At 41.9% G+C, this 115,343-nt stretch carries 117 protein-coding genes and 2 tRNA genes (1 of these 119 running past the window's edge); 81 read left to right on the forward strand and 38 right to left on the reverse strand.

What is annotated here, in order from left to right; genetic code table 11:
* Positions 1-723: 723 nt before the first annotated feature.
* The 3 genes from C5745_RS13625 to C5745_RS13635 all read left to right on the forward strand — a co-directional run bounded on the left by C5745_RS13625 (position 724) and on the right by C5745_RS13635 (position 4,383).
* The gene (locus C5745_RS13625) at positions 724-1,107 is read left to right on the forward strand and encodes an HU family DNA-binding protein (RefSeq protein WP_165793097.1); all 384 of its coding nucleotides are present in this window, start codon (positions 724-726) and stop codon (positions 1,105-1,107) included.
* 405 nt (positions 1,108-1,512) lie between these two features.
* Positions 1,513-2,799, forward strand: coding sequence for an ATP-binding protein (locus C5745_RS13630; protein WP_105717570.1), 1,287 nt, complete (start codon positions 1,513-1,515; stop codon positions 2,797-2,799).
* A 552-nt stretch (positions 2,800-3,351) separates the two neighbouring features.
* Entirely contained in the window at positions 3,352-4,383 is a 1,032-nt protein-coding gene (locus tag C5745_RS13635) for a GntR family transcriptional regulator (protein ID WP_105717571.1), read from the forward strand.
* A 27-nt stretch (positions 4,384-4,410) separates the two neighbouring features.
* Here C5745_RS13635 and C5745_RS13640 read toward each other — a convergent pair whose 3' ends face one another.
* Complete coding sequence (locus C5745_RS13640) at positions 4,411-5,106, reverse strand: NUDIX hydrolase (RefSeq protein WP_105717572.1); 696 nt, start codon at positions 5,104-5,106, stop codon at positions 4,411-4,413.
* A 224-nt stretch (positions 5,107-5,330) separates the two neighbouring features.
* Here C5745_RS13640 and C5745_RS13645 point away from each other — a divergent pair, with 224 nt between their 5' ends.
* The 6 genes from C5745_RS13645 (at position 5,331) to C5745_RS13670 (ending at position 14,810) form a co-directional block, all read left to right on the forward strand.
* Positions 5,331-7,049, forward strand: a complete 1,719-nt coding sequence (locus C5745_RS13645; protein WP_105717690.1) for a ribulokinase — start codon at positions 5,331-5,333, stop codon at positions 7,047-7,049.
* 5 nt (positions 7,050-7,054) lie between these two features.
* The gene (locus C5745_RS13650; protein WP_105717573.1) at positions 7,055-7,750 is read left to right on the forward strand and encodes an L-ribulose-5-phosphate 4-epimerase; all 696 of its coding nucleotides are present in this window, start codon (positions 7,055-7,057) and stop codon (positions 7,748-7,750) included.
* A 57-nt stretch (positions 7,751-7,807) separates the two neighbouring features.
* Complete coding sequence (gene araA / locus C5745_RS13655) at positions 7,808-9,310, forward strand: L-arabinose isomerase (RefSeq protein ID WP_105717574.1); 1,503 nt, start codon at positions 7,808-7,810, stop codon at positions 9,308-9,310.
* A 68-nt stretch (positions 9,311-9,378) separates the two neighbouring features.
* On the forward strand, positions 9,379-11,079 hold the full coding sequence (locus tag C5745_RS13660) for a sodium:solute symporter family transporter (protein ID WP_105717575.1): 1,701 nt from the start codon (positions 9,379-9,381) through the stop codon (positions 11,077-11,079).
* A 38-nt stretch (positions 11,080-11,117) separates the two neighbouring features.
* Complete coding sequence (locus tag C5745_RS13665) at positions 11,118-12,266, forward strand: aldose epimerase family protein (protein ID WP_105717576.1); 1,149 nt, start codon at positions 11,118-11,120, stop codon at positions 12,264-12,266.
* A gap of 141 nt (positions 12,267-12,407) precedes the next feature.
* Positions 12,408-14,810 (forward strand): glycosyl hydrolase 115 family protein, encoded by a 2,403-nt coding sequence (locus tag C5745_RS13670; protein WP_105717691.1) that lies wholly within the window; start codon positions 12,408-12,410, stop codon positions 14,808-14,810.
* A gap of 35 nt (positions 14,811-14,845) precedes the next feature.
* Here the strand turns inward: C5745_RS13670 and C5745_RS13675 are convergent, their stop codons facing one another.
* The 4 genes from C5745_RS13675 to C5745_RS13690 form a co-directional block, all read right to left on the reverse strand.
* On the reverse strand, positions 14,846-15,424 hold the full coding sequence (locus tag C5745_RS13675) for a DUF4136 domain-containing protein (protein ID WP_105717577.1): 579 nt from the start codon (positions 15,422-15,424) through the stop codon (positions 14,846-14,848).
* Between the two features lie 409 nt (positions 15,425-15,833).
* Positions 15,834-17,459: an NAD+ synthase gene (locus C5745_RS13680; RefSeq protein WP_105717578.1), complete on the reverse strand. Its 1,626-nt coding sequence runs from the start codon at positions 17,457-17,459 to the stop codon at positions 15,834-15,836.
* Positions 17,460-17,549: 90 nt separating this feature from the next.
* On the reverse strand, positions 17,550-18,233 hold the full coding sequence (locus tag C5745_RS13685; RefSeq protein WP_105717579.1) for an FKBP-type peptidyl-prolyl cis-trans isomerase: 684 nt from the start codon (positions 18,231-18,233) through the stop codon (positions 17,550-17,552).
* Between the two features lie 86 nt (positions 18,234-18,319).
* Positions 18,320-19,150: an FKBP-type peptidyl-prolyl cis-trans isomerase gene (locus C5745_RS13690; RefSeq protein WP_105717580.1), complete on the reverse strand. Its 831-nt coding sequence runs from the start codon at positions 19,148-19,150 to the stop codon at positions 18,320-18,322.
* Positions 19,151-19,320: 170 nt separating this feature from the next.
* Here C5745_RS13690 and C5745_RS13695 point away from each other — a divergent pair, with 170 nt between their 5' ends.
* The gene (locus C5745_RS13695) at positions 19,321-19,749 is read left to right on the forward strand and encodes a CBS domain-containing protein (protein ID WP_105717581.1); all 429 of its coding nucleotides are present in this window, start codon (positions 19,321-19,323) and stop codon (positions 19,747-19,749) included.
* Here C5745_RS13695 and C5745_RS13700 read toward each other — a convergent pair.
* The 5 genes from C5745_RS13700 to panC all read right to left on the reverse strand — a co-directional run bounded on the left by C5745_RS13700 (position 19,746) and on the right by panC (position 24,628).
* A complete protein-coding gene (locus C5745_RS13700; protein ID WP_105717582.1) occupies positions 19,746-20,222 on the reverse strand; it encodes a thioredoxin family protein in 477 nt (158 codons plus the stop codon). The two genes, C5745_RS13695 and C5745_RS13700, sit on opposite strands and share 4 nt — an antisense overlap.
* A 59-nt stretch (positions 20,223-20,281) precedes the next feature.
* Positions 20,282-22,630, reverse strand: a complete 2,349-nt coding sequence (locus C5745_RS13705; RefSeq protein ID WP_105717583.1) for a TonB-dependent receptor — start codon at positions 22,628-22,630, stop codon at positions 20,282-20,284.
* A gap of 174 nt (positions 22,631-22,804) precedes the next feature.
* A complete protein-coding gene (locus C5745_RS13710; protein WP_105717584.1) occupies positions 22,805-23,179 on the reverse strand; it encodes a hypothetical protein in 375 nt (124 codons plus the stop codon).
* 48 nt (positions 23,180-23,227) lie between these two features.
* On the reverse strand, positions 23,228-23,578 hold the full coding sequence (panD, locus tag C5745_RS13715; RefSeq protein WP_105717585.1) for an aspartate 1-decarboxylase: 351 nt from the start codon (positions 23,576-23,578) through the stop codon (positions 23,228-23,230).
* A 204-nt stretch (positions 23,579-23,782) separates the two neighbouring features.
* A complete protein-coding gene (gene panC, locus C5745_RS13720) occupies positions 23,783-24,628 on the reverse strand; it encodes a pantoate--beta-alanine ligase (RefSeq protein WP_105717586.1) in 846 nt (281 codons plus the stop codon).
* Between the two features lie 144 nt (positions 24,629-24,772).
* On the opposite strand from panC, the gene C5745_RS13725 reads away from it, so the two are divergent.
* The 6 genes from C5745_RS13725 to C5745_RS13750 all read left to right on the forward strand — a co-directional run bounded on the left by C5745_RS13725 (position 24,773) and on the right by C5745_RS13750 (position 29,063).
* Positions 24,773-25,597, forward strand: a complete 825-nt coding sequence (locus tag C5745_RS13725; protein ID WP_105717587.1) for a glycogen/starch synthase — start codon at positions 24,773-24,775, stop codon at positions 25,595-25,597.
* Positions 25,598-25,811: 214 nt separating this feature from the next.
* The gene (locus C5745_RS13730; protein WP_207795808.1) at positions 25,812-27,209 is read left to right on the forward strand and encodes a Gfo/Idh/MocA family oxidoreductase; all 1,398 of its coding nucleotides are present in this window, start codon (positions 25,812-25,814) and stop codon (positions 27,207-27,209) included.
* An 85-nt stretch (positions 27,210-27,294) separates the two neighbouring features.
* On the forward strand, positions 27,295-27,624 hold the full coding sequence (locus C5745_RS13735; protein WP_105717588.1) for a DMT family transporter: 330 nt from the start codon (positions 27,295-27,297) through the stop codon (positions 27,622-27,624).
* A gap of 75 nt (positions 27,625-27,699) precedes the next feature.
* Positions 27,700-28,773: a peptide chain release factor 1 gene (gene prfA, locus C5745_RS13740; RefSeq protein WP_105717589.1), complete on the forward strand. Its 1,074-nt coding sequence runs from the start codon at positions 27,700-27,702 to the stop codon at positions 28,771-28,773.
* Between the two features lie 73 nt (positions 28,774-28,846).
* Positions 28,847-28,920 (forward strand) — tRNA-Asp (locus C5745_RS13745).
* 69 nt (positions 28,921-28,989) lie between these two features.
* A tRNA-Asp gene (locus C5745_RS13750) sits at positions 28,990-29,063 on the forward strand.
* Between the two features lie 38 nt (positions 29,064-29,101).
* Here the strand turns inward: C5745_RS13750 and C5745_RS13755 are convergent.
* A complete protein-coding gene (locus C5745_RS13755; protein ID WP_165793099.1) occupies positions 29,102-29,710 on the reverse strand; it encodes a Crp/Fnr family transcriptional regulator in 609 nt (202 codons plus the stop codon).
* Complete coding sequence (locus C5745_RS13760) at positions 29,668-30,411, reverse strand: UDP-2,3-diacylglucosamine diphosphatase (protein ID WP_105717591.1); 744 nt, start codon at positions 30,409-30,411, stop codon at positions 29,668-29,670. The genes C5745_RS13755 and C5745_RS13760 overlap by 43 nt, the downstream gene beginning before the upstream one ends.
* An 88-nt stretch (positions 30,412-30,499) precedes the next feature.
* On the opposite strand from C5745_RS13760, the gene C5745_RS13765 reads away from it, so the two are divergent.
* Entirely contained in the window at positions 30,500-32,647 is a 2,148-nt protein-coding gene (locus C5745_RS13765) for a prolyl oligopeptidase family serine peptidase (RefSeq protein ID WP_105717592.1), read from the forward strand.
* A gap of 100 nt (positions 32,648-32,747) precedes the next feature.
* On the opposite strand, the gene C5745_RS13770 is transcribed toward C5745_RS13765, so the two are convergent.
* The 3 genes from C5745_RS13770 to C5745_RS13780 form a co-directional block, all read right to left on the reverse strand.
* Positions 32,748-33,395, reverse strand: a complete 648-nt coding sequence (locus tag C5745_RS13770) for a carbonic anhydrase (RefSeq protein ID WP_105717593.1) — start codon at positions 33,393-33,395, stop codon at positions 32,748-32,750.
* Positions 33,396-33,529: 134 nt separating this feature from the next.
* A complete protein-coding gene (locus C5745_RS13775) occupies positions 33,530-35,104 on the reverse strand; it encodes a SulP family inorganic anion transporter (protein ID WP_105717594.1) in 1,575 nt (524 codons plus the stop codon).
* A 101-nt stretch (positions 35,105-35,205) separates the two neighbouring features.
* Positions 35,206-35,544, reverse strand: coding sequence for a hypothetical protein (locus C5745_RS13780; protein ID WP_243403346.1), 339 nt, complete (start codon positions 35,542-35,544; stop codon positions 35,206-35,208).
* 172 nt (positions 35,545-35,716) lie between these two features.
* Here C5745_RS13780 and C5745_RS13785 point away from each other — a divergent pair, with 172 nt between their 5' ends.
* Together C5745_RS13785 and C5745_RS13790 are read left to right on the forward strand one after the other, a co-directional pair.
* Entirely contained in the window at positions 35,717-37,273 is a 1,557-nt protein-coding gene (locus tag C5745_RS13785; protein ID WP_105717595.1) for a helicase HerA-like domain-containing protein, read from the forward strand.
* A gap of 59 nt (positions 37,274-37,332) precedes the next feature.
* Positions 37,333-38,247: a nucleotidyltransferase family protein gene (locus tag C5745_RS13790; protein WP_105717596.1), complete on the forward strand. Its 915-nt coding sequence runs from the start codon at positions 37,333-37,335 to the stop codon at positions 38,245-38,247.
* A gap of 47 nt (positions 38,248-38,294) precedes the next feature.
* Here C5745_RS13790 and dnaK read toward each other — a convergent pair whose 3' ends face one another.
* Positions 38,295-40,208: a molecular chaperone DnaK gene (gene dnaK, locus C5745_RS13795; protein ID WP_105717597.1), complete on the reverse strand. Its 1,914-nt coding sequence runs from the start codon at positions 40,206-40,208 to the stop codon at positions 38,295-38,297.
* Between the two features lie 278 nt (positions 40,209-40,486).
* On the opposite strand from dnaK, the gene C5745_RS13800 reads away from it, so the two are divergent.
* Positions 40,487-41,038 (forward strand): thioredoxin family protein, encoded by a 552-nt coding sequence (locus C5745_RS13800; protein ID WP_105717598.1) that lies wholly within the window; start codon positions 40,487-40,489, stop codon positions 41,036-41,038.
* A gap of 25 nt (positions 41,039-41,063) precedes the next feature.
* Complete coding sequence (locus tag C5745_RS13805) at positions 41,064-41,423, forward strand: MmcQ/YjbR family DNA-binding protein (RefSeq protein WP_105717599.1); 360 nt, start codon at positions 41,064-41,066, stop codon at positions 41,421-41,423.
* Between the two features lie 55 nt (positions 41,424-41,478).
* Here C5745_RS13805 and C5745_RS13810 read toward each other — a convergent pair whose 3' ends face one another.
* The 4 genes from C5745_RS13810 to C5745_RS13825 all read right to left on the reverse strand — a co-directional run bounded on the left by C5745_RS13810 (position 41,479) and on the right by C5745_RS13825 (position 47,241).
* Positions 41,479-42,351, reverse strand: coding sequence for a GLPGLI family protein (locus tag C5745_RS13810; protein WP_105717600.1), 873 nt, complete (start codon positions 42,349-42,351; stop codon positions 41,479-41,481).
* Between the two features lie 3 nt (positions 42,352-42,354).
* The gene (locus C5745_RS13815) at positions 42,355-45,003 is read right to left on the reverse strand and encodes an outer membrane beta-barrel protein (protein ID WP_165793100.1); all 2,649 of its coding nucleotides are present in this window, start codon (positions 45,001-45,003) and stop codon (positions 42,355-42,357) included.
* 172 nt (positions 45,004-45,175) lie between these two features.
* Complete coding sequence (pyk, locus tag C5745_RS13820) at positions 45,176-46,606, reverse strand: pyruvate kinase (RefSeq protein WP_105717602.1); 1,431 nt, start codon at positions 46,604-46,606, stop codon at positions 45,176-45,178.
* A 128-nt stretch (positions 46,607-46,734) separates the two neighbouring features.
* On the reverse strand, positions 46,735-47,241 hold the full coding sequence (locus C5745_RS13825) for an IPExxxVDY family protein (protein ID WP_243403347.1): 507 nt from the start codon (positions 47,239-47,241) through the stop codon (positions 46,735-46,737).
* A gap of 262 nt (positions 47,242-47,503) precedes the next feature.
* Between C5745_RS13825 and C5745_RS13830 the strand changes: the two genes are divergently transcribed.
* The 41 genes from C5745_RS13830 (at position 47,504) to C5745_RS14030 (ending at position 77,574) form a co-directional block, all read left to right on the forward strand.
* Positions 47,504-47,743 carry an acyl carrier protein gene (locus tag C5745_RS13830; RefSeq protein WP_105717695.1) on the forward strand — a complete coding sequence of 80 codons (240 nt, stop codon included), beginning with the start codon at positions 47,504-47,506 and terminating at the stop codon, positions 47,741-47,743.
* A 22-nt stretch (positions 47,744-47,765) separates the two neighbouring features.
* On the forward strand, positions 47,766-49,019 hold the full coding sequence (gene fabF / locus C5745_RS13835; protein ID WP_105717603.1) for a beta-ketoacyl-ACP synthase II: 1,254 nt from the start codon (positions 47,766-47,768) through the stop codon (positions 49,017-49,019).
* 92 nt (positions 49,020-49,111) lie between these two features.
* On the forward strand, positions 49,112-49,852 hold the full coding sequence (gene rnc, locus C5745_RS13840) for a ribonuclease III (protein ID WP_207795809.1): 741 nt from the start codon (positions 49,112-49,114) through the stop codon (positions 49,850-49,852).
* Positions 49,853-50,038: 186 nt separating this feature from the next.
* On the forward strand, positions 50,039-51,472 hold the full coding sequence (hisS, locus tag C5745_RS13845) for a histidine--tRNA ligase (protein ID WP_105717604.1): 1,434 nt from the start codon (positions 50,039-50,041) through the stop codon (positions 51,470-51,472).
* A 39-nt stretch (positions 51,473-51,511) separates the two neighbouring features.
* Complete coding sequence (pdhA, locus tag C5745_RS13850; protein WP_105717605.1) at positions 51,512-52,507, forward strand: pyruvate dehydrogenase (acetyl-transferring) E1 component subunit alpha; 996 nt, start codon at positions 51,512-51,514, stop codon at positions 52,505-52,507.
* Between the two features lie 44 nt (positions 52,508-52,551).
* Positions 52,552-54,201 (forward strand): pyruvate dehydrogenase complex dihydrolipoamide acetyltransferase, encoded by a 1,650-nt coding sequence (locus tag C5745_RS13855; protein WP_105717606.1) that lies wholly within the window; start codon positions 52,552-52,554, stop codon positions 54,199-54,201.
* Between the two features lie 214 nt (positions 54,202-54,415).
* Entirely contained in the window at positions 54,416-55,561 is a 1,146-nt protein-coding gene (locus C5745_RS13860) for a serine hydrolase domain-containing protein (RefSeq protein ID WP_105717607.1), read from the forward strand.
* 15 nt (positions 55,562-55,576) lie between these two features.
* Complete coding sequence (locus C5745_RS13865) at positions 55,577-55,936, forward strand: CoA-binding protein (protein WP_105717697.1); 360 nt, start codon at positions 55,577-55,579, stop codon at positions 55,934-55,936.
* Positions 55,937-56,202: 266 nt separating this feature from the next.
* Positions 56,203-56,820 (forward strand): 50S ribosomal protein L3, encoded by a 618-nt coding sequence (gene rplC, locus C5745_RS13870; RefSeq protein ID WP_105717608.1) that lies wholly within the window; start codon positions 56,203-56,205, stop codon positions 56,818-56,820.
* A 7-nt stretch (positions 56,821-56,827) separates the two neighbouring features.
* A complete protein-coding gene (rplD, locus tag C5745_RS13875; RefSeq protein ID WP_105717609.1) occupies positions 56,828-57,457 on the forward strand; it encodes a 50S ribosomal protein L4 in 630 nt (209 codons plus the stop codon).
* A 1-nt stretch (position 57,458) separates the two neighbouring features.
* Complete coding sequence (gene rplW / locus C5745_RS13880) at positions 57,459-57,749, forward strand: 50S ribosomal protein L23 (RefSeq protein ID WP_105717610.1); 291 nt, start codon at positions 57,459-57,461, stop codon at positions 57,747-57,749.
* A 6-nt stretch (positions 57,750-57,755) separates the two neighbouring features.
* Positions 57,756-58,583 carry a 50S ribosomal protein L2 gene (gene rplB, locus C5745_RS13885; RefSeq protein WP_105717611.1) on the forward strand — a complete coding sequence of 276 codons (828 nt, stop codon included), beginning with the start codon at positions 57,756-57,758 and terminating at the stop codon, positions 58,581-58,583.
* Entirely contained in the window at positions 58,583-58,849 is a 267-nt protein-coding gene (gene rpsS / locus C5745_RS13890) for a 30S ribosomal protein S19 (RefSeq protein WP_037498931.1), read from the forward strand. The genes rplB and rpsS overlap by 1 nt, the downstream gene beginning before the upstream one ends.
* A 7-nt stretch (positions 58,850-58,856) precedes the next feature.
* The gene (gene rplV / locus C5745_RS13895) at positions 58,857-59,288 is read left to right on the forward strand and encodes a 50S ribosomal protein L22 (RefSeq protein ID WP_105717612.1); all 432 of its coding nucleotides are present in this window, start codon (positions 58,857-58,859) and stop codon (positions 59,286-59,288) included.
* 12 nt (positions 59,289-59,300) lie between these two features.
* Positions 59,301-60,086: a 30S ribosomal protein S3 gene (gene rpsC / locus C5745_RS13900; protein WP_105717613.1), complete on the forward strand. Its 786-nt coding sequence runs from the start codon at positions 59,301-59,303 to the stop codon at positions 60,084-60,086.
* A gap of 57 nt (positions 60,087-60,143) precedes the next feature.
* Positions 60,144-60,566: a 50S ribosomal protein L16 gene (gene rplP, locus C5745_RS13905; RefSeq protein WP_099365474.1), complete on the forward strand. Its 423-nt coding sequence runs from the start codon at positions 60,144-60,146 to the stop codon at positions 60,564-60,566.
* A 93-nt stretch (positions 60,567-60,659) separates the two neighbouring features.
* Positions 60,660-60,878 (forward strand): 50S ribosomal protein L29, encoded by a 219-nt coding sequence (gene rpmC, locus C5745_RS13910; RefSeq protein WP_105717614.1) that lies wholly within the window; start codon positions 60,660-60,662, stop codon positions 60,876-60,878.
* 15 nt (positions 60,879-60,893) lie between these two features.
* A complete protein-coding gene (gene rpsQ / locus C5745_RS13915; protein WP_099370336.1) occupies positions 60,894-61,148 on the forward strand; it encodes a 30S ribosomal protein S17 in 255 nt (84 codons plus the stop codon).
* Positions 61,148-61,516: a 50S ribosomal protein L14 gene (gene rplN, locus C5745_RS13920; protein ID WP_105717615.1), complete on the forward strand. Its 369-nt coding sequence runs from the start codon at positions 61,148-61,150 to the stop codon at positions 61,514-61,516. Before rpsQ ends, rplN begins: the two co-directional genes overlap by 1 nt.
* A 2-nt stretch (positions 61,517-61,518) precedes the next feature.
* On the forward strand, positions 61,519-61,863 hold the full coding sequence (gene rplX, locus C5745_RS13925; RefSeq protein WP_105717616.1) for a 50S ribosomal protein L24: 345 nt from the start codon (positions 61,519-61,521) through the stop codon (positions 61,861-61,863).
* Complete coding sequence (gene rplE / locus C5745_RS13930) at positions 61,863-62,432, forward strand: 50S ribosomal protein L5 (protein ID WP_105717617.1); 570 nt, start codon at positions 61,863-61,865, stop codon at positions 62,430-62,432. The genes rplX and rplE overlap by 1 nt, the downstream gene beginning before the upstream one ends.
* Complete coding sequence (rpsN, locus tag C5745_RS13935; protein ID WP_105717618.1) at positions 62,425-62,694, forward strand: 30S ribosomal protein S14; 270 nt, start codon at positions 62,425-62,427, stop codon at positions 62,692-62,694. The genes rplE and rpsN overlap by 8 nt, the downstream gene beginning before the upstream one ends.
* Before the next feature lie 143 nt (positions 62,695-62,837).
* Complete coding sequence (rpsH, locus tag C5745_RS13940; protein ID WP_105717619.1) at positions 62,838-63,236, forward strand: 30S ribosomal protein S8; 399 nt, start codon at positions 62,838-62,840, stop codon at positions 63,234-63,236.
* Between the two features lie 22 nt (positions 63,237-63,258).
* On the forward strand, positions 63,259-63,813 hold the full coding sequence (rplF, locus tag C5745_RS13945; RefSeq protein ID WP_105717620.1) for a 50S ribosomal protein L6: 555 nt from the start codon (positions 63,259-63,261) through the stop codon (positions 63,811-63,813).
* Positions 63,814-63,818: 5 nt separating this feature from the next.
* The gene (gene rplR, locus C5745_RS13950) at positions 63,819-64,172 is read left to right on the forward strand and encodes a 50S ribosomal protein L18 (RefSeq protein ID WP_105717621.1); all 354 of its coding nucleotides are present in this window, start codon (positions 63,819-63,821) and stop codon (positions 64,170-64,172) included.
* An 11-nt stretch (positions 64,173-64,183) separates the two neighbouring features.
* Entirely contained in the window at positions 64,184-64,702 is a 519-nt protein-coding gene (gene rpsE / locus C5745_RS13955; protein ID WP_105717622.1) for a 30S ribosomal protein S5, read from the forward strand.
* Positions 64,703-64,707: 5 nt separating this feature from the next.
* A complete protein-coding gene (rpmD, locus tag C5745_RS13960; RefSeq protein ID WP_105717623.1) occupies positions 64,708-64,887 on the forward strand; it encodes a 50S ribosomal protein L30 in 180 nt (59 codons plus the stop codon).
* 118 nt (positions 64,888-65,005) lie between these two features.
* Positions 65,006-65,452, forward strand: a complete 447-nt coding sequence (gene rplO / locus C5745_RS13965) for a 50S ribosomal protein L15 (RefSeq protein WP_105717624.1) — start codon at positions 65,006-65,008, stop codon at positions 65,450-65,452.
* Between the two features lie 6 nt (positions 65,453-65,458).
* Positions 65,459-66,805, forward strand: coding sequence for a preprotein translocase subunit SecY (secY, locus tag C5745_RS13970; protein WP_105717625.1), 1,347 nt, complete (start codon positions 65,459-65,461; stop codon positions 66,803-66,805).
* 3 nt (positions 66,806-66,808) lie between these two features.
* Positions 66,809-67,591 carry a type I methionyl aminopeptidase gene (map, locus tag C5745_RS13975; RefSeq protein WP_105717626.1) on the forward strand — a complete coding sequence of 261 codons (783 nt, stop codon included), beginning with the start codon at positions 66,809-66,811 and terminating at the stop codon, positions 67,589-67,591.
* Between the two features lie 77 nt (positions 67,592-67,668).
* Positions 67,669-67,887 (forward strand): translation initiation factor IF-1, encoded by a 219-nt coding sequence (gene infA, locus C5745_RS13980; protein ID WP_021071231.1) that lies wholly within the window; start codon positions 67,669-67,671, stop codon positions 67,885-67,887.
* A 47-nt stretch (positions 67,888-67,934) separates the two neighbouring features.
* The gene (gene ykgO / locus C5745_RS13985) at positions 67,935-68,051 is read left to right on the forward strand and encodes a type B 50S ribosomal protein L36 (RefSeq protein ID WP_013665024.1); all 117 of its coding nucleotides are present in this window, start codon (positions 67,935-67,937) and stop codon (positions 68,049-68,051) included.
* 28 nt (positions 68,052-68,079) lie between these two features.
* The gene (gene rpsM / locus C5745_RS13990) at positions 68,080-68,457 is read left to right on the forward strand and encodes a 30S ribosomal protein S13 (RefSeq protein WP_105717627.1); all 378 of its coding nucleotides are present in this window, start codon (positions 68,080-68,082) and stop codon (positions 68,455-68,457) included.
* Between the two features lie 10 nt (positions 68,458-68,467).
* Positions 68,468-68,857, forward strand: a complete 390-nt coding sequence (gene rpsK, locus C5745_RS13995) for a 30S ribosomal protein S11 (RefSeq protein ID WP_105717628.1) — start codon at positions 68,468-68,470, stop codon at positions 68,855-68,857.
* A 68-nt stretch (positions 68,858-68,925) separates the two neighbouring features.
* Complete coding sequence (gene rpsD / locus C5745_RS14000) at positions 68,926-69,534, forward strand: 30S ribosomal protein S4 (protein ID WP_105717629.1); 609 nt, start codon at positions 68,926-68,928, stop codon at positions 69,532-69,534.
* An 89-nt stretch (positions 69,535-69,623) separates the two neighbouring features.
* Positions 69,624-70,616 carry a DNA-directed RNA polymerase subunit alpha gene (locus tag C5745_RS14005; protein WP_105717630.1) on the forward strand — a complete coding sequence of 331 codons (993 nt, stop codon included), beginning with the start codon at positions 69,624-69,626 and terminating at the stop codon, positions 70,614-70,616.
* 118 nt (positions 70,617-70,734) lie between these two features.
* Positions 70,735-71,289 carry a 50S ribosomal protein L17 gene (rplQ, locus tag C5745_RS14010; protein ID WP_105717631.1) on the forward strand — a complete coding sequence of 185 codons (555 nt, stop codon included), beginning with the start codon at positions 70,735-70,737 and terminating at the stop codon, positions 71,287-71,289.
* 185 nt (positions 71,290-71,474) lie between these two features.
* Positions 71,475-74,306, forward strand: coding sequence for a TonB-dependent receptor domain-containing protein (locus C5745_RS14015; RefSeq protein ID WP_105717632.1), 2,832 nt, complete (start codon positions 71,475-71,477; stop codon positions 74,304-74,306).
* 30 nt (positions 74,307-74,336) lie between these two features.
* The gene (locus C5745_RS14020) at positions 74,337-75,728 is read left to right on the forward strand and encodes a hypothetical protein (protein WP_105717633.1); all 1,392 of its coding nucleotides are present in this window, start codon (positions 74,337-74,339) and stop codon (positions 75,726-75,728) included.
* Between the two features lie 8 nt (positions 75,729-75,736).
* Entirely contained in the window at positions 75,737-76,732 is a 996-nt protein-coding gene (locus tag C5745_RS14025; protein WP_133166355.1) for a hypothetical protein, read from the forward strand.
* A 20-nt stretch (positions 76,733-76,752) separates the two neighbouring features.
* Positions 76,753-77,574 (forward strand): leucine-rich repeat domain-containing protein, encoded by an 822-nt coding sequence (locus tag C5745_RS14030; protein WP_133166356.1) that lies wholly within the window; start codon positions 76,753-76,755, stop codon positions 77,572-77,574.
* Positions 77,575-77,646: 72 nt separating this feature from the next.
* On the opposite strand, the gene C5745_RS14035 is transcribed toward C5745_RS14030, so the two are convergent.
* The 4 genes from C5745_RS14035 to C5745_RS14050 all read right to left on the reverse strand — a co-directional run bounded on the left by C5745_RS14035 (position 77,647) and on the right by C5745_RS14050 (position 84,476).
* Positions 77,647-78,714, reverse strand: a complete 1,068-nt coding sequence (locus C5745_RS14035; protein ID WP_105717636.1) for a phytase — start codon at positions 78,712-78,714, stop codon at positions 77,647-77,649.
* Positions 78,715-78,735: 21 nt separating this feature from the next.
* Entirely contained in the window at positions 78,736-79,734 is a 999-nt protein-coding gene (locus C5745_RS14040; RefSeq protein WP_105717637.1) for a metallophosphoesterase, read from the reverse strand.
* 75 nt (positions 79,735-79,809) lie between these two features.
* On the reverse strand, positions 79,810-82,608 hold the full coding sequence (locus C5745_RS14045) for a TonB-dependent receptor (RefSeq protein WP_105717638.1): 2,799 nt from the start codon (positions 82,606-82,608) through the stop codon (positions 79,810-79,812).
* 245 nt (positions 82,609-82,853) lie between these two features.
* Entirely contained in the window at positions 82,854-84,476 is a 1,623-nt protein-coding gene (locus tag C5745_RS14050) for a tetratricopeptide repeat protein (RefSeq protein ID WP_105717639.1), read from the reverse strand.
* Positions 84,477-84,643: 167 nt separating this feature from the next.
* Here C5745_RS14050 and C5745_RS14055 point away from each other — a divergent pair, with 167 nt between their 5' ends.
* From C5745_RS14055 to C5745_RS14075, 5 genes are all read left to right on the forward strand, one after another.
* Positions 84,644-85,780 (forward strand): aspartate aminotransferase family protein, encoded by a 1,137-nt coding sequence (locus tag C5745_RS14055; RefSeq protein ID WP_105717640.1) that lies wholly within the window; start codon positions 84,644-84,646, stop codon positions 85,778-85,780.
* Between the two features lie 76 nt (positions 85,781-85,856).
* Entirely contained in the window at positions 85,857-86,822 is a 966-nt protein-coding gene (locus C5745_RS14060) for a Rossmann-fold NAD(P)-binding domain-containing protein (RefSeq protein ID WP_105717641.1), read from the forward strand.
* A gap of 16 nt (positions 86,823-86,838) precedes the next feature.
* Positions 86,839-87,633 (forward strand): acetylglutamate kinase, encoded by a 795-nt coding sequence (argB, locus tag C5745_RS14065; protein WP_105717642.1) that lies wholly within the window; start codon positions 86,839-86,841, stop codon positions 87,631-87,633.
* A 24-nt stretch (positions 87,634-87,657) separates the two neighbouring features.
* Positions 87,658-88,458, forward strand: a complete 801-nt coding sequence (proC, locus tag C5745_RS14070; protein WP_105717643.1) for a pyrroline-5-carboxylate reductase — start codon at positions 87,658-87,660, stop codon at positions 88,456-88,458.
* Entirely contained in the window at positions 88,451-89,515 is a 1,065-nt protein-coding gene (locus tag C5745_RS14075) for a M20 family metallo-hydrolase (RefSeq protein ID WP_105717644.1), read from the forward strand. Before proC ends, C5745_RS14075 begins: the two co-directional genes overlap by 8 nt.
* 41 nt (positions 89,516-89,556) lie before the next feature.
* Here the strand turns inward: C5745_RS14075 and C5745_RS14080 are convergent, their stop codons facing one another.
* Positions 89,557-90,027, reverse strand: a complete 471-nt coding sequence (locus C5745_RS14080; RefSeq protein WP_105717645.1) for an Lrp/AsnC ligand binding domain-containing protein — start codon at positions 90,025-90,027, stop codon at positions 89,557-89,559.
* Between the two features lie 424 nt (positions 90,028-90,451).
* Between C5745_RS14080 and C5745_RS14085 the strand changes: the two genes are divergently transcribed.
* Positions 90,452-91,492: a hypothetical protein gene (locus C5745_RS14085; protein WP_105717646.1), complete on the forward strand. Its 1,041-nt coding sequence runs from the start codon at positions 90,452-90,454 to the stop codon at positions 91,490-91,492.
* A gap of 1 nt (position 91,493) precedes the next feature.
* Here the strand turns inward: C5745_RS14085 and ruvC are convergent, their stop codons facing one another.
* On the reverse strand, positions 91,494-92,057 hold the full coding sequence (gene ruvC, locus C5745_RS14090) for a crossover junction endodeoxyribonuclease RuvC (protein ID WP_105717647.1): 564 nt from the start codon (positions 92,055-92,057) through the stop codon (positions 91,494-91,496).
* Positions 92,058-92,107: 50 nt separating this feature from the next.
* Here ruvC and C5745_RS14095 point away from each other — a divergent pair, with 50 nt between their 5' ends.
* Positions 92,108-93,082, forward strand: a complete 975-nt coding sequence (locus C5745_RS14095; protein WP_105717648.1) for a lysylphosphatidylglycerol synthase domain-containing protein — start codon at positions 92,108-92,110, stop codon at positions 93,080-93,082.
* Positions 93,060-94,199, forward strand: coding sequence for a glycosyltransferase family 2 protein (locus C5745_RS14100; RefSeq protein WP_243403348.1), 1,140 nt, complete (start codon positions 93,060-93,062; stop codon positions 94,197-94,199). Before C5745_RS14095 ends, C5745_RS14100 begins: the two co-directional genes overlap by 23 nt.
* A 5-nt stretch (positions 94,200-94,204) precedes the next feature.
* On the opposite strand, the gene C5745_RS14105 is transcribed toward C5745_RS14100, so the two are convergent.
* Positions 94,205-94,942, reverse strand: a complete 738-nt coding sequence (locus C5745_RS14105) for a lysophospholipid acyltransferase family protein (RefSeq protein WP_105717649.1) — start codon at positions 94,940-94,942, stop codon at positions 94,205-94,207.
* A 203-nt stretch (positions 94,943-95,145) separates the two neighbouring features.
* On the opposite strand from C5745_RS14105, the gene C5745_RS14110 reads away from it, so the two are divergent.
* From C5745_RS14110 to C5745_RS14125, 4 genes are read left to right on the forward strand one after another with little or no spacing between them, the layout of a single operon-like run.
* Entirely contained in the window at positions 95,146-95,418 is a 273-nt protein-coding gene (locus C5745_RS14110; RefSeq protein ID WP_394342075.1) for a DUF2089 family protein, read from the forward strand.
* The gene (locus C5745_RS14115; protein ID WP_105717651.1) at positions 95,408-95,893 is read left to right on the forward strand and encodes a hypothetical protein; all 486 of its coding nucleotides are present in this window, start codon (positions 95,408-95,410) and stop codon (positions 95,891-95,893) included. The genes C5745_RS14110 and C5745_RS14115 overlap by 11 nt, the downstream gene beginning before the upstream one ends.
* A gap of 3 nt (positions 95,894-95,896) precedes the next feature.
* Complete coding sequence (locus C5745_RS14120) at positions 95,897-96,481, forward strand: YIP1 family protein (protein WP_105717652.1); 585 nt, start codon at positions 95,897-95,899, stop codon at positions 96,479-96,481.
* Positions 96,478-97,830, forward strand: coding sequence for an alpha/beta hydrolase family protein (locus C5745_RS14125; RefSeq protein WP_105717653.1), 1,353 nt, complete (start codon positions 96,478-96,480; stop codon positions 97,828-97,830). Before C5745_RS14120 ends, C5745_RS14125 begins: the two co-directional genes overlap by 4 nt.
* On the opposite strand, the gene C5745_RS14130 is transcribed toward C5745_RS14125, so the two are convergent.
* Positions 97,831-98,541, reverse strand: coding sequence for an SDR family NAD(P)-dependent oxidoreductase (locus tag C5745_RS14130; RefSeq protein ID WP_105717654.1), 711 nt, complete (start codon positions 98,539-98,541; stop codon positions 97,831-97,833).
* 2 nt (positions 98,542-98,543) lie between these two features.
* Positions 98,544-99,458: a lysylphosphatidylglycerol synthase transmembrane domain-containing protein gene (locus tag C5745_RS14135; protein ID WP_105717655.1), complete on the reverse strand. Its 915-nt coding sequence runs from the start codon at positions 99,456-99,458 to the stop codon at positions 98,544-98,546.
* A 554-nt stretch (positions 99,459-100,012) separates the two neighbouring features.
* Here C5745_RS14135 and C5745_RS14145 point away from each other — a divergent pair.
* The 3 genes from C5745_RS14145 (at position 100,013) to C5745_RS14155 (ending at position 102,846) form a co-directional block, all read left to right on the forward strand.
* Positions 100,013-100,570 carry a hypothetical protein gene (locus C5745_RS14145; protein ID WP_105717657.1) on the forward strand — a complete coding sequence of 186 codons (558 nt, stop codon included), beginning with the start codon at positions 100,013-100,015 and terminating at the stop codon, positions 100,568-100,570.
* Between the two features lie 76 nt (positions 100,571-100,646).
* Positions 100,647-101,798, forward strand: a complete 1,152-nt coding sequence (gmd, locus tag C5745_RS14150; RefSeq protein ID WP_105717658.1) for a GDP-mannose 4,6-dehydratase — start codon at positions 100,647-100,649, stop codon at positions 101,796-101,798.
* 91 nt (positions 101,799-101,889) lie between these two features.
* Positions 101,890-102,846 (forward strand): ATG16 family protein, encoded by a 957-nt coding sequence (locus C5745_RS14155; protein WP_243403350.1) that lies wholly within the window; start codon positions 101,890-101,892, stop codon positions 102,844-102,846.
* 36 nt (positions 102,847-102,882) lie between these two features.
* Here the strand turns inward: C5745_RS14155 and C5745_RS14160 are convergent, their stop codons facing one another.
* From C5745_RS14160 to C5745_RS14180, 5 genes are all read right to left on the reverse strand, one after another.
* On the reverse strand, positions 102,883-106,632 hold the full coding sequence (locus tag C5745_RS14160) for an ATP-binding protein (RefSeq protein WP_165793102.1): 3,750 nt from the start codon (positions 106,630-106,632) through the stop codon (positions 102,883-102,885).
* Between the two features lie 90 nt (positions 106,633-106,722).
* Positions 106,723-107,502, reverse strand: coding sequence for a succinate dehydrogenase/fumarate reductase iron-sulfur subunit (locus C5745_RS14165; protein WP_243403351.1), 780 nt, complete (start codon positions 107,500-107,502; stop codon positions 106,723-106,725).
* 13 nt (positions 107,503-107,515) lie between these two features.
* Positions 107,516-109,450: a fumarate reductase/succinate dehydrogenase flavoprotein subunit gene (locus tag C5745_RS14170; RefSeq protein ID WP_105717660.1), complete on the reverse strand. Its 1,935-nt coding sequence runs from the start codon at positions 109,448-109,450 to the stop codon at positions 107,516-107,518.
* 45 nt (positions 109,451-109,495) lie between these two features.
* Positions 109,496-110,269: a succinate dehydrogenase cytochrome b subunit gene (locus C5745_RS14175; RefSeq protein WP_105717661.1), complete on the reverse strand. Its 774-nt coding sequence runs from the start codon at positions 110,267-110,269 to the stop codon at positions 109,496-109,498.
* Between the two features lie 165 nt (positions 110,270-110,434).
* A complete protein-coding gene (locus C5745_RS14180; RefSeq protein WP_105717662.1) occupies positions 110,435-111,013 on the reverse strand; it encodes a porin family protein in 579 nt (192 codons plus the stop codon).
* A 63-nt stretch (positions 111,014-111,076) separates the two neighbouring features.
* On the opposite strand from C5745_RS14180, the gene C5745_RS14185 reads away from it, so the two are divergent.
* The 4 genes from C5745_RS14185 (at position 111,077) to C5745_RS14200 (ending at position 112,837) form a co-directional block, all read left to right on the forward strand.
* Entirely contained in the window at positions 111,077-111,292 is a 216-nt protein-coding gene (locus tag C5745_RS14185; protein WP_105717663.1) for a hypothetical protein, read from the forward strand.
* Between the two features lie 2 nt (positions 111,293-111,294).
* Positions 111,295-111,633, forward strand: a complete 339-nt coding sequence (locus C5745_RS14190; protein WP_105717664.1) for a tRNA-binding protein — start codon at positions 111,295-111,297, stop codon at positions 111,631-111,633.
* A gap of 27 nt (positions 111,634-111,660) precedes the next feature.
* The gene (locus C5745_RS14195; protein ID WP_105717665.1) at positions 111,661-112,131 is read left to right on the forward strand and encodes a nucleoside deaminase; all 471 of its coding nucleotides are present in this window, start codon (positions 111,661-111,663) and stop codon (positions 112,129-112,131) included.
* A gap of 97 nt (positions 112,132-112,228) precedes the next feature.
* The gene (locus C5745_RS14200) at positions 112,229-112,837 is read left to right on the forward strand and encodes a superoxide dismutase (protein ID WP_105717666.1); all 609 of its coding nucleotides are present in this window, start codon (positions 112,229-112,231) and stop codon (positions 112,835-112,837) included.
* Positions 112,838-112,877: 40 nt separating this feature from the next.
* On the opposite strand, the gene recA is transcribed toward C5745_RS14200, so the two are convergent.
* From recA to C5745_RS14220, 4 genes are all read right to left on the reverse strand, one after another.
* Positions 112,878-113,903, reverse strand: coding sequence for a recombinase RecA (gene recA, locus C5745_RS14205; protein WP_105717667.1), 1,026 nt, complete (start codon positions 113,901-113,903; stop codon positions 112,878-112,880).
* Positions 113,904-114,066: 163 nt separating this feature from the next.
* A complete protein-coding gene (gene nth / locus C5745_RS14210; protein WP_105717668.1) occupies positions 114,067-114,726 on the reverse strand; it encodes an endonuclease III in 660 nt (219 codons plus the stop codon).
* A 55-nt stretch (positions 114,727-114,781) separates the two neighbouring features.
* On the reverse strand, positions 114,782-114,964 hold the full coding sequence (locus C5745_RS14215; protein ID WP_105717669.1) for a hypothetical protein: 183 nt from the start codon (positions 114,962-114,964) through the stop codon (positions 114,782-114,784).
* 72 nt (positions 114,965-115,036) lie between these two features.
* Positions 115,037-115,343, reverse strand: partial view of a S8 family peptidase gene (locus tag C5745_RS14220; RefSeq protein WP_105717670.1) — the 3' end only. Its footprint extends 1,319 nt past the window's final position; the window shows 307 of its 1,626 coding nt (coding positions 1,320-1,626); its start codon lies beyond the right edge, outside the window; the stop codon is at positions 115,037-115,039.

The following is a 115,343-nucleotide window of genomic DNA, read 5'->3' on the forward strand; positions in this document are numbered from 1 at the left end:
GTCTATCCTGTCCAAAACCTCGTTTAAGATGCGTACGGGATGATCCGGAGCAATCAATTCCCCCAAATCGGGCGGGAGCAGCATGGTCTGGTGCTGCAGGTTACGCTTGAAAACCACCGTGGTCGTTTTGCCTCTTGCCATACCTTAAAGATAGGGGTCAGAACACTGATATACAACAGGATAGATGAATAAAATATCAACAAAAAATAGAAATAATGTGGAGAATAGTAGAAAATAAAAAAAGGCTGCTCAAAAATTACTTTTGAGACAGCCTCATTTTATTTTTAAGTTTGAAGTTCTTTTAGAAGGTTGAGTCTGCCATTTAAAGAAATTATAAACAGAGTTCTTGTTGTATTCGTTTGTTATAGTTTTTTACAACTATTTTATGAATAGATTAACCGAACACTATTCCTATATAGATAGGGGGTTCGTATCTATTCATGAGTTTTTTTCATATCGTATTTATGATCAACTTTGCTCAAACACATCAGGAACTACCAATTATGGACATTTCAACCATTTTCGGACATTTGATGCCATTTCGGTCATTTTCGGACATTTCGGACAAAGAGATTTGAAGGATGCTTTATGTTTGTCCTGTTCGATTATCTCGCGAGGATTAGAACATGGAAAAAGGTATTGGAAAACAACCTTGGAAAGAGCTCGCCGTGGTGCAGTAGACCGATACCGACAAACATTTTTTAAACTCTTAATTTTAGTATTATGGCAATTAAATTCAATGTTCAGGAAATCGGCAACCCGCAGGATGCGGCTGCCCCAAAAAAATTCTATGCACGTCCGGTGAGCAGCGGCGAGATTACCCTGGAAGATCTAGCTTCTGACATCTCCCATGGATCGTCCATTACGGAATCAGACGTCATGGCGGTGTTGTATAGCTTGGTGCGCGAGATTCCGCGCAACATCTCTCGAGGCTACATTGTTCGTTTGGGTGAACTTGGGTCTTTTCGTTTGGGAACGAGTAGCATGGGCAGTGAAACATCAGAGGAAGTAACGGCTGCTAATATCCACCGCAAACGGGTGTTGTTCCACAACGGCACACGTATAAAAAAAGCTATAACAGATTTAACTTTCAAGAAAAGTGAATAGTAATCGTTCATAGCGTAGCAAATAAGGCCGGTATTTTAGAATACCGGCTTTTTTGTGTGCATACTCCTTAAACTCACCACGGCCATTCATAAAAGCGAAGGTTTGTTTATTTAAAAGGAAGTTTGTTTTGAGTAAACGCCCGTCGCTACTCTCCAAAAACAAACTTCGAATCGGAAAAGTCGCTATAGTCAGTTTTTACAAAACAAAAACGTAGACGGCGGCACCTCTCTTTTGTCAGTGGGGGCCTCTGCATGGTGAACAGCAGGTATACCATTGTTAATAGGCAGTCTATACGTCGTTTGGAAATATTAAACTCCTACATAAAAAAGTAGTTTTTATCATAAACTCGTACATAAAAGTGTTGTTTATGACGTAAACTCGTACATATTCTTGTATTATTGTAATATGAAACGAGATTTATATCCACAGTTATTGTCATGGAAGTCCCGGGAGGGACATAAGCCATTAATTATTAGAGGTGCCCGTCAAGTTGGAAAGACATGGTTGATGCGTACTTTTGGAAAGGCATCCTACGCAAAAGTTGCATACGTGAACATGGAAAGCAATCCGTTGATAAAAAATCTTTTTACGACTGACTTCAATATTGATCGTATTATATTAGGTCTGCAAATCGAAACGGGCATTTCGATTGATGAAAATACACTTCTCATTTTCGATGAGATACAAGAAGTTCCGGAGGCTATTACAGCCCTAAAATATTTTCACGAAAATGCACCACAATACGATATAATCTGTGCCGGCTCATTGCTAGGTGTGACACTTCATAATCATACTTCTTTTCCCGTTGGCAAAGTAGAATTTATAGATCTTTACCCCTTGTCATTTACAGAGTTTCTATCGGCAGCTGGGCAAGACGCCTTAGTACAATTGCTAAAAAGCAGCGATTGGCCAATGATCAATAGCTTCTCGCCAAAATTTAAAGAATGGTTGCGTCATTATTATTATGTTGGGGGAATGCCTGAGGCTGTAAATACATTTGTGAAATCTAGGAACCACGATGAGGTAAGGGCGGTACAAAAGCGTATATTGACAGCCTATGAGCAAGATTTTTCCAAACACGCTCCACACGATATTGTCCCGCGTATTCGCATGCTTTGGAACGCAATACCCGCTCAGTTGGTAAAAGAGAATAAAAAGTTTATCTATGGAATTATACGACAGGGGGCTCGGGCGAAGGATTATGAATTGGCAATGACATGGTTGATCGATTGCGGGTTAGTTCATAAAATACACAATGTCAGTAAGCCGGCTATCCCGCTAAAGGCCTATGAGAATTTTAGTGCTTTCAAACTGTTTTTGGTCGATGTTGGCTTACTTGCTGCGATGACTGATCTAGATGTACGCAGTCTGTTAGAGGGCAACATGGTTTTTCGAGAGTTTAAGGGCGCTCTGACTGAACAATATGTTCTTCAGCAATTCGTGACCCGGGAAGATCTTAACACATACTATTGGTCTCCTGACAATTCACGGGCAGAGATCGACTTTCTTATTCAATACAAAGGCGAGGTTATACCCGTGGAGGTGAAAGCTGAAGAAAACTTACAAGCCAAAAGTTTGCGTGTATATTGTGACAAATACCAGCCTCGAAAGGCCATCCGCGCCTCTATGAGCGATTACCGGGAAGAAAGTTGGATGACCAACATACCGCTATTTGCACTGTCGGCGATATAGTGCGGGTAATGCTCCTTTATGTCTGCCAGCAGCAAAGACTTTGCATTTTTTTCAAAATAGCTTGTCGAATATCGACGTCGGTAATCTCCCATTTTGTACATCTACATAGCCCCAACCTCCATGTACTTAGCGTCTATGTACCGTGACATAATCAACAAAGCAATGTAGTTGTCGATCTTGTCACGTTACATAACGAACGACGCACTATATATAAACCACAAGTCAACGTACAACATAGACATGTCGCGTGCATGCCTTGCAAACACAATGGATGTTGCTGCTTTCTCATGCGACATAATCGGTATGTACGGGAACACAATGAGCAACGCACCGAACATGATGGTTTTGTCAAGGGACAAAATCTACATGTCCCGTGCAGGCATTCACATGTACATGTACATAATCGCAAAGAAATAACTGTTTGCCGTTTTTCCGTGTGCCGACGGGACACTTCCGTACGCAGACGACACCATCAGTATGTGTGTAAACGTCTTTTCGCTTGCATTTTTTCCAAAAAAAACGTTTCTTTAATGTTTCTATAATAGAAATAACATGAGCGACATTGATTTTATCAAAAGCATTCAGATCAGCGAGTTTTCGTCTACGCCGAAGTATTTGCAATTAGCGGATGCGGTCATTGAAGGCGTGCGAAAGAATCAATTGAAGCAAGGAGATATTCTGCCTTCTATCAACGAAGTGAGTGTGTATTTTGATATTTCCCGAGATACCGTAGAAAAAGGCTACAGGCACCTTAAAAGCTTGGATATTATCTCGTCTACGCCCGGAAAAGGGTATTTTGTTGCCAAATCAGATGTAGTTAGCAAACAGAAGATTGCTTTATTTCTAAATAAACTAAGTGCGCATAAAAAAATTATTTACGATGCCTTTGCGCGCGAGCTTGGCGATGAAGCATCATTAGACTTGTTCGTGTATAACAGCGATATTTCACATCTGCGTAGCTTATTGTTGAATTTAACGAAGCAATACGACCGTTATGTGGTGTTTCCCCATTTCAAAGAGGGAAGTGATCAAGCGCCAGAGGTACTAAGACTTATTCCTGTCGATAAGTTGATGTTATTAGGGAAACTCATCGATGGGTTGGAAGGAAGTTTTGACGCGGTCTATGAAAACTATGAGAAAGATATTTATGAGGCGTTGGAGAAAATGTTGTCGCCCCTCTCGCAGTACCGTACGTTGAAACTTGTCTTTCCTGATCACAGCGATTACCCCAAAGCTATAATCAAAGGCTTTTATAGGTTTTGTCAGCAATATGCGTTTGATCACCTGCTTGTAGGCGATATTTCCGTAGAAACGCTGAAGAAAGGGGAATGCTATATCATGCTGGCCGAAGACGATCTGGTACAGATTTTAGAAAAGACGATCGCAAAAGATTATCAGATTGGCAAAGATGTCGGGGTAATATCCTACAATGAAACGCCGCTCAAAAAATTTATCCTCAATGGCATAGCGACTATCTCTACCGACTTCGAGCTCATGGGGAAATATGCCGCGCAAATCATCAAACAGCAGAAAAAAGAGCAGAAAGAAACGCCATTCTATGTCAATATCCGACCCTCTTTATAGTGCGTAACCCATACAATTTATAGTTCATCATTCAACGGACCAGCCTGGCAAATAGCGTAGGAACGACATTATTTTCTCCTTATATATAGCCATATTCAAGCGATAATAAAAAGCACCTTTTTTCGAGTTCTTATCTTTTTCGTTTAATTTGATGATCAGGCCAGAAGCGAGAAGCTTACGGCTAAAATTCCGCTTATCCAGATCGATATCATATACACATTCATATAAGGATGCGATTTGAGGAACAGTAAACTTTTCCGGCAACAACTCAAACAAGATGGGATACAACGCCGCTTTAGTGCGTAGCGTATGCTTTGCAGCGGCAATCATGTCTTCGTGATCGAAAATAAGCTTCGGGTGATCGTTCAGGGGAAACCATTTTGCTTCATACTCCTCACTTAGAATATGCTTATATTGTTTTGTGTCGATTAGCGCAAAGTAAGTGATACTGACCACTCGTCGTTTTTCGCGGCCGGGTTCGCCAAATATGCCGCAATTTTCCATATAGAGGTTCGTCAAGCCCGTTAGCTTTTTGAGAACGCGCGAGGCGGCCCGTTCGGGGCTCTCGTCGTCCTGTACAAAACCTCCCATCAAGCTCCATTTATTACGTTCTGGCGCAATTGCTCTTTTTACTAATAATATTTCCAGCGATTCACCATTAAAGCCAAGGATAACGCAATCCACGGCCAGCAAAGTTTTTGGTTCGTTTTTGTAAAAATCCATATATTGATTGTAGGGCTCCCCCACGTTAATAGATTACTGATTTATGCTGTTAATATAGCTACAATTAAATTTATTTTACGGAATATAAAATAAAATTTTCACTTTTCTAAAATTAAGTGTTAATTTGACATTAATTTTGAACGAGAAACGCTTGAATCCATATTTGTAGGAATATGGACGAGGGACAGAAAAAAGGTATTATAAACCAGAAAAAGGTGTTCGTAATGGAAAAATCGTATGTGATTGGATTGGATTATGGCAGTGACTCCGTGAGAGCCATATTGGTCGATGCAGCTAATGGAAATGAAATTGCTTCGTCTGTATTTTATTATCCAAGGTGGAAAAAAGGAGAATTTTGTGATGCGTCGGCGAGTCAGTTTCGCCAACATCCGCTGGATTATATAGAGGGGCTGGAAGCAACAGTGAAGGATTGCTTAAAAAAAGCGGAGGGAGTTGTCACTGCGCAACAGGTAAAAGCTATTTCGGTAGATACTACCGGGTCTACGCCGATAGCAGTGGATGAGCGCGGTGTTCCTTTAGCTTTATTAGATGAATTTGCGGATAACCCCAATGCGATGTTCGTGTTGTGGAAAGACCATACCGCAGTACAAGAGGCGCAACAAATTAATGATCATGCAAACAGCTTTGATCTCAACTATCTAAAATATGTTGGCGGAGTTTACTCGTCTGAATGGTTTTGGGCAAAACTACTGCACATTTTACGGGTGGATGAATCGGTGCGAAAATCTCTTTATACTTGGGTGGAACATTGTGATTATATCCCTTTTCTACTGACAGGCGGAACGCGAGCAACAGCTATTAAACGGAGTGTTTGCGCTGCGGGACATAAATCGCTTTGGGCGGCTGAGTTTGACGGGCTACCTCCCAATTCATTTTTTAGTTCATTAGATCCTTTATTAGATGGTATCACAGCACGGTTGTTTACGGAAACATATACCTCCGACCAATCTGCGGGTACATTATCGGAAGAATGGGCTGCGCGATTGGGGCTGTCTACCGATGTTGTTGTAGGTGTAGGTGCATTTGACTGTCATATGGGGGCTGTGGGTGGAGAGATCGAACCTTATTATGTGAGTAAGGTGATCGGTACCTCAACATGTGATGTGCTCGTCGCGCCAAAAACAGAGGTAGCGGATACGCTCGTAAAAGGTATTTGTGGACAGGTAGATGGTTCGGTGATTCCGGGAATGATTGGTATGGAAGCAGGCCAGTCGGCCTTTGGCGATGCCTATGCCTGGTTCAAACAAGTACTACTTTGGCCGGTAAAAAATTTGTTAGCAGATAGCGGGGTTTTAGGAGAAGAGGACGTGAATAAAGTGATTGATTTTATCGATGACCAGATCATTCCACAGTTAGGAAGGCAAGCCGAAGCGCTACCGGTAACGCAAACCTCCGAACTTGCGCTCGACTGGTTTAACGGCCGCCGTACTCCCGATGCCGACCAAACGTTGAAAGCCGCAATAAGCGGATTGCACCTCGGAACAGATGCGCCGCGGATTTTCCGTGCCATTGTGGAAGCGACCTGCTTCGGAGCAAAAGGTATAGTAGACCGTTTTATAGACGAAGGCATCCCTGTTAAGGGAATAATCGGATTGGGGGGAGTAGCCAAAAAGTCTCCCTATATTATGCAGACGATGGCCGATGTAATCAATATGCCCATACGGGTACACAAATCGGAACAGACCTGTGCGTTAGGTGCAGCGATGTTTGCCGCAACAGTAGCTGGTATCTATACGAAAGTAGAAGATGCAATGGAAGCCATGGGACAAGGCTTCGAGCGTACGTATAGTCCCCGCCCGGAGATGGTGGCCATTTATGCAGATCGCTATGAACAGTATAAAAAATTAGGATCTTTTGTTGAAAATAAAGACGCCAGAATCAGCGAACAGCGATTGGTTAGTCAAATCACAGAAAACGAATAATAACAATGTATACAGCAATAAAAGAAGAGGCATACGCGTGCAACATGCAGCTGCCTAAATTGGGTTTAGTGCTATTTACCTTTGGAAATGTAAGTGTGGCAGATCGCGAGAAAGGTGTTTTTGCTATTAAACCGAGTGGTATTCCGTATGAAGAGCTGACGCCAGATCAGATGGTGATTGTCGACTTCGAAGGAAATACGGTAGAGGGCAACTTGCGTCCTTCCTCGGATACAAAGACACACGCCGTACTTTACAAACATTGGGATGGTATTGGTGGGATTACCCATACCCATTCTACATACGGTACCGCATGGGCGCAGAGTCAACGGGATATTCCTATTTTTGGAACGACTCACGCTGATCACCTGACGGTTGACATACCCTGTGCGCCACCAATGAGTGATGAGATGATCCTGGGAAACTACGAATACGAAACGGGCTTTCAGATTATTAACCATTTTGAAGCGCAGCAGTTGGATTATAAGGAAGTCGAAATGGTATTGGTTGGAAACCATGCTCCGTTTGCATGGGGAAAGACGGGTATTAAATCGGTCTATAACAGTGCGGTATTGGAAACGGTAGCGCAAATGGCGCATTTAACGGAACAAATCAATCCGAACGCACCTCGGCTTAAAGACGCATTGATTAAAAAGCATTATGATCGTAAACATGGTACGGATGCGTATTATGGGCAGGAATAAAGCAGTGATGAGTGATAAATTATAAGGGATAAGTTATCCAAAAATAAATAACGAAAAATGAATATTGCATTAAATAAATTACAAGTATGGTTCCTGACGGGGAGCCAAGATTTATATGGAGAAGAAACACTACGGGAAGTAGCGGTGCATGCTGCAGAAATTGCAGGATATCTTTCAGCCCACGAAAAAATCCCGGTCGAGGTAATCTATAAGCCTATTGTAAAGAATAGCGACGAGATTTATGACACTATTGTGGAGGCTAACGCTACGCGGGAATGTATCGGGTTGGTAACGTGGATGCACACTTTCTCTCCGGCTAAAATGTGGATAAGAGGCTTGAAAGCATTGCAGAAGCCGTTATTGCACCTGCATACGCAATATAATAGAGACATCCCATGGGAAACGATGGACATGGATTTCATGAACCTCAACCAAAGTGCACATGGTGACCGGGAATTTGGACATATCGTTACGCGTTTAAATATAGGACGTAAGGTCGTAACCGGCCATTGGCAAGATGAAGAAGTCATTGACCGGATTAATGTATGGACACGGGCTGCCGCGGCATGGCATGATTGGCAGGGGGCGAAGTTTGCCCGTTTCGGCGATAATATGCGCAACGTAGCCGTTACCGATGGGGACAAAGTAGAAGCGGAAACAAAATTTGGTTTTTCGGTAAACACCTACGCTATCGGTGATTTAGTTGCGGTGATCAATGAAACCAGTGATGAAGAACTTCAAGCACTGTTAAACGAATACGAAGAAACGTATGAGTTGGCGGATAATGTAATAGCGGGTGGGGCAGACCGCCAAAGCCTAGTAGAAGCTGCTAAAATTGAAATCGGTCTCCGTAAATTCTTGGAAGCAGGTAATTTCAAAGGCTTTACCGATACTTTCGAGGATCTACATGGTATGGTACAATTGCCAGGTTTACCGGTTCAACGTTTGATGGCAGAAGGTTATGGGTTTGCGGGAGAAGGCGATTGGAAGACCCCTGCATTGGTTCGCGCTTGTAAAGTAATGGGGGCAGGGCTGCCGGGTACAACCGCTTTTATGGAAGATTATACCTACCATTTCGATCCGGACAATGCGATGGTGCTGGGGTCGCATATGTTAGAGATCGATGCGGCACTGGCTGCACATAAGCCAAGGATTGAAGTACATCCACTGGGCATTGGGGGAAAAGCGGACCCGGCTCGTTTGGTCTTTAACGGTATCAGCGGACCCGCCCTGAACGCTTCGTTAGTGGATATGGGAACACGCTTCCGCCTGATCGTCAACAAAGTGGAAGGTGTGCCGGTTGTGGAGAAACTTCCAAAATTACCAGTTGCTAGGGTGCTATGGAGACCGTTACCGGATATGAAAACAGGATGTAGTGCCTGGATTTATGCTGGAGGAGCACACCACACTGCATATAGTCTGAGTCTGACACCCGAATATCTGGAAGATTTCGCAAGGATCGCGGGACTCGAATATGTAGCAATTGATGAAAATACAACACTGACAGGTTTGGAAAACCAACTAAAGTGGAATGAATTATATTACTTGCTAAAAAAATAGCCTTACCAAGGCTTTCCAAAACACGATCATGTAGCGGAAAGCCTTTTTACTTATCAGCTGTATAACACATGGAAAAATTTGCAACAGTAGACTACATTATCTTCGTAATCTACTTTTTTGTTGTAGCCGGGTATGGCTACTGGATCTACCGTAAGAAAACGGCGGCACAAAACACCAGTAAGGATTATTTTCTCGCAGAAGGCTCATTAACATGGTGGGCCATTGGGGCGTCCTTAATTGCTTCCAATATCTCAGCAGAGCAGTTTATCGGGATGAGCGGAAATGGTTTTGAAGTAGGAATCGCGGTAGCAGCTTACGAGATTATTGCAGCAGTTGCACTTATTATTGTGGCTGTATGGTTCATTCCTGTCTATCTGAAGAATAAGATCTTCACGATGCCGCAGTTCTTGAACAACCGTTATAACGAAACGACAAGTCTTATCATGGCGGTGTTTTGGTTGTTTTTATATGTGTTCGTGAACCTGACGTCGATTCTTTATTTGGGAGCAATAGCGATCTCCAGCTTGGCGGGTGGAGGAGACACTTTTCATTTAATCATGGTTGCGTTGGCTGTCTTTGCCGTCATCATTACGCTCGGCGGTATGCGTGTTATTGGTTTTACCGACGTTATCCAGGTGGTTGTACTGATCATTGGTGGTATCGCGACAACCTATGTAGCCCTGACATTGGTCAGTGAACATTTCGGATTTGGTAAAGATGTACTTGCGGGCTTCAATGCGTTGATGACTGATGCGCCTGAGCATTTCAATATGATCGTCGAGAAACCTGGCCCTGGTGCTACGCAGGAAGAAATTAACAAATATTTGATGTTACCGGGTATAGGAATGTATCTTGCCGGGATATGGATCGTGAACCTAAACTACTGGGGTTGTAACCAGTATATTACCCAACGTGCATTAGGAGCCGACCTCAACACAGCGCGTAAGGGTATTCTTTTTGCAGGTTTTCTTAAGCTTTTCATGCCAATCATCGTTATGTTGCCTGGTATCGCGGCTTATGTATTGTATAAGAACGGAGCTTTGCAGGAAGAAATGGCACCAGGCGGTGTGTTCCATGCGGATAACGCATATTCGGCAATCTTAGGCTATTTACCAAACGGTATGAAAGGATTGGCACTTGCCGCGTTAACAGCAGCCATTGTAGCTGGTCTCGCAGGTAAAGCGAATAGTATAGCCACCATCTTTACGCTGGATATCTACAAGAAGTACATGAATAAAGACGCTAGCGAAGGTAAAATGGTTTGGATCGGCAAACTAACGATTATTGCGTCCATCCTAATCGCTGTTCTCTTTACCTGGAACGACACCTTAGGTATAGGTGGTGCCGGAGGATTTACCTTTATCCAGAAGTATACCGGATTTATCAGTCCGGGTGTTTTTGCGATGTTCTTACTAGGCATGTTTTGGAAGCGTACGACCGGACCAGCTGCGATTGCGGGGCTTATTACAGGGTTTGCACTTTCCGTCTTCTTTAATGAGTTTGCGGTGAACGTCTTCGGCCCGGAAACCTGGATCTATACAGCCTACCCGAACAGGTTTGGTGTATACGAGATTCCTTTTCAAATCTGTATGGGATTAGCTTTCGCGTTTACGATGCTTGTGATGGTGGGAATAAGCTTATTTGGTCCTAAAGTTAATCCGAAAGCATTTGAACTCGATAGAAAAATGTTTAAGGTGGAACCTTCCATTCTCGTGATGATTGTTATAACTTTACTGCTCGTAACAGCAATTTACGTGAGGTTCTGGTAAGAAAGGGTAAAACGTAACAACTATAAACTATAAAGAACATGAAAAGAAATGTTTTCATTGCATTATTGGCTACAGCTGCATTGACCTATGCCTGTCAGCAAGGAGCTAATAAAAGCGAAACAGGAGATGCAAAAAGCGACAGTATCGAACAGACCGCTTTTGATGCAGTTATTGACGGAAAAGATGTTAGACTGTATTCGCTAAAAAATGACAGGCTGCATGTAACCCTTACAAACTATGGAGCAAGGTTAGTCAGCCTAAGCGTAAAAGATAAGGAAGGAAAGGAGACGGACGTTATCTTGGGCTACGATACGGCAGAAGAGTTTAAGCGAAATGCAAGTAACTTTTACGGCGCCATTGTTGGACGGTATGGAAACCGTATAGGTAACGCGTCCTTCACTCTTAATAATCAAACATATGCGTTGGAAAAGAACGACGGTGAAAATTCACTTCACGGCGGTACAAATGGCGTGTATAACAAAGTATGGACCGTAGAGCAAACTTCGGACACAGCTATTACATTGGCCTACACATCTCCAGATGGGGAAGCTGGATATCCGGGAACAGTAACCATGAAAGTGACGTATTCCCTAACGGATAATGGCGGATTGGTTATCGATTACGAAGGATCGACGGATAAAGAAACGGTACTGAACTTGACCAACCACGCTTATTTTAATCTCAACGGAGAAGGCGATTCAACGATATTAGATCATGAGTTGCAAATAGATGCGGAAGCTATCACAGAAGTGGACGGAACGTTGATCCCTACGGGTAATAGCTTAGCAGTAGCCGGTACGGCGTTCGATTTCCGTAAATCGCAGACGATCGGATCACGTGTCGATGCAGACGACGAACAACTAAAGGTTGGTAAGGGGTATGACCACAACTTTGAACTAGTGAAAGGGGAGGGATTCCGTAAGGTAGCCGTAGTCTATGCGCCTAAAACAGGGATTGAAATGCAAATATTAACAACCGAACCGGGCTTACAGTTTTATAGTGGTAACTTTATGGGAGATAGTGATCCGAAGGGTAAAGGGGGAAAAGGATATCCTTTTCGTTCAGCATTCTGCCTGGAAACACAACATTTTCCGGATGCACCTAATCAACCCTCTTTTCCGTCCACGGTGTTGAAGCCGGGCGAGCAATACACGTCAAAAACAGAATACCGTTTTGGAGTGAGATAATTAAAAAAGGAAGGTGTCTAAAAAGGGCACCTTCCTTTTTAGACGCCTTCATCTCTTTTTATAGTCCTCCTTAGCTTTTCTCCTTCTTGCCATAACACTGCAGGTTGCGCTTCGCCATTTTATGGATTAACTTTAATGTTGATGAAAAGAATAATAGGAACGTTCCTTCTTTTGTTTATTGCTTTTTGCAGTTTAGCACAGGAAGGATTTAAATTGATAACCAACGGACAAGGTGCTTCCCTACATTATAGTGGTACAGCGTCTTTGGTGGAAACGGCAATCGGCATGGTGGTAGAAGATTCGAAAGGTGTTACGGAGCGGCCATTTCGATTGATCAACAAACCGAAGAACGAATCAGTCATTATTGGCATTCCGGGTGAAAATAAGGTATTTGATCAGCTCCTGTCTAAATATCGGATTGATATTACGAAGATTACAGGACAATGGGAGGCTTTTCATATACAAGCTGTAAGCAACGGAAAAACGCAGTTGTTGTTTGTAGTCGGTAGTGATCCGCATGGGGCGGCGTATGGCGTGTTAGAGCTGTCCCGACTAATCGGTGTGTCACCGTGGGTTTGGTGGGCCGATGCGACACCTGAACGAAAGTCGGACGTTATATTGCCGGCTGGTTTTCAAGATACCCAACGGCCCAATGTACAATATAGGGGGATTTTCCTCAACGATGAAGATTGGGGTTTGACTCCTTGGAGCGCGAATACGTTTGAACCCGAAGCTAAAATAAAGGAAGGCATAGATCCCGATAAAACAAGAAAAATGCAGACTATAGGTCCGAAGACCTACAGCAGAATTTTTGAACTCTTATTGCGGTTACGGGCAAATACGATATGGCCGGCAATGCACGAAGTAACAGTTCCTTTTTACTTTGTGCAGGGTAACCGGGAAGCCTCCGAAAAATATGGTATCTATATTGGGTCTTCGCATTGCGAACCCTTAGCAAGAAACAGTGCTACCGAATGGGATATGGTAGGCGAGGGGCGATACAATTATGTCAAGAACAAGGAAAACGTACTGTCTTATTGGTCCGATCGTCTGAAAGAACTGCGCAATTCCAATAACATTTTTACAATGGGAATGCGCGGTAAACACGACGGTGCGATGGAAGGGGTGAAAGGTGTTGCTGCATATAAGGATGCTATTGATAAGGTTATCGTTGATCAAACGGCGCTATTGAAAACCTACATTAACCCCGATCCGTCTCAAATTCCACAGGTGGTCATACCCTATAAAGAGGTGCTCGATGTATATCGAGCCGGCATGAAAGTGCCCGATTATGTAACCTTGATGTGGTGTGATGACAATTACGGTTACATTACGCATTTCCCTGATACTAAAGAAAAGCAGAGAAGGGGTGGAAACGGTGTATATTACCATATTTCTTATTGGGGAAGACCACATGACTATCTGTGGTTATCCACCGCTAGTCCGGCATTAATCCATCAACAGATGAAAACAGCCTATGACCATGATATACGCAAGATATGGATTGTCAATGTAGGGGATATCAAGCCGGGGGAGTACCAAACCGAACTGTTTCTGGATATGGCTTGGAATATCGAAAAAATTAACGAAAAGGGTGTTAACCAGCATCTTCATCGTTGGCTGGCGCGTGAATTTGGTGATGAGGCAGGGGAAAAGTTGCTACCTATCATGCAAGAATATTACCGCCTGGCACATATCCGTAAACCAGAATTTATGGGAAACACGCGTGAGGAGGAAGCCGATCGGGCATATTATCGAACGGTACGCGACTTGCCATGGAGTGAAGAAGAAGTGCGCGACCGGTTACAATCCTATAGCGATCTTTCGGCAGAAGCATCAGCAGTAGAAAGCATAATTTCGGAAAGTAAGCGGAATGCTTTTTTTCAATTGGTAAAGTATCCGATACAAGGAGCCGCGGAAATGAACAAAAAAATGTTAAGTGCACAGTTGGCTCGTCATGGGAAAGTAGACTGGAAAGAAAGCCATGACGCGTTTGATCGCATCGTAGGACTAACGGATAAATATAATGCCCTGAATGATGGAAAATGGAAACGTATGATGGATTATGGGCCTCGAAATTTACCGGTATTTCAACGCGTGAAAGAAGAGCGGGCAACTGCGCCTATGGTGAGCTATGTTAAACCACATGTAATGTTAAATGGCACCGATCTACATGGACAAGCTCATCCTGTAGAAGGATTAGGTTATGAAGGTAAGGCTGTGATGGTGCACAAAGGCGAAGAACTGTATTATGACTTGGATAAAATACAAAGTGATTCTGTTCTCGTGGAAGTACGCTTGTTACCGAGCCATCCGGTAGAGGGAGAGGATATCCGTTTTGCAATTTCGGTGGATGATACTGCTGTACAGGAAATCTCCTATAAAACAATGGGACGTAGTGAGGAGTGGAAAATGAATGTGTTGCGTAATCAAGCTATTCGTAAGATAAGCTTCCCTATAAAAGGAAAGGATAAAACAAGAATTAAAATTTCGGCAATCGATAAGGGTGTGGTGTTAGACCAGGTGTTGGTGTTTGCACTATAAAAAAAGAAGCGATGCACCACGCATCGCTTCTTTTTTTATTTCTGTATCGGATACTGTTTGAATATCCCGTTGACAATTTGTGGAAGTTTATTTATGGTCCTTTCAGGCGCTTTAACTTCTGACGATCCGCGAGCCTGCCACACAACACTATTTGTACGTCTGTCCACAGCTTCGATGATGAGATGCGCATAGCGGTATTTCTCGTGGCCTACCGGATAACTATAGCCTCCCCAGCCCATACCCCAGCCCCAGCCCATCATACCCCAACCCATGCCCCAAGGGCCCCAGCCGCCCCATCCATAAGATGGACTATAGACCATGCGGCTTTTATTATTCACAATGGTAATATAGCGGAAAAGAATATCCGGGTTGTCTTTGGAATATTGTAGACCCAATGCCTCCAATTCCTTATTGGCGGCATTCAGGATATTGGTTTTGGCGATATCATTATTAAAATAATTTTTAGATAGCGAATCCACAGGTGGAAGCCAACTGTAGGTTTTGTATTGCTGAAAATCCTGGTTCTGCACTCGGGTAGTATTATACTTCACCGAAGCACAAGACGCAAGGACGGCGATAACACCGAACATGAAAATATATTTTATCGTATTCATAATAACCTCTTGTTTTAGTATGGTATTAGACAAGTGAATTGATGGAAGGTTTAAAGTAATTTTGATGTTCTTTTCCCCGTGAAAAGAACCAAAACCTCGCCACTTAAAAATTTTGATGGGATGGATAATGCAAAAATAGTATTTCTACATATTTCAAAATTTTTGATGTGGCATTCCAGGGTTAAGGATGGGATCAAGCAATTGTATTAGCACTCCTAAAACGCTAAAGCCGCGTTTGGATTTTTTTAAGTTAAAAGGGGCGACTGGTTAACCCTGTACGAGCAACCCTTAACATTTTAGTGCCGCATCCGGAGATTTGACAACTGCAGAAATCTATCCTTAGTACTATCCCTTCCTGTCAAATATCCGAAGCGGCGATTTTTTCATTCTTTTTTCTAAAAAAAGAATATCAAAAATACTTCGCAACCAAAGGCATCACCCGCCCGCTACCGAACGCTTTCGGGCTTACACGTAGTATGGGCGGAGCTTGGAAGCGTTTAAACTCAGCATTATACAGTAATCTGGCGATGCGGTTTACCAATGTTTCCTCAAATCCCGATTGAATAATCTCCGCCGTCGATTTTTCCAATTCGATGAGTTGATAGAGTATACTATCTAATATATCGTAAGGGGGCAAAGAATCAGAATCCTTTTGATCTGGTCTTAACTCCGCCGATGGTGGTTTGACGATGGTATTCAACGGGATGACTTCCCGCTCTCGGTTGATATAACGTGCTAATGTATACGCTTGGGTTTTGTAGACATCGCCAATCACGCTCAAGGACCCTGCCATATCACCATATAATGTTCCGTATCCTACGGCCGCTTCGCTTTTATTGGATGTGTTCAATAAGATGTGGCCGAACTTATTGGAAAGCGCCATGAGAATCGTGCCGCGGACACGCGCTTGTATATTTTCTTCGGTGACGTCTGGAACTCGGCCTACAAATGATTCCGCCAGCGTGTGGTCGAAGGAGTTAGCGATGTCTTCGATCGGGATAATTTGGTGTGCGCAGCCTGTATTTTCCACTAAATCCAAAGCGTCTTTTACCGAGTGCGTGCTGGAATATTGAGATGGCATTAAGACGGCAAGAACGTTTTCTGCGCCAAGTGCTTCGCATGCTAATGCGGCGACGATCGCAGAATCTAATCCACCCGATAGACCAAGTACCGCTTTCTTAAAACCAGATTTTTGAAAATAATCGCGCATTCCTAAAAGGAGGGCTTGGTGTATCAAAGCGATTTCCGAAGGTTTGTGTTCCGCGGATGCAGGTGATTGCGCATATATGTCGACTACCTTGTAATCTTCTGCAAAACCTTTTAGTTCGGACAATATATTACCGTTCCTATCCAGTGCTAATGAACGGCCATCAAAGATAGTATCCGTATGGGCTCCTACCTGATTGACATATACTAACGGACATCCTGCTTTTATAACATTCCGTTTTAAAACGTTGAGTCGGTTATCGAAGTGCGTGTAAGAAAACGGGGAGGCGGCAATATTGATAATGAGCGATGGGTTTTCCTTCCGCAGCTCTGCCATGATATCACCTACATACGAATTCGAGACTTCGTCATCCCACAGATCTTCACAGACCGTTAGGGCCACCTTTTCTCCGTTAATTTCAACACAGGAAGCCGATCGGTTGGGTTCAAAATATCGGTATTCGTCGAAGACATCATAATCCGGTAACAAGCTTTTCTTAACAGTGTGTTGGATCTGACCATTTGCCAATACGACGGCTGCATTGTAAAGTGGTTTGCCCTCAGGATCCGTGTTTACTACGGGTGATCCGATGATACAACTGATACCCTGACAAGCTTGTGCAATCTGATGCAGGCTATCGGTGCATTGCTGGATAAATTGCGCGTTTCGTAAGAGATCTTTAGCGGGGTATCCGCCTATAGCAAGTTCAGCGAAAACAATTAACTTGGCGCCATCTGCTTTGGCACGCGTAATGTGATTGATAATTTTCTCGTTGTTGGCGGTAAAGTTGCCTATATGGTAATTCAGTTGAGCAAGCGCTATTTTCATTGTGCATGGATTTGTTAAGAGTAAAAATAATAAAAATAAACGAAGCCCGCTGATTCAAACAGCGGGCTTCGTTTATTTATAGCGATTAAATTAATTTTTATCCTTTATATCCACTACTTCAATATAAAAATGCAAGGGTGAATCTGCAGGAATAGTAATCTCTCCCTCTTTATTCTTTTGCTCTCTATTATCGTAACAGTAGGGCGACGGCGCAACAAGCTCGATGGCGGCACCTTTTTGTAAGCCTTTTTCGGTAAGTCCGCCGATTTTATAATCATTTCCGTTTAGGCGGATCTCTTTCGGGTAAAATGCAAGGTTCCAGGCTGGGATCAACCCGCCGCCCATATTATCATTTCCGATTTGGAAAGAGCGGGTTTTGTCTTTCGGGTCGTCCTCAGACGTTTCATCAAACACCTCACCGGTCAATAATTTTCCGGTATACTTTACTTCTACAGTTGGTCTGGCAAGAGCCAAGCCTCCCATAGAGCTGGGGACTAGCCAGCGCGTATATGACCCTTCTTCACCCGGTTCGTGGATTTTGAACCAGATGCCCGTGGAATCGTCCAATACTGCCCCTGGGATATGTTCTTCCGCAAAATCTTTTAGTATAGGAGCTTGCTCTTCTAACAGCGCTTCGATTCGCACGCGGTTAAGGGAATCTCTACGACGCTGTTCATCCGCCCAATCGTTATTGTTGTCGTCCGATTTGCTACAGGAGGTGATGCAGATTGTTGCTACTGCAAAAAGAAAAAGAAATTTTGATAGGTTGTTCATTGCTTTGATTAAAAAAGAGCGTGCCTAAAAGTTTTTTTGGACACGCCCTTTGTACGTTTACTAATTTATAATGTTTCTACTTTTTATTATTCGATGCTCAATACTTCAAACTCGTATACTAACGGTGAGTTAGCAGGGATATCGCCTATTTTTTTGTCGTAAAAAGCCCAATAAGAGGGGGATATCACACGGATATGGCTGCCTTTTTTTAAGCCTTTTGTTGTTAATCCATAGTACGGTACGTTTTCACTGTTCACTCTATACGATTTCGGGAAGAAGGAAATAATCCACACACCATTATAAACATTTGAACTAGATTGGAATGTAGCGAAATCAATATTTTCGTTTTCTCCGGATTGTACCTCGGTGCCGTCCAATAATGATGCTGTATAATTTACTTTAACTTTTGGAGGGACCGGACCAGTTGAGGTGGAGAATTCATACTCAAAAGCCTCGTCATCTTCTTCGGTCGGTACAGCTAACACTTCGAAGTGGATACCTGTTTTAACAGTTTTACCTATTAGAGAAAACGTCTCTTCCCTATCATCTTCCTGCCATCCTCCTGGTGTTTCAGAGGGATTGTCAAGTAAATATTCTTCAATTTTAATCTTATCTGCAGCCAATGAAGCTGCTACCACCTCTTGTTGTCGACGTTGTTCCTCTTCTCTCTCTGCACTGTCATCTTTCATACAAGAACTAAATGCAACTGCGGTGCATAGTAATACAATTAATGGTCTAAATAGAGTTTTCATCCGTTTTTTTCTTTTTTTAATGGTTGATGAGAGCTCTCCCGATAGATCGGGATCGGTTTCATAAATTTTTAATGTCTTTTCTAGATGATAGAACGCAGGTTCATATCGTAATGCTACAGCAAAAGTAAGAAAAATGGTTTTATTTTTTAATTCGCTAAAAAACATTATCTTTAATGGACTAATTCATGTGATAGCCAGCCTATTAGTGTCGATTGTCCCTTCTTATCAATATGGTGCTTCGGCTTATGCTTCCTTAATTAGTGAGAAGAAATTATGAAGACTATCCGCCATTTTTGGCAGAGAGCTTTCATCAACCATTATAAATAAATAATAAGATGAAAACTGTAAAACACATCCTTGAGGGAAAGTCGTCTGTTATCCACGCTGTAAATCCAGACACATCCGTTCTAAACGCTTTGCAAATGATGATGGAAAAAAACATCAGTGCATTGTTGGTTATGGAGGAAGACGCGTTAGTTGGGATTTTCACAGAGCGGGACTATGCTCGAAAAATTGTCTTACAAGGCAAATCTTCCAAAGACACACCTATTCACGTGGTTATGACGCATAACCCGCGAACCATCACCACGGACGAAAAAATTGAAAACTGTATGGAGATGATGACGAACAACCTATTCAGGCATTTGCCGGTGGTAGAAGATCATACCGTTATCGGTATCATTTCTATTGGTGATATTGTCAAACATATTATCGAAGATCAAAAACAAACCATTGACCAACTTCAAAGCTATATTAGTGGTTAGAGCTTATCCTTCAATGCCTTCATCAATTTCTTTCTATCTAGATACTGAAAAAATCGCTGCTCGACGTTGAAATCAGGAGCCAAGATCAGGGTAGTCGGAAAGCTAAGTTCACCATCACGGGTGGCTAACAGCTTTGCCATATTGTGGTATTGCCCTGTACGCTTTTTGGAAGACTCATTTACCACAACTTGTCCATCGAAGCGGACCGTATCCACGGTTTCCGCATCAAATTGTACAGCGTAGTAGTTTCTGTTCAGCTCGTTTACGATATCCGGGCCTGTGAAGACAACCTTTTGCATCTTGCGGCAATAGGCGCACCAGTCGGTATGAAAAAAAAGCAGTACCTTCTTGGGTTTTGTCGCCAGCGAGTCCGATAACTGCTCAAAAGAAAGCCAGTTGACGGTGTTTTTCTGCTGCGCAAAGATGGGTAGATTTAATAGAAGAAAAATGATGGTGCCTATATAACGTATCATGATATTGTTCCTTTCTTTAAATTTGTAGAGACGCCCTAGAAACGTCTCTACAAATTATATTAATGAAAATGCCCAATCCTAATTCCAAAAGTGAATGTTCGTGGTTTCGCGGGTCCGTAGACATAATCCGAGTCGCGCAACGGACCACTATCGAAATCCTTTTGGAAAGCGTTAAACATGTTTTGTATACCCCCAAACAACTCTACGCTAAATTCCTTCCGTATGGGCAATGTGTAACCTAAGCGCAGATTCATTTCCATGAAGTCCCGGGTCGTTTTGAGCAGGAGTGTCTGATCCGACTGGTAATGCGGTGCAATCATGCTGCCGGTATAAACTCCAGTTACATCAACTGCGAATTGTTTGGTCGCTTTGATATTCGTGTTCAAGTAACCATAGGTGTTTGGTGTACGTAGAAAGCGCACAGTAGCGACATCATCCGCCGGGTTTTCGGCTTCGAAGATGATCTGCTCCTCTTTGTATTTCGAACGCTGTATCGTCCCCCCGGCCTGAAAAGTAACGGCGCTGGAGGGAGCGATGCTCAATTCTATATTGGAACCATAAACGGTTGCCCCCGTGCCATTGCGCATTTCTTCCAGAATGATGGCGTCTTCCTCCGAGGTTCGCACATTCGTGAATTGGTTATGTAGTACCGTATAAAAGCCTTCCAACAACAGGCTAGCCTGGGTGCTCCCAAAATTCCGGGTGTAATTAAACGATCCGGTGTAGGCATCGGAAGTTTCCGTTTTTAGGTCTTGTCCCATCAGGACAAATACTTGCTCACCCGCGACCGAGGTGACGTGCATATCCTCATTGAACGCTTGTGGAGCACGGAATCCCCGGGCATATCCACCGCGGAATTGCAATTCGGGGTTGATGTCGTATAGTAGCGTAAAACGAGGGCTAAAGGTGCCAAAGCTTTCGTCTGAGGTACGATGGTGCTGCAAGAGACTGTATTTTCCATCCACCTTGGTGTAATCATAACGGGCACCCATCAAAAGTTTTAACGGGTCGGCTACCTTCCACTCGTACTGCGCGTAACTACCAATACCCTGCGTCTTTTGATCTATGTTCCGGTCGTAACCAGGGATGTCGTCGTTGGTCTCGTTGGTGGTAAGTTCGACGCCGGCTGTCAAGACATCTTTCGCGAAGGTATAGGTGTATTGTCCGCCGGCAACCATGGCAAAATCGCTTGTGACACCGTAAGCATTTGCCGCGGTAACACTGTCCTGACGCGTTCTGGAACCACCTAAACCGCCATAGTAGCTGTCGCGCGTGCTTTTTTGGGCCGATGCGTAAATCGATATTTTATGTTTCCAGTTTCGGGAGTAATGATCGTACGTGGCCCCACCGATGAAAGAGTTGGTCTGGAGCTGCTCCGTAATATCGGTAAAATGCGGCGCGATTTCCAGTCGGTCGCCCCCACGGCGAAACTCATTCAGTACACTCAGGTCCACCGTGATTTTATCGTATTCGGAAGGTTTAAAAAAGGCTTTTGTACCAAAGGTGGTGTTGCGTAGTTTAGTCATTTCCGAGAAACCGTCACCATTGGCATCCCAAGCCTCCCGGTTGCGGTGCATCCCGTAGAAAGTAACCCCTGTGAGTAAATCGTCCGTCACAGTAGATGTGTTGAAGTCGATCGTATTATCCCATGCGCTGCCATCAATTAGGGAGTTGGTGGATTTTACCTGCCAATCATTTTCTACCGGATCTTTCGTAATGATATTGATGGTCCCGGCGATGGCATTAGCGCCGAACAGCGCAGATCCACCACTTCTGACGACTTCGATACGATCGATCATGCTGGTTGGGATTTGATCCAAGCCATAAACGCTATTTAAGGCACTAAATACTGAACGGCTGTTGATCAGTATTTGGGAGTAAGCTCCTTCCATCCCGTTCAGTCGCACCTGAGAGAATCCGCAGTTTTGACAGTTGTTCTCCACGCGCACGCCAGGTTGATAATTTAGGGTCTCCGACATGGCTACAGATTGCGTAGCGTTGAAAAGCTTAGGACTCAATACGTTCACCACGACAGGGGCGTCACGCCGGTCAAGACCATAGCGAGTGGCACTGACCACGACCTCGTTTAGATTTAAGTTGTCTTCCTGCAAGATAATATGCAGGACGTCGTTTGTACCACTTTGCACTGTTTTTCTATCGGTTTGGTAGCCGACAGCACGCGTGATGATTGTCATTTTTCCATTTGACACATCAGAGAGAAGAAACTCTCCATCCTCATTCGTTGAGGTAGCGTTGCCCGAGCCGTCGACAAGTACCGTGGCTTGACCGATCGGACTACCATCTGGTCCGGTTACTTTTCCGTTCAATGATGTTTGTGAAAATAGGGTAATTGGAAATATATAGAGTAAAGCTAAAAGAAAAAGCTTGTAGTTGTATCTTTTTGTCATGTAAGTAAATCATAATAAATACGCATCAGGCGTTAAGACGTCCATGATGTCGTTAAATGAATGAAATGAGCAAAGAGGTCTGTGAAAAAATGGTGATAACCACAATATTGTGCAGACCAGATTACGTAATCATTAATTGTCTTTGTTGTTCCGATGGATATTCGGAAGTTGAGATTAGGATAGAAAAAGGGCAGGGGGTCCCCGTAAGTCGTAGTGAATGAGTGGGGTGGAAGGTGCGTTTTCCGTTAGCTCTGCATGATGTATGCAAAGCATAATGGGTGCGATGGCGAGTTCGAACGCTTGTAAATCATTCGCCACGAATACGCCTGCAAATACGACATCTAAGAAATGTATTTCATCATCGGAATGGTGGTGATGCTCAGGATGTCCCTTTTGAGTGAAGTCATAGGGGTGAATGTGTGTAACAATCTCTCCTGTTGAGGTGACTTCCTTGTGCATAAATACAACACCGCTGGTGATAATAACCACCATCCATAAGCTTAATGACCAAGCGACGAAAATACGGTATGTAGTACTCAATTTATGCATGACGATATCGTGCGTTGCTATTTGCGAAGTTACAAAATGCTATCGGAACTACAGTGTCAATTTATTGTTATGGTCGGGAAATAGCAGAGCAGGCTTGTGTACTTTTGCTTCTTCAGGCGTCATGCTCGCATAGGAAATGATAATAATGATATCGCCTACCTGCACCAAGCGGGCGGCAGCGCCATTAAGACAAATAGTACCTGTTCCGCGTTCGCCTGGAATAACATAGGTCTCTAATCGAGCCCCGTTATTGTTGTTTACAATCTGCACCTTTTCGTTCGCAACAATATTTGCTGCATCCATCAAATCTTCATCAATCGTGATGCTTCCCACGTAGTTCAGCTCCGCCTGCGTAACACGAACCCGATGAATCTTTGATTTCATTACTTCAATCAACATAATACAAAATTACCTAATTTTTTTTAATTATATGGTGTCGGGTTTCGTAACCCATCATAGATATTGCACAATCCCCTCCTTAACCTAAATTGTCCCATCCGGAGATTTGAGGTATGTAGAAACTCATCCTTAGTACAGTCCATTTTCTCAAATATCCGAAGGGACGAGTTTTTTGCTTCTTTTTTTCGGGAAAAAAGAAGAGAACTAATCCAATAACATATTATCAATCAACCTTACCCCTTCCACCCAAGCAACCAGTAGCGCAACATGTTTTTTTCTGGGGTCGATCTGGTCGATTTCTTCTAACGAACGTGTTTCACAGATGGCTAAATATTCGACTTCGATTTCTCCCTCTTGATGGAGGATGTCTAGTGCTTCTGTTCGAAGTGCGGTTAGGTTCCGAATCTTAAAATAGCGTTCGATATGACGTAATGAACGGTATAATGCCAGCGCTTTATGTTCCCCCTCCGCCGAAAGACGCATATTACGGGAACTTAACGCAAGCCCCTCCTCGTTTCTAATTGTAGGGCAAATATGGAGGATGACGGGTAGTTTCTTTACATCAATTAACCGTTGGATGACCATTATTTGCTGGAAGTCTTTTTGGCCAAAGCAGGCAACATCGGGTTCAACTAAGCAGAACAGCTTATATACGATCTGGGTTACACCTTGAAAGTGCCCCGGTCGCTTTTCTCCCTCCCATACCTTTTCTAGGCTTCCTAGGTCAAGGTGCCACGGCTCCCCGGTTTTTGGATACATTTCTTCCACCGTCGGCATAAAAGCGATATCACAGTGGATTCCTTGTAACAATTGTAAGTCATTTTCTTCCGGACGTGGATACCTTTCAAGGTCGCTCGGATCGTTAAATTGAGTGGGGTTTACAAAAATACTACAGACCACGACATCAGCAATTTCTTTGGCTTCCTTTATTAATGTAAGGTGTCCCTCGTGAAGTGCTCCCATAGTTGGTACGAGCGCTATGCGCTGCTTGGTTTCACGCAATTCACCAAGATAACTTCGAAGGGCTTGTTTTGTTCTAAATATCCTCACCGCAAAACGTTAAATAAGGGCGCAAATTTGCAGAAATAAATCGGTAATATAAAGGGATGAAACTTAATGAATTGTAAAATTCATAAAAAAGTCGTATCTTTGTGGACCGATTTTACTGTTCGATAAATAAATAAAGAATTGGAGATGGCAAAAACGAAAATATTGTTTGTAACCCATGAGATGTCGCCTTTCCTTGAAATAAGCAAAATTTCTGAAATAACACGCCAGTTACCACAAGCGATGCAAGAAAAAGGATTTGAAATCCGTATTTTGATGCCGCGTTTCGGTAATATTAATGAGCGCAGAAATCGGCTTCATGAAGTGATAAGGTTGTCGGGAATGAACATCGTGGTGGATAGCAATGATAATCCGCTCATTATTAAGGTTGCTTCATTACCCACTGCACGCATGCAGGTGTATTTTTTAGATAATGAAGAGTATTTTCAGCGGAAGAAGGTTTTTCGTGACGACAAAGGTGCTTTTTTTGCAGACAACAACGAGCGTTCGTTGTTCTTCTGTAAAGGTGTATTAGAGACGGTTAAGAAGTTAGGATGGTCACCGGACGTGGTGCACTGCCATGGTTGGTTTTCCGCTATGGTTCCGGCGTATTTGAAAACAGCTTACAAAGATGATCCTACATTCAAGGATGCTAAAGTGATGTATTCCCTTTATGCAAACGAAGACTTCGATGCTATTGGAGGGAAATACGGAGCAATGGCGGCGCAAAGTGACATGCGTGCTGAGGAAGCGGCCCCTTACGGTGAAGGATCTTATGTAGACCTATACAAAGGTGCGCTTTCTTACACCGATATAGCTGTATTTGCTGACGGAGATATCCATCCGGAACTTAAAATCTATGTGGAAGAAAACGGGATTCGTAGTTTCTCGCCTCAAGGGGATGCGGACTATGAAGGGTTTGCAGAAGTATTCGAGGAGTTTTCCACAGCTGATATAGAGGAGACGGCTTAGTTTTCATAATTAGTAGTTTTTATAATTTTAAAGGTTGAAGGTGCGATGAAAGTCGCACCTTTTTTTGTTTGCTACAGTGCTATTTTTAAGAAAAATAGATACAAGGGGAGGATAGCGCTTGATTATATTTGGTCGATACCAAGTTTTTTCTTATTTTGGATTACTAACTGTGAAAGGTTGAAAAACAGCATAAACTATTATAAACGGAAATAACATGGAGAATTTTTCGAGAAAATCATTTTTGCAGGCTTTAGCGATGCTTGCCGCAGGATCGGCCGTGTCGCTGCCCGCCAACGCATTCGGCCTACGTCGGAAACTTAGAGTCACCTTGGTTGGTACCGGTATACGCGGGATTTCCTTTTGGGGTCGTCGCTTGGTAGAGCAGTACCCGGACCAGTTGGAATTTGTGGGTCTAAGTGATATCAATCCCGGCAGACTACAGTACGGAAAAACCTACATGAAAGTGAACTGTCCCACCTTCGTGAGCTTTGAGGAAATGCTATGCGAGACGAAACCGGACTTGGTCATCGTGTGTACGACAGATTCATCTCACCATGAGCAGACTATTGCTGGGTTGGCTGCTGGTTGTGACGTGCTTACTGAAAAGCCGCTGACAACCGATGAAGTAAAAGCACAAGCAATTCTGAATGCCGAACGCCGGTACGGTAAAAAACTGATTGTTGGGTTCAATTATCGATGGAGTCCCTATATGACGAAAATTAAAGAGTTGATCATGAATGGGGAAATCGGGGAAGTTACCTCGGTCGATTTTAATTGGTATCTCAATGTCCATCACGGTGCGTCTTATTTCCGTCGTTGGCATGGGTTGATGGATAAGGGCGGGTCTTTATGGATACATAAGGCTACGCACCATTTTGATTTACTCAATTGGTGGCTAGATTCGGAACCTGATGAAGTCTTTGCTTATGGAGCATTGGAGCACTACGGTAAAAATGGGGCATTCAGAGGGGCAAACTGTCGAAGCTGCACACATAAAAAAGAGTGCAACTACTATTGGGATATCACCAAAGATTCCCATGCAATGAACCTATATGTAGCTAACGAAGCACATGACGGGTATGTCCGCGATGGATGTGTGTATCGGAATGAGATTGATATTTACGACAAGATGTCAGCGCAAATTAAATATGCGAATGGAGCTATTGCTAATTACTCGCTGACCACCTATTCCCCGTTTGAGGGCTGGCGCATCGCGTTTAATGGACAAAAGGGGCGTATCGAGGCTTGGCTTGACATCCCTTGGATGAAAAATGATAGCTTGGATCAAGAGAGTTTACATGCTGCGGAGATGCAGCAAGTCGAAAACGTCGACATCATCCATGAACCGCTTGTCCTTTATAAGAACTGGCAGGATTATCAGCTCATTCAAGTAGCTAGCGAACGTGCTGGTCATGGTGGCGGCGACCGTCGGCTGCATGATAAATTGTTCAAACAACCAGAAGCTCCTGATCCATATGGACATTCGGCTGGTCTGCGAGATGGTGTAATGTCTATTCTAATTGGTGTAGCCGCCCGTCGCAGTATCGAGAAGGGTGGTCCTGTCAAAATCGGTTCATTGACTGATTTAAAACCAATGGCCAAACGAGGATAGTGAATATAGCCTTCTGTTTTTTTTATCATTTGTAAAAAGGATTCTGTTTTTGTATCCGGATCTTTGTTGTAAATAATAAAAAACTATGAACTGGATTATATTAATTATTGCGGGGTTATTTGAAGTAGGATTTACATCGTGCTTGGGGAAAGCTAAACACACAACCGGAACAGAAATGTATCTTTGGTATGGAGGCTTTGGCCTATGTCTGACCGTCAGTATGCTGCTGTTGATGAAAGCCACGCAGGCGCTACCACTCGGAACGGCTTATGCTGTTTGGACGGGTATCGGTGCAGTCGGGACAGTGCTCGTAGGCGTTTTTATATTTAAAGAACCTACTGATTTTTGGCGCGTATTTTTTATTTTTACATTGATTGCCTCTATTATTGGCCTCAAGGTCGTTTCCGCACATTAATACCAAAAAAATACGTACTTTTGTGCCTGATAAAAATGGAAAATACCTTTCCGTTTATTAAGAGCATTACGCACTATGTTAGAGAAACTACAAGCTATAAAGGGACGTTGGGAAGAGGTAGAGGCCGAACTAAGTAATCCCGATACCATCAATGATATGAAGCGTTTTGCCAAGTTGAATAAGGAGTATAAAGACTTGGGGAAGATCGTAGAGCAATATCACATCTATAGAAATATCGTTAGTAATATCGATACTAGCAAAGATATACTCGCCAATGAAAAAGATCAGGAGCTACGGGAGATGGCGAAAGAAGAGCTCGATCTCTTACTGACAGAAAAAGAGGAGAAAGAAGAAGAAATTCGATTGATGCTTATCCCTAAGGACCCTGAAGACGGGAAAAATGCTATTATTGAAATTCGGGGTGGTACAGGAGGTGATGAAGCCGCTTTGTTTGCCGGCGATTTGTATAGGATGTATACTCGTTTTTTTGAAACAAAGGGCTGGCGCACGGAAGTAATGGATGTGACAGAGGGGACGTCTGGTGGATATAAGGAAGTTATTTTAAAAGTGATCGGCGAGGATGTGTATGGTCAATTGAAATACGAATCGGGTGTACATCGCGTACAGCGTGTTCCAGATACCGAAACGCAGGGGCGTGTCCACACATCGGCAGCTTCGGTAGCTGTTCTGCCAGAAGCAGAAGATGTCGACGTCGAATTGAACCCGGGAGACATCGAATTGCAAACCTCCCGTTCGGGAGGAGCAGGTGGCCAGAACGTCAACAAAGTAGAGACGAAAGTGCAATTGACACACAAGCCTTCTGGAATTGTAGTGGTGTGTCAAGTTGAACGCTCCCAGTTAGCAAATCGTGAGCTTGCGATGGAGATGCTTCGGAATAAGTTATACGAGCTCGAGGTTCAGAAAAAACATGGCGATGTAGCGGCTAAACGTAAAACAATGGTATCTACAGGGGACCGTTCTGCTAAGGTACGGACATACAATTATCCGCAAGGACGCGTTACTGAACACCGTATTGGTATGACACTCTATAATCTCCCCGCCGTTATGGATGGTGATATTCAGGGTATTATAGATGCACTGCAATTTGCAGAGAACGCAGAGAAAATGAAAGAGGGAGCAGTGGACTAAATTTTTTAAAAAAAATTTCGACATTCTGTAAAATACACCTATATTTGCACACCTTCAAACGGGAAGGAAATTAGGTCTGGTAGTTCAGCTGGTTAGAATACATGCCTGTCACGCATGGGGTCGCGGGTTCGAGTCCCGTCCAGACCGCTAAAATAAATGGAGCGCTGCTTCAAAAGTTCTTAAAACATACGTTCTCAAAAAAAAGAGAAGAAATTAGGTCTGGTAGTTCAGCTGGTTAGAATACATGCCTGTCACGCATGGGGTCGCGGGTTCGAGTCCCGTCCAGACCGCTAAAAAGAAAAGGTGTCTTTATATAAAGGCGCCTTTTTTATTTTTCTGACGACTCTCCTTGTTTTCCACGAATTCTACTCAGTGTAACTTGTGATATGCCTAAGTATGAAGCGATAAAACCGAGTTTAATTTGCTTAACAAGTTCCGGTGCACGATTTAACAGGTCTTGATAGCTTTCGCTTGCTGTTTTAAACAGTTTTGACATGAGCCGATACTCAATTTTCAGCGTCTCTACTTCGGCGAGTTTCCTGCCCCAATTGGCTATACCTAAGGTATTGGCAAAGAGCGATTGTAGCTGGGCAACATGGATGCGATACGCTGTTACCGGCTCAAGGGATTGTATCGTTTCGTAACCGGGTTTGCCATGTACGTAGCTATTTAAAGAAATGAGGGCATCGCCGGGAAAAGCGAAGTCTAAAATAACCTCCCGATGTTCTTTGTAGTAAAATATACGACAAGACCCCGTCTTTAAAAAATAAAGATAACGGGAATTTTTACCCGTCTCTATAATATTATCATGTTTCTTAAACGTAACTTCTTCGAAAAGTATCAATAGGGCTTGTTGATCTTCTGCCTTTAATGGGGCAATGCGTCGGATAATCGTTAGGGCGTCCATTTCTTCAATTCCAATTGTTTGGTGTCCCATACAGCATAGGTACAAGTGTGCATCCATTCGCCTAGATTAATGATGCGGCTGCTTTCACGGAGTTCGATGTCGTATGGGAGGTGACGATGCCCAAAGATAAAATAATCGAAATGCTCCTCTTGCAGCAATTCCTTGGCATACTGAATTAACCATTCTCGATCTTCTCCTAAGAAACGTTCTTCGTCCAGGTTTGCCGCACGACTGTGACTGGACCATCTTTGGGCGATCCCAATACCCAAGTTAGGATGTAATCTAGCGAAGAGCCACTGACAAACCTTGCTTCGAAAAAAAGCTTTCAGAAACTTATACTTTGTGTCCCCTGGGCCTAGCCCATCTCCATGGTGAATATAAAACCGTTTACCATCGATATCCAATATCATCTCATTCTCGACAATATTGGCGTCTAGCTGTTCTTTTAAATAACCGAACATCCACATGTCGTGGTTCCCTTTAAAGAGTGTTATCGCTACGCCGAGGTCTGCCAATTCCGCTAATTTGCCGAGGAATCGGATAAATCCTTTAGGAACTACAGTACTGTATTCAAACCAGAAATCAAAAATATCGCCCACCAAAAAGAGTGCCTTTGCGTCGTGTTTGATGTGGTCCAGCCAAGCGACCAGCCGCCGCTCCCGTTCAAGAGAAGCTGCTTTGGGTGTAACACCCAAATGAAAATCCGACGCAAAGTATATTTTATCTCTCATGTATATAAAAGACAAAATTAGCAAATAACAGGGATAATCGACTGTCCCAAAAAAATCTTATCTTGCGGATGGTTTAAAAAAATAGATTATGAATAAAAATTTAGGCATTATTCTTATGGCGGTGGCGTTTACAGCCTGTAACCAGGAGAATGTTATCGAATCAAAAGAAGACATCGTGCTAAAACCTTATCCAAAAACGGAAAAAATCGATCAGAAAGATGCGTATTTCGGAGCTACTGTTGAAGACCCATACCGTTGGCTGGAAGATGACTTATCCGCTGAAACTAAGCAATGGGTAACTGCTCAAAACGAAGTGACCCAGGATTACTTAGGCCAAATTCCATTTCGAGAAGCCATTCATAAACGCTTAGAAAGTCTATGGAATTACGAGAAAGAGGGTGCCCCAATTAAAGAGGGGGATTATATCTATTTCTATAAAAATGATGGGCTTCAGAACCAATACGTGCTCTGGCGTAAGAAAGGCGAAGATGGAGAAGAAGAGATTTTCCTGGACCCGAATAAGTTTTCCGAAGACGGGACAAGTTCCCTAGCTGGGATATCATTTTCGAAAGACGGTTCATTAGTCGCCTATCAGATTTCTGAAGGCGGGTCGGACTGGAGGAAGGTTGTGGTGATGAAAACGGAGGATAAAGCTGTTGTAGGCGATACATTGGTAGATGTTAAGTTCTCGGGACTGGCATGGAAAGGAAACGAGGGGATTTATTATAGTAGCTATGATAAGCCAAAAGAAGGGTCCGCATTATCCGCCATGACAGATCAACATAAACTATATTTCCATAAATTAAATACGTCACAGGCCGAAGATGAGCTGGTGTTTGGTGGACCAACGATGCCACGTCGTTATCTTGGAGCCGGGTTAACTGAGGATGAACGCTTTTTGATCGTATCGGCTGCAAATGCTACCTCGGGCAATGAACTTTATATAAAAGATCTTTCTTCCCCCGGTGCTGGGTTCGTAACGGTAGTGGGCAACATGGATAAAAACCATGAGATTATAGACAATGACGGATCTAAATTGTTCCTTTACACGGAACTGGATGCACCAAATGGACGCGTAGTAACGGTTAATGCTGCTACTCCACAGCCTGAAAACTGGGAGACATTAATCGCTGAAACGGAGCAAGCACTGTCACCAAGCGTAGGTGGAGGTAAAATATTTGCTAATTACCTGAAAGATGCGGCTTCGCTTATAAAACAATACGACCGAAATGGGAAACTAGAAAGGGAAATCGAGCTACCAGGTATAGGATCCGCAGGTGGCTTTGACGCGAAATTGGAAGACGAGGATCTATATTATTCGTTTACGAACTATGTGAATCCAGTTACGATCTACAGATATGATATCGCATCTGGAAAGTCGGAAATTTATAAAGAATCGGCGATTAACTTTGACCCGTCTAACTACGAATCGAAGCAAGTATTCTTTACATCTAAAGATGGAACAAAGGTTCCGATGATCATTACGTATAAAAAAGGCATTACGTTAGATGGATCAAATCCGACGATGTTGTATGGCTATGGCGGATTTAATATCAGCTTGACACCTTCTTTTTCTACCAGTAACATTATCTTGTTGGAACAAGGGGGCGTTTATGCTGTGGCTAATCTCCGCGGAGGGGGGGAATATGGTGAGCGCTGGCATCTCGCTGGTACACAGATGAATAAGCAAAACGTATTTGATGATTTTATCACGGCAGCAGAGTACCTGATCGATCAGCAATATACGTCCCCGGATAAGCTGGCTATTGCCGGAGGTTCCAATGGGGGGCTATTGGTTGGAGCGAGTATGACACAACGACCTGAACTCTTCAAGGTGGCTTTCCCGGCGGTTGGTGTGTTGGACATGTTACGTTACCATAAATTTACCGCGGGTGCAGGCTGGGCGTTCGATTATGGTACTTCTGAAGATAGCCGAGAGATGTTCGAATACTTGTATAATTATTCGCCTTATCACGCGTTGAAGCCTGGCACCGCTTATCCGGCGACTATGGTAACTACTGCGGATCACGACGACCGTGTAGTGCCAGCACATTCGTTTAAATTCGCTGCGCGGTTGCAAGAGTACCATAAAGGAGATAATCCTGTTTTAATTCGCATCGACACGAAAGCGGGACACGGCGCCGGTAAATCAACTGAAATGGTCATTGCAGAGCAAACCGATAAATGGGCATTCATGCTTCAAAATATGGGAGTAGGATACAAAGAGATAAAATAAATGAAACAGGGCCGTCGGAAAGACGTCTTGTAAAAAAGAAAGGCACCTCCAACGGGTGCCTTTCTCAATAAATCTTAAACTTGTTTTAAATTTTTCCTTCCTATTGGAAAGCAAAAACTTTTCCTAACGTTTCGTTATTTGTAAACGTATTGTTTAAATCATTAAGTTTTCCGCTGCCAATATCGATAACCATGCCATGGACAGCTAATGGTTGTCCGTTTTTCCAGGCATTCTGTACAATAGACGTCGTGCAGAGGTTAAAGACCTGCTCCTTCACATTAAGCTCTATCAGTCGATTTACCTTTTCGTCATGGTCTTCAAGACCATCGATTTCGGCAGCGTGCAGACGATAGACATCTTTAATATGGCATAACCAGTTGTCAATAACACCGAATTGTTTACGGCTTAGCGATGCAGCAACTCCACCGCAACCATAATGACCGGCTACCACGATGTGTTTTACTTTCAATACGTTTACAGCATAGTCTAAGACGGATAGCATGCTCATATCCGAGTGTACACACATGTTGGCGATGTTGCGGTGTACGAACACTTCGCCAGGCTTCGAACCTACTATTTCGTTGGCTGGAACGCGGCTATCTGCACAACCAATCCAGAGGATCTCTGGACTTTGTCCTTTAGCCAATTGTTCAAATCGTCCGGATGTATCATTTTTAACAAACTCTATCCAAGACTTGTTACCTTCTAATATTTTCTGAAAACCTAGTTCTAGTTCTTTATTTTCCATAATGATAATTTGTTGTTTCTTATGATGTTAAAGCTGGTTGCATGAAATCAACCAAGTTAGTACATTCTCGTAAATTTAATTATAAATATTTGTTTTTTGCTACCCGTCTGTACCGATGATGTTCTCGAGCAGTGTTATACTTCTACTTGCTCTTGTTTTACGACTACTTCTCGATTTTTTTTGTAGGTGATAGCATCTAGCTCTATATCAATACCTTTGCTCATCGCATTCATTTGAAAATCTTTGAGAACTTCGATGACATCTTTATCGATGAATTTGCTAAATCGTCCGTCAATTCGAATGGCTTGTACACCCTTCGGTAAGCTGTAGAGTTTTTGTTGAATAGGTACTTTGTTGAGAAAAGATACTTCTTCTGCAAGCGTCATAGTGACCTTTTTTTCGCCATTTTCCTCACTAATTTCCATTTTGAAGGCGTTTTGCATATTTGCACGAATAATATAGAATAAGGCTACTACGATACCTATCCCCACTCCCATCAACAAGTCAGTAAATACAACCGCTACGATGGTTGCAGCGAAGGGAATAAATTGATCCAATCCTTTACGTAGCATTTTTTTAAACAAGCTTGGGTTAGCCAGCTTGTAGCCCGTATGGAGCAGTATGGCCGCTAAACAGGACAACGGGATCAAATTGATGAGTGTAGGTATGGCTAGAACTGCTACTAGAAGCCATAGGCCATGCAACATGGCAGACTGGCGTGTGCGACCCCCGGCTTGTGCGTTTGCGGAAGAACGTACGATAACAGATGTCAAGGGAAGTCCACCTAGAAAGCCACTAGTCATATTACCAACGCCTTGGGCCACCAGTTCTCTATTGGTCGGCGTAACGCGTTTAAAGGGATCTATCTTATCGATAGCTTCGATACTAAGCAATGTTTCTAAACTGGCAATGATAGCAATCGTAAAGGCAACTATCCATACATCTTTATTCAAAATCTGAGTGAAATCAGGAAAAATGAATAGTTGTGTAAATTCTTGGAACGAGCTCACGATGGGGATCATCACAAAATGATTTTGACTTAACTGCATACCGGACCCTTGAAAAACGGATGCTAAACCGACGCCCAATAACACGACGACAAGTGGGGCAGGTACTTTATTGATACCTTTTATTTTTGGCCAATAAATAAGTATGGCAAGCGACAGGAAGCAGATGATAGTAGCTCCCCAGTTTACGCCTGATAAAACTGTATCTTGAAAAGCAGCTACACCTCCACCGGCATCGAGTTCGAAAGCGTGTTCTTCTGATAGCCCAAAAGCCAACGGTATTTGTTTAAGTATAATGGTTATACCGATCGCGGCCAACATGCCTAAAATTACAGCTGATGGAAAATAGTTTCCAATCATACCCGCTTTGATGATCCCCAAAACGAGTTGGACGATACCCGCGATGACAACGGCGAGCAAAAATGTTTCGTACGCACCTAATTGTTCGATGGCACCTAATACAATTACCGTTAAACCAGCTGCGGGACCGCTCACGCTGAGCGGAGATTTACTCATTGATGCGACAACCAATCCACCAATAATACCTGTTAATAAACCGGCGAATAATGGCGCACCGGAAGCCATAGCAATACCCAAACAGAGTGGTAGCGCTACAAGAAACACTACAATACTTGATGGGAAATCATATTTTAAGTCCCTTTTTGATAATTTAAAAAAAGCGGACAGACGAGTTCCTGACATAAAACTAAAATTTTAATCCGTTATCTATTCAAATAAACTAAACCAATAAAACGTTCTTGAAGCTGAATAAAACCTCAAAAAAAATTGAATGTAAGATAGGATTAACTGTTGGGGGGTGGGGGAGGAACGGACGGATGGAACACGCTAAAAAGTCCTTCGTTTTTCAAGTAACGCTTCTCTTTACCTAGGTTCTCGATAACCGGGCAAAATGAAAGATAATCAGAAGTTGTTGTGAAAAGCTTTGCGCTTGCTTCATGTAAATCCTCAGAAGCGTTATTTCCTTTTGCAGCATTCTCAATTTCTAATTGAAGAACAACCTGCAAAATGGTTCCTTGGTCGAGTATGTTGACAAACATAGGCGTAGCCGAAATCAGCATCTTTGTCATAAAGATGGCAAAACACAATTTCGCTGCTAGTATCTTTGTCGTCTTCGTTATCACGCTCTTTTATTTTGTTCTTTCCAAAAATACAATTTTTTCTTTGGAATAAATAGGGAAAGCAGACAATTCGTGTTAATTATTTATTAATTATCCATATCTTTCCTTATTTAATTGAAATTGTTACAATTATGTGGCATTTTTGTTTCGTTTTGCTTTATTAACTGATCGGCTTATGACATCGAATATCGAAGAATTTATTAAAAAAATAACAATATCCTACAACCCGAAAGGAGATCATATCCAGTTAGGTTCTGGAATACTGGGTAGTGAGGTTATTACCGATGCTAAGGTGAACTTGGCACTTAAAATCATGAACCGTCATGGGCTCATTGCGGGCGCTACTGGTACGGGTAAAACTCGTACCCTACAGTTGATTGCAGAGCAACTGTCTGATAAAGGCGTGCCTGTCTTTATGCTTGATGTTAAAGGGGATTTATCCGGATTGGCGGAGCAGGGAAAAACTAACGATGCGTTGATAGGACGTGGGCAGCTTGTGGGGATTCCGTTTGAACCCGCACAGTTTCCATTGGAACTGTTTTCGCTTAGCGGAAAGTTAGGCGCTCCTATGCGCATCACTGTGCAAGATTTTGGCCCCGTCTTATTAGCGCGTATACTGGATTTGAACGATACACAAACGGGCGTATTGTCCGCTATATTTAAGTATGCTGAAGATCAACAATGGGAGTTGATTGATCTAAATGATTTAAAGAAATTACTTACTTATCTTGCAGATGGCCCTGGTGCAGCAGATATAAAGGATGACTACGGTAAAATCAGTACGGCTACATCGGGCACCATTTTACGAAAGATCGTGGCCGTAGAACAACAGGGTATAGCCCATATCTTTGGAGAAAAGGAGTTTGATATACAGGATCTTTTTAATAAGCTTGATGGTCGAGGCGTAATTACGTTGTTGAATATTGCCGATATTCAAGACCAGCCATTGGTGTTTTCTACTTTTCTGTTGAGCCTCCTAGCACAGTTGTTTAAGAAACTACCTGAAGTCGGCGACCTGGATAAGCCTAAGTTGGTTTTTTTCTTTGATGAAGCGCACTTATTATTCAATGGCGCTTCGAAGGCTTTTCTTACGCAAGTCGAGCAAATAATACGTTTAATCCGTTCGAAAGGGATCGGTGTGTTTTTTTGTACACAAGCGGCGACCGATATTCCAGCATCTGTCTTGGGTCAATTGGGAAATCGAGTACAACATGCGCTGCGGGCATTTACGCCTAATGACGCGGATAACCTTCGCAAAACAGTAAAGACCTACCCGTATTCTCCTTTTTACGAGATAGATAAGGTGTTGACATCTTTGGGTACAGGACAAGCTCTAATTACGGTGCTCAATGAAAAGGGGATCCCTACCGAAGTGGTTGCTACGCATCTAGTGCCTGCTAGAGCAGTTATGGGGCCCTGCCAGCCGGAAACTTATTCACAGATTACAACGGGTTCCGAATTTTACAGCAAATATCAAGAGCGAGTGGAGCGGAGGAGTGCCGCGGAAATTGTAGACGAGAAGATGGCTATGTTTGAGGCACAGGAAGAGCAGGAGAAAGCAAAGAAAGAAGCCGAAAGATCGATAAACCGTAGCGCCGGCAGACGGAGTTCCAGACAGACACCGATGGAAGCCGCTAAAACACAGGCTTCTCGTACATTAGCAAGAGAGGGAGCAAAGCTTTTAGGGAAATTGGCCAACGGTATCTTAAGCGCCATGTTCAGAAAAAAATAGATAGAAGAAATTTTTATCTTTGTTAAGTGGGATTTTGTAATTGTTAACAACAAGAGATAATGAGTAAACCAACATTGTTAATTCTAGCCGCGGGAATGGCGAGTAGATACGGATCGTTAAAGCAGATTGACGGATTCGGACCGCATGAAGAAACCATCATTGATTATTCAATATATGATGCTATTCGAGCCGGTTTTGGGAAAGTCGTATTTATTATTCGCGAGGAATTTGTAGAGAAGATGCGTGCGGTTTTTGACGAAAAACTGAGCGGTAAGATTGAAGTAGACTATGCTTTTCAAAGTTTCGACCTGACAAAATTTGGTGTTGACAGGGTAATTGAACGTGCGAAACCTTGGGGAACTGCCCACGCTGTCATGAGTGCTAAAGACCATATCAACGAGCCCTTTTGTGTGATTAACGCAGATGATTTCTATGGTAAGGATGCTTTTGAAAAAATGGCGGCTTTTTTGCGAGATGAAGTTACAGATGAACGAATGGCTCTCATGGGATTTAAGGTCGGGAATACAATGTCAGACTATGGATATGTCTCTAGAGGCGTGTGTGATGTAGATGGGGATGGGAATATGATTTCGGTAACGGAACGTACAAATATCTATTATGTAACAGATGATGCCGGCGATAGAAAAATCGTTTACGAGGAGGATGCTAAACAGCATGATTTGGATCCCGACACTAGGGTTTCGATGAATTTCTGGGGATTTACTCCTCGGATTTTTGATATAGCACAAAGTATGTTTTCTGAATTTGTAGAAGACAACGGTGACAACCCAAAATCAGAATTTTTTATTCCTTCTGTTCCCGATTATATGGTGAAAAACGACATGGCTAGCTTTCAGGTTATTCCTACTTCTTCCAAATGGTTCGGCGTAACATACAAAGAAGACAAACCCATTGTGCAGGAGTCTATCTCTGGTCTTATTAAAGAGGGCGTATATCCCGAAAAACTGTTTTAAGAAAAAAAGCGGCCAATTGGCCGCTTTTTTTCTTAAAACAGTTGGGCTTATTTCACTTCTTCAAACTCTACATCTTGCACATCATCGCCACCTTGTTTATTGTTATTTTGTGCTTGACCAGCATCGCCACCTTGCGGTTGCTCTGATCCGCCTTGCTGTGAAGCAGCGTACATTTCTTCCGATGCTGCATTCCAAGCATTCTGAAGTTCAGCAGAAGCGGTATCGATATCGGCAAAGTTTTTTGCAGCGTAGGCCGTTTTCAGTTTTTCTAAACCAGCTTCGATAGCACCTTTTTTATCTGCGGATAACTTGTCTCCGTATTCTTTCAGTTGTTTCTCTGTGGAGAAGACCAAGGCATCGGCAGCATTTATTTTCTCTGCTTCTTCTTTTACTTTCTTATCTGCTTCAGCATTCGCTTCTGCTTCTTGTTTCATTTTTTGAATTTCTTCTTCAGATAATCCAGAAGAAGCTTCGATACGGATATTTTGCTCTTTACCGGTGGCCTTGTCCTTTGCTGACACCTTAATAATACCGTTGGCATCAATATCAAATGTTACTTCGATTTGAGGTACGCCACGAGGTGCCGGCGGAATGTCCGTTAACTGGAAACGTCCAATCGTACGGTTTTGTGCTGCCATTGGCCGCTCACCTTGCAGAATATGTATCTCCACAGAAGGCTGATTATCCGATGCGGTGGAAAATACTTCTGACTTTTTGGTCGGGATAGTCGTATTTGCTTCGATTAACTTGGTCATTACCCCACCCATCGTTTCGATACCCAATGACAGTGGTGTAACGTCTAGCAATAATACATCTTTTACTTCTCCTGTTAATACACCACCTTGAATGGCAGCTCCAAGTGCTACTACTTCGTCGGGGTTAACTCCTTTTGAAGGTTCTTTGCCAAAGAAGTTCTTCACCGCTTCTACCACAGCAGGAATACGTGTAGATCCTCCTACCAAAATGATCTCGTCAATATCAGAAGTAGAATATCCTGCATTTTTTAAAGCCGATTTACAAGGTTCAATTGTGCGTTTAACTAAATCTGCAGCTAGAGACTCGAATTTAGCACGAGAAAGTGTACGTACAAGGTGTTTAGGACCTGTAGCATCAGCAGTAATATAAGGTAAGTTTATTTCTGTCGAGGTTGTGCTTGACAATTCAATTTTTGCTTTTTCAGCAGCTTCCTTCAAGCGCTGTAAGGCCATGGCATCTTTTTTAAGATCAAAGCCATTGTTTTCGTTGGCAAATTCATCTGCTAACCAGTTGATAATGACATTGTCAAAATCATCACCACCTAAGTGGGTGTCACCGTCTGTGGATTTGACTTCGAATACACCATCTCCAAGTTCCAGTACTGAAACGTCATGCGTACCTCCACCACAATCGAACACAACGATTTTCATATCTTTGTGAGCTTTATCCAAACCGTATGCCAACGCAGCAGCAGTCGGCTCGTTGATAATACGCTTTACAGTGAGACCGGCAATTTCACCGGCTTCTTTTGTAGCTTGGCGTTGCGCATCGTTAAAGTAAGCCGGGACGGTAATAACGGCTTCGCTCACTTCATGCCCTAAGAAATCTTCAGCCGTTTTTTTCATTTTCTGAAGAATCATTGCGGAAATTTCCTGTGGTGTATATTTGCGATCGCCGATTTCAACGCGCGGTGTATTGTTATCACCTTTTACTACCGCATAAGGAACGTGTCCAGCCTCTTTTGTAGATTCATCGTAAGACAAGCCCATGAAACGCTTGATTGAATAGACTGTTTTATTCGGATTCGTGATGGCCTGACGCTTTGCAGGATCACCCACTTTACGTTCACCACCTTCAACAAAAGCAACAATAGAAGGGGTGGTACGTTTTCCCTCGTTGTTTGCAATAACTACCGGCTCGTTACCCTCCATCACGGCAACACATGAGTTTGTAGTACCTAAGTCGATTCCAATAATTTTTGACATATCTCGTTTTTTATATTTACAAATTAGTAATTAACTTTATTTTTAATGATATGCTATCTCCTTAACAACACCTGTGCCAAGGTCAAAATCGTCATTAAAATGTCTTTTATGTCGTTTATCTTGTAGGCTGTTCTGTCAAACTGTCATAATGTTGCCTTGAATAATAAGGCTGGGGTGGCAAACGGCTTAGCTTGACGGTTTACTTCAAGCAACCTGCCACCAAAATATTTTTTTACCCGGAATAAATTAGTAAATTCGTGGTAACATTAAGCATAAACATGACCTTTCAGGAATACTTAGATTATTTTGAACAGATTTTGACTTCGCCCGAGGATTACGATCCCTACGGGGATGCAGCGTATTTAAATTATACAAAATTAAATTGGTCAAGGATGAATCGGTGGTTAAAACGGTTTGAACCAAATCAAGCTATAAAAAGCCTGATAGCTAGCATGACCGAACCACAACATTGGATTGTGATTACAGAACCATGGTGTGGCGACGCAGCTCATTCTGTGACGCAGCTTTATATGATGGTTAAGAATAATCCGAATATCGATTTTGAAATACAGCTCCGTGATACCGAGCCGTTCCTTATCGAAGATTACCTTACTGATGGAAGTAAGTCAATCCCGAAACTTATTATCCGGAACGATGTAGGACATGATAAGGTGATATGGGGCCCTCGTCCGCAATCATTACAGGACTTATATCTGCAGATGAAAGAGGATGGGAAACCGTTTGAGGAAATTAAAGAAGTTATGCAGAAATGGTATAACGAAGATAGCGGAGAGGAGCTGCAAAAAGAACTGCTCGCCCAATTAAGTTAATTATCTTAGCCAAACTACGATAGAAATGAATATTGAAGACCTTCGGGAATATTGCCTGGCTCAACGGGGTGTGACAGAAGAATTACCTTTCGGTCCAAACACCTTAGTATTTAAAGTGGGGGGGAAGGTATTTCTGTTGGTGGGACTAGACCAAGTTGATGTGTTGTGCTTTAATGTGAAATGCGACCCCGACCGTGCCGTCGAATTACGCTCGGACTATCCTGAAACGGTTATTCCTGGCTATCATATGAACAAGAAGCACTGGAACACCGTTTATTGCAACAGACAACTTCCCGATGAGCGTTTGAGAATGTTTATCGACGATAGCTATGCATTGGTCTATAATTCACTATCTAAAGCGATACAGGAAAGTATAAAACCTTGATGACTAAGCAACGTCAGCAACTTGGACGATATCCTGTCAGTTCTTGATAGCTATTTTAATAAATCAAATTTTCTAAAAGATTTCGCCGCTGCTGCCGCGGATTAGACCCACCTCCGAAAAATCGGTTGTTCCCTAATGCATCAAAAAAGTCATTCATCGTCATAGGTTTGCTTTTTTTGTCCCGCCATTGATTGGGCACATTGTCTACTACAAAATCGATGTTGCGCGCCCAATAATTGATATGCATTTCTGGTATGGCGAGCCCTAGTATCATACCTGGAAGTCCGTGTACCAATGCCGGCCCCCCGGATATGGGTATCTGGTCGGTATAAAAAGCGACTATATATAGTGAATCGGATGTAGCACCGTTAACTCGTCTACAATCATACCCTGCTATGTTTCGATATTCATCAGTAAAACGCCAGGTGATTTGTTGTAACGAGTCCTGTAGCAAGTATTTTTCATCTAAATCCAGTTCCAACTCGCTCGTACCATCGTGGAGATTTTGGTAATACACTTTATGTTCGCCCGGTCGGGAGGCTCGTCGGACATCAGACGCACCTGCTCTACGATTCATATTTCTGTTCCCCCCTCTACCTGCTCTGCTGCGGCCCGGCACTGAGGTAGCTTCAGTCTGTTCCGTTTCAGTAGGCATCATGAGTGTCTCGTCCTCATCAAACCGTAGCGTGAACATAGACGAGCTTTTCTCCGGTACGTCATCGATATTGCCACCGAACCGCATCATCATCCCTCGATTCCCGCCAGCGCCGTTCGCTTGCTTATTCATCATATCGCGTATCCGGGCTCTTATATACACCTCTTTTTCAAAGCTAATAATACCTTTTTGTGGGAAGTAAGCATGTTGTGCTACCGCTTCAAAATAGCAACAACATACGAACGCAATATATACTAAAATCAGTCTATTCATTTTCTAGCTTTCACTTTTCTTTCCTAAATTCTTATTGAAATCCCATTTCAGACCAAGCATAAAATATTGTGTTAGCATCAGTTGCTGTGATTCCGAAAAACTATTATCGTTAAAGGACCGGTTGGTGTTATTAAAGCTATTGAACACGTCAAAAGCTTTCACACTTAGTAATAATGACTCATCTTGTAATAACTTTCGCGTGAGTTCGAGATTCATATAGAACTGGGTAATCGGTTCTGCAAAGACTTTCGATTTTCCCGTATAGCCATAATACAACACCTGGGTAAGACTAAACTTAAACGGCAAAAAGTACTTTAAGTCCGCATTAGCAGCTGATCGAAAAGCCGTATTGTTTAGATCCGCTCGTAGACTATTTACTTCGTTATTGACTCCCATGCTTAAATTTAGATTGAAATTTACGTTTTTTGAATCTTCCTTATTCGCACTTATTCCCGCATTCGCATTAGTATTGTTGCTACGATTGAGTTCGCCGTTGACGTATTCGTAGCTATTAGCGTATTGTAGGGATGTAAAGGGCCCAAATTGGACAATGCCATTTAAAATAGGACGGGTATAGTTGGCGTGCACCCGCCCGTTCCAGTTAACATGGTCCTGAATATTGACAAAGGATGTGGTTGTTCTCCCCTCGTCGTCGATAATTGATCGATTGACGATAGCATTTTTTGTAAAACCACTCATGGCGTTGATATTAAAGGAAGATGCTTTCAACAAGCTAAATTTATTAAAATTGAAGTTGATATTGTTGTTTGTTTCCCGTTTTAAGTTGGGGTTTCCAAGTTGTTGGTGCAATTCGTTAGTGGGTGGTTGTATCGGTTGTAATTGGTTGAAGCTCGGTACATTGGTGTTGTTCTGATAACGTAAAGTCAAATTTTTATTATTGCTAATACGGTAAGAAACATTAGCATTTAGGTTGTTTTGCCAAAAACTTCTCGAAAGTTCCACATCCCGATAGCTGTCGGCCAATTCTTGATAACGGTGGGTCATCCTATTCGTCACGTGGATATTGAGTTTTTCTGTGTTAAAGTTCAGGCTGAGATCGACTCCATTATTTTGAGAGTGGTTTTTCTCATTTTTTGAATATAATGTATCCAACGTCATACTGGCTGTATGGGAGTCAATATCATAAGCATCCGTCAACCCCGTTCGCGTATTGGTATTGAAGCTATACCCCAGCGTAGCATTTAACTGTCGGGTAATTGGCTCGCTAAGATTAAAGGATGCGCCGATGCTGTTACTGGTGTTTTCTACGAGTCGCGTTTGATTAACGGAAACATTTCTTTCGAAAACACCAAGACTGTCGTATAGATTTGTCTGTTCGTTTACTTGGTTAGTCGAGGTTGTGTTGTCTATTCTCGTATTGAGGTGAACGTTTAGACTTCGACCGTTTCTGTGGAGCCGCCGACGATAGTCGACCTTCATGTCAAGGTCCTCTTTGTCACTTTTACTGCTATTCCGGCTCTCAAATTCGTTTGCTATTGCTGTTCCATTACGAATGGTCGTACTGTTAGAGTTGTTAGCGGACGTTTGCTGTCCTTTTCCGCCGTTCAGCTGTATATTTAAGTTGCTTACAGAATCAATTTTAAAACGGATACGTGATCGTAATGCGTGGTTTTTACTGTCGCTTTCAGAATCGGATTCCCGTGTTGTTTCCTGCGTATGATTATCGTTTAATATCCGCATATTGTAGCTTGAGGATTCATTAGCCATGCCATTGTTGAGAAAGCTGTAACTAGATGTCAGATGTAGCTTCTTGTCGAGAAAATTGTTCTCATAGTTTAGTCCCCCACTTTTATGTGTCGGACGGCCAATAATTTGATTGTTCATGCGGATCCGGCTGGCATCACCACCGTTTGTCATGTTGTTCCAGTTTCCGGTGAATGCTAATCGTTCAGATCGATTGAATTTAGCTGCAAATATATTGGTGTCAAAAAGGCTTTGTGTACCGAGGCTGGCATTTGCGTTACCGAAGATGCCTTGTCTAGCTTCTTCTTTTAGAACGACATTTACCGTTTGATAGCGTTCACCATCATCTATACCGGTAAGTTCGGCTTCATCAGACTTACGCTCGTATACCTGCACCTTATCAACTGCGTCTGCCCGAACGTTTCGGATGGCAATCTTGGGGTCGTAACCAAAAAATTCTTCCCCATCAATCAATACTTTGGAAACATTTTTGCCTTGTGCGGTGATTTCGCCGGAAGCCGATACTGTTAATCCAGGGAGCCTACGTAACAAATCTTCCAGTTTGGCATTCTTCTCTGTTTCAAAGCTTCCCGCATCATATTCTATCGTGTCACCTTTGATTTTAATAGGGATTTTCTGGTTAATTACAACTTCTTCAAGTAAATTAGATTGTGAGCTGATACCTATGCTTTTTAGGTCGATATGATCGTTTTTTATTTCTAGTGGCTGGCTATGAATCTCGAATTTCGGATACGTAACGAGTAACAGATATTCTCCCTTTTCTATTTTTTCCAGACTAAATTTCCCGTTTGAATTGGCCCGTGTAAAATGCCGCATAATGGAATCTGTGTCCAAAAGGACTATAGAAGCATTTTCCAGTGGTTTCTGGTCTGCTTCGTCTACAATCACACCCTGTACGGACTGTGCAATCAGGTAATGGCTGATCATGCACAGAAAAATTAGTATACACCTTTTCATTAATTAAAGCTAGTAAGTCAAAGAAAAGAAGAAATCAGATAAAATCATGTTAAATTGACACTTGTAATAGCTTTGATACAAAGAAGGCAAAAAAATAGCGTAGACTTTTAATCCACGCTATTTTCTGTTGATCGGAGTCAAGCTAGCTCAACTGGGAGACTCTAATCGTATTCGTTTTTCCTTTTTGGTGCAAAGGAGTAGATGCTGTGTTAATGACGATTTCTCCTGGAGAGACGAGATTAAGTTCTTTTAGTAAGCCGTTCACGTCTTGGATAGTGCCATCGGTACTTTCGAATTTACTGTACACAAATACTTTTACACCCCATAGTAAACTAAGTTGATTGATGAGGTTCTTGTTGCCTGTAAAGACATATATATGCGCATCGGGGCGATAGCTTGAAATTTCAAGTGCCGTATATCCGGAGGATGTCATAACAGCAAAAGCAGTTGCCTTGGTGTTCTTGGCAAGGTGTATAGAAGATCCGCAGATCGCGTCAGATATTTTTGTTTGTTCGGACAGAACGCTTTCTTTCGGACTGTAGTAGGGATAGGACGTTGCTTCCACTTGCGTAATGACTTTTGTCATCGTTTCGATAACAATTTCCGGAAACTCTCCGACTGAGGTTTCTCCACTTAGCATCACTGCATCAGCACCGTCTAGTACGGAGTTGGCAACGTCGTTGACTTCTGCACGCGTAGGACGAGGTGTGGTAATCATACTTTCCAGCATCTGCGTGGCGATAATTACAGGTTTAGAAAGATCACGACATTTTTGTACGATCATTTTTTGTAAACCGGGAACTACCTCCATTGGCATCTCGACACCCAAGTCGCCACGTGCCACCATAATCGCATCAGTAGCTTCTATAATGGCGTCGATATTATCAATGGCTTCTGGTTTCTCAATTTTAGCAATAACTAATGCATGGCTTCCTTTGGCCTTAATGATTTCCTTACATTGGTGGATGTCTTCTGCCGAACGTACAAATGACATGGCAATCCAGTCTGCTCCGTTATCTAAAGCAAAGTTTAGGTTGTCCAGATCTTCTTCCGTAAGAGAGGGGATGGAAACTTTAGTATTGGGAAGATTGACACCTTTACGAGAAGTTAACACGCCCCCATGTACCACCTGACACCTTACTGTATCTAGATGGTTTGTACTAAGCACCCTCAATTGGAGTTTTCCGTCATCCAATAGGATGATTTCGTTCTCCTTAACGTCATTTGGGAAATTTTCGTAAGTGATATATATACGCGTTTCGTCACCGATGAGCTCTTTGGTCGTAATTTCGACTTGCGAACCATTGATTAAAATGGCACCTCCCTCTTTCATTTTGCCGATGCGAATTTTAGGACCCTGAAGATCTGCCAAAATTCCGACGTTAAAAGGGTGTTCGTTGTTAATTTCTTGAATAGTTTTAATCACTTTGAGGTGGTCGTTTTGGCTGCCGTGGGAGAAATTAAGACGACAGACATCCACACCTTTTGCAATCATGTTCGTCAATATTGTCTTATCTGACGAAGCCGGACCTAGCGTGGCAACAATTTTTGTCCTTTTTTGAATCTTGTTCATTTACAGTGTTTTATTTATGTGTATTTTATTCTTTAAGAAGTAAAACAGTATAGTGCAAAAATAGCAATCTGTTTAATAAGTTAGGTTTAAGAAAGTGTAAATTTTACACTGTATATTATTTTAAAACGCTAAAATATAAGATTTTCTTTGGATTTCAATGATGCGGGGTCTAACTTTTTAGCTAATATGACCTCGTTGATGTCCTTAATTTCTGTTAATAATGTGCGGAGATCGTCTCGATCTAGATAGTGTTTGATAATTAAAAAGTAGTCAAAATTTGGGAGTTCCGGAAGGAGAAAAATGCCCTCTAAACTGCGGTTGCTTATGATGTAGAATTCGAATTCAAAATTATTATCGCAATAACGAAAGATTGTAAAATAGTGTTTTAGCAACTTCTTTTGTTTGTTTTTTTCATACACGATATGGTAGTCCATCTCATCTCGCTCCTTTTCTTTTGCATATCCTTTGTGGTCTACATAGTCTTCTTTTCCGCGTTCGAACGCCAGGCCCGCATGTTTGTAAAGAAAATGACATAATCTGTAGTCGCGCAATGGTGAACTGATGCCAATCAATACGAAATCGAGCTCGATATCGAAATCGAGATCAAGTGTCAAATGTTTTTTTGTTGTACTCACAGTTTTCGAAATTAGGAAAAAATAGCCTGTAAAGCATATTTCTGCCTATTTTTATCGTTAAAAATACGCGTTGGTTTCAAAGTTCTTGGTATAAACAAAAAAAAATGTTAATATTGGATACGCTCTTTATGGTAGCGGTTTTTAGACAGGTTAGGGAGTCGGGATGTTCTTCTTTCCCATCATCAAGTCAAAAAAGGGTTTGATATTTGGGGAAATTTATTTTTCTTTGCACAGATTTATTAAACAATTAAATTATAAAATCATGTCAGATATCGCATCAAGAGTAAAAGCAATTATCGTTGAAAAGTTAGGTGTAGACGAAGCAGAAGTGACACCAGAGGCTTCATTCACGAATGATTTAGGTGCAGACTCACTTGACACAGTTGAGTTGATCATGGAGTTCGAAAAAGAATTTAACGTGGCTATTCCAGATGATCAAGCTGAAAACATCAGTACAGTAGGTCAAGCTATCTCTTATTTAGAAAAGAACGTTAATAACTAATTTATTAGGCCAAACATATTTAATGGAGCTTAAAAGAGTAGTTGTAACAGGGTTAGGTGCCCTTACACCTTTAGGAAACGATGTCTCAAGTTATTGGGACGGGTTGATTAATGGTGTGAGTGGCGCTGCTCCTATTACGCATTTCGATGCATCAAAATTTAAGACCCAATTCGCTTGTGAAGTGAAGGGATTTGATCCACATAATCATATGGATCGTAAAGAGGCTCGCAAGGTCGATCCTTTCGTTCAGTATGCTATCGCCTCTACAGATGAAGCTGTAAAGGATGCTGGATTAGAATTCGATAACTTAGACAGAAACCGGATAGGTGTTATTTGGGGTTCCGGTATCGGTGGTTTGACTACTTTTACAGAAGAAGTGGCAAACTTTTCCAAAGGTGATGGAACACCACGTTTCAATCCTTTCTTTATTCCAAAAATGCTTGTTGATATAGCGCCGGGACATATTTCTATGCGCCACGGTTTGAGAGGTCCTAATTTCTCAGCGGTTTCAGCCTGTGCTTCATCAACTAATGCGATGATAGACGCCTTTAACTACATTCGTATGGGAATGGCGGATATTATCATTACCGGCGGTTCGGAGGCTACTATTAACGAGGCTGGGATAGGCGGATTCAATGCTATGCACGCATTATCCACCCGAAATGACGATCCTAAAACGGCATCTCGTCCTTTTGATAAGGACCGTGATGGCTTTGTTTCTGGCGAGGGGTCGGGGGCAATCATCCTGGAAAGTCTGGAACATGCATTGGCGCGCGGAGCGAAAATATATGCGGAAGTTGCTGGTGGGGGAATGAGTGCCGACGCACATCATATTACAGCGTCACATCCTGACGGTCTTGGAGCAAAATTAGCAATGAGTAAAGCTATTGCTGATGCAAACTTGAACTATTCGGATATTGATTATATCAATGTTCACGGTACATCAACACCGGTTGGGGATATCAGTGAAACAAAGGCTATCATTGATTTATTTGGTGAACAAGCCTATAGATTGAATATAAGCTCTACGAAATCAATGACGGGGCACCTGTTGGGAGCAGCAGGAGCAATCGAAGCCATGGCTTCGATTCTGTCGGTCAAACATGATATTGTACCGCCTACTATCAATCATTTCACGGACGATCCAGCGATTGATAATAATCTAAACTTTACTTTTAATAAGGCTCAGAAACGGGAGGTGAATGCTGCATTGAGTAATACATTCGGTTTCGGTGGTCATAATGCATCCATTATTGTAAAGAAATACCACTCTTAATATTTGATATTAAGAAGAGGGGATTATTGAGATACAAATAATAGGTGGTTTCGAAGAGAAACTGCCTATTACTTATTTATATCATAGACTTAATGCCTTTCTTGAGGATATATTATTTATACTTTTCTCCGCATAAAGCTTACATTCGTAAACTGAAGAATATTCTTGGGTTTGTTCCGGGGAATATCAAGTTGTATCAAATGGCTTTTCGCCATAAGTCTGTTGCAACTACCATTAAGGACGGAGTAAAGAATAGTAATGAGAGGCTTGAGTTTTTGGGTGATGCCGTACTAGGTTCTGTCGTTGCCGAGCTGCTGTTCAAGTTGTATCCCTATAAAGGGGAAGGATTTCTGACGGAACTTCGGTCGAAAATTGTTAGTCGAGCCAATCTTAATCAACTATCCCAAAAGCTGGGCTTTAACGAACTGATAGAATACGATGCTCGCATGATCAGCTATCCCAACAAGCAGGGGTCTCTGCTTGGGGATGCTTTTGAAGCTGTTGTTGGCGCTGTATATGTGGACAAGGGATATGCATTCACTCGGGAGTTTCTGTTAACGAGGATTATCAAGCCCCATGTTGATATCCATATGTTGGAAATTACCGAAACTAATTTTAAGAGTCGCCTTATTGAGTGGTGTCAACATTTTGGCAAGGATATCCAGTTCGTACCCGTAGAGAATCCGCCTGGAGAATCACCTAAGCTGTTTACAATGAAAGTTGTCGTTGACGGTGAGGTGCAGGGTATTGGAAAAGATTTTAATAAAAAAAGTGCGGAAAAACTGGCCGCAGAAAAAGCTTGCGAAGAGTTGAAGGTGTTTGAGGTTATCTGAAGTAGGATTTCATAGAGAATTAACTGCCCCTCCCTTTGCACCAAGATGCCGCCTCAGAAATTTTGATAACTGTAGAAATATCATTTTTGTACTATCCTATCCTATCAAAATTTATAAGCGGCGACTTTTTTTGCATACTTTTTTTGGGAGAAAAAAAGTATGAGTCGGTTTTATTACCTTTGCCCTATGGCAAATATCAAACCTTCACTGGCTAAAGGTACGCGCGATTTCTCTCCTCAGGAGATGGAAAAGCGAAATTATATATTCAATACCTTAAGAACTGTCTTTAAGAAATTTGGTTATAACGAGATTCAAACTCCATCTTTTGAAAACTTATCTACTTTAACCGGAAAATATGGAGAAGAGGGAGACAAATTAATTTTTAAAATACTCAATTCGGGCGATTACCTGGTTAAAGCGCCAGAGGAGTTATTGGACGAAAAATCATCCAATAAGTTAATTCCTCATATTTCGGAAAAGGCACTTCGTTACGATTTGACCGTGCCTTTCGCTCGATATGTTGTTATGCACCAACATGAGATTGCATTGCCTTTTAAACGCTTTCAGATACAACCCGTGTGGCGTGCAGACAGGCCGCAACGTGGACGATATAGGGAGTTTTACCAATGTGATGTCGACGTAGTCGGTTCTTCGTCATTGCTTAACGAGGCCGAATTTGTATTGGTTTACCGAGAGGCTTTGGCTGCTCTAGGGTTGAAAGATTTTACGATAAAGATTAATAATCGTAAGATTTTATCGGGCATCGCGGAGGTGATAGGAAAACCTGAGCTGATCGTTGATATGACTGTCGCTATCGACAAACTAGATAAAATTGGCCTGGATGGTGTAAACCGCGAGCTGTTGGTACGTGGGTTTACAGAGGCAGATCTCGATTTGTTGAAGCCCATCATTCTGCTTGACGGTACCAATGATGAAAAACTCATGTCTCTAAAAGAGGTGTTGTCTGCTTCTTCTATTGGACTAGAAGGTGTCACGGAAATAGAGGAGGTCTTTCGTTATTTGAAGGATTTCGGAGCAGAACGATTGTTGGATAATAATACTATAGAAGTCGATATTACCCTTGCACGTGGGTTGAACTACTACACGGGTTGTATTTTTGAAGTAAAGACAAACGAGGCTTCAATGGGGAGTATTGGAGGTGGAGGTCGTTACGACGACTTGACTGGAATGTTCGGATTAAAGGGTCTTACGGGCGTAGGTATCTCATTTGGCGCTGACCGCATTTACGATGTGCTGGACGAGTTGGAACTTTTTCCGGCTTCCTCTGTTTCCTCAACGCAAGTACTTATTGCGAACTTTGGCGAAGAAACGCATGCGCACACACTTCCTTTATTATTCAATCTAAGGGAAGCCGGAGTGGCCGCTGAGCTTTATCCTGCTCCGGCGAAGTTGAAGAAACAAATGGGATACGCGGATGGTAAACAGATTCCTTATGTGTTGCTGGTGGGAGAGGAGGAGATGGCATCTGGTTCGTATTCGTTGAGGGATATGTCATCTGGTGAGCAACAAAAAATTTCAGGGGAAGAGTTGATTGCTTTTTTGACAAAAAACACCATTTCCTGCGGAAATATTGTCCGAAATATCGTTATAAATGATTAGATTTGTAGTCGGATTAGTTAAGAAATTCAATACTTCAAAATGAGTTCAACACCTATAACAAAAGAAACATACTTAGAATGGTATAAGTCCATGTTACTTATGCGTAAATTCGAGGAGAAAGCGGGTCAATTATACGGTCAGCAAAAAATTCGCGGATTTTGTCACCTTTATATTGGTCAGGAAGCGGTTATGGCAGGCACTATTTCTGCTACTAGACCCGAGGATTCCGTCATAACATCTTATCGTGATCATGCGCATGCTTTGGCAAAAGGGATGTCTGCTAAGGAATGTATGGCAGAACTTTTCGGAAAAGTGACAGGTTGCTCTAAAGGTAAGGGTGGCTCTATGCACTTTTTCTCGAAAGAACATAAAATGATGGGTGGTCACGGAATCGTTGGTGGACAGATTCCATTGGGAGCAGGTATTGCTTTTGCGGAACAGTATTTGGGCAATGATAATGTCAATGTATGTTTCATGGGTGATGGCGCCGTTCGTCAGGGAGCTTTAAATGAGGCTTTTAACATGGCGATGTTGTGGAAATTGCCGGTTATCTTTGTTTGTGAGAACAACGGGTATGCTATGGGTACCTCCGTACAGCGTACCACGAACATGATGGATATCTATAAAATGGGGCATGCATTTGATATGCCGAGTGCGCCTGTAGACGGAATGGATCCGGTAGCTGTACACAATGCTATGGATGAGGCTGTCCAACGTGCTCGTGCGGGTGAAGGCCCAACTTTCTTAGAAATCCGTACTTACCGCTATAAAGGGCATTCTATGTCAGATCCTGCCAAATACCGTACAAAAGACGAATTGGAGGAATATAAAGGGAAAGATCCTTTAATTACCACTAAAGCTGCTATTATGGAAAATAAATATGCAGATGAGGCGTGGTTTAAAGAGGTAGAAGCTGAAGTGAAAAAGGTGATCGATGAGGCTGTGAAGTTCGCAGAAGAGTCTCCTTATCCAGATCCTTCAGCCATCTATGAAGATGTGTATGTACAAGAGGACTATCCTTTCATAAAGGAATGATTTAGCGAATTACTTTAACTTAAAGATATAATCTACTATACAATATGGCTGAAGTAGTAAAAATGCCGAAAATGAGCGACACCATGACCGAAGGTGTAATCGCAAAATGGCACAAAAAAGTCGGTGATAAGGTAAACTCAGGCGACCTGATTGCCGAAGTTGAAACAGATAAGGCAACAATGGATTTTGAATCTTATCAAGAGGGTACATTGTTGTACATAGGCCCAAAAGAAGGCGAGGCGGTAGCAGTTGATGCCGTAATTGCCGTTCTGGGAGAAGAGGGAGAGGATTATAAAGCCTTATTAGAAGACGGTAGTTCTGCCTCTAAAGAAGAAGAGAACAAAGACGAGATATCCCCTAATACAGAAGAGCCCGCTTCGGATGATGCAGAGGAAGATTCACCTTCCGTTTCTGCGGAAGACCTAGATTGCACCGTTATTACGATGCCGCTGTTAAGTGATACGATGACAGAAGGGGTAATCGCACAATGGAATTTTAAAGTAGGGGATGCTATCAAGTCTGACGATGCTATTGCAGATGTGGAAACAGACAAGGCGACTATGGAAGTTACTGCCTATGCAGAAGGGACATTGTTATACATCGGAGTAGAAGCGGGGCAAGCAGCGAAAGTGAATGATATTATCGCTATCGTTGGTCCAGAGGGCACGGATGTGACACCGTTACTTAAGCAACAGTCCAGCTCTTCTGATAAAGTTGCTAAATCGGAAGACCCTAAGCAGGAAAACAAGGAAACAAAAGAAAAAGCATCTGTGTCGACGGAGGCTGCTTCCAGTGCGTCGGATGATTCTCGTGTCAAAGCTTCTCCTTTAGCTCGCAAGATAGCAAAGGAAAAAGGTATCAATTTAAACGATGTAAAAGGGTCTGCTGAGGGGGGACGGATTGTGAAGAAAGATGTCGAGAGCTTTGTGCCTAAAGTAAAAGAACAGCCTTCGGCACCAGCTTCTGCAGCAACAGAGATCAAAACGATATCTTTGCCACAATATATTGGTGAAGAAAAATATACAGAGCAAAAAGTATCGCAAATGCGCAAAACCATTGCTCGACGATTATCAGAATCCCTATTCACAGCTCCGCATTTCTATTTGACTATTTCCGTGGATATGGATAATGCTATTGAAGCTCGTGGTCAAATTAATACGGTAGCGCCGGTGAAGGTATCCTTCAACGATCTCGTTATTAAAGCGGTCGCCGTAGCATTAAAACAACATCCGGCTGTAAACTCTTCTTGGCAGGGAGATACCATCCGTTTTAATGAACACGTAAACGTTGGCGTAGCAATGGCTGTAGAAGATGGCCTATTGGTGCCAGTTGTGCGCTTTGCTGATGGTAAATCGTTATCTCATATATCTGCAGAAGTGAAAGAATATGGTCAGAAAGCGAAAGCTAAGAAATTGCAACCGTCAGATTGGGAAGGTTCAACGTTCACCGTGTCCAATTTAGGTATGTTTGGAATTGACGAATTCACGTCCATTATCAATTCGCCTGATGGTGCTATCTTGTCTGTAGGGGCTATTCAACAGGTTCCAGTAGTCAAAGATGGTGCTGTCGTACCGGGTAACATCATGAAGCTAACTTTAGGTTGTGACCACCGGGTGGTTGACGGTGCTACGGGAGCAGCATTTCTACAAACATTGAAAGGACTATTGGAAGCGCCAATCAGGCTTTTAGCATAAATCGCAGGCATTTTCATAATAGAATAAAAAAGGACATCCATAGACAGATGTCCTTTTTGTATAAATGATAGAGAATAATCCTTGATTTTTCTCTTAATAAATATTAATTTGGAACGGTAGCATGTATTTGATTTAAACCGTAATATATTTGAGAGGCAGTTCAGTGAGTATACATTTTTTAAAGATCTTAATTATCAGTTTATTGTCCGGTTTGATGTCTTGTTCTTCGCCGGAAGCGAAACAAAAGAAAATAGAACAGAAACAGCAAAAGCAACAAGAGAAAGACAGTATTGCGCTCGTGTACAATCCGGCAGATGCAGATCAGGAGTTAGACGACTTTATGCAAAACCTACATCGGAAATCGGCTTTTAACGGGAATGTGTTGATTGCTAAAAAAGGGAAAATAATTTATCAAAATGCATTTGGATGGGCGGACTATCTCCATAAGGATAGTTTAAAGATTACGTCTAAATTTGAGTTGGCTTCGGTTTCCAAACCATTAACTGCATTAGGTATATTGAAATTAGTAGAAGAAGAGAAATTACGATTGGATCAAACGGTGAATGATTTCTTTCCAGATTTCCCATATCTGAACATTTCTATACAAATGCTATTGAGCCACCGTAGTGGTCTACCGAATTATATTTATTTTTCGGAGGAAGCCTGGAAAGACAGAAAAAAAGCGATGAGCAATATGGACGCGATGGATCTATTGATAGAACATAAGCCTATGCGGTATGGAGCTCCTGATGGACGTTTCCATTATAACAATTCCAACTACATGGTGTTGGCCTCAATTATAGAAAAAGTGACAGGACAGGATTTTGCAGTGTACATGAAAGAATCAATTTTTGATCCAGCAGGCATGAAAAACACGGCTGTATTGTCAAAAGCAGTGTACGATAAAATTCCGACGGATGTTATTGGTCACGATAGGGTCTGGAGAAGGTCGGTTGTACAAAATTATCTGGACGGCCCTGTTGGAGACAAAGGTATCTACAGTACCGTACAGGATTTGTTTTTATTGGACATAGCATTAAAAGAGGGCAGGGTTATCGGCGAAGGCATACTAGATTCTGCTTATGTGCCCCGTAGTGATGCAAGACGCAGTCTTTTTAGTTATGGCTATGGCTGGCGGACGTTTTCGCCTGAAGAAGCTCAGATCGTTTACCATACGGGATGGTGGCACGGATTTCGTAATCTGTATGTAAGGGATTTAACGAATGATATAACGATTGTACTATTATCCAATATGGTGAATGGTAGTTTGGTCAAACTAGACGACTTATATAAAATTTTAAAAATGCCTGTTTTAAGACAAAATGCTTATAATGCAAATGGTGATTTCATTGTCAACTAACTTATGTTCAATTTTATGAAGAAGACACTTATTGTTGGTGCAAGCACTAACCCCGCTCGGTATGCTTATTTGGTAGCAAATAAGTTGGTTCGCAAAGGATACCCGATTGTGAATGTAGGAAGAAAGGAAGGTAAGGTAGCAGGAGTAGCGATAGAAACAATGGATACGATTCACACGGGCATCGATACGATTACACTGTATGTTGGCCCGCAGAATCAATCCGTATATTACGATTATATTTTGCAGACCAAACCTAAACGGGTTATTTTTAACCCGGGTACGGAAAATGATGAGCTGAAACAGAAACTCGAAGAAGCCGGAATTGAAGCGGTGGAAGCCTGTACGTTGGTAATGTTGAATACAGAGCAATATTAATAAGACCTAGACGGAATTACAAACTAAAGTGCATTTAAATGTGCTGTCGGCAGGATGGATATGATCCCTTTTGCTGTTGAGTAGATATAAATCTTTTAAATCCGCAATCCCAGCGTATATCTAATCTTTGTTTTCTAGAAAAAATAATGTGCTAACTATTTGATACTTATAAAATTCTTTCTACCTTTGCAATCCCTTTGTGGGGAAAGTATGTCTTGAGCGAAGCCCTACTGCTTCGATGGACGATTAATTAATTTATTTATAAGATGTCAGGAATTATTGGTAAAAAAGTAGGAATGACCAGCCTGTTCGATGCGGAAGGGAAAAATATCCCTTGTACAGTAATTGAGGCTGGGCCGTGCGTGGTAACGCAGATACGTACGGTAGAAAAGGATGGCTACTCGGCTGTTCAACTTGGCTATGATGATGCCAAAGAAAAGAACACGACAGCTCCTTTAAAAGGACACTTTGCAAAAGCAGGGGTTAGTCCTAAGCGTAAGCTAGTTGAATTCAAACATTTTGAGGATGAGAAGCAACTAGGTGAAACAGTAGATGTCACTATCTTTGAAGAAGGGGAGTATGTAGATGTAGTCGGTACTTCAAAAGGTAAGGGCTTTCAAGGTGTGATGAAGCGTCACGGATTTGGTGGTGTAGGTGGTGCGACTCACGGTCAGCACAACAGATTACGTGCTCCGGGTTCATTAGGCGCCGCTTCTTGGCCTTCTCGCGTATTCAAAGGAAAACGCATGGCTGGTCGTACGGGTGGAGAGAGAGTGAAGATTCAGAACTTACAGGTTTTGAAAGTTTACCCTGAACAAAACCTAATTGTTGTTAATGGTTCCGTTCCAGGAGCTAAAGGTTCTTATGTAATCGTAGACAAATAGTAGAGAGATGGAAGTTAATGTATTAAATTTATCAGGTAAAGAAACAGGTGCCAAGGTGCAGCTTCCTGAGTCCGTATTCGGTGTAGAGCCAAACGACCATGCGATCTATTTAGATGTAAAACAATACCTAGCGAACCAACGCCAAGGAACACACAAATCTAAACAACGTAACGAAATCGCGGGTTCTACTCGTAAATTACACAAACAAAAAGGTACTGGTGGTGCCCGCGCTGGTTCTATCAAATCGCCATTGTTTAACGGTGGAGGTCGTGTATTTGGTCCGCAACCCCGTGACTATTCGTTCAAATTGAACAAAAAGTTGAAGCAGGTGGCACGTAAATCTGCATTGAGCTACAAAGCTAAAGAGAATAACATATTGGTATTGGATGAAGTAAACTTCGATGCAATCAAAACCAAGAGCTATGTGTCGTTCATCAATGCATTAAACTGTGCCGATGAGAAAACACTTCTCGTATTGCCAACAGAAAACAAGAACGTTTATTTATCAAGCAGAAACTTGAAAAAAACAAAAGTTATCATTGCCGCAGAATTAAATACTTATGATGTATTGAACGCTACTAAACTTTTGTTGACGACAGATTCTGTTAAAACTTTGGAGGAAGCATTCGCTAAGTAATATGGAGATTATCAAAAAACCTATCTTAACTGAGAAAGCTTCGTTATTGACGGAGAAATTAAACCGTTACGCTTTCAAGGTTGATCACAGAGCTAATAAGATACAGATCAAACAAGCTGTTGAAGAGATGTTTGGTGTGACTGTTTTGGCAGTCAACACCGCGGTTGTTGCCGGTAAAGCAAAAAGCCGTTACACAAAAGCAGGTTTTGTATCCGGAAGGGCTCCTAAATATAAAAAAGCCATCATCACAGTGAAAGATGGTGAAACTATTGACTTTTACACTACACTATAATAAAAAATGGCAGTTAAAAGATTCAAACCGGTTACCCCTGGTACTCGCTTTAGAGTAGGTGCTGACTACTCGGACGTTACAACTAACGTTCCGGAGAAATCATTAGTAGTTGGTATCGTTAAAAAATCAGGCGGTCGTAATAAGTCCGGTAAAATGACTATGCGTTATCTCGGTGGGGGACATAAAAAAGTATACCGATTAATTGATTTCAAACGCGATAAAAAAGATATCCCTGCAAAAGTAGCTACCATTGAGTACGATCCAAATCGTACCGCGCGTATTGCATTATTGCATTATGTTGATGGAGAAAAACGTTACATCATTGCTCCAGCTGGACTAACAGTTGGCCAAACGATAGTAGCAGGTGATAAAGTAGCCCCAGAAATAGGCAATACGTTGCCGCTAGCAAATATCCCCCTAGGTTCAATCATTCATAATATTGAATTGAATCCTGGGCAAGGAGGTTCAATTGCTCGTTCGGCCGGTACGTATGCACAATTATCTGCCCGCGACGGGAAGTATGCCATCATTAAATTACCTTCAGGCGAGACACGTATGATCTTGTCAACATGTGTTGCAACAATCGGTTCTGTATCGAACGCGGAAAAAGCAAACCAAGTATTGGGTAAAGCGGGTCGTAAACGCCATTTGGGGCGTCGTCCTCGCGTACGTGGTGTGGCAATGAACCCGGTTGATCACCCGATGGGTGGTGGTGAAGGCCGTTCTTCAGGAGGTCACCCTCGTTCGCGTACAGGTGTGTTGGCTAAAGGCTTCAAAACACGTTCTAAGAAGAAAATATCGAATCGTTACATCATTGAGAGAAGGAAAAAATAATGGCTCGTTCAATTAAAAAAGGTCCTTATATCGATCACAACTTAGAAAGAAAAGTTCTTTCTATGAATGAAACAAACAAAAAATCAGTAATTAAAACATGGTCTCGCAGATCTATGATTTCACCTGATTTTGTTGGTCATACCTTCGCAGTGCACAACGGGAATAAATTTATCCCTGTTTATGTAACGGAAAACATGGTTGGTCACAAGCTTGGTGAATTCGCGCCTACGCGTACATTCAAAGGCCACGCAGAAAAGAAAAAATAATTAGGTAATGGAAGCAACAAAAAAACTCAAAAAATCTGTCTTAATTAGACAGCGCAAGGAGCAGGAAAAAGCTCAAGTAGGAGGAGCTTCTACTGCCAAGTTATTGAACTGCCCTACTTCACCGCGTAAAATGCGGTTAGTGGTAGATCTTATCCGTGGCGAAAAAGTGGAAGCGGCTCTTTACATCTTGAAGCATTCTGGAAAGGAAGCTGCTGTTCGTGTTGAGAAATTATTATTATCAGCTATCAAGAATTGGGAAGCGAAGAATGAAGGAGCTTCTTTGGAAGACAGCGCTTTGTATGTTAAAGAAATACAAGTAGGAGGCGGTCGTCAATTGAAGAGATTACGTCCAGCTCCACAAGGCCGTGGCTATAGAATTCGTAAACGTTCAAACCACGTAACTTTGGTAGTAGATAGTTTAAATAACGTAAACAACTAATTTATTATAAGAATGGGACAAAAAGCAAATCCAATAGGTAGCAGATTAGGTATCATCAAAGGATGGGACTCTAATTGGTTCGGAGGCAACAACTATTCTGATAAGTTAGTTGAGGACGAAAAAATCAGAAAATATCTTTCTGTACGGATCGCGAAAGGAGGCGTAGCAAAGGTTGTTATTGAAAGAACTTTGAAACGTATCACAGTTACAATCCATACGGCTAGACCAGGAATCGTTATCGGTAAAGGCGGTCAAGAAGTTGACAAGATTAAAGAAGAGTTGAAGAAATTGACGAAGAAAGACGTTCAAATCAACATTTTTGAAATCAAACGCCCTGAACTTGATGCGAAATTGGTAGCAGAAGGTATCGCTAAGCAACTAGAAGCACGTATTTCATTCCGTCGTGCAATGAAAACTGCGATTGCGTCGACCATGCGTATGGGGGCAGAGGGAATCAAGGTAATGTGTTCAGGTCGTTTGGGTGGTGCTGAGATGGCGCGTACCGAACAATATAAAGAAGGAAGAACACCTTTACACACATTCCGTGCCGACATCGATTACGCATTAGCGGAAGCGTTGACAACTTACGGGAAAATTGGTGTGAAGGTGTGGATCTGTAAAGGCGAGGTTTACGGTAAACGTGATTTATCTCCTAATATCGGACAGACATCAAACACGAAAACTCGCGGTGGAAACGAAGGCGGCGATCGTCGTGACAACCGTAAAGGTGGTGGACGTGGCGGAAACCGTGGCGGAAGCAATCGTGGTGGAAGCCGTGGTGGTTCAAACAGAGGATAATTAATTAATAGATTAAAACAAATATCCGCCAGCTGGTGGATTAAATAAAATACGAACATGTTACAGCCAAAAAGAACGAAGTTCAGGAAGATGCAGAAAGGCCGTATGAAAGGTAACGCTTCTCGTGGAGCGGAGTTAGCTTTCGGTTCTTTCGGTATCAAGTCAATGGAGCCAGCATGGATTACTAGCCGTCAGATTGAGGCTGCACGTATTGCCGTAACACGTTACATGAAACGTGAAGGTCAAGTGTGGATCCGTATTTTTCCTGACAAACCCGTTACTAAAAAACCAGCAGAGGTACGTATGGGTAAAGGTAAGGGAGCTCCGGAATACTGGGTAGCCGTAGTGCGTCCAGGCCGTATGTTATTTGAAGCCGAGGGCGTGCCTTTGGAGATTGCCAAAGAAGCATTGCGTTTAGCTGCTCAAAAATTGCCGGTTCAAACAAAGTTTGTTATACGTAGAGACTACGTAGAAGCATAAAACGTTGGTAATGTCAATGGGTTTGCATTTTGTGGCCGTTACCCACAAGATACGCACGAAGCTTATTGATAACCCACACAACACTGAAATAAAATGAAAAATTCAGAAATTATCGAATTATCACAAGAGGAACTTACAGCTCGTCTCGGACAAGAGAAGACTGCTCTTAACAAGTTGAAATTTGCACATGCTGTTTCTGCTATTGAGAACCCTAATGCGATCAAAGCAGCGCGCAAAACTATCGCTCGTATCTCAACAGAGATTTCAAAACGTAGAATTGCTGCGGAATCCAAAACAGCCGCTGAGGCATAAATGTAAAGTCGAAAAATGGAAAGAAATTTAAGAAAAACAAGAATCGGCTTGGTAGTTAGCAACAAAATGGACAAGTCTATCGTAGTAGCTGTTGAACGTAAGGTAAAACATCCTATCTATGGTAAGTTTGTGAAAAAAACTACTAAATTTAAGGCTCATGACGAAACAAATACCTGCGGTATCGGCGATACGGTATTAATCATGGAAACTCGTCCGCTGAGTAAAACGAAGAACTGGAGATTGGTTGAAATATTAGAAAGGGCTAAATAATGGTACAACAGGAATCAAGATTAACTGTAGCCGACAACTCTGGCGCTAAAGAAGTTTTAGTAATCCGTGTGTTAGGTGGTACAGGGAAGCGTTATGCATCTATCGGTGATAAAATTGTTGTTACCGTTAAAAGCGCTTTGCCTTCAGGAAACGTGAAGAAAGGGACCGTTTCTAAAGCAGTAGTCGTACGTACGAAAAAAGAAATCCGTCGTAAAGATGGTTCTTATATCCGTTTCGACGACAATGCTGCTGTATTGTTAAATAATAATGATGAACCACGTGGAACACGTATCTTCGGCCCAGTAGCTCGGGAATTACGTGAGAAGCAGTTCATGAAGATTGTATCACTAGCACCGGAGGTTTTATAATTATGGCACAGAATAAAAAAACAACTACGCACAAAATCAAAATCAAAGCTGGAGATTTAGTGAAAGTTATCGCCGGTAACGCTAAAGGTGTTCAGGGAAAAGTTCTACAGGTTATAAAAGAAACTAATAGAGCGGTTGTAGAAGGCGCTAATGTTGTCAAAAAACATACGAAGCCCAGTGCAGCTAACCCTAACGGTGGTATAATTGAGAAAGAAGCTGCTATCCACATCTCTAATTTAGCGCTGATCGATCCGAAAACAGGTGAGCCTACTCGTATCGGTCGCCGTGTGAATGCAGATGGCAAAATTGTTCGTTACGCAAAAAAATCAGGGGAGGAAATTAAATAATGACTTACGTACCAAGATTAAAAGCGAAATATGCGGATGAAATCCGTACTGCGCTAAAGGAAAAATTCCAGTATAAAAGCGTTATGCAAGTTCCGAAGCTGGAGAAGATTGTTGTATCGCAAGGTATCGGCGCTGCTACTGCTGATAAAAAATTAATTGACAACGCTGTGGCTGAGTTAACCTTAATTACCGGTCAGCAAGCTGTTCCTACAAAGTCAAAGAAGGATATCTCCAATTTTAAATTGCGTAAAGGAATGCCAATTGGAGCACGTGTAACATTGCGTGACAACAATATGTACGAGTTCCTTGACCGTTTAGTGTCTGTATCCTTGCCTCGTATCCGCGATTTCCGTGGTATCAACGAGAAAGGTTTTGACGGAAGAGGTAACTATAATTTAGGTGTCACCGAGCAGATTATCTTCCCAGAGATCAATATTGACAAGATCAATAAGATCCAAGGTATGGATATCACTTTTGTAACTTCTGCTGACAATGATGTTGAAGCTTTGGAGTTACTGAAACAATTCGGTTTACCGTTCAAAAATCAAAACTCAAACAACAATGGCTAAAGAAGGAATAAAAGCACGCGAAATTAAGCGTCAGAAATTGGTAGCTAAATATGCAGAGAAACGTGCCGCTTTAAAAGCTGCAGGTGACTATGCCGCTTTAGATAAATTGCCTAAGAATGCTTCGCCAGTACGTTTGCACAACCGTTGTAAATTGACTGGACGTCCGAAAGGATATATGCGACAATTTGGCATCTCTCGTGTAACATTCCGTGAGATGGCATTAGACGGTAAAATTCCAGGGGTGAAAAAAGCTTCTTGGTAATCAGGAAAAAAAAAATTACTTTTGCCCGGGCAAATCCGATTAGGATTTGTCTGGTTTTTTCTTTTTGAAAATTTTGTTAACAGACAATAGGTCTTTGGCTTCGGTTAAGGCATGGAAACCATTGTCATAATTTTAATCATATAATGAATACAGATCCAATAGCGGATTACCTTACACGAGTAAGGAATGCCATTAAGGCCAACCACAGGGTTGTTGAAATTCCTGCATCGAACCTTAAAAAAGAAATTACTAAAGTTCTTTTTGATAAAGGTTACATTGCTAATTACAAATTCGATGAAAACGGACCTCAAGGTAGCATTAAGATCGCTTTGAAGTACCACCCAATTAGCAAAATTCCGGCTATTCGCACATTGACACGTGTGAGTAAACCTGGTTTAAGAAAGTATGCAGGTGTTGAAAACATGCCTCGCGTTTTGAATGGTTTGGGTATCGCTGTCTTGTCTACATCTAAAGGTGTGATGACAGATAAAGAAGCCCGTCTGCAAAACGTAGGTGGTGAAGTTTTATGTTACGTTTATTAATCTAGGTAAAAAACACAAAGAAATGTCAAGAATTGGAAAAGCGCCTATCGCTATTCCTTCGGGAGTAACGATTACTGTATCAGAAAAGAATCTGGTAACAGTAAAAGGACCAAAAGGCGAATTAACGCAACAGGTAGACAGCGACATTGCCGTTAAAGAAGAAGACGGTCAGATCGTGGTTACACGGCCTACCGAACAAAAAAGACACAAATCATTACATGGTTTGTACCGTGCCTTAATCAATAACATGGTTGTAGGCGTGACTGAAGGATACAAGACTACACAAGAACTAGTCGGTGTAGGTTATCGTGCAACAAGTACAGGTAACACACTGGAGTTAGCCTTAGGCTTCTCTCACCCGATTGTTTTTATATTGCCAAAGGAAATTAAAGTAACAACTACCTCAGAAAAAGGTAAAAACCCTAGCATTACTTTGGAAAGTGCAGACAAGCAGTTGATCGGTCAGGTCGCTGCAAAGATCCGTAGCTTCCGTAAACCAGAGCCTTATAAAGGAAAAGGTGTGAAGTTTGCGGGTGAAGTATTAAGAAGAAAAGCAGGTAAATCAGCTAAAAAATAATAACCATGGCAGGAAATAAAACATCTCGCAGAGAGCGAATAAAAAAAGGAATAAGAAAAAGCCTGACTGGAACAGCGGAGCGTCCACGTTTATCAGTTTTTAGAAGCAATAAAGGTATCTACGCGCAGATTATCGATGACGAAGCTGGGAAAACTTTAGCTTCAGCGTCTTCAGGCTCAAAAGATTTTGCCGCAAACGGTACGAAGATAGAGCAATCAAAAGCTGTAGGGAAGGCAGTGGCTGAGAAAGCTGTTGCAGCAGGTATTAGCAAGGTAGTTTTTGACCGTAATGGGTACTTATACCATGGCCGTGTAAAATCATTGGCTGAAGGTGCTCGCGAAGGCGGTTTGGACTTTTAATCAATAAGAACATGGCATTAAGCAATATAAAAAGAGTGAAATCAAGCGAAATTGAATTAAAAGATCGCTTAGTAAGCATCCAACGTGTAGCGAAAGTGACTAAAGGTGGTCGTACCTTCAGTTTTTCAGCTATTGTTGTTGTGGGTGACGAAAATGGTATCGTAGGATATGGTCTTGGTAAAGCAAAAGAGGTTACTGAGGCTATTACTAAGGGTATCGACGACGCGAAGAAGAACTTGATTAAGGTTCCTATCATTAATGGTACAGTCCCTCACGAGCAGCACGGCAAGTTCTCCGGGGGGCGCGTTTTAGTAAAACCAGCTGTCCATGGTACAGGAGTACTGGCAGGTGGTGCAATGCGTGCTGTATTAGAGAGCGCGGGTATCAAGGACGTATTAGCGAAATCATTGGGTTCATCAAATCCGCACAACGTTGTGAAAGCGACCGTTGATGCATTGGTAAAACTTCGTGATGCCTATACAGTTGCCCAAAACCGAGGCGTCGATTTAAACAAAGTATTTAACGGTTAATTATCATGGCAAAAATCAAGATCACCCAGATAAAGAGCGTTATCGACAGAAGCGAGCGCCAAAAGAGAACTATTCAGGCCTTAGGCTTGAAACGTATCAATCACGCTGTAGAGGTTGAAGCGACACCGTCCATTATCGGTATGGTGAGGAAGGTCAATCACTTAGTTGCGATAGAGACGGTTTAAGAGTAAATAGGTAGATGGAAAGGATTTCGGATTCTTTCCATTCCCTTTATTAATTAATTATTCATCGTTACGACCTGTTTAGTGAGAGCGAAGGCGTAACACAACATTTTAAGATAAAATGAATTTAAATAGTTTAAAACCAGCTAAAGGTTCTGTTAAGAACAGAAAACGTATTGGTAGAGGTCAAGGATCTGGCCGTGGCGGTACGTCGACCCGTGGTCATAAAGGAGCCGGATCTCGTTCGGGACATTCTACAAAGATTGGTTTCGAAGGTGGCCAAATGCCATTGCAACGCCGTGTCCCTAAGTTCGGTTTCAAAAATATTAACCGCGTCGAGTACAAAGGAATTAACCTAGACGTATTGCAAGAGCTGGTAGCCAAATACAATTTAACAGTTATTGACTTCGATAGTTTGAAAGAGCATGGATTGGTGGCCAAAAAAGACTTAGTGAAAATATTGGGTCGTGGTGAATTGACTACTAAAGTCGAGGTCAAAGCACACGCGTTTTCGGCTTCGGCACAGAAAGCTATTGAAGCTGCAGGTGGTTCTATCGAAAAACTATAAAATTACATGAAGAAACTAATCACAACCTTAACCAATATATGGAAAATAGAAGATTTACGCAATCGTATCATGACGACGTTGCTACTTCTTCTAATCTACCGTATTGGTTGTCACGTGGTTCTGCCGGGTGTCAACCCTGATGCATTAGTGGCTAGAAGTAGCGAAGGAAATAGTATATTGGACTTAATCAATATGTTTGCTGGCGGATCTTTTTCTCGTTCGGCAATTTTCGCGTTGGGTGTAATGCCCTACATTTCTGCATCAATCGTTGTTCAATTATTGGGGATAGCGGTTCCTGCATTTCAGAAAATGCAAAAAGAAGGTGAATCGGGTCGTAAAAAGATGACACAGATTACGCGTTATCTGACGTTGGCGATTACGTTGGTTCAGGCAGTCGCTTACGTGAAAACACAAGTTCCTGCGGAGGCGAAAACATTAGCGGAGCCGATGTTCACTATTCTTTCTGCAGTCGTATTGACAGCAGGTACCTTGTTTGTGATGTGGCTTGGTGAAAAAATTACAGATAAAGGTATTGGTAATGGTATTTCCTTGATTATCATGGCAGGTATCATTGCACAGTTGCCTGCAGGTATTGTGGCCGAATGGGGGTCTCGTATGAGTCCGAGTGGCGGTGGACCCATTCCGCTGTTATTAGAATTCGTAGCGCTTTTCTTTGTCGTGATTTTCGCCATTTTGGTGGTACAGGGGATTCGTAAAGTTCCCGTACAGTATGCTAAGAAAATTGTTGGTAATAAGCAGGTAGGTGGTGTCCGTCAGTATATTCCTTTAAAAGTGAATGCAGCCGGTGTTATGCCCATTATCTTTGCGCAAGCAATTATGTTCTTGCCAATGGCGTTGTCTCAGTTTTTTCCGGATCTACAATCTGATTTTTTAGCATCATTGAGTAACTATACATCTGTTGCCTACAATGTTACGTTTGCTGTTCTCATTATTGCATTTACGTTTTTTTATACGGCAATTATGGTCAATCCGCAACAAATGTCTGAAGACATGAAGAAAAACGGTGGTTTTATTCCTGGAATTAAGCCTGGTTACGATACGAATATCTTTATCGATAACGTGATCTCCCGTATTACCTTTCCTGGAGCAATATTCATTGCGATTATCGCTGTCTTACCTGCTTTGGCGGCCAAATTAGGTGTGAATAATCAATTTGCACATTTCTATGGGGGTACTTCTTTGTTGATTTTAGTGGGTGTGGTGTTAGATACTTTACAGCAGATTGAGAGTCATTTGCTGATGCGTCATTACGATGGTTTAATGAAAACTGGCCGTGTGAAAGGCCGTTCTACTTCTACTTCCGTAGAGGGTATAGATCAAGCAGCGCTTTAATAAATGTCCAAAGTTTTTTATAAGACAGAAGATCAAATCGAGCAAATACGAGAGTCAGCAAATGTACTCTCGTTATTGCTTGGTGAAATCGCGAAGGAAGTGAAACCTGGTATTACTACGCTATCTTTGGATAAATTGGCTTATGATTTTATCCACGACCACGGCGGTACCCCTGCCTTTTTGAACTATCAGGGTTTTCCTTATTCGCTTTGTATATCTCTAAATGATCAGGTGGTTCATGGTTTTCCTACTGATAAGCCGTTGCAAGAAGGTGATATTGTTTCGGTTGATGGGGGCGTGAATCTAAACGGATTCATTAGCGATTCAGCATATACATTTGGCGTAGGTGAGATTTCAACCGATGCACAGCAGTTGTTAGATGTTACGAAAGCGGCTTTGTATAAGGGGATAGAACAGGCGGTAGCTGGTAAGCGCGTTGGCGACATCTCAGCAGCGGTGCAAGATCATATTACTCCATACGACTATGGTATAGTAAGGGAGTTAGTAGGGCATGGAGTTGGTTTACATCTGCATGAAAAGCCAGAGATCCCCAACTATGGAAGACGCGGCTCTGGCCCTAAGTTGGAAGCTGGCTTAGTCGTTTGTATTGAGCCGATGATCAATGCGGGCAAGGCTGGTGTGAAGTTTTGGGACGATGGGTGGACTGTAAGTACCGTTGATGGAAAACTGTCTGCGCATTTTGAGCAAATGGTTGCTATTAGAAAGGGTGTTCCAGACGTGTTGTTGACTTTTGAACACGTGGAAGAAGTTTTGAGTAAAAAGTAATTGGTTTTCAATATTTTTTATTTATCTTTGCACTCCTGTTTGTGCGGGCTAAAAAGAAGTAAATTAAGTTAGAATATATGGCTAAGCAAGCCTCAATAGAACAAGATGGTATAATTAAGGAAGCGCTTTCTAACGCGATGTTCCGTGTAGAATTGGAAAATGGGCACGAAATTATTGCTCATATTTCCGGTAAAATGCGCATGCATTATATCAAAATTCTACCTGGAGACAAAGTGAAACTGGAAATGTCTCCTTACGATTTGACAAAGGGAAGGATTACATATCGCTATAAATAGTGGTTGTTTCGCTTTTCGGTATAATGAGCTTTTAAAATACTACAACAATGAAAGTTAGAGCATCAATAAAAAAACGTAGCGCGGATTGTAAGATTATCCGTCGCAAAGGAAAGGTTTTTGTAATCAACAAAAAGAACCCTAAGTTCAAGCAACGTCAAGGGTAGTTATTAACACAATCGCTTAAAGTATTATATGGCAAGGATAGCAGGTATAGATTTACCTAAAAACAAAAGAGGCGTAATAGGCCTTACCTACATTTTCGGTATCGGTCGTTCTACTGCGGCTCATATCTTGAAAAAAGCAGGTATCAGTGAGGATGTTAAAGTATCTGAATGGAATGATGATCAATTGACAGCCATCCGTAATATCATCAACGACGAAATTAAAGTCGAAGGTGCTTTACGTTCTGAAGTTCAGTTAAACATCAAACGGTTGATGGATATTGGTTGTTACCGCGGTTTACGTCATCGTAAACATTTACCTCTTCGTGGTCAACGTACAAAAAACAACTCTCGTACCCGTAAAGGTAAACGTAAAACAGTTGCAAACAAGAAAAAAGCTACTAAATAATAATTAAGAAATGGCTAAAAGTAAAAAGGTTACCAAAAAGCGTATCGTCGTTATCGAGCCGATTGGTCAAGCTCATATCAACGCTACCTTTAACAACATCATCATTACTTTGACAAATAATCAAGGTCAGACTATTTCATGGTCATCAGCAGGTAAAATGGGCTTCAGAGGTTCAAAGAAAAATACGCCTTATGCGGCAGGACAAGCTGCTCAAGACTGTGGTAAAGTGGCATTTGACTTGGGTTTACGCAAGGTAGAAGTTTTTGTAAAAGGTCCTGGAGCTGGACGTGAGTCGGCTATCCGTACCTTACAAACTGTTGGTATCGATGTGACTACAATTAAGGATATCACTCCGCTTCCTCACAATGGCTGTCGTCCTCCAAAACGCAGAAGAGTTTAATAATTTTTATTGTTTAAGATAAGATTCGTCAGTTATAGACTGATAGATACTTCAAACAGAGAGAAAAAATGGCAAGATATACAGGACCTAAGTCCAAAATCGCACGTAAATTCAGAGAGCCTATCTTTGGCCCTGATAAAGCGTTAGAAAAAAAGAATTATCCTCCAGGACAGCATGGTCAGTCTAGAAGGAGAGGTAAACAATCTGAGTACGCTATTCAGTTGTTAGAAAAACAAAAAGCAAAATACACTTACGGTGTTTTGGAACGTCAGTTCCGTACGTTGTTTGCAAAGGCATCAGCAAAACAAGGTATTACAGGTGAGAACTTCTTGAGGTTATTGGAAGCTCGCTTGGATAACGTTGTTTACCGTTTGGGTATTGCTCCAACGCGTGCAGCAGCTCGTCAGTTGGTCTCACACAAGCATGTTACTGTTAACGGTGAAGTCGTTAACATCCCATCATATAGCTTACGTCCGGGTGATGTCATTGCCGTTCGCGAGCGCTCAAAATCTTTAGAAGCTGTTGTAGCTTCTGTAGAAGGAAGAAAGATTAACAAATTCAATTGGTTAGAGTGGAACCCTAATGAATTGACAGGGACATTCGTTTCTTTCCCTGAAAGAGTTGATATTCCAGAAAACATTAAAGAAAACTTAATCGTAGAGTTGTACTCTAAATAGTAAAATAATAGAAAGAGGTATGGTTTTGTTAATCATACTTCTTCTGTTGTATTTTATGTTTATTAATAAAAACTTTTAAAAGAAAATAAATGGCAATTTTAGCATTTCAAAGACCGGATAAAGTTATCATGCAAAAATCAACCGATTTTGATGGTACTTTCGAATTTCGTCCATTAGAGCCTGGTTTTGGTGTAACTATTGGTAATGCTTTGCGCCGTATTTTATTGTCCTCCCTAGAAGGATATGCAATTACGTCGGTAAGGTTTTCAGGCGTTTCGCACGAGTTTTCTACTATCAAAGGGGTTGTTGAAGATGTTACAGAAATTATTTTGAACTTGAAGCAGGTCCGTTTCAAAAAAACTGGTGAACAGGGTGATAGCGAGAAAATTTTTGTTGTTATCAACGGTCAGGATCAGTTTAAGGCGGGCGATATTACTAAGTTCTCCAATAATTTTACGGTTTTAAATCCCGACTTAGTTATCTGTAACATGGATAATTCGGTCACCATTGAGGTCGAACTTTCGGTCGCCAAGGGACGCGGATATGTAAATGCTGAAGAAAATAAAGTTACAGACGGTCCGGTAGGTTTTATCGCTGTGGATTCTATTTACACGCCAATTAAGAACGTAAAATACACTATAGAGAACTATCGTGTAGAACAGAAAACTGACTATGAGAAATTGTTGTTGGATATTTCTACTGATGGTTCGATTCATCCCGAAGAGGCTTTGAAAGAAGCTGCTAAGATCTTAATTCAGCATTTTATGTTATTCTCTGACGAAAACATGTTGTTGGAATCTCAGACGAAAGAGGAAACTAAGGTTGTTGACGAAGAAATTTTACACATGCGTAAAATCTTGAAAACGGAGTTAGTGGATTTGGATCTTTCTGTTCGGGCGTTAAACTGCCTGAAAGCAGCTGATATTCGTACACTGGCGGAATTGGTTACGTATGACGTAGCGGATATGTTGAAGTTCCGTAACTTTGGTAAAAAGTCACTGAGTGAAATTCAGGAACTAGTTAAATCGAAAGGTTTATCATTCGGTATGAATCTATCCAAATACAAATTGGACGAGGAATAATAAATTAACAAATAAGCGACCTGTTGCGTAATTCCTCTTTGCCATACTAAACACGTTTAGATTGATAGACGAGTTAAACGTATGAAGATAAGAACGGTACGCACAAAAACAAAAAAAAATGAGACACGGAAAAAAAGTACACAAATTAGGGCGCACTGACAGTCACCGTAAGGCGATGTTAGCTAACATGGCGACTTCATTGATTAAACATAAACGTATTACGACGACTTTGGCTAAGGCTAGAGCATTGCGTGCGTACGTTGAGCCATTGATCACAAAATCAAAAAATGATACAACGCATTCTCGTCGTACAGTATTTGCTTACTTAAAAGACAAGGAGGCGGTTACGATTTTGTTCCGCGAGATTTCGGAGAAAGTTGCTTCTCGTCCAGGAGGTTATACACGTATCATCAAGTTAGAGAATCGTCTTGGTGACAACGCAGAAATGGCGTTCATCGAGTTGGTAGACTACAACGAAATCTACGGTCAAACAGCGAAGACAGAGAAGAAAGTGACACGCCGACGTGGTGGTAAGAAGAAAGCTACAGAAAAAGATGCTGAAGTTGCTGTAGCGGAGACAGTTGACGCGGTGGAGGACGTTAAAGACGAAACTCCTAGCGCGGAAGCTCCTGCAACGGAAGATTCTTCGAATACAGAAGAAAAAAAGGATTAATAACTTCTTTTCAATGATATAGCCGCCCTTTTTGGGGCGGCTTTTTTGCGTTTAGGTAGAGCTTGCATATTAATGTCAGTCGGAACATTAATAATAATTTGTTGATAAAGTATTAATTATGGCTTTATACAAAATTCACACTTTTGTCATAATAAATTTGAGATACCAAACCATATTATTAATATATGCAGCAAATTTTACCATTATTAACATTTCTGTTTATTACCTCCGTTAGCCTCGCGCAAGAACACACGTTTTTCGGTCGTGTGCTCGATAAGCATACCGACGAATTTATGACCGGAGCAACGGTTTCACTTCGTTCAATTGGAGAGCCTTCTTTGGAAAAGCATGTAGCTGTCGGACTGGATGGGACATTCCGCGTTGCTGGCCTTCCTATTGGAAGGTATGCGGTAACGGTCTCCTTAATGGGATATAATACGTTTACCGAGAGTGTCATACTACCGCAAGACTTACCGAAACTCTTTATCATAGAAAGGAACAATCATGCTATAGAGTCGGTTTCGATTTCAGCAAGAGCACGAGGAACGGACGCCGATGCTCGGCGTCTAGAACGTTTATCGCCGAATGTTATCAATATTATCTCCGCAAAGCAAATAGAACTTTCCCCTGATATTACGGTAGCCAATGTCGTGCAGCGGGTTTCTGGTTTGTCCATCGAGCGAAACGCCAACGGTGATCCACAGTATGCTGTAGTGCGTGGGATGAACAAGCGTTACAATAATACCTTGATGAATGGTATTAAGATTCCTTCTCCGGATAATGATAATCGCTTTGTCCCCTTGGATATTTTTCCAGCGGTTTTCTTGGAGCGCCTCACGGTATCCAAGTCCTTATCTGCTGACATGGAAGCAGATGCCATTGGCGGAACCATTGATATGATTATGAAAGCGGCACCGTCTGCAGGTCGAATTTTTGAATTTGATGTGCAGACCGGAGCAAATGTTATGAACTTTGATGATGAGTTTATAGCTTACGATCGATCTGACGTCTATAAAAGAGCACCTGCCGAACGCTACGGACCGAATTATGAAGCAGTCCCGGGTGATTTTCCCACCACTCAGTTTGATCCCGCTAAAAAACTAGTTGCAGACATATTGGCGAGCGCCAGTTACGGTGAACGCTTCTGGGGCGATAAATTTGGGGTTTTATTAGGAGCCAGTTACCAGGCTTCCTACCGGCCCAATGAAAATTATTTTTATGACCCTACGATATTGGCGTCAGAGGGAAATCCACTACGCATGAATCAGTTAATTGAACGTAGAACCAGTACCGAACAGCAACGTATGGCATTTCACGCGAACCTAGATTATGTCATGGATGCGCGCAATAACATTTCTATGTACGCCGGACGTTACCATTTGAATGAATTTAGAAACCGCGAGCAGCATCTACAAGAAGGACAATTTACGACACCGACCGGGTTCGCGGTTTATCCGATGACGCGTATCACCAACACCTATCAAACCATCTCCGTTGCCAACCTAAACGGAAAACATCAGCTCTCGGACGCTTGGAAATTGGACTGGAAAGGTGTGTATTCGGTAGCTATGAACGAACTTCCGGATGATGCTATCTTTATGCGGACAGCTATTTGGGATGCTGAATCGAATTCCATTGTGGAGGAACGCGCCGGATCTTCTCGAACAGGTGCACATAATTCCCGTTGGTGGGAACGCAATCGGGATAACGATTTAGCTTTTTATCTCAACTCAGCATACCAGGTCGACAATATCCCTTTTTTAGACAATATCCAGTTTGGTGGAATGTACCGTAGCAAGGAACGGAATAACAATATGATTTATTACAACTACACTATGCCGTTGAATGCGGCAGCAATTCGTGGAGTGGATTGGATGTATTTTAGTGATGTGCAATTTGATCGAGATTTTGGTATAGCAAATGGATATGGCGATGGAAATGAAAGTAATCTGATCTACGATGCTGATGAGACCGTCATCGCTTATTATACCAATACACAGTGGAATTTATCACGCTTACAAGTACAGGCTGGTTTGCGAGCAGAACATACGGAACAGGGGTATTACGTTGATAATTCCAGCTCGCTAATTGGGACGCCGGATATCGATGATCGACAACGATATATGAATCTATTTCCCTCAGTAAGTCTTAAATATGCGTTATATGAGAATGCGTGGCTAAAGTCGACCTATTATAAAGGAATTAGCCGTCCGGGATTTTACGAAATTGTGCCGACAAACCGTAGAGACGGTGGAGGAGACTCCTTCTATAATGAAAGAGGGAATCCAGATTTGAGACCGACAATAGCACATAATTTTGATGTGCGCTATGAGCTGTTTCCAAATGCCTTAGATCAAATTTTAGCAGGTGTATTCTATAAACGCCTCATCGATCCTATTGAATATGGTTTTCCCATGGTGCAGCAGGCGGACGAAAGACCAAGTATCGGGCGCATTTTGCCACAGAATTTTGGAACGGCAACGAATTTTGGAATGGAGCTCGATTATACCAAATATTTCAGAAAATTTGGTATCCGGGCAAATTATACCTACACCAATTCGTCAATCACAACCAATAAAATCATTGAACATGATCTCCCTGTGAATACTGCTGGAAAATACGAACTGGTGGACGAGGAACGCCCACTACAAGGACAGTCAGCACACGTTGGAAATATCGCGCTATTGTATAAAAATATCAGCAGACAATGGGACGCGCAATTGGTTCTGAATTATACAGGTAAGCGATTGGCAGTTGTTTCCCCTTACGAAGGTACTGACCAGTATATGACTCCAATGGCAGTGCTGGATTTCTCCTTGGAAAAAGGCTTCGGTAAGACCGTGGTGTTCTTAAAAGCGAACAATCTACTCAATACGCCGTACCAATTGATTATTGATAAACCGATAGGATTTGCGGACGATCACTACCGACATCAAGACGATCCGACACGCCGAGGAAATATTCGCCGCGATCTTTATGGCGAGTCTTTTCGTATCGGTGTTCGCTACAAGTTGTAATTAATTAATAAACAAATAAAAAAGGAAAGTATGATGAAAAAAGTTTTACACCCTTGGATAATGATGTTAACCGTCATTGCAGTTATTACCGCTTGTGGTAAGGATGATCCGGCACCTGCAAATCGAGATGATGACGATGACGACAAGCCGGATACGGAATTGCCGGAAGGTTCAATTTCAGGAAATTTAGCTGAAATCCAGTTAACCTCTGGAGAATCGTATACCGTTGTGGGTGACCTAACGGTACCGGAAGGAGAAAGTGTGACCATTCCAGCTGGAACTACCTTTGAATTCGAACTTGGACCACGGAATGAGGCTTGGGTGATTGATGTACATGGGTCCCTTTACATAGAAGGAACAGCTAACAATCGTGTAGTTTTTACTGCGTCAGAAGATGCGCTAGCGTCGAGTCGTAATAGAGGCTATGGAGGCTTATGGGGTGGTATTTTCGCTGGTCGTAAAGCGGGGGATCTAGTTATCGAATATGCAGATATTCTGCATGCTGGTGGTATAGCCCGCGCAGGAACCATTATGACCACCGAAGAATCCGGTGGAAGCGGCCGTCTGAGTGCAGGAGATGTATCTTACGCTATGTACTACTGTCGTCCAGATGGAGAAAGACAAGATGGCGTATTTGTTCTGTTGCATTCTCGTATAGCGTTTACTGGAGACGATGCGATACGCACCAATGGCGGAAAGACCTTAATGGCTTACAATACTTTTGAGGTTATTGGCCAGACAGGCGGTGAGGCTGTAAATATCAAGGCAGGTGGTTCTGGTGACTATGCATTCAACTTGTTCTACAATATTGCTACCAATGCACTGAAGTCCGCTGATACCCAATCGGGAGAACGCGGCGCATTAGAAACGAACTTTTATAATAATACCATTGTTTCTTCGGGCTACCGTCGTGTCGATCCGGGACGGGGAGGAAGTTTGAACTACGAGTCTGATGCCTTCGGTAAGGCGTTCAACAACTTAATTGTAAACTGTCGTTATGGTCTGCGATTGAACAAAGGTGAAAGTGAGCCCCGCTATAACGCATTGGAATTCGGCCATAATTGGTACTACGGTCAAGTTTCTGAGGTGACAGACAATTTTTACCCAACCAACCCTACAGATCCATCTATCGGTTTGATTGGTACTGATCTACCTATCCCGAGTTCTGATAGAATTGGTGCTGCCGGGGAGAATGCACCTGGTTTTGTTAATTTTAATATCGCAAGCTTTACTTGGGCAAACCGAGTAAATAATGATCCTATGCCCTCTGGAGCGGATTTTCGTTTGCAGACTGGTTCGGCAGCGCTGACAGCCGGTACGTCTGAATTCGAACCGAAGTTTGAAACCTATACGACGTTGGCCGGAAAAGTGTATGAAGCGCCTATGCCAGAAACTTATGTAGGTGCTTTTGGTACAGAATAGAATAGCGCATGAGATTTTGTAAAAGTATAGTTTTTATTGCCTGTCTGAGTTTTTTCTGTTGCTTGTCGGCATGCTCGGAAGACCAAAATATCCTCGATAAAGACGATGATCAATCGCAGGATGTTGCCTATGCTTGGGAATCACATAAACCCTTCGAAGCTGAATACGAAGTGCAGTTTCTTGAGCGAAATATCATAGACTATGAGATGGAACCCATCAACATAGGCCCCTTGGACCTTGAAGAAAGTTCGGGTGTAGCGGCTAGCATATCGAACCCGGGCATGTTGTGGACCCACGAGGATAGCGGCAACGGCAATTACCTATACCTCGTGGATGCCTCTAACGCGGAAATTGTATGTCGCTACAGGGTGTCTGGTGCCTCGAACAGGGATTGGGAGGATATAGAATTGGTAACCAACCCGGTTGATGGCAAGCATTACCTTTATATTGCTGATACGGGAGATAACGATGAGCGGCATGGTACGTCTACGGTGTACCGCTTGGAAGAACCGGTGTATACGGAGGCTGATAAAGGTGCCTCTGTACCGACTGGTACTGAGATTGAACGCTATGTTTTTCGTTATCCCGATGGTCCAAAGGATGTGGAGTCCATGTTCGTGGATCCCGAATCCAGCGATATCTATTTGATTACAAAAAGAGATGCTATGTCGCGCCTGTATGTTTTGCCTGAGCCGAACGAAGACAAAGGTGTAGCAACCGCTTACTTCGTCGGCACGTTTGGTTTTAGCCAAGCGTCTGCCGCAACTATGAATCGGGACGCGAACAAGTTTATCGTACGTAACCGGCAGAACTTATTCTATTGGGAAAGACGATCCGACGAGAAAGTCTGGGAGGTATTTTTACGCGAACCTGTGCTTTTGCCTTTTGTGGGCGAAGTGCAAGGTGAGGCAGTATGCTTTGATGAAGAGGATAATTATTATACGACAAGCGAAGCCGGGGGATATCCAGTATCTCCACCGATTTATAAATATGTAAAAAGATAACACAAACAAATTATAGATAAATGAAAAAGAGAATGAATGTGAATATTTTGGGAATGCTCTTGTTGGGAGCAGCAATAACTTTTGGTGCTTGCTCAAAAGACAAAGAAGCTATTGAACCAGAAGAGATAATTGAAGAACCCATCGATGATGATGATAATACCGATGAGTCGGCCATAGCAGTGCAGTTCGCCGATGCAGACCTTGCAGATTTTATTCGCTTAGAGCTTGAGGAGCTCGAGGTAAAGGTCGGCGAGGAGATTACCCGTGGAGACCTGTTAAATTTAAAGGAATTAAGTATTCGTGGTGTGTTGACAGAAGTGGCGAGTTTACAAGGTTTAGAGTACGCGACGGAATTGGAGCATTTAGATTTTGGTGGTACAAAGGTGTCAGATTTAACGCCTATCAAAGACTTGGAGAAAATCACTTACTTACGTTTTAATGAAACGCCTGTAGCCGACCTTTCCCCAATTGCCGCTTATACCAACTTAACCTATTTCAACGCCAATCAGGCGTCACCGGGATTGACGGATCTTAGTGCATTGTCAGGTAATGAAGATATGGGTACATTGATTTTGCGTGGCAATCTGCTTGGAGACGAAGGTTTGGCTACCATTAGCGGGTTTAAAAAATTACACCGTTTAAATGCACGTTCTACTGGTGCTGGCGATGCAACCGTTGTAATGATCGGTCAGATGATGGCAGAAGGCGCCTTGTTAAAGACAACAGAAGGTTATGTAGATAAAGATTCGGAGTTGGATTTAAGAGGCAATGAAATCGAGGATTGGAGCCCTATTGAGTCGTTTATTGAGGACGATACAGCCGTTCCTGTGCAAGGTATGTAATTAACACCTGGTCCTCAAAAAAACAGGCGGCTCTAACATAAAGAGCCGCCTGTTTTTTGCTATAGCGCTTCGCTATTCGCTTTGAACAGGATGACGGTCAATCCAATCCTGCAAGATGCGCCAATCGTATAACTGAAAAACATTTCCGTTGCTCATCGCAACAAACACACCCTTTGGAAACTTGTCGCCTAGTGATACAGAGGTCGCATCCGCGCCGTCACATTCTATGCTGGATACCGGAACATCTGCTATGAGTGTATGCACATGTGGACTGTTTTCTTCGCCCTCGCGCTTGTACACCATGAACGTATTGTTTTGTTGATTGGAAACGAGGATATAACCCGTGGTGTCGTCTTTTTTATAGATTGCAATCCCCTCATGATCACGTTTTGCATCCTCTCGGGCAAAAAAAGCTAGTTCCTCATTTCCCTGTGCAGGATCGGCGTAATACTTACGTACTCCGGCCGTTTCATCAGAATAGTATACGTAACCTAATTCATTATCCACGGCAATGGCTTCGATCTCTTTCTTTCCGCTATAGGTGCCAAATTTACGGATTACTTCTGCCTTCACATTGCCATCCGTAGCTCCGCTTAATTTGTATTGCCATAAATAACTCCCCGAAGGACCGGATTTCCGCCCGACAATAGCGTGTATCTCGGTCGTCACCGAGTCGATTTGCTTGGTGTATAAAGCAATCCCCATACCATCCCGCTCCTCTTCACCCTCAAAGATAGATATACCACCATTGTCAATCGGAGTCAAGTCGGGGAGAGCGAATATGCGTATGGTATTCGCTTTACGTTCGGTGGTCACTGCGATGTCCGTCTTTACGCCGTTGATCATCAGTCCGTACGCCACGTCCACATTATTTGGGCGTTGCATGTCTACATACTTTTTGACGATTTTTCCTGCTAAATCGTATACGTAGAGTCCTCCACCGACCTCCTTGTCGGTACCAATAATTAAGCTTTTGGAAGCGTCTTGGGGATGAATCCAGATCGCAGGGTCATCAGTGTCGTTCGGAGTCGGTTCTGTAATGACGGTTGGTTTAATAGCATTTTCTGCTACAGGTGCTAATCTGTCTTGACAGGATGTTGCCAAAAGGATTAATGCTGACCAAAAAAAATGTTTGTTCATCGTTCTATGTTTTTGTAATGTTTATTTTGCTAGTTCATATGTGTGCAGTACTTTGGCGCCTGTTTCGTTCGCACGGACAGTCTGTACAAGCATTTTGCTGCCTTGGATAGAGAACGTCATAAAACCCGGTTCGGCGGCAGAAAATATTGTCCCTTCTCGACGGCCCGTTTCACGTACCTCACTGGCTGCTCCCGAAAGGAATTGTGTAGTAAAGCGGCCTTTAGGCTTGATAATCTGTAAATCGTGTTCATGGCCACAGATATAGGCATCAACTTGGTGTTCGTCAAATAAGTCGGCAAATCTTTTCTCAAACAGTTTGGTATCGTCACTATCCTTCCGTTTCCCTCCGGAATATAACGGGTGGTGCCCTACGACAATCTTCCATTTTATCTGCGGGTCATCTGTTTTTAGCTGTTCGACGAGCCATTTGGTTTGTTTTGCAGTGTCCTGTTCTGCTACGCCGTTATATTTTTCTGGATTTTCGTGGTAACTTTCAATATAGGGATTGGTATCCATAACGATTAAAAGCATCTTCTCGTTGTCGTTTATTTCAAACGTTTTGCTATAGTATCGCGCGGGCATATTCCATCGTCTGCTTACATTGGCGTAGTCGATCTGCGCTTGTACATTCCCACGATAGTCGTGGTTACCTAGGGCTACATACCAATCGCGGTATAAGCTGGGGTCTTTGTAAACCGACTCGAATGATGAAATCCAATGGTAGTCTGTTGTACTTGCTACGCCATTGGGATAGAAGTTATCACCCACGGAAACGATAAATTCCGCATCAAGTACAATTGTGGCGTGACCTAACTCCCGTGCTACATCTTGTTGAAAGTAATCGCCTACGCGTCCAAAATCGCCCAGCACCAGAAAGCTGTAACTGTCTTCCAAATAGGTTAAATCTGGGATGTTGTTGCCTTTATATCCTGTTTGCTTCTCGAATTCAAACGGAGTCACCTGTCCGCATGCGAAGGATAGGTTGAGAGAGATTATAATTGCTAAAAGTAATTTTTTCATGTCGTGCTTTATTTATACCAAAAACCAACAAAGACATTTCTTTGCTGGTTTTGGCATCGTATAATAATCGAGTTATTATAAGTCAAATTTCAATCCTAAGTTAAAACGCGGACGGTAATATTCCAATTGCATCATGCGTTCTTTGCTCCCTTGGTAGTAGCGTAGGGGCTGGTTGGTTAAGTTGTTGGCTTCACCGAAGATCCGGAACTGCCCTGTAATTTTATAGGATGCGTTAGCGTCTAGGAAGAACTGACGGTCGTAGTATGCATCGTAGAACGAAGATTCCGCGATTTCATCCAAGTACGCTGCGGTATAGTTTGCTGATACCCTTGCCGAGAATTTGCTGTTTTCCCATGATAAGGAACCGTTCAGCATGTGTGGAGCAGTCCTTGGTAAACCTAGTCCTTCGCGTTCCTCACCGTCTTCATTGGTGATGCCTTTCGCTACCGAATGGGTGTAGGTGTAGTTTGCGTAGATGCCAAAGCCTTTTAGGAATTTTCCGGGAAGGAAGTCCAATTGACGTTGAAAAGCAACCTCCGCACCGTAAACATCTACTTTATCTCCATTGCGGTGTTGTAAGAATGACCACTGTCCAGTGTCGCCTTCGGGGATGGGGTTACTTACGTGGGGGAAGTCTGCTGCGAATTTCTCGCGACTATAGTTCGGGTCGTTGTAAGTATAGATAAAGTTGCTCAGGTTTTTGTAGAAGAGACCGCCGGAAACCAGACCGATGTTTTGGAAATAATTTTCCAGCATCAAATCGAAGTTGGTCGCGTAAGTTGCTTTCAAATCCGGATTACCGGCGATAATTTCACCATCGCCGGGGATGGAACTCACAAAAGGGGCCAGCGCATAGTAATTCGGGCGGGCTAAGCTGGTGGTTACCGCCGCGCGGATGATGAAATCTTTAGTTACATCGTGACGCAGTGTCAAGCTGGGTAGCACATTGATGTAATCATTCTTGTTGTTGATTTCACCGAGCAACTCTTCCTCATCCTGTACGTAGTTACCAGTGTAGTTGATCTTAGTGTATTCCATACGGGCACCGACGATCATGGATGTTTTCTCGGTGAAGTTCTGATCCCAACGAACATAACCTGCGTATATCTGCTCCTTTGCACGGTAGTTCTCTGCTAGGTATTCATCCGGAACGGTTTCCTGCTCAAACAAGGACGTGTTGTGAAGATCCAGCTCACCGAGGAATTTTTTATCGACGAAATTGCCCGGATTATATCGACCTCCCTGTGCAAAGGTAAGATTTGACCAATCTTCCATTGGTAAAGTGTTCATCCCTCCGAAATCTTCAGTTGGGGTATAAGAGTAGAAAATGTTATCTCTTTTCTTGTTTTTGAGACGTATCCGCGCACCGAAGCGGAATCTGCCTTTTTGATCGGCGATGACACTTAAAGGTACCCGGAAATTGATTTTCGCGCCAAGCTCATCTTCTTCTGTATAGTCTTGATTATCGGTTAACTCACGGAAGCCGAATTGTGAATAATCGTGGTAGGTATCTGCAATGAAAGGCATGCGTGGGTCGGATAGATCTTGGTTGAGGACTACACCACCTTGATCATATTCAATATAGCGCTCATTCGGACGAACTTCCGAAGCTTTGGAGTAAGAAGCGGCCCAATCCATGTCGAATTTAGGGCTCAAAAGGTGCTCACCGCGTAGGGAAAAGTTCAGTACTTTTTGACGCTCCAAACGGGTGTTTTTATTGCTATTGTCGCCAATACCGCCTTTTGTTTGCCGGCGAATATCGCCCACATAAGCCTGCTCGTCTTCATCCCACTCTATTCCTCTATAACGCGCACGGTAGCGGTTCTCGCGATCGTCGCGCCAGTTATATATCGCATTTAACTCCAAGCGATTTCTGGAGTTAAATTCGTAATCGGTAGCCAAAGAGAAACTGCGGCGGATACGCTGTACATCGTATTTACGGATATCCATTTCTTCCATGAAGATTCTTCCACCATCTTCTTCCCAAGCAGCCTCGATGTTATCCGAACCGAAATTTTGAGTTTGGATGGTACCACTTAATACGATGCCGAGTTTGTTATCCGCGAATCGGTTACCGTACACCAGCGAGCCATTGTAAATGCCCTGTTCGCGGATGGGCATGTATCCACCGCCTAAGGTAGCGGAGATACGCTGCTTGTTTGGTACCGCGCGGGTAATCAAGTTGACCGAACCACCGATTGCGTCCGCGTCCATATCCGGGGTTAGGGTTTTATTGACCTCAATGGTGGAGATCATGTCCGACGGAATCAAATCCATCTGTACGTTCCGATTATCGCCTTCGGCTGATGGAATACGGTCGCCATTCAGGGTTACGGAGTTCAGCTCAGGTGATAGACCGCGTATGATGATGTTGCGTGCTTCCCCTTGGTCGTTTTGCATGGTAATACCAGGGACACGTTTCAATGCATCACCGATATTCTGGTCAGGAAAACGGCCCACTTGATCGCTCGAGATGATGTTGGTGATATTGCCGTTATTTTTCTGCTGGTTTAAGGCTCTGGCCTGTCCCTTGGCGATATCCCCCATGACGCTGACTTCCCCGATGGTCTGACTGGAGGGAGATAGCAAAACTCTCAGCTGTTCTTGTTTACCATTTACGGAGATCTGTTGAGTATAGGCTTGATAGCCCATATAATTGATGTTCAGGGTATAGGTTCCTGCGGGAACATTTAGGAACTCAAAATCTCCCGTGACGTCCGATACGGTATAACGGTTCCCGGGTTCTAGCCTTAACGTTGCTCCGGGCAACGAAAAGGCGTCGTTGCTGTCTAATACTTTGCCCTTTAGGATGCTGGTTTGCGCAAAGCTGACAGAACAGCAAAGAAAGAATAAAATAGTGTAAAATAATTTCATAAGAATTTTTTGATATATTGTATACAACGTTCAATGAATACTTCGGCAAAGGTCAAAGACCTTGCCGGCAATCCCAATTTTCTGCCGTAAACAAAACATTAACACCGGCTTTTCGACCATATACGACACAGCAACATTTCGTTTTTTGTTTATGTATTTTGTTGTTTATTAGCTATTTGTGGTGTTTTTGGGTAGCCATTAAGTTTTTATGAAGTGTATATTAAGTTATCCTTAATAAGGAAGGATTAAAGTTGTTGAATAAATATGCCTAAGCTCTTTCCCTCCGGAAGAGCGAGTTTCTTTCTGAGTCGATATCGTGCGATGCGAAGACTGTCTTGTGATATGCCTAGTAGGGTCGATATATCCGAGGAACTCAAATTCATTTTTAATAACGCTGCCAATCGGAGGTCGGCGGAACTCAATTTACTACAATGCGCTTTTAATCCGTCGAAGAAGTGTTCATGGACACGCTCAAATACAACACGGAAGTCCTCCCAGTTTTTGTCTTGGTTGTGATTGAGTTGGAGCAGGTTCAATACCTGTTTTAATTCTTTGCGTTGATCTCTTTTGTCGCTTTTAACGATTGCCTCCAATTTGTCCTTAAGTTCTTCGAGCAGTTGGTTTTTTTGAACGAGATGGAGGGTATGGCTTGTTAGTTCCTTGCTTTTGAGTTCTAGTTCATTTCGAAGGTTTTCAGCTTTTAATTGCTTATTATGGAGCTCCGTCTCCATGGCTATCTTCTGTGTTTCGTAGAGTTTTTGGTTTTGTTCGTGAAGCTTGTGGTCATTAACGATTTTTAATCGTTGTCGGCTGATAACACTGAGTCCTAAGAAAAGCAGCAGCAATACAATTGCTGCTCCAAACAGTAGCATCGTAAAGTGGACTCCACGTTCCCGCTTGTATTGGGTAATAGCGTCTTCTTTCTGTTCAAGTTCAAATAAAGTCTGAAGTATGGTTAATTGTTTTGCGTTATCTTCAGAGAACATGTCGGCATGGATATTTCTTCCAGCTTCACTATAATGGTAGGCACTATCGTATTGCCCCATCAAGGAAAATATTTTAGCGAGGTCACGATAGGCGCTGGCCAGCTGGTAGTGTTCATTCATCTGTTTGGCCAAGGAAATTGCCTGGCGCGTGTAACCAAGTGCCGTGCTGTATTCTCCTGTTTTTCGGTAAATATCCCCCATATTATTGGTTATTTCGATATGCAGGATTTTGTCGTCTGTTTTTTTACTGATTTCCAGTGCTTTGCTGAAATATAGGCGTGCCGAGTCAAGCTGAAACTTATCCTCGTAAATGCTGCCAATGTTCTCATAAATTTTGGCAGCGAGTGCCCAGTTGCCTTGTTCACCGAGTTGTGCGAGTGCTAAATACTGATAACGTTTAGCTTCTTCTAGATTTCCGTTTTTCTCATGAACCTGTCCAATGTGCGCCAGAGCATCTGCGATACCTTCTTTTGTGCCTGCCGATGTGTATAATGCATGTCCTTGTTCAAAGGCCTTTAGGGCCGATGGATATTGCTTGTGATGAAAGTTGGTTTCGCCGATTTTAATCCATATCGCTGCTAGTTCTGGTATGTGGCTGTGTTTTCTGAATATGGATTCTGCCCTGTAAAAATTATCCAGTGCCTGGAGATAAGCTGCTTGAAAATAGTATAATTCGCCCATCTGCCCATAGCAGACGGCTATTTCGTAGTTGTCAAGCGCTTCGTGTAAAGTTCGTCTTATCTGCTTAAACGCTACATCCGGGTTTTCACGCATGGATTCCTGCGTGAGAGGAGCATAGAACGTGTGTTTTTGAGCCACTAGGACATTGTTCACGCACATCAGGAACAAGGAAAGAAATAAGTACCTAGATAATATTATCATATCAAATTATTGCCCTGCTCAGTTTGAGCTATAAGTTTAAATATAAGATGTTAATATGATTTTAGTGTTATGTGGATATTAATTTAATATTTAGTAGTGTTAACTGCGGAAACTGTGCTGTTTTTTAGTTGCTCTTCGTTATATTTGTTAGCAATTATTTAATTTACATGGATTTATTTAATGTTTACCCCATAAACCCTATTAACATAGTAAGAGCAAAAGGGTCTAGTGTATGGGACGCAGCAGGCACCGAATACCTCGACCTGTATGGTGGACACGCTGTGATTTCGATCGGACATAGCCATCCGCACTATGTTGAAGCGCTCACGGCGCAATTGAATAAAATCGGATTCTATTCAAATTCTGTAGAGATTCCATTACAGAAACAGCTGGCGCACAAGCTGGGTGAGATGTCGGGCAAAGATGATTATGCGTTATTTCTTTGTAATTCGGGCGCCGAAGCGAATGAAAATGCCTTGAAATTGGCATCTTTCCATAATGGTCGAAAAAAAATTATAGCTTTCACCAACTCTTTTCACGGACGTACTTCTTTGGCGGTGGCTACGACGGATAACCCTGCTATTGTAGCTCCCGTAAATCAGACAGAAAATGTAGTGTTTTTGCCTTTCAATGACGAAGAGGCATTAACCGGTGCTTTCCAAAACTTCGGAGACGAAATAGCTGCTGTCATTATAGAGGGTATACAAGGTGTGGGGGGGATACGGGAGGCGTCGATTGCTTTTCTTCGGTTAATTCGTTCACTTTGCGATCAGTATGGAACTGTATTTATTGCAGATGCAGTACAATGCGGCTACGGCCGTACAGGTGATTTTTATTCGCAGGATTACGCGGGTGTAGACGCAGATATTTATTCGATGGCAAAAGGGATGGGCAATGGGTTCCCGATTGGTGCAATCAGTATATCACCTAAATTCAAAGCATCTTTTGGTATGCTGGGAACCACTTTTGGGGGAAACCATCTTGCTTGTGCTGCGGCAATTGCTGTATTAAATGTTATAAAAGAGGAAGACTTACTGACAAATACCCAAAGTGTTGGGGACTATCTACTTACGGAATTGAAGAAATTTGACCGGGTAAAAGAGGTGAGAGGAAGAGGATTGATGATTGGTATTGTATTACCAGAGGAATTAGTAAGCGTTAAAAGGGATTTGTTGGTAAAGAATAGGATTTTCACCGGAGAGGCGAAACCTAATATTATTCGAATTTTACCTGCTTTGAATATAACACGCGATATTGCAGATACTTTTTTGACTGCACTTGACGAGAGATTGAAGGCAGTTTAATCGGGTAAGCAAAATATTAACCGTCATTTCGACTATCGAGAGAAATGGCCTTATTTTTTATTTTTTACGTGGAAAGATGGAGAATTTTTTTTCAGTTGCTGATGTTGACGATTTAGATCAGGTCGTGCAAGAAGCTTTATCGCTCAAGGCCAATCCGTATAGTTGGCGGGAATTAGGAAAGAACAAAACATTGGGTTTAGTATTTTTGAACCCGAGTTTGCGTACGCGTTTGAGTACGCAAAAGGCGGCAATGAGTCTCGGTATGGACGTCATGGTAATCAATATGGATAAGGAAGGCTGGGCATTGGAAACCCAGGATGGTGTTATCATGAACGGAACAACAGTGGAACATGTCCGGGAGGCCGCTGCTGTGATGGGTGAATATTGTGATATTTTAGGCCTACGTTCTTTCCCCAGTTTGAAAGATAAAGTAGCGGATTATACCGAGGAATTGTTTAATAAATTTGTGAAATTTTGTGGGGTTCCGGTTGTTTCCCTAGAAAGCGCTACGCGTCATCCTTTACAAAGTTTAACCGATTTAATTACCATTACGGAACATAAAAAGGTGGCCAGACCCAAAGTGGTGCTAGCTTGGGCACCTCACGTCAAAGCGTTGCCTCAAGCCGTTCCGAATTCCTTTTCTGAATGGATGTGCGAGGCACAGAAACAAGGTCTAGTTGATTTTACCGTTGCTCATCCTACCGGATATGAATTGAAGGAAGAGTTTACAACAGGAGCGCGTATAGTTAGCGATCTGGATGATGCTTTGGCAGAAGCTGATTTTGTCTATGTGAAAAATTGGTCATCTTATCACGATTATGGACAGGTTTATCCGTTGGAGGGAGATTGGCTGATGACCAACAAGAAATTAGCCTTGACAAACGATGCAAGGGTAATGCACTGCTTGCCTGTGCGACGAGATTTAGAACTGTCGTCGGAAATTCTCGATGGACCCAATTCTTTAGTCGTTAAGGAAGCAGGCAATCGTGTTTGGGCGGCCCAGGTGGTGTTAAAACGTATATTGGAAAGTTTAAAAAAGTAAAAGTGTTACGTTATCTATGAATAGTGGGTTGCATATTATTAAAATTGGGGGAAATATCATTGATGACGACGCCCAGTTGCAGCGTTTCCTGGAGCAGTTTTCGGCTTTGCGTGGTAAAAAAATATTAGTCCACGGAGGTGGAAAGATAGCCACGCGAATTGCGGCAGATCTAGGTATTTCGGCAAAATTGGTCGATGGCCGACGCATTACGGATAAGCCTATGTTGGACGTCGCAACGATGGTGTATGCAGGATTAACCAATAAACACGTTGTTTCTTCCTTGCAAAAACTGGGATGCGATGCGCTAGGATTGTGTGGAGCAGACGGTAATACGATCAAAGCGATCAAGCGCCCAGTCAGAGAGATTGATTACGGATATGTCGGAGATATCTTAGTAGACTCTGTTAACCCCCATAGTATAAAGAAGTTTTTAGAAGCAGGGTTTACACCTGTGTTTTCTGCTATTACCCATAATGGTTTAGGACAATTGCTAAATACCAATGCGGATACCATTGCCTCTGCACTAGCTGTTTCGTTAGCGAAGATATATGAAACGAAGTTAATTTACTGTTTTGAAAAAGATGGTGTATTGCGGGATGTTAACGATCCGGAATCTGTCATCCGATTAATCAAAGCAGATGAGTTCAAAAAACTTAAAGCGGCGAAGGTAATTTACGAAGGCATGATTCCGAAGTTGGAAAATGCCTTTGAGGCGCTTGGAAAAGGAGTGAAAAATGTATATATTGGTAACGCTCTAAACCTGTATAAATATCAACAGGGAGAATTTGGAACGTGTTTGTTATCGAAATAGAGTAACCGTCATGATTTATTTAAGATGAGCAAAATAACGATAATCGGTAGTGGAAATATCGGACTTTCCCTTGCTAAAGGACTTGTGAAGTCGGGACAGTATATGCCTACTGATATAACGCTCACGCGAAGAAACATTGCTAATCTTCAAGAAGAAGCAGCGTTCGGTTTTCGGGTGGGCGATAACAATGCAGAGGCGGTTTTACATGCTGAAATAGTGGTGTTGGCAATCTTGCCTCAACAACTTCGTAACGTATTGGAAGAAATAAGGGGGACCGTCCATGTCAGTCAGATTATTGTTTCGGTAGTGTCGGGTGTAAGTTGTGCAGACATTAAACAGGTCCTGGGTTTAGACAAATTGGTCGTGCGTGCGATGCCCAATACAGCGATTGCTATTGGGCAGTCCATGACGTGTATCGCGACCGACACAGCTACGGATGGAGAAATAAAAGAAGTAGAGCGGTTGTTTGAATCAGTGGGTGCAGTGGTGGTCATTCAAGAAGATCTCATGACATCCGCGACAGCGCTTTGCGCATGCGGTATTGCTTTTTTTTTACGTGCTATTCGGGCAGCTTCACAGGGAGGGGTAGAAATAGGCTTCCACGCACATGATGCTTTAAAAATGGCTGTACAAACAGCTAAAGGTGCAGCAGATTTATTGTTGCAGACGAAAAATCACCCAGAAGGAGAGATTGATAAAGTAACTTCGCCTAAAGGATGTACTATCGCGGGACTGAACGAGATGGAACACAACGGGTTTAGTTCGGCCTTCATCAAGGGCATCAAACTGTCCGCAGAAAAGGCAGGAGGCTTATATAGTGAGTGACATCGCCCGTTTGATAGACGAAGCAACTTCGCTATTAAAGCAATTGATCGCGTTGCCATCTTTTAGCAAGGAAGAAGACGATACTGCAGACTTGTTATGTCGTTTTTTTCATGCAAGAGGGATTGCTTACGAGCGTACAGGCAATAATGTATGGGCTTATAATAAATATACAGCTGAAACGAAACCATTTATTCTCCTGAATTCTCATCACGATACGGTAAGGCCCAATAGCGGTTATACAAAAGACCCGTTTGATCCCGTCGTGATCGAAGGTAAGCTATTTGGCTTAGGAAGTAACGACGCCGGAGGATGTTTGGTGTCACTGATAGCAGCATTTCTGTATTATTATGAGCGAGAAGATTTACAGTATAATCTCTGCCTGTTGGCATCCGCAGAAGAAGAGATTTCGGGAAAAAACGGCATTGAGGAAGCGATAAAGCATATCAAACCGATGGATTTTGCCATTGTTGGGGAGCCTACCCAGCTACAGATGGCTGTCGCAGAGAAGGGATTGATGGTTTTGGATTGTGAGGCGGCCGGTGTTGCCGGACACGCGGCGCGGGAGGAAGGCGAGAACGCAATATATAAAGCCATAGAGGCTATAGATTGGTTTCGTACATTTCAGTTTCCAAAGATTTCATCGTACTTAGGGCCGATAAAAATGACCGTTACCGTAGTGAATGGTGGTGTTCAGCATAATGTTGTTCCAGCATCTTGTACATTCGTGGTAGACGTGCGCACGACCGATGTTTATAGCAATCAGCAGGTGCTGGACATCATTAAGCGGCACGTTTCTGTAAGCGTGAGCCCTCGCTCCACTAGGCTCAATCCTTCTGCAATTGAATTGGAGCATCCGATTGTCCAGTCAGGCGTTCGTTTAGGAGCGAAGACATTTGGAAGTCCAACCATGAGTGATCAAGCATTGTTGCCGTTTCCGTCTGTAAAAGTCGGACCGGGAGATTCGGCACGATCGCATGCTGCTGACGAGCATATATTCTTGTTAGAAATCGAGGAGGGCATTGTCTTTTACGTAGATTTATTAAAAAGTATTTTATAGAAAGATAAAAGGGGGGCGATACTTTCCCCCTTTTTATCTTTCTATAAGGTTATCTGCCTTTTTATGCTTTCTTCCAGCGATATAATCGTCTCTGTACGTTGAATCCCAGTTAAGGACTGGATATCTTCGTTTAGTACTTTCCGTAAATGTGCGGTGTCTCGACATACGATCTTAGCGAACATACTGTATTGACCAGTACAATAATGTAGCTCTACGACCTCTTTTATCTCTTGTAGTTGTTTTACCGCATCCGTATATTGGGAGCCCTTCTCTAAATAAATTCCCAAAAAAGCCGTAATGTCAAAACCGACCTTCTGAGGGTTGATAATAAGCTGAGAACCTTTAATTATTCCTAGCTCTTCCATTTTTTTCATCCTTACATGGATGGTTCCTCCCGAAACTATTAGTTTTTTTGCTATTTCTGTGTATGGAATTGATGCGTTTTCCATTAAAATAGACAATATTTGGATGTCTAGATTGTCTAAATCGTAATTTGAATACTTTTTATCCATAAAAAATGGTGTTTTTTGTTAAAAAATTACCTTTATTTTTAAATTCATATAAAAATAAAATAAAACTTTTAGATATTTTGATGTATTTGTATATTTGTATCAACAAAAGAAGATGAAATATAACTTTTGTTTCAAAATAGCATGTTACTTCCCTCAAAATAACATAGGTTTATAATTGGTTAGCGTAAGAAACTCCTCTCCCCGGGGAGTTTCTTCATTACACACCTACCGTTTTAAACCTTAGGTACTTGCTTTTTTTATTTTTGCAAAAATACTAAGTATTTTTGTATTACAATTTTATTTCTTCGCAAAATAAGACCTGTTTTATTATAAATGTGTTATTTCTGCTAGTGAAGGAGTTGAAACTAGGATTGCCTCTTCTCTTCTTTTAACTAAAATTTCGTATTTTCACAAAACACCCGTAATGGAAGACGACGTTAAAATATCGCGCAAAAAGCCTATTTATCCGGTAGGTGCAGGCTTAAATAAATACCTTCGTATGTATCAGCGGGATACGAGGTTGCCACTGGCTTATAGCGAACTGTTGAATTTCGGAGAGACTGTGCCGGTAATGGATAAATATGGGAACGATACCTTGTGGGAAACACCGCTATATCCCCCTTATATACAAGATCAGTTATATGATGCATTAAAGGTGGTATATGCACAGCTCAAAGCGTCGGGCAATACGCGCATTGTAGAACATAAAATTATAGATAGAATAGAATATTGTGCATTTGGGAATACGAAACCTTTTCGGATACGTATTATAAACCGCTTAAATGATGTTTACGATTATTTTTATATCAAGCAAGCAGATGCATCCAGAATATATGGGCTGGAGTTGGAGGAGATTCTTTCCCCCAATCAAGTTAACTACCTTGTAGACCGTGACACATTAGTCGAAGAACATATTGTTGGGATACCGGGCGATGTGTTTAGCAAATCTGGCATACATAATACAGAATATAATCAAACACGTATTGCAAAAGAGTTTGTTAAGTTTAACGAGCGCTGTATTATTTCCTTGCTTGGCGATATGCGTGCGTACAACTTTGTTATGCAGATTACACCGGATTTTGACGATTTCCAGTTTCGTATCCGGGCCATTGATTTCGATCAGCAATTTTATGAAGGGAATCCAAGAGTGTACATGCCCCAGTATTTCAAGGAAAATCTTCCTTATGTTAAATTGGCTATGGAGCATTTAAACGAAAAGACCGTGTTACAGTATCAACAAGAAGAACGCTCTTCCATCGTGCACCGTGTGCGTAGCGAACGTCATCGCATTAAAGACTTACGAGATGCTTCGAAATTGCAGGGGTTGTCTGCGCCAGAAAATATAGCAAAGTTACGAGAGGGATATAAAGCGTTCTATAATAATGAAGCTTATTTGGATTGTAAATCCATGACGGATATTGTAGAGCTCAATGTGAAGAATGTTATTCGGCAGGTGAAACTCTAGACTAGCGTATTCTGCGTTGGTTGTCTTTGGCGAAAGCTTCCCATCCCGAATAGGCTTTTTTTTCCACTCCACTATTTTGTTGGAACGAGTGGCATACGGCTACAGCTAACCCGTCTGTCGCATCCAGAAATTCGGGTGTTTCGTTGAATTGCAGAACCGTTTTTAGCATAGCAGCTACCTGTTCTTTGCTGGCGCTGCCATTTCCGGTGACAGATTGCTTTATTTTACGTGGTGAATATTCAAAGATAGGGATGTCTACGCTCAGTGCAGCCGCCATCGCAACACCCTGCGCTCTTCCAAGCTTTAGCATGACTTGAATGTTTTTTCCATAAAAGGGTGCTTCCAGTGCCATGCAATCAGGCTGGTATTCTTTTATAAGAGACATGGTTTTCTTAAAGATGCGCTGGAGTTTTAGTCCTTGGTCATCTAAATGCCCCATTTTGACAACACCCAGGCTCAAAAGTGTTATCTTTTGCCCAGTTTGTCTAACTAGTCCATAACCCATAACGACAGTTCCTGGGTCAATTCCCAAAATGATACGTTCTTTAGCCTTCTCCCTTTGCATGTTGCAATATTACGATTTTACATTAACTTTGCGGTCATCACATTAGAACATTGACGAGACAGCAAAAGAAATATTTAAATCTAGGAATTAAATTCGCCATCGTTGGGTTGGCGACCTGGTTCATTGTTTCGAAGGTTAATAACCAGCAGAACCTCCGTGAATTCAACGCGTTACTGCAAAGTATAAATCCATGGACGGTACGCGCGACGCTGGTTGTGGTCGTATTGATGATGTTGCTGAATTGGGCGATCGAAGTTGCTAAATGGAAATATCTCAGTCGACGGGTTGAGGTAATTAGTTGGTGGAAAGCTATAAAATCCGTCTTTTGTGGTCTTACGTGGGCTATATTTACACCGAATAGGATCGGCGAGTACGGAGGTCGTATACTTCTTCTAAAGCCACGTAACAGGGCAAGAGGAGCAATAGCAATGGGTGTGGGGCTCTTTGCACAGTTGGTTCTCACCAGTGTATTTGGCTCTTTGAGTATCGCTTGGTTTGTTGCCACTTATTTACCAACACCGGATAGCGTCAAATTTGGCGTTTGGTTGTTAGCGATAATTTATGCAGTGGCATTTGTTGTACTTTATTTCAACGTGTATTGGGTGGATTATCTGGTTGGTAAATTTATATTTTTACGGAAGATAAAACCATTCTTCTCCATACTGGAAGATTTCACTACGCGGGAACTTTTGCGTGTCTTGCTACTTTCGTTAGCACGCTTTGCTATATTTACTTCGCAATATGTCGTGTTGATGTTAGTCTTTTTGCCTGAGTTGCCATTTGTGTCGATGGTGTTGATGATTTTCATCCTGTTTTTCGTTCAATCTGCCGTTCCGTCGCTCGATATTTTCGATTTTAGTGTGCGTAGTTTTGTTGCAAGTAATTTGTATAGTTATATTACGACGCAGGAAATAGCGGTTATGGCGATTGTTTCTTGTATCTGGTTCGTCAACCTTATCCTGCCTGCTATTATGGGGTCCGTATTTGTTTTAAATGTAAATTATGTGGGTGACAACAAGTCTTGATATATTTCTCGTTATTATGACGGTGGTGTATGTTGTATTAGTATTGTATATGTTGCGTGGATGGATGCAGATTTCGTATTTTAAACCGAAGCAGACAATAGTTCATACATCTGTTTCAGTGTTAATTGCCGCCCGTAATGAAGAAGACAATATAGCACGTACGCTAAACTGTATTGTCAATCAAGACTATCCAAAAGAACTTTTGCAAGTTATTGTTATAGATGATCATTCCACTGACAATACGGCTGCAATCGTTGCGTCCTATACTTCAAGAGGTGTTACCTTGTTGCAATTGAATGAGGGGGACAAATTAAATTCCTACAAAAAACTGGCAATTAGCCGAGGCATAGCACAAGCTTCCGGGGAAATAATCGTTACTACAGATGCAGATTGCCGTATGGATACAGGATGGCTACGTACGGTAGTGGGCTATTTTGAGGAATCGGGGGCCTATATGGTTTCATCCCCTGTGGCTTACTCCGAAGAGAAAAGCTATTTCGAACGTCTTCAAACGTTAGAGTTTCTATATCTTATTGGTTTGGGTGCGGCCGGTATAGGAAATAAGAAGCCAACGACTTGTAATGGGGCAAATCTCGCTTATCGACGCGATCTGTTCTACGAAATGGGTGGTTTTAATGGCATTGATAATCTTGCTTCCGGTGATGATGAGTTGTTCTTGCATAAGGTTGCAGAAAAATATGCAGAAAAAATAGGTTTTTGTAAATCGAAAGAAGCTATCGTATACACTGATGCAAAAGCTACCCTTTCCGGATTTATCAGCCAACGGAGACGTTGGGCGTCCAAGAGTACAAAATATAGGGACAAGCGAGTCGTCTGGTTAGGCGTTAGTATATGGTTGTTCAATTTATCATTAATTGTCGGCTTGGCACAGTTTCTCGTTGATTTGCCGAATGTCAATGTGATGTTTTTGATCGCGTTGGGAATGAAGGTACTGGCGGAATTAGCCTTTATTTATCCACTTTGTGGTCTGGTAAATAGACACGCTTTGTTGGTGAATTTATTCCCTTTGTCGTTCATTCATGCCGTTTACCTCGTGTATATAGGGGTGGCGGGCAATGTCGGTAAGTACGATTGGAAAGGCAGAAAGGTCAACTAACTTAATTAAGCTTCTACTTTTTCTTTGATAATATCTTCGGCTTTCTTCACAATCTCTTCCGCATTTAGCCCGGTCGTATCCAACGGGCTTAATACTTCCCAACTCATGGAGGTGAATGGGCGTAATGGAAACATCCCGTATTTTACCATTAAATAGGAGCCTTTGATTGCTATAGGAACTACAAGTGCATTGGGGTTCTTTTTCAAAAGGGTCGCGATTCCACCCACGGAAAAAGTTTTCATTTTACCTGTTTTTGTACGTGTTCCTTCTGGAAAAATAAAAGCTGACCAGTTTTTGGTCTTCATGTTGTTTGCCAGTTTCAGAATTTCGGCAATGGATTGCTTCGGATCTTTACGATCTATGTTCGCCGCACCACCATGTACTAAATTGTATGATATGCTTGGGATTCCCGCTTTGGCCAATTCAATTTTGGAAATGAATTTTCCGTGGAACCGCCGTAAAAAATATATCATGGGGGGAATGTCAAATGTACTTTGGTGATTGGCAACAAAAATAATCGGTCTTCCGGTCGGAATGCTTTTGTTGTCGATAAATCTTGTCCGATTAAATAGCGTGTAATTACAGGCAACCAAAAAGCTATTTAAAAGATCGACGCTTTTTTTGTGCGCAGTATATCCGCCAAGTTTAAAACAAAGCCATTGAATGGGATGGAAAATTAGCAATGACACAGCAAAGCAGATATAAAATATAGGTGTAAGTATATAACCAAGTGCCTTTCTCATTTGACTAAAATTTTGCGAATTTACGATTATTAACGGGAAATCGGGAATAGAGCGCAGCGACGTTGAACGGAGGTTTATCGCTTAAAAAGAAGGACGAAGTTAAAGAAATATGTTTAATTTGTTAATAATAATGAATATATGTTCAAATATATTTATATTTATTTTAAAATAATTTATTTTTGCCTTTGAAAAAAGAAGGTATGATGAAATTGCCGACAGTTTGCCCAAGTTGCGAGAATCAACTAGTAGTATCGAAATTGGTTTGTATGAATTGTGAAACGGAAGTTTCTGGTAAATATTATTTGCCGATACTCATGCAGTTGAGTGTTGAAGAACAGGAATTTGTCTTGCAGTTCTTAATAAACTCAGGAAGCTTAAAGGAAATGGCTATTCAAATGGGGAAGAGTTACCCAACGGTGAGGAACAAGCTGGATGATTTGATAAACAGGATAAAAACACTGAAAAATGAAAAATAATCTAATCTACAGGGAAAGTCAAAGCTTTATAACTTGGTGGCTATGTCTATTATACTTATTCGTTTTGGGGGCAGGTGTCTACACAGCCTGGAGTAATTCAAATGAAGGGAAAATAGAAGGATTTTCCGTAGGAGCCTTAATTGGCTTGATAGCGTTTGCTATCATATTTTTTATGAGGCTTCGGTCGCGTATAGATCAAGAAGGCATACATATCCGGTTTTTCCCGTTTATATGGAAAGAAAAAACATGGGGTTGGGATGAGATAGGGGACGTGTACGTGAAGCGATATAGTCCATGGGAATACGGTGGTTGGGGTTATCGGTTTGGTAGGGAAGGGACGGCTTTTACGACTAAGGGTTCATATGGAATTCATCTTATAGTTAGCAAAAACGGAGCTAAAATGCTCATTGGGACACAAAAGCCGGAAAAGGTAAACGAAATATTAAAACGATATCGTCAAGTTAACCAGGGATAAAATATGAAGCGTAACATGGAGCCGCTGTTCTTAAACCCATTTGAAGATTATTCGGAGAAAAATCTATTATGGATAGGTATAGTTGGTTTTGTAGTCGGGATAACAATTTCTTATTTTGGAAAAATTGTGTTTGATGGTATTATTCAAATACACATGGGCGCAACAAGTCTAACCGCTATTGTATTAGGAAATCTGACGAATATGGGGATTTTGACATTAGGAATGTTTATGCTCGCGAAGGTTCTGTATAAAAAAACTCGTTTTGTTGATGTATTAAACAATGTGCTGATAGCCCGGATACCAATGTTATTTGCCGGTTTGTTGGTTATTTGGATGACAAAGCTAATTCCAATGGAAAAGGCAACAGAAGTTAATTTTGCTATGTCATTAAATCAGACAGACATGATGTGGATCGCGCTTCTAGCTATTTTCCTGCTGTTCATGATGGTCTATTTTTTTTATCTCCTTGTAGTTGGAGTTCGACATTCCATCAATAGCAAGAAATTTGGGCATGGTTTTTTGATAGTAATTGCGGTGTTCGTATTGGACGGCATAGCGTTATTGGTTTATAGAGGATTTTTTATATGAAATATTATATTTTTTTAATTGTATTGCTTCAATCCTGTTTTGGGTATGGTCAAAAATTTGCGGGAACTTGGCAAGGAGAGTTAAAAGTACAGGGGGCTGTCCTTCCGCTGGTTTTCCGTTTGGAGCACACCTCGTCATGGAAAGGAACGATGGAGAGCCCGGCGCAGGGAAACGCCAAACTCCCTGTTAGTGCAATCCACATCGAGCAGGACTCCATAACGATAGCGGTTGCCTCCATTGGCTTAACCTACAAAGGCAAGATACTAACAAATGAGCTTATTGAAGGCATTGTGTCCCAAAATGGTATGACATTTCCTATGCACTTATCAAAAGCTGATCGGACGCTAGCAAAGCGGCGAAGACCACAACTGCCCGAGCCACCGTATAGTTATGATACATTAGATGTGACGTTTTCGAGTGAATACGACAGTGTTAGGTTGGCGGGAACCATAACAATTCCCCGAAAAGGTGAGCAGCTACCTGCTGTGGTACTAGTAACAGGAAGCGGCCCGCAGGATCGAGACGAGACAATCATGGGGCATAAGCCGTTTAAAGTAATAGCCGATTATCTGACAAGGCACGGTATTATTGTATTACGATATGACGAACGGGGAGTAGGTGCGTCGACTGGAAGTTATCCGAAAAGTACCATCGGTGATTTTAGCCGTGATGTCATTGTTGCGATAGGCTTTTTGCAAAAGCAGGAGAGCGTAGACCCCAAACGAGTGGGGATTATTGGACATAGTGAAGGGGCGCTTATTGCAGAACTGATTGCCGGAGAATCCTCCGCCGATGTCGGTTTTATAGGGCTTTTGGGGGCACCCGCGATCCCTATTGATTCATTGATGCTGTTGCAGGCCTATGAGATCGGTAAAGTTATGGGAATGTCTGCTGAAGAACTTCGGGAAGCGAAAGAAGTGAACCGTCGAAATTTCGCAGCGGTAAAAAGTGATTTGGGTGATGAGCATGCGTACCGCCAGATTTTGGAAAATATAGCATCGCCGTTACCTAATCTTTCAGAGAATCAAAAGAACGAAATAAAAATGATGGTACTACCGGCCTATCGTTATTTTATGCGCATAGATCCCGTTCCGTTCATTAAAAGAATTGATGTTCCGGTATTTGCCGCTTTTGGAACAAAAGACGTGCAGGTACCTTTTGCACCTAATTTAGAAAGCTTGACTGATCACTTGCCGAATAAAGAAAAGAATTTTCTAAAAGCCTATGACGGATTGAATCATCTCTTTCAAAAAGCTGAAACAGGTGCCGTTTCGGAATATATTGATATTGAAGAAACTTTTAATGAACAGGTGCTATCGGATTTGGCACAATGGATAAGAGAGATTTAACTACGGTGTTGTATTAGCAACCGGTAATATTTTTCCGTTATAGTACTTATGGCCGTTTTGTGCAAAATCGGCTATATAACGTCCCATTTCAAAAGCGAGCGTGCCCGCCTCAATACCGGGAAAAGCTTCTTCAAACATCTCGGTCTGTGAAGAACCTAATGCCAAACAATTCACTTTGATGTTCCGCTCTTTGAATTCCTCTGCCAGGCATTCTGTCAATGTGGCCAATGCTCCTTTGCTCGTGGAGTAAGCAGAAAGGCCGGTAAATTTCGCTGAACCTTGGAAGCCGCCCATACTTCCTATATTGACAATATGGCCTCCGTTTTTCATGAGTGGCGCTATATGCCTGATCATGTTGATATGTCCCAGCAAATTGGTTTGTAGTACTTGCGCAAACTCCTCCAAAGAGGTGTCGAGAAAAGATTTGTTGATTAATACTCCCGCATTATTGACTAAAATATCTACTGTTTCGAACTTCGATTGGATAAAGGGGATCAAAGAGTCTGGGTAATTATCGTACACAATGTCGAATTGGGCCGGATAAAGCTTTCCCCCCTCCGGATTGAGTGAGGTAGAAATTTCATGGAGTTTACGTAGCTTATCCGCAGACCGAGCCAATGCAACGACATTGTTTTCCTTGCTTGCGGTCAAGTCCAAAACTGCCTCAAAGCCGATTCCACTACTTGCTCCTGTAATAATAATATTTGCCATAATTATTCTTCGTTTTCTAATTCTTCTTCCACTTCTTCAGCAGAAGGTAATTTATTGATGCCGAGACGTTGCGGTCTCAGGATATAATAAAGACCTGAAGATGCCACGAGCAGTGAAATAATATAAAAAAGTAAACTCACTAAAACTGCTAGGTGAGGGTCAAGCTGAAAATATTCTGCTCCAAATGCCATGAGTGATTCGCGTAGGCCAGCCCCCCCGAGTAAAGAAGGTACAATAGCGACTAATGAGGATATCAAAAAAATTAGTAAATAAGGAGAGAACTTACCATCAAAGCCCAGTGCATATAGTATAGCAATCGCGCTTAAAGTCTGAAAACTTTGTACGGCAAGTGCTTTAAGATGGGTAATGATAAACTTAGATAGGAATTCTTTGAAAAACAGCTGTAAAAGATAAAGGTAAGTCGCCGTTCCTATTATAAGCACGCTAACCGTAACTATATTCGGTATAGAAAGCCGAGGCATAAATATGATAAGGCATCCAGTAATAATCGATAAAGCCCACAGGCCGCTTAGCCGATCAAAAAATACAGCGGTCAATACTCTTCTTCCCCGGACTGCGTAATGCTTTTTCAAAAAATATATCTTGTAACCATCTCCTCCAATCCCGCCCGGTAAGAAGAAATTGTAGAGCAGGCCGACTTGATAGAGCCTTAAATTATATCGTTCACTGATATCCAATCCTATTACTTTCAAAAAGCTATTTAATCGGGACGATGCAACCAACTGGGACATAGCATAAGATAATAAAGCAAAGAATAGGTATAGCGGATTGCATTCTTCCAGCGCACCCTTGAGTTCGATGAGCGATATCTTTTGAGAAACCCAATAGACAGCCGCTACTGTGATGAGTATCTTAAAGATGTTTTTAACGTATGTCCAGAATTTATTTTTCTTCATGTTATAAGCTATGGTCACGGATAATGAACATTGCCGTCATCATTACAAAATGGATAAAATGCGTGTGTAGAATAAAACAAGATATAAACATACAAAGATGCCGGTCAATGAAAACAGCCAGTTGTATTCTATTTTTGTGTATCGATCCTTTAAAACTGGTATCAAAAGTGCTATAAATACCAAAACCAATAATATGGGAAATAGGACCGCCCAACGGTGGGGAAAGAAAATCTGTTGCGACATTATCTCAGGGTTCGTGAAATAAACGATTATAGGGAATGCGATTAGAATAACGGTAATACGCAAGATGGCTTTCGCGATAATTTTGCTTATGGTATGATTTTTGGATGAATTCATTCCATGCAAAGTTATTATATTTCCGCTAAAAAAAGACCTTGATGGCCGTGGAGATTTGGATCAAATGCATTTAATATGCGCACGCAATATATGAAAATGAATTACTCATAGTATTTTTTTATTTGGCATTCGTGAATGCTAAGCATTTTATCTAAGTTTGCGAATAAACTCCAGTAAGAAAACTAATTTTATACGTTATGCAAAAACATATCTTATCCGTTTGTACAATCTTTACCCTTGTGATGCTCTTGGCGTCATGTGGGGCTCAGCGAAAATCTTCTGTCGGAAGTACCGGTTCATCTTTCGGTAATGACGGTCCATCTGCTCGTGAGTGGCGAAATGGATTAAAAGGGAAATGGGTTTTAAATTCGGTAGACCGGGAAGATATTCCCGCTGCTTACACGATTAAAAACATTTTTGATGAAGCACCCGTTGATTGTTTTATCGGTAGCGTATGGACTCTTCCGGGCGGTAACTACCAGGGAAGTATTGCTTTCAACGCTTCCGGAACACTATGCGCCGATGGTGCCGTACGTAACATGGTATGGTCCGTATATGATATACCGAACGATAACTTACATCCCCAATTCCAGTTTAAAAAAATATATTCGGGAGAGAAAGCCAGAAATGTAACAACCGGTTATCGCTTAGATCTTTCTTATTCGGATGGGCAATCACTAGTGATGCGTATGCCTATACCATTGGATAATGGAACAGGTAACCTCGTGTTTAATTTCTCGCGCGTACAAGACTAAGAGGTGATTAGTAATGGGTAACAAACAGCTGGTGTCGATTGTTTGTTGCTCATTACTGGGACTTTTTTACTAAAATATGGATACAAATAAAACCAAAATAGCTTTAATTACCGGAATCACAGGCCAAGACGGAGCTTATTTAGCTGAATTTCTATTAAAAAAAGGCTATATTGTTCATGGTTTGAAGAGGCGGTCTTCTCTATTCAATACGGACCGTATCGATCATCTTTATCAAGATCCTCATGCAAGCCAGCGTAATTTTATTTTGCATCATGGAGATTTAACAGATTCGAGTAATTTGATTCGGATTATTCAAGAAATTCAGCCGGATGAAATATATAATTTAGCTGCCCAGTCACATGTTAAGGTAAGTTTCGATACGCCGGAATATACAGCAAATGCAGACGGAGTCGGAGCCCTTCGGATTCTGGATGCTGTTCGTTTACTAGGGCTGACTAAGAAAACGAAAGTATACCAGGCATCTACATCGGAGCTGTATGGCTTGGTACAAGAAGTTCCGCAGAGTGAAAGGACGCCTTTTTACCCCCGAAGCCCTTATGCAGTTGCAAAGCTATACGGTTATTGGATTACCGTAAACTACCGCGAAGCATACAACATGTTTGCGTGTAACGGGATCCTATTTAACCACGAAAGCCCAGTGCGTGGAGAAACGTTCGTTACGCGTAAAATAACACGGGCAGTGGCTAAAATAGCGTTAGGGTTACAAGATAAATTATTTTTGGGAAATCTGTCTGCGCAGCGGGATTGGGGGCACGCTAAGGACTACGTGGAAGCGATGTGGTTGATTCTGCAACAGGAGCAGCCGGAAGACTATGTTATAGCAACGGGTATATCCACTACGGTTAGAGATTTTGTACGCATGGCTTTTGCAGAAGTAGGAATAGAGATCGAGTTTAGCGGTAAAGATGCAATGGAAAAAGGTGTAATTATCGATCGTGACGAAGAAATATTGAACCGGTTGCAGATTCCAGTCGAACACGTAAAGTTAGGGCAAACTGTTGTCAAAGTCGATCCACAATATTTTCGCCCTACAGAGGTAGATTTATTAGTTGGTGACCCCGCTAAAGCAAAAAACAGACTGGGCTGGACCCCAAAATATACCTTGCCTATGTTAGTTAAGGAGATGGTTGATAGTGATTTACAATTGATGCGTAAAGAAGAGTATTTAAAAAAGGGAGGATTTACCATTCTGAACTATTTTGAGTAAATGCATAACTACGGCGAAACGTTAATTGGAATAGTTTTTGTTACATTAGTGAAAATAACAATGATTTCCGGCATTTTATGTGAAAAAGAGGATGTACAAACAACAAGATATGGATAAAATGCGCGTGACGCTTGACGCAACCAGCAAATATCCGGAAGAGCCGTCTAAAAGAAGTAACCCGAAGATTTATTTTTTCATTATAGCGATTGCAGCATTGCTTGCAACCAATGTTTATTTTTACGTAAAGTTTAAGTCGTCTGGAGAGAAACTCTACACGATGGCGATCCAGAAACAAGACTTACAGATCGAGATTGACCGTATTGAGGCGGAATTGGATAATCTTGTTTCGGCGAAGATAGTTGGAGTAGATTCGGCAATGCAAGCTTCTGAGGCACGAGCTAGAGGGGCCATCAGTGAGTTACGGGCCAAGCTTGAAAATCAAACTATTTCGGAGGAAGATATGTTACTGGCAACAAGGGAGGTCGCACGGTTAAAGGGGGATGTGTCAGGATTACGCCTTGCGCTTAACGAGCTAGAAGTAAGAAATGAGATTCTCCAAAAAGAGAACCAAACACTCTCCAAGCAGGTTTCTACTACTGACAAAAAGGTAACAGCACTATCTCAAGAGAATACGGAGTTAAAGGACCAAGTGCATATTGCGTCGGCTTTAAAAGTTTCCAATATTCAGGTGAACGGAATTTCCGTGTCGAAAAAGGAGAAGATCGAGACTGAATCCCGAGCCCGCCGAGTAGATAGACTACAAGTTCTGTTCTCTATTGCGGAAAACACATTGACAAAAAAAGGAAATAAAGAAGTGTTCGTGCGTGTTATTGACCCATCAGGAAATTTGTTTGGTGATGCTAATAATATGTTTTATGTGCACGGCGAAAAACTACAGTATACATTCAAAGAGACCATTGACTTTACTAATAACGGTGAAGAATATCAGTTCCTTTGGCCACAAGATAAATTTAAAAAAGGTGCGTATACTGTTTTACTATATAACGATAATGCGGTCATGGGACGGGCTAGCGTTGTACTGAAATAAAGCAGAAGAGCGAGTACTAAAAAATGTATAAAAACCCTAACCTTTATAAATAGGTAGTGTTATAATAAATGTTGTCCCTGTATTCGTTTGGGTCATAAATTCGATCTTTCCTCCAATCCCCGTTACGGTTTGCTTCACAAATGCTAATCCTAGTCCTGTTCCCGAGCTTTTCGTGGTAAAATTAGGTTTAAATATTTTAGGAATAACATCTTGAGGAATACCGAAACCGTTATCCTGAATCAGGATTTCCACCCAATTCGCTTCGGAATAACGTAAAATAACATTAATTTTTATCTTTTTTCTACCCATGCTTCCCTCTATAGCATTTTTAAATAGATTGTTGAACGATCGGAGGAATTGATCACGGTCGCCGAGTATAAGTACCGATTGGTCCGGTGTTTCGTTGATTAACGTAATTGTGGTATTTCCGGTGTTGCTGAAGAGATTGATCGACTTTCTAATTTTTTCAATAAGATCGATCTTTTCAACATTTGTTTCTGGTAATTTAGCGAACGCAGAAAACTCTGTTGCAATTTTGGAAAGAATATCAATCTGTTCAATAATAGAAGTGGATATGCGTTGAAACCGCTCTTTAAAACGGGGGTCATTTTCTTGATAAGAGCGTGTCAGTTGTTGCATACCTAATTTCATTGGTGTGAGCGGATTTTTAATCTCATGTGCCACTTGTTTTGCCATTTCTCTCCATGCGGTTTCTCGCTCTACATCCCGTAACTGCTTGGCGCTCTCTTCCAGTTTGACTAGCATGAGATTATATTCCTTAATGAGCATCCCAATTTCGTCATTCTTATCCCAATATAGGGGCTCATTAATTTTGTTCGATAGCTGCGTTTCAGCTAATTTCATCCGTACAATATCTAGGGGTTTGGTTATTTTCCGAGAAAGCGTCACCGCGATAAATCCAAATAAAATAATAATAAAGGTATAGATATTTAAAATCGTGTTTAGTAATAGATTTTTATTGTTTGCGGCGTCTTTTTCGGTGGTATAGTATGGTATATTTAAATAAGCGGCTGTCGTGTAGTCTTCGTGTTTGATCGCAGCATATACCGAAGAGAACCAGAAATTGGAGATGCGTTCGCGTTCATAGGCTTCGGATTTTCGCAATACTGCAAGTTTATTCAGCGCCACAGGATTCATAAATTCTGATATAAGCTTGAGATCAAAAATACGTTGTTGTGAGGAGTAAAGTAACTTCCCAGATCGATTATATAAGTTGAAGTTAGTCATGGTGGAAGGGGCCATTTCTTTGAGCATATCCACGATTTTTTCATTGAAGCCCTCGCGGGTTTGGCTACTAGCCATATGATTTTCAATTTTTTTAGTGATTTCCGCAATCTCCTTTAATCGGTTATTGGTTGTTGTTTCTTCCAACTGTCTGTTTAGGCTTATAAAAGCAACCGCTCCGGATATCAACGTACCTAGCAGAACGGATATACTAACCAATGCCTGAATCCGAGTACTATACTGGATATTGTTAAGTAATATGCGAAAATGGTATTGAATTCTATTCCATCGAAATGATGTGGTGGAAAAGGTACTGATAAGGTAATTTGTGAGATTAAATAGACCGAAAAAGATCAGTAAAAGAATAAAAATAATGGACGCTAAAGCCAGGTACTCCCAAAAAGAGGCCTTTTGTGTACTTAGAATAATGGTGGTATATTGATCTGGTTTATAGGCGAGATGATAATACTTATCATTTTCCTCTAAACGCATATATTCCCTTAATTTACTTGGAATGCTTAGATCATTCTCGGTATAGTTGTAGTTACCGTATTGCGTAACCAGATTATTTCCCTTATACAACGCATAGGAATTGTCTTCAAAGGAATCAAACTGCCATGCAGTGGCATTGTTATCAGTTAAGACTTCCGGATAAGGAAGTGATGTGCTGTAGGACAGATTTTTTAGATTGATATATATATGGTGAAATTTGTCGGGGTTATCCTCATAAGGAATCGAAAGATGAGTAAAGTATTCGTGTGCCCCCAGTTCGCCACGTAAGCGGTAAAAGTTCGTTGTGAACGGAATTTTGATGGCGGTCTTGATTACATTTTCTCGGTATTCCGCGGGCTTGTCTACTGTGTAGGTCTCTAGCGGTACACCCTCGTTGTCATAATAGAATGCTTGAAATTCGAATCTTGACAAATAGCCGCTCATATATCTCGTTTTGATATAGTCTGTTATGTAGGGAATGTCGGGGACGCTATCATGCAAACTAAAGAGCTTACTTAATCGATAGTCATTTATAATATTCTTCTCTAAATCAGTAAACAAAGAAACTGCATTTACATCATCTTCGGCCAAGAGATAAGAGATAGCCTGTTCCATTCTGTTTATTTTTTTTATCTCGTTGTAGTGGTTGTAGGAAATGACCGAGATGGTCGAAAATAACAGTATGGTTAAAATAAAAGTAGAGAGCTGGTAAGGTGAAGAAAAATGATAAGCTTTGTATGTCCGGAGAAAAACTAAGACGCCAAAGAGGATACCGAAAAGAATATTAAATCCGATAAGAGCTGTAGCAATAAGGGCAAAAACTAAGCAAATTAGCTCAATATTCAATATTGTAGTGATATTACTGAGCAGTTGACGTACCATTTGCACGATGCGATCGATATATAATACCAATGTGAGCACGTTTACACAGAATAACAAGATACATAGCCAGCCATAGAAGCCGAGGTTTAGAATTTTCGTAAAGTCATTTTCGTAGATTGGAGAGTGTGTGAGCAGCGTGCCTAGAAAATAATAGATTACCTGACCGAAGAAGTAAATAGAAAAAATACCGATGATGGAAATTCCTATCGCATAATTTTTTTTTGACAAGAAAATAGGAACCTGCAGGTACTTTTGAATGGACATAATAAAACACATGAACCAAAACATAGCACATGTGGTTATAAAAAAAGACCAGATGTTTGGCAGGAATTGGCTATAGGCGTAATGTTTGGGGTCAAATAGTTCTAAACTGGAATGGATAAATAGCCAGTTGGATTTCAAATCCAAATATCGAACGGCAATCAAAACGCTTGCAAACAAAATGATCCCTAGCCACGTTTTCCTTCTCTTAGCTAAATAGACGGCTATACTATTGGTTAATATAAGCAAACACACCAGTGCGGTCACCCAACAAATGAATTGTAAGCTGATGTACAGGTTATCTTTCTTTCCTTCAATTAACTTGACTGAAAATAGGTAGCCGCCGTCTTTACTGTAAATATTACGTATGTTTTTATTATCGTCATACTGCGCGATTTCAAGATTATTAACACCAATAGTAGAAAGAAAATTATTGTTTAAAAACTGGTTCGTATTCTCAAAATTCCGCTTGATAGGAACCAAAACAAGTATAGAAATGCCGTTAGTTAGTTCTTTCTTTTTTGTTAGAAAGGAACGGTTTTCTGTTTGAATAACCGAGGTATTCCTACGCAATCCTACATCGCTAAAAGGGACATAGATATTTGTTGACCAGTGGATAATCTGATTGTCACTGTATATATTAACGTAAATATGTTCTTTAGCAAGCTCCGTCGTTATGTTTGTTAACTGCACCGGATATTTATCGGCGTGCTGAAATGTTTTGATGATGAGGCTATCCCTCCATATCTCATCAATTTTATCCTCATACCAATGGATTTTCCGGGTGAGTTTCTTTTCATCCAGTTCGAGCATGTCTTCGTCCGTAATGGTGAAGTGTATGGTGAGCGCTGTTCCCATAAGGGATAGCGTCAACACCAAAAGTAAAAACCGAATTTTAGTAAGCATCTCCATTCTCCATACGATGAATGTAAATATAAAAAAAAGTCCCCGTTATGCACGCATAACGGGGACACCTTGTTCTCTATTATAAATGTACTACGAATGTGTGTGAACATCTTCCTCACGGAAAAACTTAGCCGTGAAATACTCACGGTTCATCCGCGCTATGTTAGACAGTTTGATGCCTTTAGGACATTCTGCTTCACAGGCGCCTGTATTCGTACAGTTTCCAAACCCTTCTGCATCCATTTGGTCGATCATCGCTTGCGCTCTTTCATAACGTTCTGTTTGTCCCTGAGGCAATAATGCGAATTGAGAAATTTTAGCAGATACAAATAGCATAGCTGAAGCATTTTTACACGCTGCTACACAAGCACCACAGCCGATACATGTTGCTGATTCGAATGCCTCATCTGCGATGCGTTTTGGAACGGGAATAGCATTCGCGTCCGGAACTCCTCCTGTATTTACGTTTACATAACCACCTGCCTGCTGAATACGGTCAAAGGAAGTACGATCTACGGCTAGGTCTTTCAATACTGGAAACGCAGCGGCCCTCCAAGGCTCGATGACGATGGTCTGGCCATCGTGGAACGATCGCATATGCAATTGGCAGGTAGTGATGCCGTATTTAGGCCCGTGCGGACGACCGTTAATAACCAGCGAACACATACCACAGATGCCCTCACGACAGTCATGATCGAAATAAATAGGGTCTTCTCCCTCGCGTGTAAGATCTTCGTTTACAACATCAAGCATTTCTAAGAAAGACATATCGTCTGCAATGTCCTTTGCTTGAATAGTAACAAATTTACCTTTGGTTTTATCATTTTTCTGACGCCAAACTTTCAGCGTTAAATTCATATGTTGTGCCATGATAATATATCCCCTATTTATAACTTCTTTGTGTTAACTTAACGTTTTCGAAAACTAACTCTTCTTTGTGTAGAGCTTCTGCTTGATTTTCGCCTTTAAATTCCCAAGCAGCAACATACGTATAGTTTTCGTCGTCACGTTTTGCTTCTCCCTCTTCTGTTTGCGATTCAAGACGGAAATGCCCTCCACACGATTCACTGCGGTTTAATGCATCATCTACCATCAACTCTCCTAATTCAAGAAAATCTGCGACACGTCCGGCTTTTTCTAAGGACATGTTCAGCTCCTCGTTTTCACCCAACACTTTTACATCGGACCAAAATTCTTTTTTCAATTCTTGAATCAAGCCCTTTGCTTTTGTCAAGCCTTCCGCCGTGCGCGCCATACCGCAGTACTCCCACATAATATTACCCAACTTCTTATGGATGTCGTCTACGGTTTTAGAACCTTTGAGGCTTAATAAAGTACTTATTTTATCTTCTACTTCTTTACGGGTTTGCTCGAAAGCAGGGTTGTTTTTATCCACAGGAGCAAAGCTTCCCAAGTTAGCTAGATAGTCACCAACTGTATACGGAATAACAAAATAACCGTCAGATAAACCTTGCATAAGTGCAGATGCACCTAAACGGTTGGCGCCGTGATCAGAGAAATTACATTCACCCAGTGCGTACAAGCCTGGTACAGTAGTCATTAAGTTATAATCTACCCAGATCCCCCCCATGGTATAGTGCACCGCAGGGTAGATGCGCATAGGTTGTTCATACGGATTTTCATCTGTAATTTGGTAATACATATCGAACAAGTTCCCGTATTTAGCCTCTACCGTATCCTTACCTAAACGTTTGATTGCATCTGCAAAATCTAAGAATACAGCCACTCCGGATTTACCGACACCACGACCATCATCTACCATTTCTTTCGCGTTACGGGAGGCTACATCACGGGGTACTAAATTACCGAAGGATGGATATTTTCTTTCCAAGAAATAGTCCCGGTCCTCTTCTTTAATATCTACCGGCTTCAATTGTCCTTGACGTAGTTTTTCAGCAAGTTCCTGTGTCTTCGGAACCCAAACCCGTCCATCGTTACGGAGCGATTCCGACATCAGTGTCAGTTTGGATTGATGATCGCCAGTTACCGGTATACAGGTAGGGTGAATTTGTGTATAACAAGGGTTGGCAAAGTAAGCCCCGCGTTTATGTGCCCTCCAAGCGGCTGTGACGTTACAGCCCATAGCATTGGTGGATAGAAAGAATACATTTCCGTAACCTCCGGTACATAACAACACCGCATGTCCTTCATGTGCTTCTACTTTACCTGTTACCATGTCGCGTGTGATAATGCCACGTGCATGTCCGTCGATTTTTACCAAATCCAACATCTCATGACGTGTATAAGAAGTTACTTTTCCTTTTCTTATCTGACGGTTCAATGCAGAGTAGGCACCTAGCAATAATTGCTGTCCTGTTTGTCCACGAGCATAGAACGTACGGGATACCTGCGCACCTCCAAAAGAACGGTTATCCAGTAATCCGCCGTATTCGCGTGCGAAAGGCACACCTTGTGCTACACATTGATCAATGATATTAACAGAGACCTCTGCTAAACGGTAGACGTTAGCTTCACGTGCACGATAGTCTCCCCCCTTTATAGTATCGTAGAATAACCGATAAACGGAGTCACCATCATTTTGGTAATTTTTCGCAGCATTTATACCTCCTTGCGCAGCAATAGAGTGTGCGCGGCGCGGAGAGTCTTGATAACAGAATGTTTTGACGTTATAACCAAGTTCTGCCAATGAAGCAGCTGCTGAAGCTCCCGCCAAACCGGTACCTACCACAATGATAGTGAATTTACGTTTGTTGGCTGGGTTGACCAGCTTCATATTGAATTTATGTTTTGACCATTTCTCGGCTAAAGGGCCTACAGGTACTTTCGAATCTAACATATTTTAAATACTTTATATTTAACAGATATGGATATATCCTAAATATTATTTAACGAAATAAAAATATAACGGCATCAGAGCAAAACCAATTGGAATGACGATACCAAACACCCAAACACCTAAAAACTCAATGATAGGTACATATTTCTTATGAGAAACACCTAACGTCTGGAATGCCGACTTGAACCCGTGGATTAAGTGGAAGGACAACGCTGCCATGGCGATGACATAGAAGATGACTATTCCAATATTCTGGAAAGCAAAGTCAACTTGTTTGTAGAGATCACGTGCCTTTATGATTTCTACATTGTTTTCAGTTGTAACTTGATAATCGTTGAAGTCTGTGGCTTGTATCTCGTGTGCAGTGGTGTTACCTGTAGCCAAGTCCGTGCGATATTCTACATAAGGAACTTGATCATTGTGATATTTCCACCAGAAGTTGTACATGTGCGTAGCTAGGAAAACCAAGATGATTGTTCCTAAGATTCCCATGTTGCGGGAGCTCCACTTGCTATTTGCAGCGCCGTTGAACTGTGCATAGCCAATCGGACGAGCAGCCTTGTTTTTCATCGTTAAGACTAAGGCATAAATAGCATGTAGAATAATAGAAGCGTAAAGTAGGTATGATACTACTTTAATAGGGGTGAAATGGGTCATGAAATACGCATATTGGTTGAAAGCGTATCCCTCGTCATTGTTAAATAACTGCAAGTTACCAATCAAGTGAACGATCAGGAACGTACATAAAAAAATCCCTGTCAAGCTCATGATTAGTTTTCTTCCGAGTGAAGAACTTAAAACTGGCTTTGAATTACTCATTATCCTAGATGTTTATATATTATTTTCGCAAATCTATTTATTTGTTAACAAAATTATGACAAAGTCGAAAGAAAACGGATAATTTAGAACGTTTCTAATCAAAAAGAGGTTATCCAAGTGGATAACCTCTTTTTGATGAAATTAAATTTTCAAAATGACGTTCTCTTATAAGAAAGAGAACCCCACGCCGATGGTCCACATTCTTATTTTCTGATTGCCAGTTTCATTCAGATTGCTCAAGCCATGCTCATAACGTAAATCGACCGTGAAGCTGCTAATGTCAGCACCAATACCGCCGATGATACCAGTGGAATTCTTTTTGTATGCACCCCAATTCGTGGCTTCGCTTAAATTAACCACCTTGCCGTCTTGCGCGAAAGAGAAGACAGGTCCTGCCTGAATACGTGCCCCAATTGGACCGATTCCTATTCTTGTTCCCAATAAGATAGGCATGTCCATACTTTTAAATGTCGCATCCCCTTCATCACCGTCTTTTGTGATCCCTGCCTTTTTACTCGCGTAATAAAGCTCCGGCTGAACATGGAATCCGGCTATTCCCACACGGCCCCATGCGCCCAATTGGAAGCCTGTTTTTGTGTCGGAGTTAAAGAAACTTCCTTCTGATCGGAGACTAGAAAAGCCCAATCCCCCCTTTAATCCAACTTTGAATGTTGGAAATAATTGTGCTTGTGAAATGCTGATAGTAGCAATCAAACAAATTAAAGTAAGTATAGATTTTTTCATGTGAAAAATATTTGTTTATTTTAATACACTACAATAATAACGTATTTATTTCAAAATTTATATATGAGCATACTAAAAATAACAGCTTCGGACTGGGAAGTTTTGAAGATAAAATTGAGCCGCAAATACAATCACCTCTCAGATGATGATTTAATTTATACGCCTGGGGAAGAGGAGGTGTTGGTGACTCGCCTAGCGAAAAGACTTCGACGCGATAAGGAATATATCACATTTACGTTGGCAAAAGAATTGTCAAATCTGGAATCAAATCGCTTGTAGGAATGGCAGACTTAATTACATGGGGTGATTTTGGAAAAGTGGATTTACGCGTCGGAACCATATTAGAAGTGATGGATTTTCCGAAGGCGCGTAAACCCGCCTATCAATTGTGTATTGACTTTGGAGAATTGGGTGTATTGAAATCTAGCGCACAGATTACAGTACATTATAAAAAAGAGAATTTGGTAGGGAGGCAGATCATAGCAGTAGTTAATTTTCCAAAAAAGCAAATTGCAGACTTTATGTCGGAATGTTTGGTCACAGGATTTCCGGATGAGAATGGAGATATCGTGTTGAGTTCGATAGAAAGACAGGTGCCAAATGGAACGAAATTAATGTAGATTAGGAAAACTGAAAATGCACGTTAAATGAAAGTATATAATTTTGAGCCAACGGACTTTGATCCCATAGCAACAGATGAAGCCTACATGCGGGAAGCGTTAAAGCTGGCGCAAAAAGCTTATGAAGAGGAGGAAATTCCTATTGGGGCTATAATCGTTAGCCAAGGTAAGATTATCGGAAAAGGATATAATCTCACCGAGCGTTTGAACGACGTAACCGCTCACGCAGAAATGCAAGCGTTTACAGCAGCTTCCAATTATATGGGAGGTAAATATTTAAAAGATTGCACTTTATATGTTACCGTAGAACCTTGCGTGATGTGTGCAGGAGCATCTTATTGGACACAAATAACCAAAATTGTATATGGAGCATCGGACGAGAAAAGGGGTTCCTCACGATATGGTAACCTTTATCATCCCAAAACAACAGTAATTGCCGATGTGCTGGCTATAGAATGCAGCGAATTAATAAAATCATTTTTTCGTAATAAAAGATAAAGAAGAAAGATTTTGGAGGTTAAATAAAACCTAAGCCAATCTGAAATTGTTATATTCGTGTTGAATATTTAATAATAATCAAAAAAATAGAAATATTATGGCATTTGAATTAGAAGCTTTACCTTATGCGAGCAATGCGTTGGAACCGCACATTGACAAAGAAACCATGGAAATCCACCATGACCGTCACCATCAAGCTTATGTAGACAATTTGAACAAAGCGATTGCAGGGACAGATGCTGAAAACCTATCCTTAGAAGAAATCAATAAAAATATCTCCAAATATTCTGCTGCTGTTCGTAATAACGGTGGAGGACATTTTAATCATAGGCTTTTTTGGACTGTTTTAAGTGCTAATGGAGGTGGAGAACCTACAGGTGAGTTAGGGGAAACTATTAACAGAACCTTTGGTTCGTTTTCGGAACTAAAAACACAATTACAGAATGCGGGCGCTACTCGCTTTGGCTCAGGTTGGGCTTGGTTAATTGTGAAGTCAGATGGTCAGCTTGCTGTGACATCTACTCCAAATCAAGACAATCCGTTGATGGATGTGGCAGAAGTACAGGGGACACCTATTTTGGGGATCGATGTATGGGAACATGCATACTATTTGAAATATCAGAATAAACGTCCAGCCTATCTTGATGCGATTTTCAACGTTATCGATTGGGATGCCGTTGCAAAACGTTACGACGAAGCAAGATAAGAGATGAGCATAAAAAAGCCTGAGACACGCTCAGGCTTTTTTATTCTTCTATTCCAACGGCATGTTCATCAATATTACTTCCATTGACTTCCGCTCGAATTTTGCTTTCAAGTTCGTCGCTTAAATCGGGGTTGTCCGATAATAAGCTTTTTACAGCATCACGTCCTTGTCCTAACTTGGTGTCGCCGTAACTAAACCATGAGCCGGACTTCTTGATGATACCGTATTCTACACCTAAATCAATAATTTCGCCCACTTTAGAAATTCCTTCACCGAACATAATGTCGAACTCTGCCAAACGAAACGGAGGCGCTACTTTATTTTTTACAATTTTTACTTTAACACGGTTACCCGCTACTTCGTCATTATCTTTAATTTGGGAAGTTCTACGAATATCTAAGCGAACGGAAGCATAGAATTTTAGTGCATTTCCACCGGTAGTCGTTTCAGGGTTTCCGAACATAACACCAATTTTCTCCCGCAACTGGTTGATAAAGATACAACAACAGTTAGTTTTAGATATTGTTCCTGTCAATTTCCGTAAAGCCTGTGACATTAAACGGGCTTGAAGACCCATTTTGGAGTCACCCATTTCCCCTTCAATTTCTCCTTTAGGAACCAATGCTGCGACAGAGTCGATAACGATGACGTCAATAGCACCGGAGCGGATAAGGTTGTCGGCAATTTCCAAAGCCTGTTCGCCATTGTCGGGTTGGGAGATAAGCAGATTTTCCACGTCTACCCCTAGCTTTTGTGCATAGTACTTATCAAAAGCATGTTCCGCATCAATGATCGCCGCTATTCCTCCCTTTTTCTGTGCTTCAGCAACGATATGTGTGGCGAGTGTCGTTTTACCTGATGATTCTGGACCATAAATTTCGACGATACGTCCTTTGGGTACACCTCCAATGCCTAATGCTATATCTAAACCCAATGATCCTGTAGAAATAGCCTCAATACGTTCTACTGCCGAATCTCCCAGTTTCATAATCGTACCTTTACCGTACGACTTTTCCAATTTATCTAAAGTTAGTTGTAAAGCTTTTAGTTTATCTGCGTTGCTCATATTTTTAGTATTATCTAGTCAAAAATAAAATTAAAATTTAAAATTACAAAATTAATATGCTAATTTTTTTAGTCTTTTTTCTTCGCGTTAACGGCTTATTTATCTTTATCTGACCGATCTCGGGATTCCTTTAACTGATTAATCATTTAACCAGACTAAGTGATTAAGCCTTCGTTGCCATTTTGACGTAGTGTGTTTCAAAATACTTGCAGAAATACGTAATGGGGCACGCCTCACATTTTGGGCGCCTCGCCACACATATATACCGGCCATGGAGAATAAGCCAATGATGTGCAATGGCTATTGTTTCCTCTGGTAGATATTTGACCAATTGCTTTTCCACGGCCAATGGTGTCGTAGCGCGACTTGTTAGTCCCAAACGGTTGCTTACACGAAACACATGTGTGTCCACCGCCATTGCGGGCTTGTTGTATATTACTGAAGATATGACATTGGCAGTTTTTCTTCCGACGCCGGGCAATTTGATAAGGTCTTCCACTTTTTCCGGTACTTCCCCATGAAATTCTTCCATCAATTTTTTTGCCATTCCAACCAAGTGCTTTGCCTTGTTATTCGGATAGCTGACCGAACGAATATAGCTAAATACTTCATCCGAAGTGCTGACGGCTAATGAGGGGGCGTCTGGGAAACGGTTGAAAAGGGCAGGCGTCACCTGATTGATGCGCTTGTCTGTACACTGTGCAGATAAAATGACAGCAACCAGAAGTTCGTAAGGATTACTATAGTTTAATTCCGTTTGTGCATCAGGGCTGTGTGTCGAAAAATACTTCACGAATTCCTGATACCGTTCTTTCTTTAGCATGAACAAAGATATTCAAAAAAACAAAGTCTCTAAATTTATTAGAGACTTTGCCATTTTACTTCCTTAAGCTACGAGAATAGTTCAATATATTCTCGATGGTTTTGGGAGTTGGATCTTTTGCCAATTCTTGTAAATTGGATTTCAGATTTTGTTCAAATATTTCATCAACTATTTTGACCATACTCACCTTCTCCTCGCTTAACTCCGTATCATGTTCTTTTGTAAAGGATTCTACCATAAGCGTTTTGTTTATCTAAGTATTTATAAAACGCAAGATAAAGGTTTATAGTATATAAAATTTAACATTTTTTTACTTTTTTTTCCGGATATATTGATCTGCCTCTTCAATAGCGGCCTTCGCGTTCACAATTCCGCCAGATACACTAATTTCGTCCAAATAAACTTTTTTAGTAGATCCATCTACTTTTATCTTTACTTTTTCGTCTATCTTCGTTACAGATTTCAAGATAATGTCCTTCACCTCTTTGGCTGTGAGTTCGGGATAATAAGAACGTAATATCGATGCTAACCCCGACACCACTGGAGCAGCCATACTTGTTCCATTTTGTTCCTTATACTCGGATTCGGGCATAGTGGAATTAATTTTGACACCGGGT

The organism is Sphingobacterium haloxyli, from assembly GCF_002980525.1.
GTDB classification, from domain to species: Bacteria; Bacteroidota; Bacteroidia; order Sphingobacteriales; family Sphingobacteriaceae; genus Sphingobacterium; species Sphingobacterium haloxyli.

Bases quoted from the DNA above. Each gene is read 5' to 3' on its own strand.
- C5745_RS13625 (WP_165793097.1), top strand. From the start codon at position 724: ATGGCAATTAAATTCAATGTTCAGGAAATCGGCAACCCGCAGGATGCG.
- C5745_RS13630 (WP_105717570.1), top strand. From the start codon at position 1,513: ATGAAACGAGATTTATATCCACAGTTATTGTCATGGAAGTCCCGGGAG.
- C5745_RS13635 (WP_105717571.1), top strand. From the start codon at position 3,352: ATGAGCGACATTGATTTTATCAAAAGCATTCAGATCAGCGAGTTTTCG.
- C5745_RS13640 (WP_105717572.1), bottom strand. From the start codon at position 5,106: ATGGATTTTTACAAAAACGAACCAAAAACTTTGCTGGCCGTGGATTGC.
- C5745_RS13645 (WP_105717690.1), top strand. From the start codon at position 5,331: ATGGAAAAATCGTATGTGATTGGATTGGATTATGGCAGTGACTCCGTG.
- C5745_RS13650 (WP_105717573.1), top strand. From the start codon at position 7,055: ATGTATACAGCAATAAAAGAAGAGGCATACGCGTGCAACATGCAGCTG.
- araA (WP_105717574.1), top strand. From the start codon at position 7,808: ATGAATATTGCATTAAATAAATTACAAGTATGGTTCCTGACGGGGAGC.
- C5745_RS13660 (WP_105717575.1), top strand. From the start codon at position 9,379: ATGGAAAAATTTGCAACAGTAGACTACATTATCTTCGTAATCTACTTT.
- C5745_RS13665 (WP_105717576.1), top strand. From the start codon at position 11,118: ATGAAAAGAAATGTTTTCATTGCATTATTGGCTACAGCTGCATTGACC.
- C5745_RS13670 (WP_105717691.1), top strand. From the start codon at position 12,408: ATGAAAAGAATAATAGGAACGTTCCTTCTTTTGTTTATTGCTTTTTGC.
- C5745_RS13675 (WP_105717577.1), bottom strand. From the start codon at position 15,424: ATGAATACGATAAAATATATTTTCATGTTCGGTGTTATCGCCGTCCTT.
- C5745_RS13680 (WP_105717578.1), bottom strand. From the start codon at position 17,459: ATGAAAATAGCGCTTGCTCAACTGAATTACCATATAGGCAACTTTACC.
- C5745_RS13685 (WP_105717579.1), bottom strand. From the start codon at position 18,233: ATGAACAACCTATCAAAATTTCTTTTTCTTTTTGCAGTAGCAACAATC.
- C5745_RS13690 (WP_105717580.1), bottom strand. From the start codon at position 19,150: ATGTTTTTTAGCGAATTAAAAAATAAAACCATTTTTCTTACTTTTGCT.
- C5745_RS13695 (WP_105717581.1), top strand. From the start codon at position 19,321: ATGAAAACTGTAAAACACATCCTTGAGGGAAAGTCGTCTGTTATCCAC.
- C5745_RS13700 (WP_105717582.1), bottom strand. From the start codon at position 20,222: ATGATACGTTATATAGGCACCATCATTTTTCTTCTATTAAATCTACCC.
- C5745_RS13705 (WP_105717583.1), bottom strand. From the start codon at position 22,630: ATGACAAAAAGATACAACTACAAGCTTTTTCTTTTAGCTTTACTCTAT.
- C5745_RS13710 (WP_105717584.1), bottom strand. From the start codon at position 23,179: ATGCATAAATTGAGTACTACATACCGTATTTTCGTCGCTTGGTCATTA.
- panD (WP_105717585.1), bottom strand. From the start codon at position 23,578: ATGTTGATTGAAGTAATGAAATCAAAGATTCATCGGGTTCGTGTTACG.
- C5745_RS13725 (WP_105717587.1), top strand. From the start codon at position 24,773: ATGGCAAAAACGAAAATATTGTTTGTAACCCATGAGATGTCGCCTTTC.
- C5745_RS13730 (WP_207795808.1), top strand. From the start codon at position 25,812: ATGGAGAATTTTTCGAGAAAATCATTTTTGCAGGCTTTAGCGATGCTT.
- C5745_RS13735 (WP_105717588.1), top strand. From the start codon at position 27,295: ATGAACTGGATTATATTAATTATTGCGGGGTTATTTGAAGTAGGATTT.
- prfA (WP_105717589.1), top strand. From the start codon at position 27,700: ATGTTAGAGAAACTACAAGCTATAAAGGGACGTTGGGAAGAGGTAGAG.
- C5745_RS13755 (WP_165793099.1), bottom strand. From the start codon at position 29,710: ATGGGACACCAAACAATTGGAATTGAAGAAATGGACGCCCTAACGATT.
- C5745_RS13760 (WP_105717591.1), bottom strand. From the start codon at position 30,411: ATGAGAGATAAAATATACTTTGCGTCGGATTTTCATTTGGGTGTTACA.
- C5745_RS13765 (WP_105717592.1), top strand. From the start codon at position 30,500: ATGAATAAAAATTTAGGCATTATTCTTATGGCGGTGGCGTTTACAGCC.
- C5745_RS13770 (WP_105717593.1), bottom strand. From the start codon at position 33,395: ATGGAAAATAAAGAACTAGAACTAGGTTTTCAGAAAATATTAGAAGGT.
- C5745_RS13775 (WP_105717594.1), bottom strand. From the start codon at position 35,104: ATGTCAGGAACTCGTCTGTCCGCTTTTTTTAAATTATCAAAAAGGGAC.
- C5745_RS13785 (WP_105717595.1), top strand. From the start codon at position 35,717: ATGACATCGAATATCGAAGAATTTATTAAAAAAATAACAATATCCTAC.
- C5745_RS13790 (WP_105717596.1), top strand. From the start codon at position 37,333: ATGAGTAAACCAACATTGTTAATTCTAGCCGCGGGAATGGCGAGTAGA.
- dnaK (WP_105717597.1), bottom strand. From the start codon at position 40,208: ATGTCAAAAATTATTGGAATCGACTTAGGTACTACAAACTCATGTGTT.
- C5745_RS13800 (WP_105717598.1), top strand. From the start codon at position 40,487: ATGACCTTTCAGGAATACTTAGATTATTTTGAACAGATTTTGACTTCG.
- C5745_RS13805 (WP_105717599.1), top strand. From the start codon at position 41,064: ATGAATATTGAAGACCTTCGGGAATATTGCCTGGCTCAACGGGGTGTG.
- C5745_RS13810 (WP_105717600.1), bottom strand. From the start codon at position 42,351: ATGAATAGACTGATTTTAGTATATATTGCGTTCGTATGTTGTTGCTAT.
- C5745_RS13815 (WP_165793100.1), bottom strand. From the start codon at position 45,003: ATGATCAGCCATTACCTGATTGCACAGTCCGTACAGGGTGTGATTGTA.
- pyk (WP_105717602.1), bottom strand. From the start codon at position 46,606: ATGAACAAGATTCAAAAAAGGACAAAAATTGTTGCCACGCTAGGTCCG.
- C5745_RS13830 (WP_105717695.1), top strand. From the start codon at position 47,504: ATGTCAGATATCGCATCAAGAGTAAAAGCAATTATCGTTGAAAAGTTA.
- fabF (WP_105717603.1), top strand. From the start codon at position 47,766: ATGGAGCTTAAAAGAGTAGTTGTAACAGGGTTAGGTGCCCTTACACCT.
- rnc (WP_207795809.1), top strand. From the start codon at position 49,112: ATGCCTTTCTTGAGGATATATTATTTATACTTTTCTCCGCATAAAGCT.
- hisS (WP_105717604.1), top strand. From the start codon at position 50,039: ATGGCAAATATCAAACCTTCACTGGCTAAAGGTACGCGCGATTTCTCT.
- pdhA (WP_105717605.1), top strand. From the start codon at position 51,512: ATGAGTTCAACACCTATAACAAAAGAAACATACTTAGAATGGTATAAG.
- C5745_RS13855 (WP_105717606.1), top strand. From the start codon at position 52,552: ATGGCTGAAGTAGTAAAAATGCCGAAAATGAGCGACACCATGACCGAA.
- C5745_RS13860 (WP_105717607.1), top strand. From the start codon at position 54,416: ATGTCTTGTTCTTCGCCGGAAGCGAAACAAAAGAAAATAGAACAGAAA.
- C5745_RS13865 (WP_105717697.1), top strand. From the start codon at position 55,577: ATGAAGAAGACACTTATTGTTGGTGCAAGCACTAACCCCGCTCGGTAT.
- rplC (WP_105717608.1), top strand. From the start codon at position 56,203: ATGTCAGGAATTATTGGTAAAAAAGTAGGAATGACCAGCCTGTTCGAT.
- rplD (WP_105717609.1), top strand. From the start codon at position 56,828: ATGGAAGTTAATGTATTAAATTTATCAGGTAAAGAAACAGGTGCCAAG.
- rplW (WP_105717610.1), top strand. From the start codon at position 57,459: ATGGAGATTATCAAAAAACCTATCTTAACTGAGAAAGCTTCGTTATTG.
- rplB (WP_105717611.1), top strand. From the start codon at position 57,756: ATGGCAGTTAAAAGATTCAAACCGGTTACCCCTGGTACTCGCTTTAGA.
- rpsS (WP_037498931.1), top strand. From the start codon at position 58,583: ATGGCTCGTTCAATTAAAAAAGGTCCTTATATCGATCACAACTTAGAA.
- rplV (WP_105717612.1), top strand. From the start codon at position 58,857: ATGGAAGCAACAAAAAAACTCAAAAAATCTGTCTTAATTAGACAGCGC.
- rpsC (WP_105717613.1), top strand. From the start codon at position 59,301: ATGGGACAAAAAGCAAATCCAATAGGTAGCAGATTAGGTATCATCAAA.
- rplP (WP_099365474.1), top strand. From the start codon at position 60,144: ATGTTACAGCCAAAAAGAACGAAGTTCAGGAAGATGCAGAAAGGCCGT.
- rpmC (WP_105717614.1), top strand. From the start codon at position 60,660: ATGAAAAATTCAGAAATTATCGAATTATCACAAGAGGAACTTACAGCT.
- rpsQ (WP_099370336.1), top strand. From the start codon at position 60,894: ATGGAAAGAAATTTAAGAAAAACAAGAATCGGCTTGGTAGTTAGCAAC.
- rplN (WP_105717615.1), top strand. From the start codon at position 61,148: ATGGTACAACAGGAATCAAGATTAACTGTAGCCGACAACTCTGGCGCT.
- rplX (WP_105717616.1), top strand. From the start codon at position 61,519: ATGGCACAGAATAAAAAAACAACTACGCACAAAATCAAAATCAAAGCT.
- rplE (WP_105717617.1), top strand. From the start codon at position 61,863: ATGACTTACGTACCAAGATTAAAAGCGAAATATGCGGATGAAATCCGT.
- rpsN (WP_105717618.1), top strand. From the start codon at position 62,425: ATGGCTAAAGAAGGAATAAAAGCACGCGAAATTAAGCGTCAGAAATTG.
- rpsH (WP_105717619.1), top strand. From the start codon at position 62,838: ATGAATACAGATCCAATAGCGGATTACCTTACACGAGTAAGGAATGCC.
- rplF (WP_105717620.1), top strand. From the start codon at position 63,259: ATGTCAAGAATTGGAAAAGCGCCTATCGCTATTCCTTCGGGAGTAACG.
- rplR (WP_105717621.1), top strand. From the start codon at position 63,819: ATGGCAGGAAATAAAACATCTCGCAGAGAGCGAATAAAAAAAGGAATA.
- rpsE (WP_105717622.1), top strand. From the start codon at position 64,184: ATGGCATTAAGCAATATAAAAAGAGTGAAATCAAGCGAAATTGAATTA.
- rpmD (WP_105717623.1), top strand. From the start codon at position 64,708: ATGGCAAAAATCAAGATCACCCAGATAAAGAGCGTTATCGACAGAAGC.
- rplO (WP_105717624.1), top strand. From the start codon at position 65,006: ATGAATTTAAATAGTTTAAAACCAGCTAAAGGTTCTGTTAAGAACAGA.
- secY (WP_105717625.1), top strand. From the start codon at position 65,459: ATGAAGAAACTAATCACAACCTTAACCAATATATGGAAAATAGAAGAT.
- map (WP_105717626.1), top strand. From the start codon at position 66,809: ATGTCCAAAGTTTTTTATAAGACAGAAGATCAAATCGAGCAAATACGA.
- infA (WP_021071231.1), top strand. From the start codon at position 67,669: ATGGCTAAGCAAGCCTCAATAGAACAAGATGGTATAATTAAGGAAGCG.
- ykgO (WP_013665024.1), top strand. From the start codon at position 67,935: ATGAAAGTTAGAGCATCAATAAAAAAACGTAGCGCGGATTGTAAGATT.
- rpsM (WP_105717627.1), top strand. From the start codon at position 68,080: ATGGCAAGGATAGCAGGTATAGATTTACCTAAAAACAAAAGAGGCGTA.
- rpsK (WP_105717628.1), top strand. From the start codon at position 68,468: ATGGCTAAAAGTAAAAAGGTTACCAAAAAGCGTATCGTCGTTATCGAG.
- rpsD (WP_105717629.1), top strand. From the start codon at position 68,926: ATGGCAAGATATACAGGACCTAAGTCCAAAATCGCACGTAAATTCAGA.
- C5745_RS14005 (WP_105717630.1), top strand. From the start codon at position 69,624: ATGGCAATTTTAGCATTTCAAAGACCGGATAAAGTTATCATGCAAAAA.
- rplQ (WP_105717631.1), top strand. From the start codon at position 70,735: ATGAGACACGGAAAAAAAGTACACAAATTAGGGCGCACTGACAGTCAC.
- C5745_RS14015 (WP_105717632.1), top strand. From the start codon at position 71,475: ATGCAGCAAATTTTACCATTATTAACATTTCTGTTTATTACCTCCGTT.
- C5745_RS14020 (WP_105717633.1), top strand. From the start codon at position 74,337: ATGATGAAAAAAGTTTTACACCCTTGGATAATGATGTTAACCGTCATT.
- C5745_RS14025 (WP_133166355.1), top strand. From the start codon at position 75,737: ATGAGATTTTGTAAAAGTATAGTTTTTATTGCCTGTCTGAGTTTTTTC.
- C5745_RS14030 (WP_133166356.1), top strand. From the start codon at position 76,753: ATGAAAAAGAGAATGAATGTGAATATTTTGGGAATGCTCTTGTTGGGA.
- C5745_RS14035 (WP_105717636.1), bottom strand. From the start codon at position 78,714: ATGAACAAACATTTTTTTTGGTCAGCATTAATCCTTTTGGCAACATCC.
- C5745_RS14040 (WP_105717637.1), bottom strand. From the start codon at position 79,734: ATGAAAAAATTACTTTTAGCAATTATAATCTCTCTCAACCTATCCTTC.
- C5745_RS14045 (WP_105717638.1), bottom strand. From the start codon at position 82,608: ATGAAATTATTTTACACTATTTTATTCTTTCTTTGCTGTTCTGTCAGC.
- C5745_RS14050 (WP_105717639.1), bottom strand. From the start codon at position 84,476: ATGATAATATTATCTAGGTACTTATTTCTTTCCTTGTTCCTGATGTGC.
- C5745_RS14055 (WP_105717640.1), top strand. From the start codon at position 84,644: ATGGATTTATTTAATGTTTACCCCATAAACCCTATTAACATAGTAAGA.
- C5745_RS14060 (WP_105717641.1), top strand. From the start codon at position 85,857: ATGGAGAATTTTTTTTCAGTTGCTGATGTTGACGATTTAGATCAGGTC.
- argB (WP_105717642.1), top strand. From the start codon at position 86,839: ATGAATAGTGGGTTGCATATTATTAAAATTGGGGGAAATATCATTGAT.
- proC (WP_105717643.1), top strand. From the start codon at position 87,658: ATGAGCAAAATAACGATAATCGGTAGTGGAAATATCGGACTTTCCCTT.
- C5745_RS14080 (WP_105717645.1), bottom strand. From the start codon at position 90,027: ATGGATAAAAAGTATTCAAATTACGATTTAGACAATCTAGACATCCAA.
- C5745_RS14085 (WP_105717646.1), top strand. From the start codon at position 90,452: ATGGAAGACGACGTTAAAATATCGCGCAAAAAGCCTATTTATCCGGTA.
- ruvC (WP_105717647.1), bottom strand. From the start codon at position 92,057: ATGCAAAGGGAGAAGGCTAAAGAACGTATCATTTTGGGAATTGACCCA.
- C5745_RS14100 (WP_243403348.1), top strand. From the start codon at position 93,060: ATGTGGGTGACAACAAGTCTTGATATATTTCTCGTTATTATGACGGTG.
- C5745_RS14105 (WP_105717649.1), bottom strand. From the start codon at position 94,942: ATGAGAAAGGCACTTGGTTATATACTTACACCTATATTTTATATCTGC.
- C5745_RS14110 (WP_394342075.1), top strand. From the start codon at position 95,146: ATGAAATTGCCGACAGTTTGCCCAAGTTGCGAGAATCAACTAGTAGTA.
- C5745_RS14115 (WP_105717651.1), top strand. From the start codon at position 95,408: ATGAAAAATAATCTAATCTACAGGGAAAGTCAAAGCTTTATAACTTGG.
- C5745_RS14120 (WP_105717652.1), top strand. From the start codon at position 95,897: ATGAAGCGTAACATGGAGCCGCTGTTCTTAAACCCATTTGAAGATTAT.
- C5745_RS14125 (WP_105717653.1), top strand. From the start codon at position 96,478: ATGAAATATTATATTTTTTTAATTGTATTGCTTCAATCCTGTTTTGGG.
- C5745_RS14130 (WP_105717654.1), bottom strand. From the start codon at position 98,541: ATGGCAAATATTATTATTACAGGAGCAAGTAGTGGAATCGGCTTTGAG.
- C5745_RS14135 (WP_105717655.1), bottom strand. From the start codon at position 99,458: ATGAAGAAAAATAAATTCTGGACATACGTTAAAAACATCTTTAAGATA.
- C5745_RS14145 (WP_105717657.1), top strand. From the start codon at position 100,013: ATGCAAAAACATATCTTATCCGTTTGTACAATCTTTACCCTTGTGATG.
- gmd (WP_105717658.1), top strand. From the start codon at position 100,647: ATGGATACAAATAAAACCAAAATAGCTTTAATTACCGGAATCACAGGC.
- C5745_RS14155 (WP_243403350.1), top strand. From the start codon at position 101,890: ATGTACAAACAACAAGATATGGATAAAATGCGCGTGACGCTTGACGCA.
- C5745_RS14160 (WP_165793102.1), bottom strand. From the start codon at position 106,632: ATGCTTACTAAAATTCGGTTTTTACTTTTGGTGTTGACGCTATCCCTT.
- C5745_RS14165 (WP_243403351.1), bottom strand. From the start codon at position 107,502: ATGGCACAACATATGAATTTAACGCTGAAAGTTTGGCGTCAGAAAAAT.
- C5745_RS14170 (WP_105717660.1), bottom strand. From the start codon at position 109,450: ATGTTAGATTCGAAAGTACCTGTAGGCCCTTTAGCCGAGAAATGGTCA.
- C5745_RS14175 (WP_105717661.1), bottom strand. From the start codon at position 110,269: ATGAGTAATTCAAAGCCAGTTTTAAGTTCTTCACTCGGAAGAAAACTA.
- C5745_RS14180 (WP_105717662.1), bottom strand. From the start codon at position 111,013: ATGAAAAAATCTATACTTACTTTAATTTGTTTGATTGCTACTATCAGC.
- C5745_RS14185 (WP_105717663.1), top strand. From the start codon at position 111,077: ATGAGCATACTAAAAATAACAGCTTCGGACTGGGAAGTTTTGAAGATA.
- C5745_RS14190 (WP_105717664.1), top strand. From the start codon at position 111,295: ATGGCAGACTTAATTACATGGGGTGATTTTGGAAAAGTGGATTTACGC.
- C5745_RS14195 (WP_105717665.1), top strand. From the start codon at position 111,661: ATGAAAGTATATAATTTTGAGCCAACGGACTTTGATCCCATAGCAACA.
- C5745_RS14200 (WP_105717666.1), top strand. From the start codon at position 112,229: ATGGCATTTGAATTAGAAGCTTTACCTTATGCGAGCAATGCGTTGGAA.
- recA (WP_105717667.1), bottom strand. From the start codon at position 113,903: ATGAGCAACGCAGATAAACTAAAAGCTTTACAACTAACTTTAGATAAA.
- nth (WP_105717668.1), bottom strand. From the start codon at position 114,726: ATGCTAAAGAAAGAACGGTATCAGGAATTCGTGAAGTATTTTTCGACA.
- C5745_RS14215 (WP_105717669.1), bottom strand. From the start codon at position 114,964: ATGGTAGAATCCTTTACAAAAGAACATGATACGGAGTTAAGCGAGGAG.